Origin of the sequence: Caulobacter sp. FWC2 (assembly GCF_002742625.1) — a bacterium.
Taxonomy (GTDB): Bacteria; Pseudomonadota; Alphaproteobacteria; order Caulobacterales; family Caulobacteraceae; genus Caulobacter.
In genome coordinates, this window is the sequence record NZ_PEBF01000001.1 from 3,368,064 (window position 1) to 3,476,767 (window position 108,704).

Sequence of the window (108,704 nt, forward strand, 5' to 3'; positions counted from 1 at the left end):
CCAGCACGCCCTTGCCGACGAACGGGTCGACGTTCAGGTCCTGAGCGACAGCCGGCGAAAGGTTCACGACCGTCGCGCCCGTGAACGGGTTCGCGCCCGCCAGCGTGCGTTCGTCGCGGGCGGGCGTCTCCGGCGCGGCCTCGGCGCGGACGGTCAGGGTCTGCTCCTTGTCGTTGCGCTGGATCTGCATCGGCACGCGGTCGCCGACCTTGTGGGTGCCGATGGCGAAGGCGCCGCCGCCCTCGTCGTTCACGGCCCGTCCGTCGATCGACAGGATGACGTCGCCTTCCTTAAGGCCGGCGCGGTCGGCCGAGGAGCCTGGATAGACCTGGGCCACCAGCACGCCGCGCGGGGCGGCCATACCCAGGCTCTTGGCGATGTCGCCGGTGACCGGCTGGCCCTTCACGCCCAGCCAGGGCCGCACGACGCTGTGGCCGCCGCCCAACGCCGCGCCCACCACCTGGCGAACCACGGCGGCGGGGATGGCGAAGCCGACGCCCGAGGACGAGCCCGAGCGCGAGATGATGAAGGTGTTGATGCCGACCAGGTCGCCGTCCATGTCGACCAGCGGGCCGCCCGAATTGCCGGGATTGATGGCGGCGTCGGTCTGGATGTAGCTGCCGAAATTGGCCGCCCCGACGTCGGTCCGGGCCAGGGCCGAGACGATGCCGTTGGTCACGGTCTGGCCCACCCCGAACGGATTGCCCAGGGCCAGGACGAGGTCGCCGACCTCCATCTGGTCCTGATCGTCAATGGCCATGACGGGCAGTTTCTCGCCCTTGGTGTCGATCTTCAGCACCGCCAGGTCGGCGCGCGGGTCGTCCAGCAGCACCACGGCCGGGAACTCGCGGCGGTCGGCCAACTGGACGGTGATGTCGCTCATCCCGTCGATATTGTGGTGGTTGGTGATGATCACCCCGTCGGCGCGGACGACGGCGCCCGAGCCGAGCGACCCTTGCACCTGGCTGCCGCCCTGGCCGCCGCCGCCCATGAAGAAGTCCCAGAACGGATCGACGCGGCGCTGCACCACACGGCGGCTGGCGACGTTGACGACCGCCGGGGCGGCCTTCTTCACGACCGGCGCGAACGAAAGCTTCATCGAGGCCGCGTCGGCCGGGACGCGGCGGGTCGGCTGCGGCATCTCGGGGACGGGACCGCCCCCGACCGACTGGGCGTTGGACTGCCCGGTCGGGTTCGAACAGGCGGCCAGCAGGACGACAACGGGCAGCAGGGCGCGGATGGTCTTCAAGAAAGGCTCCTAACGTTACCCACGAACTCAGCCGAGCTTTCTGGCGAGTCTATGGCGTTTTGCGCGATGGTAAGGCTTCAGGCCGATTGCGGTTCCGGCGCCTGAACCGGCCGAGCCTTGGCGTAGGCCAGGATCGTCGAGGCCAGCATCAGCGCCGCGGCGATCAGCACCGGCAGGCCCGGCATGTGCAGGGTCGCGTCGTGGCGGACGGCGAAGGCGAATGGGAACAGGAACAGCGGCGGGCCGATGATCGAGGCGATGCCCATCATCGCCGAATTGGCGCCCTGCAGCTGGCCCTGCTCGTTTGGCCCCACGCGGCGGGTCATCAGGCCTTGCAGGCCCGGCTGGATCAGGCCCGACAGCGCGAACAGCGGCAGGCCGCACAGATACAGCATCCCCGTGGGCGCCAGGGCGTAGATCATAAAGCCAGCGAAGCCCGAAAACAGGCCGATCATCAAGGCGCCGCGCTCGCCCACCGCCTTGACCACCCGGCCGACGACCAGGGCCTGGACGATGATGCTGGCGATACCACTGGCCATTAGGGTCAGTCCGACGACCTTCGGGCTCCAGCCATAGCGGAAGCCCATATAGAGCACGAAAACGCTGGGCAGGACGTTATGGGCCAGCTGGAACAGGAAGCCGACGCCGGCCAGGCCCAGCAGGCCCGGATGGCGGTTCAGCAGCTGCAGCGAGCCGATCGGATTGGCCTTCTTCCAGTCGAAGCGCGGCTGCCGCCGTTCGGGCGGCAGGGATTCCGGCAGAACGAAGAAGCCGTACAGCCAGTTGCAAAGGGCAAGGGCCGCGCACACCAGGAACGGGGCGCGATGGTCATAGTCCCACAGCATGCCGCCCAGGGCCGGGCCGAAGGTGAAGCCGACGCCGAACGCCGCGCCCATCAGGCCAAAACCCTTGGCGCGGTTCTCCGGCGTGGTGACGTCAGCGACATAGGCGCTGGCGGTCGAGAAGCTGGCCGCCGTCATGCCGTTGAAGATCCGGCCGACGAACAGCCACCACAGGCTGGGCGCGAAAGCCATGAACAGGAAGTCGACGCCCAGGCCGAAGATCGAGGTCAGGATCACCGGCCGGCGGCCAAAGCGGTCGGACATCAGGCCCAGGATCGGCGAGCAGAAGAACTGCATCACACCCCAGACCGTGGCGAACAGGATGTTCCAGTCGGCCGCCACGGCCGTGTCGCCGCCGCCGAACTGCTTCACCAGATTGGGCAGGACCGGGATCATCACGCCGAGCGACAGCACGTCCATGATGGCGGTGACGAAGATGAAGCCCAGCGCGGCCTGGCGTCTGGCTCCCGTGATCGGTTGGTTCATGGCTCGCCCTCCCCGGCGGCTCCTAGTTGGACGCTGTTCGCCCGGCTCGCAAGACCCGCCAGCAGCGCCCGCCACCATTCCCCGTGGCGTTGCAGGAAGACGCCGTCCGGAAAGCCGTGCCGCGCCACGTGCGGCGCAGGCACGGTGTCCCAGCCACGATGCTTGACGGTGACGCGAGTTCCCGTCTCCACCGGCTCGAAACGAACCTCGACCTCGGTGTCCATGCCCGGCGCGAAGGTCGCCTGACGCCAGCCGAACGCCAGACGCCGCCCGCGCTCCCAGACCGTGACCTTGCCAACCTCGAACACCTTGCCGCTGGGCAGGCGTTCGATCAGGCGGCCGTCCTCGAAGGCCATGACGCCTGGCGAACGCGGGGTGAAGGAGAACAGGGTGTTGGGCCGCCACCACAGAGCGATATCGTCGGTGAAGGCGTCGAAAACCACCTCCGGCGGCGCGGCGATGCGCAGGGCGACCAGGATCTTCGAACTCACTTCGCTTTGCCCTCGACATGCGCCTTCAGGGCGGACAGCTGGTCGACCCAGTGATCCTCCGCGGCCTCCAGCCACGCCTTCAGTTGATCCATGGGCTCCGAACGCAGCCGATAGACCCGCACCCGGGCGTCAAACTCGGGATGGCTCTCCTCGACCAGACCAGATTGGCGCAAGGCGCGCAGATGACGGCTCATGGCAGGCGGCGTCAGGCCGAGGCTTTCGGCCAGCTCACCGGCCCGGCGCGGCCGTTCGCGCAGCAGATCGACGGCGCGCCGCCTATGCGGATCGGCCAAGGCCGCCAGGGTCCGGTCCAACGCCTCGCTCAAGGTTGGGCGCCCAGTAGCTTCTTGGGCGCAACATTGCGCCAGGCGTCGGCCAGCGCGCCGCGCGCCGTGACCTCGTCGCACCCCGCCAGACGCACACGGGTCGCCCCGCCCCGGCCCCAGCCGCCGGGCACGGGGACGAATACGTCGGGCTCAGCGGCCACACGCATCTCCTGCTGATCCGGCGTCAGCTTGACCATCGCCCAGCCATGGTCGGGATTGCCCAGGGTCGCGAAGATCTTCCCACACCGGAAATCCACCGTTCCCATGTGCGAGCTCTCGATCGCCTGGGGCATCGACAGGGCTAACCGGCGGAAGTCTTCTGGAGTGATCATCCCGCGCCCACGGCGATCTTCAGGCCGCTGCGCTTTTCCATCTCGTCGGTGGAAACCACCTCAACATCGGCAGACACGGTCCAGATGTGGCCCTCGGGATCGCGGCAGCGATAGGTGCGCGCGCCGTAGAACTGGGTCTCGGGCGGCGCGATGATCTCGGCCCCGGCGGCCCTGGCCCGCTCGCAGTGGGCGTCGACGTCGGCGGCGATGTAGATGTGGACCGACTGGGTGTTCTTTCCGCCCACCGACGCCGGGCTGGCGTGGCTCTCGCTCCATTCGTTGCCGACCATGATCCGCGTGTCGGCATACTCCATCTGCGAATGAGCCAGATTGCCCTCGGCGTCCTCGATCAGCAGGGTCAGGTCGAAGCCGAACGCCCTTTCCAGGAAAGCGATGCCGGCCTTGGGATCGCGATAGACGACGGCCGAAACCAGGCCGGGACGGGAGTCGGACATGACGGCGCTCCTTGCGATAGGAGATAATATTAAACGCCTATCGCAACTATATCGGCAAGCCTGTTCAGCCAGCGCTTTTCCGGTAACGCTACTGCAGCGCCTGCCCCACCGTCTTCAGCGAGCCGTCGCCCTTCTCGGGCTTGACGCCGGTCACCCGCGCCAGCAGCGGATAGACGTCGACATTGTCGAACGCCGGCAGCACGACACCCGGCTTGAACGACGGCCCGTGGGCCACGAACACGGCGCGCATGGCGGGGTCGTAGGGATCAAAACCATGCGCCCCGCCGTCCTTGCCGTCCCACTTGCCGGGCTTCTTTCGGGCTTCTAGCGTCGTCGTGTACCAGCCGGTGTCAGACAGGCAGACGATGGCCGGCACGCGCTTGTTGCGACCGTAGTGGAAGCGGGCCGGGATCTTCCCCTTCTTCCAGCAGGTCATGTGCGGCGGCGCGTCCTTCAGGAACGCCGCCTCGACCGCCTTCGCCTGGCCCGGCAGGGGCGAAAAGCTGGTCACCGCACCCTTGGTGACGAGATGGATTTTCGCGACGTCGATCAGATCGTCCAGCACCACGCGGTTAGCGGCGGGCAGCGGCGCCATGCCGTGGTCGGCGACGAGGACCAGGTCGGTGGTCTCGAACCGCCCCCGCGCCTTCAGCCCCTCGACCAGGCGTCCGATGCAGCCGTCCAGCCTGACCAGCGCCGCCGTCAGCTCCGGCGAGTTCGGGCCATAGTGGTGACCTTCGGTATCGGCGGCGTCGAAATAGAGGGTGGCGAAGGCCAGCGGCGGGCCATCGGCGCTATCCATCCAGGCCAGCAGTTGGTCGACCCGCGCGTCGTACGGCAGGTCATGCTGGTACTTCATCCAGTGGCTGGGGCGGACGCCGTCGATCGCCACCTCAGAGCCCGGCCAGAACATGGCGGCGCTCTTCTTGCCCTGCTGCTCGGCCGAGACCCAGAACGGCTTGGCCTGGCTCCACCAGCGCGGGTCGTTGGCGGTCGGGCCGTTCATGGAGAACTTGGGGCCGCCGATCACGGCGTCCTCCATCTCGTTGCCGACCACGCCGTTACGGTCAGGACGCTTGCCGGTCACCAGGGTGTAGTGGTTCGGATAGGTCAGGCTGGGAAACGAGGGGCGCATGGATCCGCGCGCGCCGTCGTCGGCCAGGGCCTTGAGGTTCGGCGTCACGCCCCGGTCCAGATAGTCGGCGCGGAAGCCGTCCATCGACACCAGAAGGGTCAGATGCGGAGCCTTCTCCCGCGCCTGCGCGCCACCGGCCAAGGCGAGGCTCACCGCCACGATCAGGGGCAGCAGGCGGAAGACGGACATCCGGTCGGCTCATACGCGGCGAAATTGAAAGCCCCTGATCTTCGGCCGAGGTTACAGGCGTGTGACAAGATCCGCATGACCGGCTCTTAACTTGGCGGCGGCGCCCCGGGTCGCCATAGTCCCCTCGCCTGCCGACTCGTTTCGGCGCTCGGAACCACCCGCATGTCGATCGCCCTCGAGGCCGACCGCCTCACCAAGACCTACGGGGCGGTGCGCGCCCTCGACGACTTCTCCATCGCCATTCCGGCCGGCGGCGTGTTCGGGGTGCTGGGTCCGAACGGCGCCGGCAAGAGCACCCTGTTCCGGATCGCGCTGGGCCTTGTGCGGCCCACCACCGGCTCGGCCCGCCTGTTCGGCGCAGCGCCGGGCGACATCACCGCCCTGCGCAAGGTCGGGGCGATGATCGAGACGCCGCGCTACCCGGCCTATCTGACCGGCCGCGACACCCTCAAGATGCTGGCCCTGGAGAGCGGGGCCAAGAACGCCGATGTCGACGGCTGGCTGGAGCGCGTCGGCATCGCCCATGCCGCCGACCGCTCGACCAGCGGCTATTCGGTCGGCATGAAGCAGCGCCTGGGCCTGGCCGCGGCCTTCTTCACCAAGCCCGAACTCGTGATCCTGGACGAGCCGACCAGCGGCATGGACCCGGCCGGCATCCAGGAGATCCGCGCCCTGATCGTCGACCTCGCCAAGCGCGAGGGCGTCACCGTCATCCTGGCCAGCCACCAGCTGGACGAGGTGCGGCGCGTCTGCGAGCGCGTGGCCATCCTGTCCAAGGGCAAGGTCGTGGCCGAGGGCGGCGTGGCCGAACTGACCGCCGGCGAGGCCCGCCTGCGCATCACCGCCGCCTCGCCCATCGCCCAGGTCCTGGCCGTGCTGGGCGCCAAGGGCGTCGCCGACGGCGCGGACTCGGCCCTGGCCGATATTCGTCGCGAGGACGCCCCCGCCCTGATCCGCGCCCTGGTCGAGGCCGGGGTCGAGATCACCGAGGCCCGCTGGCGCGACGCCGACCTGGAGGGCGTCTACCTCCGGACTCTTGAAACGGCCCAGCCTTCGAACGAAGGAGCGCTCTGATGCTCGCCGACGCCATCGCCGCCGAACGCTTCCGCCTGCTGCGCGACCGTTCGGCCCTGTTCTGGGGCTTCTGCTTCGCGCCGATCGTGGGCTTCCTGCTCAGCATCGGCGGCGATCTCTTCCTGCACTACGTGGTCAAGAAGCCGATGCCCGGCCTGGGGATCGGCCTGCTGGACCAGATGATCAAGGCGCTGGCGAGCGGGGCCTCGACCTTCGGGGCTGTGTTCCTGATGATCGGCGCGGCCGCCATCCTGGCCGGCGACTATCGCTGGGAGACCTGGCGGCTGCTCACCCCGCGCAACACCCGTCAGAACCTGCTGCTGGCCAAGCTGGTCGTGGTCGGCGAGGCGGTGTTCTGGAGCCTAGCCCTGACCGCCGTTCTGTCGGCCGCCGCGGCGGTGATCGGCGCGGGGATCAACGGCAAGGCCCTGGCGGTCACGATGTTCGACCGCAACCTGTTCGACGTACTCGGCGTCCTGGCCATCACCTGGCTGGAGGCCATGACCCTGGCGGCCCTGGCCGCCTGCATCGGGGTGCTGTCGCGCTCGAGCATGGGCGTGGTCATCGCCTGCCTGGGCGTGCGGTTCGTGCAGACGGTGCTGGCGAGCTCGCTGCGCATGATGGAACAGGGCCAGTCCAGCTGGAAGCTGCTGGCCATCCCCGTCTACGACGCCGACCTGCTGCGCGCGACGCTGCTGGAGCCGACCATGGTGGGGCAGACCACCAGCTCGGCCGGAGCGGCCCTGGCCATGCTGGCGGTGTGGGCAGCCGTATTGACGACGGGCGCGGTGCTGCTGTTCCGGCGCCAGGACCTGACCAAGGAGTAGGCGTGAAGACTCAGAAGCAACGCATGCTGGCCGGCGAGCTCTACACCGTCGACGCCGAGCTGCAGGCCGACCAGCGCGTCGCCCAGAGCTGGATGGACCGTTACAACAGCTCCGGCCTCGACGAGCGCCCGATGCTGCTGGCCCAGGGCCTGGGCGCGGTCGGCGAGAACGTGGCGATCCGCGCGCCGTTCTATGTCGACTACGGCTACAACATCCGCCTGGGCGACGGCGTGTTCATGAACTTCGGCTGCGTGATCCTGGACGTCGCCGAGGTCACCATCGGCGCGGCCACGGCCATCGGACCGGGCGTGCAGATCCTGACCGCCGACCATCCGCGCGATCCTGTTCAGCGCCGCACGGGCCAGGAGTCCGGCCAGCCGATCCACATCGGCGCCAATGTCTGGATCGGCGGCGGCGCGATCATCCTGCCCGGCGTGACGATCGGCGATGACGCCGTGATCGGGGCAGGCGCGGTGGTGACGCGTGACGTGGCGGCGGGGGTTACGGTGGTCGGGAACCCGGCGCGGCCGGTGAGGCCGAAGGGCTAGGCGCCTCGGCCCGCGACCGGATAGAGGATGATCTGAGTGCAGCGGAACGCGGCCATCAGCTTACCGGTGGCTTCGTTGGTCATTTCGGCGTCCCAGACCTGGGTTGTTCGTCCGCCATGCAGCAGCTTGGCCCGACAGAGGACAGCGCCTTCACGGGCCGTGCCGACAAAGTTGCACTTCACTTCCGCGGTTGTGAAGCCGCTCGCGCCTTCCGGCCAAACCGTCGAAACACCGTAGGCGCAGAGGATATCCGCGACCGACAGCAGCGCTCCGGCCAAAAGGTATCCCGTATGCGCGATCAGCTCGGTCCGCACGGGCAGCCGCCCTTCGACAAGGCCGTCCTGCACATTGGTGACCTCTAGGCCAAGCCATCCCGGCAGCTTGCCGTCATTGGCCGCGTTGAGCTTTTCGACGCTGGTGTGATTGCTGGTCGCGACCATGACGGCTCCCCGATGGCCACTGCCCTTCCGAGCGAACGCGACCTTAAGGCGAAGCTAGCAGCCACGATCCGAGCGCAGAAACGAAAAAGGCCCCGGATTTCTCCGGGGCCTCTGCGTTCAGCTTGGGCTGAAAGATCTTAGTCTTCGGCGTCGTTGACGTAGACCGGACCCGAGTCCTTGCCCTTTTCCGAGATGTCGCGGTCGACGAACTCGATGACGGCCATGGCGGCGTTGTCGCCGTAGCGGAAGCCGGCCTTCAGGACGCGGATGTAGCCGCCCTGACGGTCCTTGTAGCGCGGGCCGAGGACCGCGAAGAGCTTTCCGACTTGTTCGACGTCGCGAACCGAGCTGATGGCCTGACGACGAGCGTGCAGGTCGCCGCGCTTGGCCAGGGTGACCAGCTTTTCGACGATCGGGCGCAGTTCCTTGGCCTTGGGCAGGGTGGTGACGATCTGCTCGTGCTTGATCAAGCTGGCCGACATGTTGGCGAACATGGCGGTGCGGTGAGCCGAGGTGCGGCCGAGTTTGCGGTGGGCGTTACCGTGACGCATTTCTTAGTCTCCTGGGCGATCAGCCCGAGCGGCGCAAAACGTGTTGAACGCCTGATTGTCACCAATCCTGGTCCGTCCCGACCGGGTCAGAGCGAAGCGCCGGGGCCCTCCACCGCGGATGCGGCTTCAAAAGGCCCAGGCCGCCTTCCCTCTCCGGAGAGAAGAAAGGCGGCCCGGATTTAGCGCAGATGGCTTCGAGGTTCTTAGATTTGGTCTTCGAACTTCTTGGCCAGGTCTTCGATGTTCTCCGGCGGCCAGTTCGGCACGTCCATGCCGAGGTGCAGGCCCATGCCGGCGAGAACTTCCTTGATCTCATTCAGCGACTTGCGGCCGAAGTTCGGGGTGCGGAGCATCTCGGCTTCGGTCTTCTGGATCAGGTCGCCGATGTAGACGATGTTGTCGTTCTTCAGGCAGTTGGCCGAACGGACCGACAGTTCCAGCTCGTCGACCTTCTTCAGCAGGGCCGGGTTGAACGGCAGTTCCGGCTTGGACTCGTCGGCCGACTTGGCCTTCGGTTCCTCGAAGGTGATGAAGATCTGCAGTTGGTCTTGCAGGATCCGGGCGGCGTAGGCCACGGCGTCCACCGGAGTGACGGCGCCGTTGGTTTCCACTTCCAGGACCAGCTTGTCATAGTCCAGCGACTGGCCTTGACGCGTCGGCTCGACGCGGTAGGCGACGCGCTTGACCGGCGAATAGAGCGCGTCGACGGCGATGAGGCCGATGGGCGCGTCTTCCGGACGGTTGCGGTCGGCCGGCACGTAGCCCTTGCCGTTGTTGACCGTGAACTCCATGCGCACCGAAGCGCCGTCGTCCAGCGTGCAGAGCACGTGGTCGGGATTCAGGATTTCGATGTCGGCCGGGGTTTCGATCTGACCGGCGGTCACAGGGCCGGGGCCCGTGGCGCGCAGGGTCATGCGCTTCGGGCCTTCGGCATGCATCCGAACGGCCAGTTGCTTGATGTTCAGAACGATATCGACGACGTCCTCACGGACGCCTTCGAGCGAGGAGAATTCGTGCACCACGCCATCGATCTGGATGGCGGTGACGGCGGCGCCTTGCAGCGACGAGAGCAGAACGCGACGCAGGGCGTTGCCGAGCGTCACACCGAAACCGCGCTCGAGGGGCTCGGCGACGATACGGGCCTTGCGGGTCGCATCGGCTCCGGTTTCGATCTGCGGCTTCTCAGGACGGATCAGCTCGTTCCAGTTTCTTTCGATCACGTGGTCGGGTCCCTTGAACGCGGCTCGCCGGCCGCGTTTTGCGCAGCCGGCGAAGAAGATTGGTGTCTAAAAAGTACTAGACGCGACGACGCTTGGGCGGACGGCAGCCGTTGTGCGGGATCGGCGTGACGTCGCGGATGGTCGTGATGGTCATGCCCGCGGCTTGCAGCGCGCGCAGAGCCGATTCACGGCCCGAACCAGGACCCGACACGTTGACTTCCAGCGTCTTGACGCCGTGTTCAGCGGCCTTCTTGCCCGCGTCTTCCGCAGCCATCTGAGCGGCGTACGGGGTCGACTTGCGCGAGCCCTTGAAGCCCATCATGCCGGCCGAGGACCACGAGATCGTGTTGCCCTGGGCGTCGGTGATGGTGATCATGGTGTTGTTGAACGAGGCGTTCACGTGCGCCACGCCCGAGGTGATGTTCTTGCGTTCGCGCTTTTTAACGCGACCCGGTTCCTTGGCCATCGTCAGGCTACCTTATTTCTTCTTGCCGGCGATCGGCTTGGCCGGACCCTTGCGGGTGCGAGCGTTCGTGTGGGTGCGCTGACCGCGGACCGGCAGGCCCTTACGGTGACGCAGGCCGCGATAGCAGGCCAGGTCCATCAAGCGCTTGATGTTCATCGAGTTCTCGCGGCGCAGATCACCCTCGACGGTATAGTCGCGGTCGATCGTTTCGCGGATCTGCAGGACTTCAGCGTCGGTCAATTGATTGACGCGACGAGCTTCCTCGATGCCCACCTTCGTGATGATTTCACGCGCGGACCGTTGGCCGATGCCGTGAATGTACTGAAGCGCGATCAAAACGCGCTTGTTCGTCGGTATGTTGACGCCTGCAATACGGGCCACGTCTAATGTTCTCCTAGTCACGCACTAAAGACGCGAACGGCGCGCCCGGCTCAATCCAGAGGATCCAAACCGGCGCGCACGGATCGCGCCCTTTCGCGGAAGCGCCCCGTTATAGGGATCGTTTCGCTTCCGTCAACAACTGAATCCACCAGACATCCGGTGAATCAGGGCTTCTTTAAGCGACCACGCTCAGAGCATGGTCGATGGAACTGGCGACGGCTTCGACCGAACCCATTCCGTCCAGTTCCGTGAGCTTCCCCTGCCCTTCATAGTAAGGCAGCAGCGGCGCGGTCTGGGCATTGTACTGAGCCAAACGAGTCACGAAGACTTCGGGATTGTCGTCCGGCCGCCCCTGTTCTTCGAATCGCTTCTTGATCCGCTCGATCAGGGCTGGCTCGTCTACCTTGAGTCGGAGAACAGAGTCGATCTTCTGTCCCCGAGCCGCCAACATCTTGTCCAGAGCTTCGGCCTGAGCGACTGTGCGCGGGAAACCATCAAAGATCGCGCCGCCGGCCGCCTCGGCCTCGGGCAGACGGTCCTCGATCAACGCGATGACAATCTCGTCGGTGACCAACTCGCCGCGGTCCAGCACGCCCTTGACCTTCAGGCCGAGCTCCGAACCCGAGGCGATCGCGGCCCGCAGCATGTCGCCGGTCGAGAGCTGGACCATGCCACGCTCAGTGACCAGGCGCTTGGCCTGAGTGCCCTTCCCCGCCGCCGGCGGACCGAACAGGATCAAGTTCATTTAAGCCCCTTCGCGCGTCTGCCGAGTCTGCGCCCAGCTGATCTCCCGGTGCAGACCTAGAGCCCCGGGAAAGAAAACGGAAGCCGGTTTTGTGACAAACCGGCTTCCAACGCTTCCAATAAATGTGAAGCCCGGCTTAGCGGTTACGACCGCCGCGCAGCTTCGACTTCTTGATGAGGCCCTCGTACTGGTGAGCCAGCAGGTGCGACTGGATCTGCGCCACGGTGTCCATGGTCACCGTCACGACGATCAGGATCGAGGTGCCGCCCAGGGCGAACTGGTTCGACTTGACGGCCATCATGACCAGCTCCGGCGCCACGCAGACGGCGGTGATGTAGGCCGCGCCGATCACGGTCAGGCGGGTCAGCACGTAGTCTAGGTACTCAGCGGTGCGCTTGCCCGGACGGATGCCCGGCAGGAAGCCGCCGTACTTGCGCAGGTTCTCGGCCGTCTCCTCGGGATTGAACACGACCGAGGTGTAGAAGAACGAGAAGAAGATGATCAGCAGCGCGTAGAGCACCAGGAACGCCGGGTGGCCGTGCTGCAGCGCGCCGACCACGCCCGGCAGCCACTGGGCCCAGGACGGCAGGTTGGCCGCGTTGATGAATTGCAGGGCCGTCGTCGGCAGCAGCAACAGGCTGGAGGCGAAGATCGGCGGGATCACGCCCGCGGTGTTGATCTTAAGCGGCATGAACGAGCTCTCGCCGCCCACCATGCGGTTGCCCTGCTGGCGCTTGGGGTAGTGGACCAGCAGGCGGCGCTGCGAGCGCTCCATAAATACGATCGCCAGGATGGCGGCCACGGCGCCGATCAGGATCAGGAACAGCGGGGTGTAGTTGCCCGAGGTCTGCGACTGGACCAGCAACTGACCAAGGGTCATCGGCAGGTGGGCCACGATGCCGGCGAAGATGATCAGCGAGACACCGTTGCCGACGCCGCGGCTGGTGATCTGCTCGCCCAGCCACATCACAAACAGGGTGCCGCCGGTCAGGACCACGACAGTCGAAACGACGAAGAAGAGCGGCCCCACGCCCGCAGCGACCACGCCGGGCTGCGCTTGCAGGCCAATGGCGATCGAGGCCGACTGGAACACGGCCAGCACCACGGCCAGGTAACGGGTATATTGGTTGAGGGTCTTGCGGCCCGCCTCCCCGCCTTCCTTCTTCAGCTTCTCCCACGGCGGATACACCGTTCCCATCAGCTGCACGATGATCGAGGCGCTGATGTAGGGCATCACGTTCAGCGAGAAGATCGCCATCCGCGAGACGGCGCCGCCCGAGAACATGTTGAACATGCCGAGGATGCCCTCGGAGTTGTTGTTGAACAGGCGCGAGAACGCGTTCACGTCGATGCCCGGAATCGGGACGTAGGAACCCAGGCGGTAGACCACCAGGGCGATGATCGTGAACCAGATGCGCTTGTGAAGATCGGTCGCCTTTTGGAACGACGCGAAATTCATATTGGCTGCGAGTTGTTCGGCGGCCGAGGCCATTCAGATCCCCACGACTCTGGAGCGTGACGGCCGGACACTATCCGGCGACTCCAACGAAATTTGGCGCGGAGCCTGCTTATCCGTTTCAAACGATTTGAAAAGGGCAGGCCCGGGTAGAGGCCACAAATAGGTGAGGCTCGCCGCGATGTCACGGCGAGCCCCCTATTTCTGTCATCCCGGTCGAAACGAAGTCCCGGGAAAGCGCCAGGCGCTTATCGGGATGACATATGGTCTTAGGCTTCGGCTTCCGCCTTGGCCTTCTTGGTCACGGTGACCGAACCACCAGCGGCCTCGACGGCCTTGATGGCGGCTTCCGTGGCCGAGTAGACGGTCAGCTTCAGGGCGGTCTTGATCTCGCCCTTGCCCAGCAGCTTCACGCCGTCGAGTTCACGACGGATGACGCCGGCGGCGACGAGGTCAGCGGGAGCCAGTTCGGCGCCAGCCTTGAACTTGCCAGCGGCGACGGCTTGTTCCAGGCGCCACAGGTTCACTTCGGCGAACTCGAGGCGGAAGGGGTTGTTGAAGCCGCGCTTAGGCATACGCATGTGCAGCGGCATCTGGCCGCCTTCGAAGCCGGCGATGGCGACGCCCGAGCGCGCCTTCTGGCCCTTCACACCGCGACCGGCGGTCTTGCCCTTGCCCGAGCCCGGGCCACGGCCGACGCGCATGCGGTTCTTGGTCGAGCCTTCCTGCGGGGCCAGTTCATTCAGCTTGGTCATATGTGCCTCTCCTTGGAGATCTGCGCCCAGCCAGCGGCTGGACTCGGCTTGAAAAAATCAGAGCGCGCTTAAAACCCTAAAACGCCCCGAAACTCAATGGTGAAATGAGTTTGGGCCAAACAGGATTTCAAACGAAAACCACCCCGGCTCTCACCGGGGTGGCATATTTCGTCGTCGCGTAGCGGACTACTCGACGATTTCCAGCAGGTGCGCGACCTTGCGGATCATGCCGCGGACCGACGGGGTGTCTTCCAGCGTGGACGTACGGCCCAGCTTGTTGAGACCCAGACCAGCGAGCGTGGCGCGCTGGTCCTTTTCACGACGGATCGGGCTGCCCGTTTGGCGGACCGTGACTTGCTTAGCTTCAGCCATGACTTAGCCCTCGATGGCTTCCGGCGACGAAGCGCCGTCGGCGCGACGGCCGAGGATGTCGCCAACCTTCTTGCCGCGCTTGGCGGCGATCTGGCGGGGCGACGACTGGACCTTCAGGGCCTCGAACGTGGCGCGAACCATGTTGTACGGGTTCGAGGAACCCGTCGACTTGGCCACGACGTCCTGGACACCCAGGGTTTCGAGAACCGCGCGCATCGGACCGCCGGCGATGACGCCGGTGCCGGGAGGCGCCGCGCGCATCATCACCTTGCCAGCGCCCCAACGGCCAGCGCCGTCGTGGTGCAGGGTGCGGGATTCGCGCAGCGGGACGCGGATCATCGTCTTCTTGGCTTCTTCGGTCGCCTTGCGGATGGCTTCCGGCACTTCACGCGCCTTGCCATGACCGAAGCCGACGCGGCCCTTTTGGTCACCAACGACCATCAGAGCAGCGAAGCTGAAGCGACGGCCACCTTTTACGGTGGCGGCGACGCGGTTGATGTGGACGAGCTTTTCGACGATGTCGCTGTCGACCCGCTCTTCGGGGGCGTTGCGGTCGCGACGGTCACGGCGTTGACCGCCTTCACCGCGCTGTTGTTCACCACGAGCCATTCTGTTTCCCTTAGAAGTTCAGGCCGGCTTCGCGCGCGGCGTCGGCCAGGGCTTTCACCCGGCCGTGGAAGATGTAACCACCACGATCGAAGACGACGTCCTTGACGCCCTTTTCGATGGCCCGCTCGGCGACGAGCTTGCCGACAGCGGCAGCGGCATCCTTGTCCGCGCCCTTGCCTTCAGCTTCCAGGGTGGAAGCCGACGCCAGGGTCACGCCGCGTTCATCATCGATGACCTGGGCGTAGATGTTCTTCGACGAACGGAAGACCGACAGACGCGGACGACCGTTGGCGAGGCTCTTGAGGCGGGTGCGAACGCGCTGAGCGCGCTTGGCCGCCGATTCACGAGGAGAGAGCGCCATGGCTTACTTCTTCTTGCCTTCCTTGCGGCGAACCTTCTCGCCAGCATAACGAACGCCCTTGCCCTTGTACGGCTCAGGCGGACGAATGCGGCGGATCTTCGCGGCAATCTCGCCGACCGCCTGCTTATCGATGCCGGCGATCTTGATTTCGGTCTGCTTCGGCACAGCGAAGGTGACGCCGGCCGGAGCCTCAACGTCCACGTCGTGGCTGAAACCGAGCTGGAGGCTCAGGGCGGTGCCCTTCATGGCCGCGCGGTAACCAACGCCGACCAGTTCGAGGCTTTCCTCGAACCCGGCGGTGACACCCTGCACCATGTTGGCCACCAGCGTGCGGGACAGACCCCACATGCCCTTGGCGCGCTTCGTGTCGACGCGCGGAGTCAGAAGGAGCTCAGCGCCCTCTTGCTTGACTTCGACTTCGTCGGCGATCGTCCACGACAGCTGACCCTTGGGGCCCTTTACCGTGACCGTCTGACCGTCGAGCGTCAGTGTGACGCCCGAGGGGATTGCGACGGCTTTCTTACCGATACGTGACATGCTCTTTCCCTCCCGCGCCTAGTAGACGCGGCAGAGGACTTCGCCGCCGACGTTAGCGTCGCGTGCAGCGGTGTCCGACATGACGCCCTTCGGCGTCGAAAGGATCGAGATGCCCAGGCCGTTCTTGATCGGCTTCAGGTCCTTGATCGACGAGTAGACGCGGCGACCAGGCTTGGACACGCGGCTGATTTCGGCGATCACGGGCTCACCGTCAAAGTACTTGAGCTCGATCTCGAATTCGGGGAACGCGCCGGGCTTCTCTATCAGCGAGTAGCCACGGATGTAGCCTTCATCGGCCAGCACGTCGAGGACGCGAGCGCGCAGCTTGGAAGCCGGCGTCGAGACCTTGTTGCGCTTGCGCGTGGCGGCGTTCTTGATGCGAGCGATCAGGTCGCTCAGGGGATCGTTCATCGACATCTGATCGTCCTTACCAGCTCGACTTGACGAGGCCGGGGATCTGACCCTGCGAACCCAGTTCGCGGAGCGCGATACGGCTCATCTTCAGCTTGCGGTAGTAGGCGCGCGGACGGCCCGTGACTTCGCAGCGGTTGCGGATGCGGATCGCCGAGCTGCTGCGGGGCAGCTTGGCGAGCTTGAGGCGAGCCTCGAAGCGTTCCTCGAGCGGCAGGCTTTCGTCGTTGGCGGTCGCCTTGAGGGCGGCGCGCTTGTCGGCGAACTTCTTGACGAGGGCCTTGACCGCTTCATTGCGGTTGACGGCGCTTTTCTTTGCCATGGTGCTTTTCCCTGCCCGCTCTTAATTCGTGAACGGGAACTGGAATTCCTTCAGGAGAGCCTTGGCTTCCTGGTCGGTCTTCGCAGTGGTGCAGACGATGATGTCCATGCCCCAGATCTGTTCGATCTGGTCATAGTTGATTTCCGGGAACACCAGGTGCTCCTTCAGGCCCATGGCGTAGTTGCCACGGCCGTCGAAGCTCTTGCCGTTCAGACCACGGAAGTCCTTCACGCGCGGCAGCGCGATCGTGACCAGGCGGTCAAGGAACTCGTACATCCGGTCCTTGCGCAGGGTGACCTTACCACCGACCACCATGCCTTCGCGCAGCTTGAAGCCGGCGATGGACTTGCGGGCCTTGGTGGCGACGGGCTTTTGGCCGGCGATCGCCTGCAGGTCCTTCAGAGCGACCTGAGCCTTCTTGGAGTCGGCCACGGCCTCACCGATACCCATGTTCAGGACGATCTTGTCCAGCTTGGGGATCTGCATCTCGTTGGTGTAACCGAACTGCTCCTTCATCGCGGCGCGGATGCGCTCGCGATATTCGGACTTCAGCCGGGGCTCGTAAGCTTGATCAACCATTGATCACCTCGCCCGTCGTCTTGGCGACGCGCACCTTCTTGTCGCCTTCGATCTTGAAGCCGACGCGGGTGGGCTTGCCGTTGGAGTCCACGATGGCGACGTTCGAGACGTGCAGCGCGGCTTCCTTTTGCTTGATGCCGCCTTGCGGATCGGCTTGGGTCGCCTTGGTGTGACGCGAAACCATGTTCACGCCTTCCACGACAACGCGGTTGTCCTTCGGCAGGACTTGGGTCACAGCGCCTTGCTTGCCCTTGTCCTTGCCAGCCAGAACGACGACGCGGTCGCCCTTCTTGATCTTAGCGGCCATTACAGCACCTCCGGAGCGAGGGAGATGATCTTCATGTGGTTCTTGGCGCGCAGTTCACGAGGAACCGGGCCGAAGATCCGCGTGCCGACCGGCTCGCTCGACTTGTTCACGATGACCGCGGCGTTCTTATCGAAGCGGATGACAGAGCCATCCTTGCGCTTCAGATTTTGATTCACCCGAACGACGACGGCGCGAAGCACGTCACCCTTCTTCACGCGGCCACGCGGGATGGCTTCCTTCACGGAGACGACGATGACGTCGCCCACGCTGGCGTAGCGACGGCCTGCGCCGCCCAACACCTTGATGCACATGACCCGGCGAGCGCCAGAATTGTCAGCGACTTCCAGGTTAGTTTGCATCTGGATCATGGTCTAAACCTTCCAGATTAAGCCGAAGCCTTGGGAAGCACTTCCCAGGTCTTCAGCTTGGACTTCGGAGCGCACTCGACAATGCGAATAGCTTCGCCGGCCTTGTACGCGTTGGATTCGTCGTGCGCGTGGTACTTTTTGGACTGACGCACGATCTTCTTAAGAACCGGGTGAACGATGGTCCGTTCGACCTTCACCACCACGGTCTTGTCGCCCTTATCGGAGACGACCACCCCTTCGAGGATACGCTTGGGCATATCGTTCTCCTTAAGCCGCGGCCTTGGCGCGCAGCACGGTCTTGATCCGCGCGATATCCTTGCGGATCTCGTTGACGCGGTGGGTCTTCTCGACCTGGCCCGTCGCGGCCTGGAAGCGCAGGTTGAACTGCTCTTTCTTCAGGCTGATCAGGGTGTCGGCCAGCTGGTCGGGGGTCAGGCCCCGGATGTCAGCGATCTTCATGAGCATCAAGCCTCCTGGGCCACGCCCGCATCAATGCGGGTGACAACACGAGTGCGGATCGGCAGCTTGGCGGCGCCCAGGCGGAGAGCTTCACGCGCGATATCGTCCGGCACGCCGTCGATTTCGAACATGATGCGGCCCGGAGCCACGCGAGCGGCCCAGTAATCCACGGCGCCCTTACCCTTACCCATCCGGACTTCGGCCGGCTTGCCGGTGACCGGCACGTCGGGGAAGATACGGATCCAGACGCGGCCTTGACGCTTCATCTGGCGGGTGATGGCGCGACGGGCGGCTTCGATTTGACGGGCCGTGATGCGCTCCGGCTCGACGGCCTTCAGGCCGTACGAACCGAAGTTCAGCATGGTGCCGCCCTTCGAAGTGCCGTGGATGCGGCCCTTGAACTGCTTGCGGAATTTGGTCTTTTTCGGAGACAGCATAGCGATCTAATCCTTAACCGCGATCGCGACGGTTGCGGTCGCCCCGGTCGGGACGATCGCCGCGCTCACGCCCACCACCTTCGCCGGCCGGGCCGGACTCAGTGGCGAGACGCTTGTCGAGCGCCATCGGATCGTGCTCCAGCACCTCGCCCTTGAAGATCCAGGTCTTCACGCCGATGATGCCATAGGTCGTCTTGGCTTGGGCGAACCCGAAGTCGATGTCGGCGCGCAGCGTGTGAAGCGGCACGCGACCTTCGCGGTACCATTCCATACGAGCGATTTCCGCACCGCCGAGGCGACCCGAGACGTTGATCCGGATGCCCTTGGCGCCGAGACGCACGGCCGACTGGATCGAACGCTTCATGGCGCGACGGAAAGCGATACGACGCTCGAGTTGTTGAGCAATCGACTCGGCCACCAGTTGAGCGTCGGTTTCCGGCTTGCGGATCTCGACGATGTTCAGGTGGACTTCGCCCTCGGTCTGGATCGACAGGTCCTTGCGGAGCTTGTCGATGTCAGCGCCCTTCTTGCCGATGATGACGCCCGGACGAGCGGCATAGATCGTGATGCGGCACTTCTTGTGCGGGCGCTCGATGATGATGCGCGAGACACCAGCTTGGTACAGGCGCTTCTTCAGGTTGGCGCGGATCGCGAGATCCTGGTGAAGCATCTTGCCGTACTGGGCGCCGTCGGCGAACCAACGGCTGTCCCAGGTGCGGTTTACGCCGAGCCGCAGCCCGACCGGATTGACTTTCTGACCCATTAGGCGGCCTCACCCAGTTCGCGGACCACGATCGTGATCTCGGAGAACGGCTTCTCGACGCGCGTCGCGCGACCGCGGGCGCGGGGCGAGAAACGCTTCATGATCAGGTTCTTGCCCACATAGGCCTCGGCGACGACCAGGGAGTCGATGTCGAGGTTGTGGTTGTTCTCGGCGTTCGAAATTGCCGAGTACAGCGCCTTGCGGACGTCCTGGGCGATGCGCTTGTGGCTGAACTCGAGCTCGTTGAGAGCGCGCTGGACGTTCAGACCACGGATGGACTGAGCGACCAGGTTCAGCTTGCGAGCGCTGGTGCGCAAGGTGCGAACCTTACACATCGCTTCGTTGGCCGGCAGGCGGCGAGGTTGTTTAGCTTGGCTCATGGCCTACTTCCTCTTCGCCTTCTTGTCGGCGGCGTGGCCGGGGAAGTTACGGGTCGGAGCGAACTCGCCGAACTTCATACCGACCATGTCTTCCGACACGGAGACGGGGACGTGCTTCTGGCCGTTGTGCACGCCGAACACCAGGCCGACGAACTGCGGCATGATGGTCGAACGACGCGACCAGGTCTTGATGACGTCCTTGCGGCCCGACGACAGAGCGGCGTCGGCCTTCTTCAGGAGGTACCCGTCGACAAACGGGCCTTTCCAGACGGAGCGGGTCATGGCTTAGCGGCCCTTCTTCGCTTTGTGGCGCGAACGGATGATGAACTTGTCCGTGGCCTTGTTGACGCGGGTCTTGGCGCCCTTGGTCGGCTTACCAGCCGGGGTCACCGGGTGGCGGCCGCCCGAGGTGCGACCTTCACCACCACCGTGGGGGTGGTCGACCGGGTTCATGGCGACACCGCGGACGTGCGGGCGACGGCCCATGTGACGAGAACGACCGGCTTTGCCGAGGTTCTGGTTCATGTGGTCGGGGTTAGAAACGGCGCCGACGGTGGCCATGCACGTATCGAGCACCATGCGCAGTTCGCCCGAGTTCAGGCGGATCTGGGCGTAGCCGGCGTCACGGCCAACCAGCTGGGCGTAAGCGCCAGCCGAACGGGCGATCTGACCACCCTTGGCGGGCTTCAGCTCGATGTTGTGGATGATCGTACCGATCGGCAGCGTGCGCAGCGGCGAGGCGTTGCCCGGCTTCACGTCGACCTTCTCGCCGGTGACGACTTCGTCACCAACCTTCAGGCGTTGCGGGGCCAGGATGTACGACAGCTCGCCATCGGCTTGATACTTGATCAGGGCGATGAAGGCGGTGCGGTTCGGATCGTACTCAAGACGAACGACCGAGGCCGTGCCTTGCTTACGACGCTTGAAGTCGACCAGACGGTACAGGCGCTTGGCGCCGCCGCCGCGGAAACGGACCGCGATACGGCCGTTGCCGCCGCGACCGCCCGACTTGGTCAGGCCTTCAACGAGCTTCTTCTCGGGCTTGCCCTTGTGAAGTTCGCTGCGGTCGATCAGCACCAGGCCGCGCTGGCCGGGGCTGGTCGGGTTGAAATGCTTCAAGGCCATCTGATTAGAGCCCCGTCGTGATGTCGATCGACTGGCCGTCGGCCAGGGTCACGATCGCTTTTTTGACGTCGTTGCGACGCCCGACGATGCCACGGAAGCGCTTGGTCTTGCCCTTGGTCACGATGGTGTTGACCTTCGTGACCTTGACCTTGAACAGCTCTTCAACGGCGGCGGCGATTTCGTCCTTGGTCGCGTCGTTGGCCACCTTGAAGACAACCTTGTTCTGCTCCGAGAGCAGGGTCGTCTTTTCGGTGATAACCGGCGACAGGATCGTGTCGTAGTGGCGAGCGGTGGCGGCCATTAGGCGGCTTCCTTCTCAGCGAAACGAGCCGAGATCGCTTCGACCGCGTCCTTGGTCAGGACGAGGGTCTGGCGACGCAGCACGTCGTAGACGTTCAGGCCGGCGTTCGGCAGGACATCCACGTTCGGGATGTTGCGGGCGGCGAGCTTGAAGTTCGCATCCACTTCCGGACCGGCGATGACCAGGGCGTTCTTCAGGCCGATCTTGTCGAAGGTGGCGCGCAGGGCGGCCGTCTTCGCTTCGGTCAGAACAACGCTGTCCAGCACGACCAGCGCACCCGACTTGGCCTTCGACGACAGGGCGTGGCGCAGAGCCAGGGCCCGGATCTTCTTCGGCAGGTCGAAAGCGTGGCTGCGGACGACAGGGCCGTGGGCCTTGGCGCCGCCGACGAACTGAGCCGCACGGCGCGAGCCGTGACGAGCGCCGCCGGTGCCCTTTTGCTTGTACATCTTCTTGCTCGTACGAGAGACCTCGTTACGAACTTGAATCTTGTGGTTGCCCGAGCGGCGCTTGGCCAGCTGCCAGGTCACGACGCGCTGAAGGATGTCGCCGCGGATTTCGTCGATGCCGAAGATGGCGTCGTCGAGATCCACAGAACCGGCCTTCGCGCCGTCAAGCTTGATGACGTCGAGTTTCATTAGCCTTCGCCCTCTTCGGTCGTTGCCGCGGGGGCCTCTTCAGCGGGGGTTTCAGCGGCCACGGGAGCAGCTTCGCCAGCCTTGCGGAAGGCGCCCGGACGCGGAGCGTCGGCGGGGAGAGCCTTCTTCACGGCGTCGCGAACCTTCACGTAGCTGCCTTCGTGACCCGGGACGGCGCCCTTGATCAGGATCAGGCCGCGCTCAACGTCCACCTTCCAAACGGTGACGTTCAGCGTGGTGACGGTTTCTTGACCGAGGTGACCAGCCATCTTCTTGCCCGGGAACGTACGACCCGGGTCCTGGCGGTTACCGGTCGAACCGTGCGAGCGGTGCGAGACCGAAACACCGTGGGTGGCGCGGAGACCACCGAAGTTCCAGCGCTTCATGGCGCCGGCGAAGCCCTTACCGACGGTCACGCCCTGGATGTCGACCTTCTGGCCGGCGACGAAGTGGTCGGCCGTCAGTTCGGCGCCAACTTCGATCAGAGCGTTCTCTTCGACGCGGAACTCGGCGACGACGCGCTTCGGCTCAACGGCCGCCTTCGCGAAGTGGCCACGCATGGCGTTCGGGGTGTTCTTGGCCTTCTTGGCGCCAGCGCCGAGCTGGAGGGCGGTGTAGCCATCCTTCTCAACGGTGCGCTGAGCGGTGACCTGGCAACCGTCGAGCGACAGGACGGTGACCGGCACGTGCTGACCAGCTTCATCGAAGAAGCGGGTCATGCCGAGCTTCTTGGCGAGGATGCCGGTGCGTTGGGTGGGGAGAGTCATGGATCGGCCCTCCTTACAGCTTGATTTCGACGTCAACGCCGGCCGACAGGTCGAGCTTCATCAGCGCGTCCACGGTCTGCGGAGTCGGGTCAACGATGTCGAGAACGCGCTTGTGCGTACGGATCTCGAACTGCTCGCGCGACTTCTTGTCGACGTGCGGCGAACGGTTGACGGTGAATTTCTCGATAAGCGTGGGCAGGGGGATCGGTCCCCGTACCGTCGCACCCGTGCGCTTGGCCGTATTGACGATCTCGCGCGTGGAATGATCCAACACGCGGTGATCGAAGGCCTTGAGCCGGATGCGGATGTTCTGACGATCCATATCGCTCGGTTTCCTAGTGGGCTGCGCCCGCGTCTCGAACCATTTCAAAGACCAACTCGAACTCCCGAGAGAGCTCGTACGCAGCGTCCGCAAAACAAAATACCCCTGCGGTTGCCCGCCGGGGTGGTTGTCCAGATATTGCGCCCCTTCCGAAGAAGGTTTGTGGCGCTATGTCCGGGCGTCTCGCGAACCGCGTTTGAGCCCGAGAGCTCACAGCCGGTCCAACAGAGGCGCGCTTGTACGTTCCAGAATCGGTTTCGTCAAGCGCTGTGCCCAGCTTGTCGCGACTTTGTGGAACGCGACTCGTCGGGCCGGTTCTGAATAGGCGCCCTGCCCCCGCCGCGCAAGCCCCTCAAAAACATAACGCCGGTCGGCTTTTAACCTATTCCGCTCAATGACTAGCAAGAACGTGCGCCCGCTTGCGCGTAGTTGAAATTCTCGCCCGCGCAAGTGTCACAAATTTGTATAAATCGTCCCCGAAGCGTCGCCGGCGGTCTTGAGGCCCAGGTCGAACCTCCATAGATGCCGCCCCTCACCGACGGACTGGGCGGCCCCTCCCCCCAACAACGACCGTCCAGCCAGCCGGTGAGCCACTCTTGTGTAAGGGGATACCCCATTATGAATACGAAGCTCTTCGCCACCGCCGCCCTGATCGCCGCCGCCGTCTCGGCCCCGGCCTTTGCCCAAAGCACCAATGGCAACATCGGTTCGGTCGGCGCCGCCGTGAACTACGCCGACGTCAACACCCGCGCTGGCGGCGACCACGGCACCTCGGCCGTCATCGACGGCTCGGTCGCCATCCCGCTGCAAGGCGCCTGGACCGTGACCGCCAACGGCGACGTCTCGATCTCGGACAATGACCTGTCGGACGAAACCGTCGCCTCGGGCGCCGTCCACCTGACCACCAAGCTGGGCGACACCGTGCGCGTCGGCGGCTTCACCGTCCTGTCGCGTCCGTCGAACGACACCCTGTGGGCCGTCGGCGCCGAAGCCCAGAAGTACCTGGATAACGTCACCCTGACGGGCCTGGTCGCCTACGGCCAGTCGAACGACCTGGACGCCGACCTCTACACCGTGCGCGGCGAAGCCCGTTACTTCGTGTCGGACAACTTCCGCCTGAACGCCGGCGCCGGCTGGTCGCGCATCGACACCAACGTCAATGCCGACCTGTGGGACGTGAACGCCGGCGGCGAATACAAGTTCGCCAACACCGGCTGGTCGACCTTCGCCAAGTACACCCACGCCGAGTCGAAGGACCTGGCCAAGCTGAACTCGGACGCCGTGAAGGTCGGCTTCCGCTACACGTTCGGCGGCAGCCTGAAGGACCGCGATCGCGCCGGCGCCGATCTGGCCACCGCCAGCGACCTGTTCGGTTTCGGCGTCCGCTAAGCGGACCCGTCCGTCCGGACATGAAGAAGGCCCCGGGAGCAATCCCGGGGCCTTCGCTCTATATATAGATAGGCTGGCGCGCTTAGCGGCCGCCGATGATCACATCGCCCGAACCGGCGACGTGCTTCCGGACCGGGCCGTTGACCTTTGCGATACGGATGTCGCCCGAGCCGGCGACCGAAACGTCGACCTCATCGGCTTCGCCGTTGAAGGCCACGTCGCCCGAGCCCATCACATTGACTTCGACCATCCGGCTGCGGCCGCCCAGGACGGTGATGTTGCCCGAACCGGCGATATTGCCTTCCAGCTTGCCGGCGATGCTGGCCACCTTGATGTCACCCGAGCCGGCGATGTTGGCTTCCATGTCGCCGGAGACCGCCTGGGTCGTCACATCGCCCGAACCGGCGATGCTGATCTCGACCGACGCGGCGGAGCCGGCCTTGGTGTCGCCCGAGCCCGCCTGGCTGATCTCCAGTTCGCCCCGGGTGTTGGCCACGGTCCAGTCGCCGCAACCGGCATTGGCCAGGTTGACGCTGTCGGAGCGACCGATGTCACCGAACACCGCGCCGCCGGCCTGGACCTTGACGTTCATCGGCACGCGCACGGCGATCTGCGGGAAGTTGTCGTAGGACACCTCACCGACGCCGCGGACCTTCACCCAGGTCTTGCCGTTGCGGCTGTTGCAGCTGTTGATCCGGTTCATGCGCAGGTCGCCGTCGACGATCACCTCGTCGCCGTTCTGGCGTACGCTCAGCGGCAGGCTGGCGTTGGTGGTGATGAACTCGACCTTCACGTCCGAGCGGTTCTCGGGGATGACCACCACGCGAGCGACGGCGTCCTTGATCTTCACGGACGGGGCGGCCTGGACGGCGCCCGCGGCGGTGACGGCGGCGGCCAGAACGGCCAGGGTGGTCAGAGCGCGCATCGATGTTCTCCCCTCGATTGCGTGTAATTCGATGAGGGGAAGCTAGCGGTCGCCCGACAAGGTTTCGACTTAATTCGAGGTCATGACCGCGATGTCATGGAACGCGGGTCGCCTAGTCGACCCTCGATGCGTCCTCATCTGGCCCACGCCGCCTGGTGCTTGCGAAGCCGCACCGGCGCTGACTTGTAGGCCGGCGTGCCCGAGCGTTGGTCGTGATCGTCCAGCGACACCACGACATTGGTCTCGGGATAGTAGGCGGCCAGGCAGCCCGGCGGGATGTCGCGCGCCACCACGGTGAAGGCCCGGACGACCCGCTCGCCGGTCTCGTCGAACGCCGCGCCGAGGTCGACGAGATCGCCCTGCGCCAAGCCCAGCCGCGCCATGTCGTCGGGATTGGCGAAGATCACGTCGCGGCGGCCGAACACCCCGCGATAGCGGTCGTTCAGTCCATAGATCGTGGTGTTGTACTGGTCGTGGCTGCGCAGAGTGGTCAGGATCATCACGTCTGGATCGCCCTGGCGCGGATCGCCGCCCTTGGGATCGAACGGTAGGAAGTTGGCCTTGCCGCTGGCGGTCTTCCAGATCCGCTCCGTCGGCCCGACTGGCAGGCGGAAACCGCCCGGAACCCGGACCCTGTCATTATAGTCTTCGAAGCCTGGGAAGACCCGGGCGATCAGGTCGCGAACCGCATCGTAGTCGTCGGCCAGGGCCAGCCAGTCGACATGCGGATCCTCGCCGAAAGTCGCGTGGGCGATCCCCGACACAATGGCCGGCTCGGACATCAGGTGCTCGGACGCCGGCGGATTGAGCCCGCGCGAGGCGTGGACCATCGACATAGAGTCCTCGACCGTCACCGACTGGCGCACGCCGGCGCGGACGTCCATCTCGGTGCGGCCCAGGCACGGCAGCAGGATCGCGTCCTTGCCGATCAGCAGGTGCGTGCGGTTGGGCTTGGTGGCGATATGGACGGCCATGTCCAGCTTGCGCATGGCCGCGAAGGTCCGCACCGGGTCGGGCGCGGCCACGGCGAAATTGCCGCCCAGGCCCAGAAATACCTTGGACCGGCCGGCTTCCATCGCCTCGATTGTCTCGACCACCGTGTGGCCGTGCTCGCGCGGCGGCTCGAAGCCGAAGACTGTCTGGATCGCGTCGGACAGCGCCTTGGACGGCTTCTCCCAGATGCCGACCGTGCGGTTGCCCTGGACGTTGGAGTGGCCGCGCAGCGGGCAGATCCCCGCCCCTGCCCGACCGATATTGCCCTTCAGCAGCAGCAGGTTGACCAGTTGCTGCACCGTGCCGGAGCTGTCGCGGTGCTGGGTCAGGCCCATGCCGTAGCAGAGGATGGTCGCCTTGGCCTTGGCGTAGACAACCGCCGCCTCCTCGATCCGTTCGCGCGACATGCCGCTGCCGGCCTCGATATCGGCCCAGTCGATGGCCTCGAGCTGGGCGGCCAGGATCTCGAAGCCGGCGGTGTGCTCCTCGATGAAGGCGCGATCCAGGACGCCGCCGTCGCGGGCCTCCAGGGCCAGAACAGCCTTCATCATGCCCTGCACGAAGGCCGCGTCGCCGCCGATCTTCAGCTGGAAATAGGCCGAGGCGATCGGGGTCGAGCTCAGGGTCGCCATCTCGACCGGATCCTGCGGCGCGGCGAACTTCTCCAGCGCCCGCTCTTTCAGCGGATTGAAGGCCAGGATCGTGGCGCCGCGCCGGCTGGCGTCGCGCAGCGAGGTCATCATCCGAGGATGGTTGGTGCCGGGATTGTGCCCGAAGCACAGGATCAGGTCGGCGTGGTCGAAGTCCTCCAGGGTCACCGAACCCTTGCCCAGGCCGATCGAGTCCGGCAGGCCGACGCTGGTCGGCTCGTGGCACATGTTCGAGCAGTCCGGGAAATTGTTGGTCCCGAACCGGCGGCCCAGCAGCTGGTACAGGAACGCCGCCTCGTTACTGGCCCGTCCCGAGGCGTAGAACTCCGCCTCGTCCGGATGGGCCAGGGCCTTAAGCGCGGCGCCGGCGCGGGCGAAGGCCTCGTCCCACGGGATCACTTTATAATGGTCGTCAGCCGGGTCGTAGGCCATGGGCTGGGTCAGCCGGCCCAGGTCCTCGATGGCGTGGTCGCTCCAGGTCAGCAGCTCGCTGACCGTGTGCTGGGCGAAGACTTCGGGCGTCGCGCGCTTGGTCGTCGCCTCCCAGGCCACGGCCTTGGCGCCGTTCTCGCAGAACTCGAACGAGCTGGTGTGCTTCGGGTCGGGCCAGGCGCAGCCAGGGCAGTCGAAGCCCTCCGGCTGGTTGGCCCGCATCAGGGTCTTGCCGCCCTCGACCACCGTCTCTTGGTCGACCAGCGCGCCGGCCACGGCCTTCAGCGCGTCCCAGCCGCCGGCGGGATGGGTGTAGGGGCGAACGCCCTCGACCTTGCCTGAAGCAACCTTGTCGTCCGCCATCAGACCGGCTCCAACTCTGACTCTATAAGACGCTCGCCGCCGGCGAACACCGCGTGGCCGTCGGCGCGGGCCAGGGCGACCAGCGTCAGGTTGGCCTCCTGCGCCTTGACCACCGCCAGCTCGGTCGGGGCCGAGACCGCGACCAGGATCGGACAGCCCATGCGGGCGGTCTTCTCGACCATCTCGAACGAGGCGCGGCTGGTGGCGACGACGAAGCCGTCCGCCGCGTCGATCGCCTCGCGGGCCATCAGGCCGGCCAGCTTGTCGAGGGCGTTGTGCCGGCCGACATCCTCGCGGACCGCGACCAGGCCGCCGTCTTTATTGAAGAACGCCGCCGCGTGGGTGGCGCGGGTCAGCCGACCCAGGGCCTGTTCCGCCTCCAGCGCCGCCAGGGCGCGGGGGATGGCGGCGTGTTCGATCCGCCCGCCCTCGCCCAGAACCGGCAGCGGCCGCACCGCGTCCGCCAGGCGCTGCACGCCGCAAAGCCCGCAACTGGAGCGGCCTTCCAGGTTGCGCGGCCGGGCCTTTCTGGCCAGGGCGCCGGGCGCCAGGCGGATATCAACCAGGATACCCAGCGCCTCATCTTTGCGGACGATGTCCAGCACGTCGGCGGCGCTGGCGATGCCTTCGGTGATCACAAAGCCCAGGGCCAGGTCCTCGACGTCCTGCGGCGTGGCCATCAGCACCGTGTGCGGGCGGCCGGCGAACGAGAGGCCCACGGCGGTCTCGCGCGGCAACGGCCGCTCAAGGGCCTGGACGGGAGTCCCGGCGCGCCATTGCAAAGCGGGACGTGGGGTGGCGGACGAACGCGACATGTCTCGACCCTAGGCCCGACGCCGGGGGAAGAAAACCATCCGATAGGATGAGGTGACGGCACGAATGTTCAAATTCGTCATCGTTCGGCGGATGACCGCAGGCCGTTCCTGACGCAATCTCCCCCCATGGCTGGCACGACCCTCGAGACGCGACGCGCGCAGATGTTCCCTCGGCTGGAGGCGGCCGAGATCGAGCGGCTGCGCCGCTTTGGCCAGGTGATCCACGCCGAGGCCGGGTCGGCCCTGGCCACGGCCGGCGTCGCCTCGCCCGGCCTGTTCGTGATCCTGGCCGGCCGGGTGGCGATCAGCCGCCGCGACGCCCACGACGAGCACCAGACGATCGTCGAGCACGACGCCGGGCAGTTCGTCGGCGAGATCGCCCAGCTGTCGGGCCGTCCGTCTCTGGTCGACGTCAAGGCGCTCACCCAGGTCGAGGCCCTGCTGATCGCCCCCGAACGCCTGCGCGCCGTGCTGGTCGCCGAGGCTGAGTTAGGCGAACAGATCATGCGGGCCCTGATCCTGCGCCGGGTCAGCCTGATCGAGACCGGGGCCGGCGGCCCGATCATCATCGGCCGCGAAGCCGACGCCGAGGTCATCCGCCTGTCGGGCTTCCTGGCCCGCAACGGCCACCCCTATCAGCACCTCGACCCCGACCAGATGGACTGCGCCAGGGTGCTGATCGAGCGCTTCCACGTCGACGACAGCGAGCTGCCGATCGTGCTGTGTCCGAACGGCGAAATCCTGCGAAAGCCCACCAATCACCAGTTGGGTCGCTGCATCGGCCTCGTCGGGCCGATCGACGCCAACCGCCTCTATGATGTCGCCATCGTCGGGGCCGGCCCGGCCGGCCTGGCCACCGCCGTCTACGCCGCCTCGGAAGGGCTGTCGGTGCTGGTGCTCGACACCCGCGCCTTCGGCGGCCAGGCCGGGGCCTCAGCGCGGATCGAGAACTATCTGGGCTTCCCCACCGGCATCACCGGCATGGCCCTTATGGGCCGCGCCTATGGCCAGGCCCAGAAGTTCGGGGCCGAGCTGGCCATTCCCGACGAGGTCGCCTCCCTGGTCTGTGAGGACGACGGCCAGCACCGCTATCGCCTGGCCCTCGCCAGCGGCGAGACCGCGCAAGCCAAGACCGTCGTCATCGCCAGCGGGGCCCGCTATCGCCGGCTGGAGGTCGAGAACCTCGACCGCTTCGAAGGCGCCTGCGTCCATTACTGGGCCTCGCCGCTGGAGGCCAAGCTGTGCGCCGGCCAGGAGGTCGCCCTGGTCGGGGCCGGCAACTCCGCGGGTCAGGCGGCCGTCTATCTCGCCAGCCAGGTCAAGAAGGTCTGGATGATCGTCCGCGGCGAGAGCCTGGCGGCGACCATGTCGCGCTACCTGATCGACCGGATCGAGAGCACGCCCAATATCGAGGTCATCGTCAAAAGCGCGATCGTCGATCTGGAGGCCGAGGACGGCAAGCCCAACCAGCTGTCGGCCGTGCGCTGGCGGGGTAGCGACGGCGTCGAGACCGTCCAGGCGGTCAGCCACCTCTTCCTGTTCATCGGCGCCGCGCCCAACACCGCCTGGCTCACCCACTGCCATGTCGAGCTGGACAATCACGGCTTCGTCCGCACCGGGACCGATCTCGCGCCCGGCCATCCGCTGCTGCAGACCAGCCGCAAGGGCGTGTTCGCGATCGGCGACGTCCGGGCCGGCTCGGTCAAGCGGGTCGGCGCCGCCATCGGCGAAGGCGCCCAGGCCGTCGCCGCCATCCACGCCTATCTCGCCGAAGCCTGAGAGGACCTCCGCCCATGACCTGCAAGCACGGCGACACCATCCATCACGTCACGCCCAGCGCCAAGGGCTGCGAGGAGTGCCTCAAGACCGGCGGCTGGTGGGTCCACCTGCGCCTGTGCCGGACCTGCGGCCATGTCGGCTGCTGCGACGACAGCCCCAGCAGGCACGCCACCGCCCACTTCCGCGCCACCAAACACCCGATCATCGAGGGCTACGCCCCACCGGAAGGCTGGGGTTGGTGCTTCGTTGACGAGGAATTCGTGGAGCTGCCCGACCAGACCCCGCAGGTCGGACCGATCCCCAGGTTCGTCGAGGGCTGAGCCGCCAAGGTTACGCATCCTTAAATTGCGGCCGGGATCGCCACGGGTGATCGTCGCCCCTCAATCGAGGGGACGTTTCCATGAAGCTCAAGATCCTGGCGCTCGGCGCGGCCAGCCTGCTGCTCACCAGCCCAGCCCTGGCCGCTGGTCAAAGCTGCCCGGCCGACTACGCCAAGCAGGCCCGCGCCCTGGTGGACGAGCAGGTCAAGGCCGGCCGCTTCTCGGGTTCGGTGCTGGTGGCCAAGGACGGCGCGCCGCTGCTGCGCGAAGGCTTCGGCGCGGCCGACCGCGAATGGGAGATCCCCAATGCGCCCGACACCAAGTTCCGCCTCGGTTCCCTGACCAAGCAGTTCACCGCCACCGCTATCCTGCAACTGGCCGAGGCCGGCAAGCTGTCGATCGACGACCCGGTCTCCAAGTTCTACGCCGACGCCCCGGCGGCCTGGTCGAAGATCACGATCAAGCATCTGCTGAACCACACCTCGGGCATCCCCAGCTACACGGGCATTCCGGGCTTCTTCGAGAACGGCTCGTCCAAGAAGCCGCTGAAGCCGGCGGAGATCGTCAAGCTCACCCAGGACAAGCCGCTTGAGTTCGAGCCAGGCAGCAAGTTCGCCTATGACAACACCGGCTACATCCTGCTGGGCGTGGTCATCGAGAAGGTCTCGGGCCAGACCTATGCCGACTATCTGAGCCAGCACATCTTCCAGCCGCTGGGCATGAAGAACACCGGCTATGACGTCAGCGCCGAGATCCTGGCCAAGCGCGCCTCGGGTTACCAGCCCGACAAGGCCGCCTGGCGCAACGCCGACTATCTGGACATGACCCTGCCCTATGCGGCCGGCTCGCTCTATTCGACCGTCGACGATCTGCTGATCTGGAACACCGCCCTGACGGACGGCAAGATCCTGAGCGACGCCTCGCGCAAGGCCGCCTGGACCGAGAACCTCGAGCACTACGGCTTTGGCTGGGGCATCGCCATGCAGGACGGCCACGAGCGGGTGTCGCACAACGGCGGCATCAACGGCTTCAGCACCGCGATGAACCGCTATCCGAAGGACGGCCTGGTCACGATCGTGCTGTCGAACTTCCAGGCCGCGCCGTCCACGCCGATGGCCAACAACCTGGCGGGCCTGTGCTTCGGGACCTACGCGGCGCCCAAAGCCGTCGCCCTGTCGACCGCGACCCTGGACAAATATGTCGGGTCCTACGCCCTGAGCCCGACCTTCATCCTCAAGGTGTTCCGCGACGGCGACAAGCTGGTGACCCAGGCCACCGGCCAGGGCCCGGTCGCCCTCGTCGCCACCGCGCCGGGCGAGTTCACGGCGGTTGGCCCCGACGCCAAGCTGAGCTTCAAGCAGACCGGCGATGCGCCGGCGACGGCGCTGGTGCTGCACCAGGGCGGCCGCGACATGGAAGCGCCGCGTGTCGCGGACAAGCCGTAGGGCGGCGGGCTTGGGGAGGCGGCGGAGCGTCCGGGCAGGGCCCGGAGGATGGGGTAGAGAAATATCGTTTCGGCCGAGGCCGGAGCGCTCCGCGTGACCGTTGGTCGTGAGCCTTCGGCGCGCGGGGTCTTAACCCGCTTCCGACAGTGGCCCCCGGCGGGCGGAGAGAGATGCGTTCCCTCCGGACCGCGCGGGCGATTTCAGCCCGCGCCTGCCGCGCCGGTCGACCCTCGCCGCAGGATCTTCGTCCCGATGTTTCAGGGAGCCCGTCCAGATCCGTCAAGAGGGCGGCCCGAAGGCCACGACCAGCGCTTCCCGCTCGATCACCCCCGCCGCGCATTCTGTCGCCGGCTGAAACGCCCTCCCCCGCGACGGGGCGAGGAGAAGTATCGGCCAGGTTTTCAGGGTGATGCGTCGATTTTGGATGGGCTCGTGGGTGGCGGGGGTAAGGTGTTGATTTTGCTTCGGTCGGTAGCGCCTATTCCCGAGTGGCGGCGGGAAATGCTCCGCGTTCATCCTGTTGCGCGCACCTGACTAGCTCAGTCATAGTCAAGCATGGCAGCCACGCCCGATCCCAAACCACTGATCAGTCCTAGCGATATGAAGGTCGTCGAGCACGTCCTGAATATGGGCGGGGGCTACGTTCTGAATTTCAGTGACCGCACTTTCGAAGAGTTCGTTGCGCACGAGATAGGCATCGACGCCACTGCACCACGATATTCAATAGATGGAGGGTCGAAGGCAAAAAGGTTGCGGCGAATTCTGCATTCGCTCACGAGCGGGAAACAGGCTCAACTACTGCAGGCCTTATTGAGGCACAGAGATAGCCCAGCATATCGCAGTGCGGGTGATATCTTGGATGACGAGTGGCGAAGCGCCTACAACGAGATCGTACGGGGTCTGGAACAGAAAGTTACAGATGCTGACAATACCTATGCGGCCAGTTCCTGGACTGGACGGCGGACGCTTCGGGAGCAAGTCGCGATAGTTCGCGGCGTCGCACCACTCGCCTCACGCGAACTCGACGAGCTAGCGTCAATTATCGAAAAGAAGCGTTTCAACGACCCAATCACTGCGGATGCTGTCCAATGTCTTCGCGACTTGCACTCGCAGTTGGGGGAACTGATTGCGGCGGTCGACCGCGGTAACCTGACCCGGCAGGCCGTCGAAGCGATCGAAGGCAATCGCCAGAGACTAGCGCATTATATTGGGGAAGGCGCGAAATTGGCTGTCGTTGCCCCTGCCATGACATTTGGCATCATGCATATTCTGGCGTGGATTACGGGAGTACCAACCGATAGCACGTTGGTCTCTACCGTCTTCGGCACAATTGTTGGGGCCGATGCACTCAAATCATTCAGCAAGAAATCTAGTATCGCGCCGTAGGTTTTCAAACCTCGGCGGCTAGCGAAAATAAGCTTGCACTTACAAAGAAAAAGGCCCCGGAGATTGCTCTCCGGGGCCTTCGCATTTCTCAGCCGAAGCTCAGAAGGTCGAGATTACTCGACGATCTTCGCAACCACGCCGGCACCGACCGTGCGGCCGCCTTCGCGGATGGCGAAGCGCAGGCCTTGGTCCATGGCGATCGGGGTGATCAGCTCGACGTCCAGCTCGGCGTTGTCGCCCGGCATGATCATTTCCACGCCTTCCTTCAGCTTGATGATGCCGGTGACATCGGTCGTGCGGAAGTAGAACTGCGGACGGTAGTTGGTGAAGAACGGGGTGTGACGGCCGCCTTCTTCCTTGTTCAGGATGTAGGCCTCGGCCACGAACTTCGTGTGCGGGGTGATCGAACCCGGCTTGCACAGCACTTGGCCGCGCTCGACGTCTTCACGCTTGGTGCCGCGCAGCAGCACGCCCACGTTGTCGCCGGCTTGACCCTGGTCCAGCAGCTTGCGGAACATTTCGACGCCCGTGCAGGTCGTCTTCTGAACCGGACGGATGCCGACGATTTCGACTTCTTCGCCGACCTTCACGATGCCCTTTTCGATACGGCCCGTGACCACGGTGCCGCGGCCCGAGATCGAGAACACGTCTTCGACCGGCATCAGGAACGGCAGGTCAACGGGGCGTTCCGGCTGCGGGATGTAGGCGTCGACCGAAGCCATCAGCGCCAGGATCGCCTCTTCGCCGATCTTGGCGTCGCGGTTTTCCACGGCGGCCAGGGCCGAACCCTTGGTGATCGGAATGTCGTCGCCCGGGAACTGGTACGAGCTCAGCAGCTCGCGCACTTCCATTTCGACGAGCTCCAGCAGCTCTTCGTCGTCGACCATGTCGACCTTGTTCATGAACACGACCAGGGCCGGCACGCCGACCTGGCGGGCCAGCAGGATGTGCTCGCGGGTCTGCGGCATCGGGCCGTCGGCGGCCGACACGACCAGGATCGCGCCGTCCATCTGGGCGGCGCCCGTGATCATGTTCTTCACGTAGTCGGCGTGGCCGGGGCAGTCGACGTGAGCATAGTGACGGTTGGCCGTCTCATACTCGACGTGAGCCGTGTTGATCGTGATGCCGCGGGCCTTTTCTTCCGGCGCGGCGTCGATGTCGGCGTAGTTCTTGGCGGTCGCGCCGCCCGACTTCGCCAGCGTGATCGTGATCGCCGCCGTCAGCGTCGTCTTGCCATGGTCAACGTGACCGATGGTGCCGATGTTGCAGTGCGGCTTAGTGCGTTCGAACTTTTCCTTGGCCATCGTCTCTACCTTCGCGCCGGCGGGTGTTGTTGGGGTAACTCATATGGGGAGCTGGAGCGGGTAGCGGGAATCGAACCCGCATCCTCAGCTTGGAAGGCTGCTGCACTACCATTGTGCTATACCCGCCTTATCACCCTATTGTGGGCTAGCGGGGTCGCGATCGGCTCCCGGTCTCTGGCTCTGGGACCCATCTTGCCTTCAGGACGCGCCCGTCTCGGAACTCGTCGCGTGCATGGTGGGGGAAGCAGGACTCGAACCTGCGAAGGCGTACGCCAGGGGATTTACAGTCCCCCCCCTTTGCCACTCGGGACATTCCCCCAAGCACGCGACGGAGTTCCGAAGCCGGCGGCCTTTAGCCGGTTCGATGCGCAACAGCAAGCCGTTGAACTTCGAACTGGAACAAAAGCTTCTTTCGACGGTGACGGACGATGCTAAGAGCAGCGCCGGCCGGCTAAGAAACCCTTGGGGCCCCAAATCGGAGCGCGTCTTATAGTGTCCTCTCATTCCGAACGCAACGACCGGAAACGTCCTTCTGCACCCGGACGCGATTTTCGTTCCAAGCCCCGGAATAAAAACGAGTTTTCTCGCGGCCAGGGCGACGCCAAGGACTGGATTTGGGGGACTCATGCCGTCGAGGCGGCGCTTTCGAACCCCCTGCGTCCGGCGCCGAAGCGCCTTCTGGCGACCCCGGACCGCGCCAAGCGACTCGGCCCCGATCTGCAGAAGCTGACCTGCCTGCAGGTTATGGAGGGCCAGGAGATCGCCAAGCACCTGCCGCAGGGCGCCGTGCACCAAGGTCTGGCCCTGAAGATCGACGAGGCCGAATCGCTGTCGATCGCCGAGATGGGCTCGCCGGCCAAGGGGCTGCTGGTCATGCTGGACCAGATCACCGACCCGCAGAACATCGGCGCCATCTTCCGGTCGGCCGCCGCCTTCGGGGCCAAGGGCGTTATCCTGCAGGACCGCCACGCCCCGGTGCTGTCCGGCGTGCTGGCCAAGACCGCCGTCGGGGCGGTGGACAAGGTCGCGCACGCGCGCGTGGTCAATCTTTCCCGCGCCCTCGAGGAACTGGCCGACATGGGCTGGCGCGCCGTAGCCCTGGCCGGCGAGGCCGAGGAAAGCCTGGAGGCCGTCCTCGACCATCAGCCCACCGTGCTCGTTCTGGGTTCGGAGGGCGAAGGCGTTCGCCGTCTTGTCGCGGAACACTGCGACGCCTTGGGAAAGATCCCCATGCCGGGCGGCTTCGAGAGCCTGAACGTGTCCGCCGCAGCGGCGATCGCGCTCTACGAAGCCTCGAAAGTTCGCGCGCCGGACGAAACTGTTTCGTGAATCCTTCTTAACCGTTTTGATTTCGTCGCAAGCACGTGCTCTTCTCGCGAACAATGGTCCGCGAGCGCTTGCTCGCGGAGGAGTTAGACATGGGATCGGGGGACCCGATGTTTGGACGTAAGGTACGCTTGGCCGCCTTGGCCACAACGGCGGTTGGCGTTCTCGCGCTTGCCGGCTGCAGCGCGGGGGATCCGGTAAACACGCCGCCGCCGGCCAGCGACCGCCAGGATGCGTCCATGACGCCGGAGCTGATGGGGGCTCCGCCGCCGCCCAGCGCCGAACAGGCCCAGGACGGTCTGCTGGGAGGTCCGAGCCAGACGCAGGCCCAGGCCCGCGCCGACGCCGGCGTTAGCTCCAGCCCGCTGCCGCCGCCGCCGCGCAACTCGCATCTGAAGACCTGGCGCCGTCCGGACGGCACGCTGGTCACGGCCATGCGCCCGATCGCCAATCCGAAGGGCGCCAGCCGCTACGAGCAGAAGCCGCATCGCGTCCATGCGACGATCCCGGCCGCTCACGCCGCGCCGAAGCCGGTCGTCCAGTCCGCGCCGAAGCCAACGCCCAAGCCCGTGGTCGTCGCCAAGCCGGTGACGCCCAAGACCGTGGCGCCCGCTCCCGCGCCCGTTCAGGCCGTCAAACCGGTCGTGCCCGCCACGCCGCTGGCCAAGCCGCCCGTCGTGGTCGCCAAGCCGCCGGTCGTTCCGTCCGCTCCCGCGAAGCCCGCGACCAAGCTTGAGCAACTGCAGGCCGTCGTCGCGCCCGCCGCCACCACTGGCGCGGTCCTGGCCGCCGGCGAAAGCCTGGGCAAGAATCAGCCCGGCCAGGTGACGCTGTCGCTGCCGGCCACGCTGGGCGACCTGATCAAGCAGGAAGCCGCCAAGCTGGGCCTGACCAAGGCCGCCAAGAAGACCAGCGCCTATGCCGAACTATCGGGCGACGGCTATGAAGTCACGCCGAACGGCCGCCAGACCGCGGTCGTCAAGCCGGGCGAACCGACCACCTTCGCGTGGCAGGTCAAACCGGGTCCGGAGGCCAAGGGCCAGCTGAAGTCTCAGTTCGGCCTCGAGCTGAACGGCGCCAAGACCCCGCAAGGCTTCTCGCTGGGCGAAATCAGCAAGCGCGTCGCCGCCCTGCCTGAACAGGCCAAGAAGGGCGTGGGCAAGCTCGACCTGGGCGGCCTGAATGGCAACGTCACGCTTCCAGGCCTCGGCGCGGTGCCGATCAAGACCGCGCTGGGCGTGGCCCTGGTGCTGCTGGCGCTGATCATCCTGGTCGGCGTCTCGCGCAGCGCCTCGGCGGCGCGTCGCCGCGCCGAACGCCACCGCAAGTACCGCACCCTGACCGACTACGGCCGCAATGAGATGGAGTACGAGCAGGAGCAGCACGCCCCGGCCTCGACCCACGTCTCGCACGTCAACCCGTTCCTGGCCGCGGCCGGTGGCGCGGTGGCGGGCGCGGCGGTCGCTTCGGCGGTCTCGCATCATGACGACCACGGTCATGGCCACGACGGTCACAGCCAGGGGCATGACAGCCATGGCCACGACGCTCATGCTGACGCTCATGCGCATGACGACCATGGCCATGCGGCGCACGATGGCCACGGCCACGACCTGCACGCCGAGGCTCATCCTGAGCCGCACGCGCCGGCCGAGCATGTCAGTTACGTGAACCCCATGGTCGCGGCCGCCTCGGCCCACCCAGTCAGCCATGACGATCACGGCCACGACACGCAGGCCGCGACCCATGACGACCACCACGGCGAACACGCCGCGCCTCATGACGACCACGGGCACGCCGCGCCCGGTCATGACGCTCACGGCGCCGGGCATCACGACGCCCATCAGGCGGCTCCTCATCGGGAACCCGAGCACGCTCACTAGGGCCGGAGCCGGACGAAAAAGCGACGCCCCGGATCGGTGGTCCGGGGCGTCGTCGTATTTGCGGTGGACCGGCTCTTTTTGCGCCTTGCATCCCCGCGCGCCTCACCGCATTGAGGATACATGTTCGAAACGCTGACGGCCCACCTGGGCGGCCTGCAAGGCCCTCTGACCGCACTGCTGCAAGTGCTGATGATCGACCTGGTGCTGGCCGGCGACAACGCCGTGGCCGTGGGCCTGGCGGCTGGCGGCCTGCCGCCCAAGGATCGCAAGAAAGTCATCCTCTACGGCCTGGGCGCGGCGGTCGTGCTGCGCATCAGCTTCGCCCTGATCACCACTTGGCTGCTGGGCGTCATCGGCCTGCTGCTGGCCGGCGGCTTCCTGCTGCTGTGGGTGTGCTGGAAAATGTGGCGCGAGCTGCGCGAGCAGGCGGCCAATGCCGACGCCATGGCCTCGATCGACGGCGATGACAGCACCGAGCCAAGGGCCCGCCCTGCCAAGTCGTTCAAGGCGGCCTTCATCCAGGTGCTGATCGCCGACGTCTCGATGTCGTTGGACAATGTGCTGGCAGTGGCCGGCGCGGCGCGCGAACACCCGGGCATCCTGATCTTCGGCCTGCTGCTGTCGATCGCCCTGATGGGTCTGGCCGCCAGCGCCATCGCCAACCTGCTGCACAAGCACCGCTGGATCGGCTTCATCGGCCTGGCGATCGTGCTCTACGTCGCTGTCCACATGATCTGGCAAGGCCACCGCAGCGTGGTCATGGACCTGAACCAGACGGCCGCCTACAACGCCGCCGCCCCGGCTCCGCTCGACATCAAGCCGGAAGAGCTGGCTCAGCACCAAAAGCACAAATAGCGGCGAGGATCGCCTTCAGCGCGCCGGCAGCGGCGGCAGATCCAGCCGCCGCAGGTCGGCCATCTTCACATAGAGCCGCAGGATCGCGTGGTGGCGCGCGGTGTCGTTCCGCGCCTCGACTGCCTCATGCAGGCCGATCAGCGCCGTCCGCACCGCCGCGTTGACGCGGTCGAGCGACGAGATGGTGACCTCGTCCGTGGACGGAAGGCCCGCGACCTCCAGCCCGTAGTCGGCCGCCGCCTCGGCCAGGGCGGCACGGATCAGGGTGTTTTCGTCCACCCGCGCCGCGGCGCCGCGCTCGGCCTCCTGGGCGGCCAGCAGCGACAGCAGGGCCACCAGCCCGACCTTGCCGGCCAGGAACTCGCCCTGCTGTTCGGGCGGTCCGGGGTCGGCCATGCACATGAAGTTGCCGACCAGGATATCGGGCAAGCTCGGGGTCATGACAGGTCCTCCAGACGCAGCATCGCGGCGGCCAGGATCTGGTCGTGCCGTCGGGCGGTGTACCAGCCCGACACCGCCAGGATCGGCTCCTTGAAGCCGCCGTCGCGATATTCCTTGGCCGCCGAGGTCCAGATCGCCTGGCCCTTCACGGCGGCGAAAAGCGACCACCAGGCCAGGGCCTCCTCATCGACCGTGAGACCGCTGGCCTTCGACCAGATGGCCAGGGCTTCGTCGCGCGGGATCATGGCGGCGACGGTCGTCGTATCGAAGGGGTTCCACAGCGGGTCTATGGCCCAGGCCAGGTCCTCCAGCGGATCGCCCAGATGAACCATCTCCCAGTCCAGCACCGCCAGGATGCGGCCGTCCGGCGCATGCAGGAAGTTGCCGCCGCGATAGTCGCCATGCACCACCCGCACGGCGCTGGGCGGCGGCGGCGGCCGGCGGCGCAACAGCCGGATGGCGGCGCGGACGATCGGTTGCGGATGCTGCTCGTCGGCCTCGATCACGGCGGCCCAATGGTCGACGGCGATCCGCCAGCAGTCTTCAGGCGCGGGCGTCTCGGCGACCTTGGCCAACGGCAGGCCGGCGGGATCGGCGCCCGCTATGCGGCCCAGGATGTCGAAGAACGCCTCGCCGACCGTCCGCGCGTGGGCGCCATAGGGCATCGCCATGAACGGCGAGACCACCGTCCCGCCCTCGACCCGCTCCATGATGAAGAACGGCCGCTCCAGTTCCGCGCCCTCGGCGTCCATGGCGATGGGCCGTGGCGCGGGCACGCGGTCGTGGAAACTCTCCAAGGCCAGGTATTCGAGGCTGCGGTCGGTCTCGATCAGGCTGCCGGGCGGGTCGCGGCGCAGGATCAGGGCCTTGGCCTCGCCCCCCGCCTTCGCGACGAACCGATAGGTCTCGCGGCTGGCCCCGCCCGGGATGCGCGAGAGGTCGGCGACCGTGACCGGCTGGCCCCAGGTCCGGGTGAGATACGCCTCCAGGCGTTCAGCCAAGCTCATCGAGAGGGGGCCGCTCAAGGGGCCATGTCCAGGATGGAGGCGAAGCCCGAGGTCGCGTGCGGACCGATGGCCAACTGCTCGAAGACGCCCCTGCCCTTTCGCGAACGGCCCGCGCCGTCGACATAGGTCACATCGCTCAGCGCCTGGACGTGCAGCAGATGCGGCATCTTCCGGTCCATGTCGGCGGTGACAAAGTCCTCCCGCTCGACCTTCAGTTCGCCGTGGTTGAGGCCGTGTCCCCAGACCGGGTGGTTATAGCCCAGGCCCAGCATGAAGAACTCGGTCTTGGGTTCGATCGTCATGGTTCCGTCGGCGCCCAGGTCGAGCGTCGCGGCGGCGGCGTGGCGCGTGCCGCTCTTCCAGTCGATGGCGCAGGACGACTGGGCGAAGCCGCCAAAATCGTTCTCGCGACCGCCGTCTTCCAGCCAGAGCGCGCGACGGTTCCAGGCCCGGCCCAGTTCGTCATCATTGGTGTGGAAGAACAGGCTGCCTTCGTCGAAATTGCACGGCGCCCAGAGCCAGAAGAACTGCGGCAAGGCTGGCGGCGCCAGTTCCTGCGGATCCCGCGCGCCGACGGGCCGGACGCCCCAAGAACGGTCGCGCGTACCGACGAAGCCGTCGACGCTGGTCCGCGCGCCGTCGACCTCGACCCAGCCGGAATAGCGGCCGTTCTGGGTCAGACGGGTATAGTCCAAAAGCGTGCGCGGGCCGTTGCGGCGCACAAAGCGCGGCTCCTCGATCGGGAAGGATCGGCCCTCGAAGACGATCTCGGCGGCGATCCCCTGCTCCGGCGCAGTGACGGTCAGCTTCAGGCGCCGCAGCGGTTCGAGCACGTCTATGGTGATCGGTCCGACCGTCAGGTCCATCCGCTCCATCTTCAGCCAGCGGCTGGCGTGCAGATTGACCTGCTTGCCGTCCTTCATCACGCAAAAGGCCGCGTCGGCGATGTTGAGATGCGGATAGACGCCGAACGCGGCGGCGAAGAACAGGTCGTTCCCGTCGCCCTGCGCGGCATAGCCGTTGAAGAAATAGCGGTCGTAGAAGTTCCGATCCGTCCCGGCATAGGCCACGGGCTCGGGCGTCTGATGGATCGGGTAGTCGTCGCCCCAGGTGAGCGCCATGCCGTCCTCCCTTCTGGACGCGCGAACACTCTGGCTGCTTACGGAGCCGGCTTCGCTTTACGTCCAGATGAACGACGTTAAGGTCGCGCTCGACGATTGCAACGGTGACGGAGCGTAAGCCGATGGAGGGATGGACTCCCCGGACCTGGACCGGCCTGGCGGCGCTGAGCGCCCTGCTGTCCGTGGCCTTCGGCGCCTTCGCCGCCCACGGCATCGAGAGCTGGAAGGCCGTTGAGTGGCTGAAGACCGGCGCCCAGTACCAGATGGTCCACGCCCTGGCGGTGTTCGGAGCCTTCGCCCTGCATCGCGCTGGGGCCAAGGGCATGGGCCTGGTCACGGCCCTGTTCTTCGTCGGGACGTTGGTTTTTTCGGGCTCGCTCTACGCCATGGCCCTGGGCGCGCCGAGGATCCTGGGCGCGATCACGCCGATCGGCGGACTGTCGTTCATGGGCGGGTGGGCGCTGATGGCGTGGCGCGGCTTCTCCATGCCGTCCCAGGCCTAGGCCTGACGCCGCTCCCCGCCCGGCAGAGCCAGGAAGAAGATCGACAGGGCCGAGCCAACCAGGCAGGCGAACATTACGGCGGCCACCGGCTTGGCAGTGCCGTCATGCAGAAGGCCGCCAGCCCACGACGCCAGCGCGCCGGCGCCGAACGAGGTCGAGCCCATCAGCGCCGAGATCGAGCCGGCCCGGCGGGGGTCGACGCTAAGCGCTCCGGCCATGGTGTTGCCGCCCATCAGGCCATAGATCGACAGCGCCGCGAACAGCAGCGGCAGCACGGTCCACTGGCCGCCCCAGCCGGTCCAGGCCGCCAGGGTCAACAGGAGCGCAGCGACCATCGAGGCGATGCTCGCCTTGCCCAGCACCTCGTCCGGCAGGTTGCGGCGCAGCAGCAGGCGGTTGACCTGGCTGGCCCCGATGATGCCGACGGCGTTGAAGGCGAAGACCAGGTTGAAGACCAGCGGCGTGTGGCCATAGGTCCCCATCACCAGGTCCGGAGCGCCCGAGATATAGGTGAACAACACCGCACCGTTCAGCGCCCCGGCGATCGCGTAGCCCATCAGCCGGCGCATGCCCAGGAGGGCGACATAGGCCTTCAGCGGGTTCTCAGACCGCGCCTGGGCCAGGGTCTCCGCCGAGCGGGACTCCTTCAGGCTCGCCAGCACCCAGGCTCCGACGGCCAGGCCGAAGCCGACCTGGACCCAGAACACCACTCGCCAGCCGGCGAACGCCTGGATCACGCCGCCCAGTTGCGGCGCCAGGACCGGCGCCAGTCCCATGATCAGCATCATCAGCGACAGCACCCGGGCCGTGTCGGTGTGACTGAAGCGATCGCGCACGACCGCGCGCGCCACCACCGCTCCGGCGCATCCCCCCAGGGCCTGGACGAAGCGCGCCCCGATCAGGGTGTGGATGCTGGGCGCCAGGGCGCAGGCCAGTGACGCGACGACGTAGACGCCGATCCCTGTCAGTAGCGGACCGCGCCGCCCCAGACGGTCCGACAGGGGGCCATAGACGAACTGACCAATGGCCATGCCCGCGAAGAAGGCCGCCAGCGTGGCCTGGGTCTGGTCCGGCCGCGCCGACAGGGTGCGACCGATGTCGGGCAAGCTGGACAGGTACATGTCGATCGACATCGGCGCGAAGGCCGTCAGCGCGCCGAGAAGCAGGACAAGACGCCACGGAACGGCGGCGGGCGGCGGAGCAGTCTCGGTCATGGCGGGCCTTCTACGCCCTTTGGCCCGCCCGGAACAACAAACGGGAAGCTGAAATGGAGCTTGCCCGGATCCGCGAGGGGCTTCAGGGTGATCAGCAATCACCTAGAAACGCGGGAGGACGCGCGGTCATGACGGTCAAGAATCCGGGCCTGCCGGAGCCCCAGTACGCTGACGTCAACGGCATCCGCATGGCCTATTACGAGGCCGGTCCGCGCCAGGGCGTCCCCATCGTCTTCTGCCACGGCTTTCCAGAGCTGGCCTTCTCGTGGCGCCACCAGATCGCCGCCCTGGCCGCCGCCGGCCGCTGGGTGATCGCCCCCGACCAGCGCGGCTATGGCCTGACCCCGGGTCCTGAGGCGGTCGAAGCCTATGACATGGACCACCTGACCGGCGACCTCGTCGGGCTGCTGGATCATCTGGGCGTGGAGAAGGCGATCTTCGCCGGCCATGACTGGGGCGGCATCATCGTCTGGCAGATGCCATTGCTGCATCCCGAGCGCGTGGCCGGGATAATCGGCCTCAACACCCCCTTCACCCCGCGCCTGCCGCTGGATCCGATCGAGATGTTCCGCAACGCCTATGGCGAGGACATGTACATCGTCCACTTCCAGAAGCCGGGCGAGGCCGACGCGCGGCTGGGCGCGGATCCGGAGCGGACGATCCGCTTCTTCATGCGCAAGCCCAAGAGTTCGCAGGACGAGTTCCTGGGCCGCCCGGCCGAACGACGGAGCCTGGCCCTGCAGGACGCCCTGCTCCACTACGACCCGGCGACAGACGACAACCAGTTCCTTGAGCCCGACGAACTGGCCTTCTTCGTCGACGCCTTCAAGCGCACCGGCTTTACCGGCGGCATCAACTGGTACCGCAACTTCACCCGCAACTGGGAGAAGGCCGAGACCCTGCCGCGCCGGATCGACGGCATCCCTTGCCTGATGATCATGGCCGAGCTGGACGTGGTGCTGCCGCCAGCCATGGCCGACCGCATGGGCGACCAGATCTCGGACCTGGAGAAGGTGCTGATCGAAGGCAGCGGCCACTGGACCCAGCAGGAGAAGCCGGCCGAGGTCAACGCCGCGATCCTCGACTGGGTGGATAGGCGTTTCCCGCTGTAACGCCGTGCGTGATCCTCGTCCTTCGACAAGCTCAGGATGAGGACCAAGGCAGGCTCAGTAGAAAGCCTCATCCTGAGCCTGTCGAAGGACGAGGTTTTCGGGCCCGCTAGTTCCGCGCCGCGATCATCTGCTCGGCCCGTCGCCGCATGGCCGCCGCCAGCTGCAGCATGGCCAGGGCCGAGACCTCGTCGCGCTCGCCCGCGCGCAGGCTGTAGACGCTGGCCATGGCGAACAGCGCCTCGGCGCGATCAACGCCCTCGGCCCCGAACATCTCGCCGATCTGCCGATCCAGTTCGGCCTGTTGCGCGGGCTTCAGCATCGCGAGCAGTTCGTCGTCGGAATAGTCTTCAGGCGCGGGCTGAGTCATGGCGGGCAGCATACAGAACCGGATGAAAGGCGAAAACCTCAAGAGCCTGCCGAAGCAGACCCGTGTGTTTCTTCGACGAAAGCCCTGCTTTTTCGACGCGAGGAAAATCCCCGCGATCGGGCAGGCCTTTTGCTTTCCTCCGTTCACAGCCGGCGGAAAAACACGTTAGGGTTCGTCTCATGGATCGTAACGCTTCCGCCGCCGCCATGAGTTCCGTTGGCCGTCGGGGCCTCTTCCGCGAGGTCGAGCCCTTCTCGTTCGGCTGGATGCCGACCGGCGGTCCGCACGAAATCTACTACGAGGAATGCGGCAATCCGCGCGGCAAGCCCTGCGTGATCCTGCACGGCGGTCCGGGCGGCGCGGTCAATCCCACCATGCGGCGGTTCTTCGACCCGGCCAAGTGGCGCATGACCCTGTTCGACCAGCGCGGCTGCGGCCGCTCGCGTCCGAACGCCAGCCTCGAGGACAACACCACCTGGAGCCTGATCGAGGACATCGAGCGCCTGCGCGAGCATCTGGGCGTCGAGAAATGGACCGTGTTCGGCGGCTCCTGGGGTTCGACCCTCGCCCTGGCCTACGCCATCAAGCACCCCGACCGCGTCGACGGCCTGGTCCTGCGCGGCATCTTCCTGCTGACCGAGCGTGAACTCGGCTGGTTCTACCAGGACGGCGCCTCGATGCTGTTCCCGGACGCCTGGGAGCGATTCCTGGCCCCGATCCCCGAGGAAGAGCGCGGCGATCTGATGACCGCGTACCACCGCCGCCTCACCGCCCCGGACCGCCGCGTGCAGCTGGAAGCCGCCGCCGCCTGGAGCCAGTGGGAGGGCGACACCATCTCGCTGCGCGGCCCCGACGCCCGTCCCCCGAAGTTCAATGAAGAGGACTTCGCGATCGCCTTCGCGCGGATCGAGTGCCACTTCTTCACCCACAAGGGCTTCTTCGAGCACGACGGCTGGATCCTGAAGAACATAGACAAGATCCGCCACATCCCAGGTTGGATCGTCCAGGGCCGCTTCGACGTCGTCACGCCGCTGGACAGCGCCTGGAAGCTGCACAGGGCCTGGCCCGAGGCGCGCTTCGACATCGTCTGGGACGCCGGCCACGCCTCGACCGAGCCGGGCGTCATCGACGGGCTGATCCGGGCAACCGAGGCGGCGCTGGTCTCTTAGAGACCAGCCAGCCCTACATCAACGAGCCCTTGCCGCTGGTCACTTCGGTATAGCGGTGCACCCGCACGGCCTGGACCAGGCCGAAGCCGACCATGACCGTCAGCATGACGGTGCCGCCGTAGGATAGCATCGGCATCGGCACGCCGACGACGGGGGCCAGACCCATGACCATGGCCCCGTTGATCAGCACGTACAGCGAGAAGGTCGCCGTCACCCCGGCCGCGGCCAGGCGTCCGAAGTGGCTGTGGCTGATCGAGGCGATCCGCAGGGCCATGAAGATCACCGCGCCGTACAGGAACAGCACGCCAAAGCAGCCGACGAAGCCGAACTCCTCGGCCAGGGTGGCGAAGATGAAGTCGGTCTGCTTCTCGGGCAGGAAGTTCAACTGGCTCTGCGAGCCGAGGCCAAAGCCCTTGCCCAGCAGGCCGCCGGAGCCCAGGGCGATCTTGGACTGCAGGATGTGGTAGCCGTCGCCGGACGGGTCCTGCTCGGGGTTCAGGAAGGTCAGGATCCGGTTGCGCTGGTAGTCATGCAATCCGAACATGATGAACGGTGGAATGGCCACGGCCGCCATCGCGCCCAGGGCCGCGATCACTCGCCAGGACAGGCCGGCCAGCATCATGATCGCCCCGCCCGTGGCCGCGATCAGGATGGCGGTGCCCAGGTCGGGCTGCTTGGCGACCAGCAGGAACGGCACGCCGATCATCGCCGCCGGGATCAGCAGGCGCCAGGACAGCCGGGCGCTGTCCGACGACAGGCCGTGATAGTAGCGGGCCAGGGCCAGCACGAGGCCGATCTTCATCACCTCGGACGGCTGGAAGCGGAGCGGACCCAATTGCAGCCAGCGCTGGGCGCCCAGCGAGATGTCGCCGACCAGATCGACGGCCACCAGCAGTATCAAGCCGACGATGTAGATCGGATAGGCGGCCGCGAACCACCAGCGCAGGTCGCACATGGCCAGGGCGATCATGATGATGAAATAGACGCCGAAGCGCAGCAGGTGCTTGTCGGCCCAGGGCTCCCAAGAGGCCCCGGCGATCGAGAACAGCATCAGGCCGCCGACGCCGGCGATCATCGCCAGCACCAGGCAAAAGGTCCAGTCGACCTCCATGAACTTGATGATCGGCCGGTCGCGTTCGCCGGGCCGGGTCAGGCCGCCGCTCAAGGTCATCTTTGCCCTCCCTGGGGCGTGGTCGGCGGAACGGTCGGCGGCGCGCCGACATCGGGCGCGGGCGGCGCGGCGCCTTCGACGGGATCGTCCGGCGCGACGCCTTCCATGACGTCTTCCGGGGCGACCTCGGGCAGCGGCGCGGGGCTCTCGATACGGGCGCGGATCTCGGGATCCTTCAGCAGGGCCACGCGCATGACCTCGCGGGCGCGGGGCGCGCCGGCGGTGGCGCCGCCCAGACCGCCGTGCTCGATGATGACCGCCACGGCGTAGCGCGGGTCGTCATAGGGGGCGAAGGCGACGAACAGATTGTGGTCCTTCAGCCGCCAGGTCGTGGCGTAGCCCTTGCGGTTCTTGACCCCGTCATAGCTGCGAACCTGGGCGGTGCCGGTCTTGCCGGCCATCTGCACGTCGCCCAGGCCCAGCTGGCTCTGCTTGTAGGCCGTGCCGCGCACGTCGTTGGCCACGGCCGCCATGCCGCCGCGGACATAGTTGAGGTGCTCGGTGGAGAATGGCAGGTCGGGCACGGCGGCGCCGCTGGGCTGTTCCACCCCGCCGACCGACTTGATCAGACGCGGGACCAGCGCCTTCTTGCCGTTGGCCAGGCGCGAGGTCATCACCGCCAGCTGCAGGGCGTTGACCGTCAGGGCCCCCTGCCCGATCCCGTAGCTGGGAGTCTCGCCCGGAAACCAGGTCTGGTTGGCTGGATTCTTCTTGAACGCCCGCTTCTTCCAGGCCGGGTCGGGGACATTGCCCCTTTTCTGGCCGGGAATGCCGATGTCGTAGATCTGCCCGAAGCCCATGGCCCGCGCGGCATTGGCGATGGCGTCGGGACCGATCTTCAGCGACGTCTGGTAGAAATAGATGTCGCAGGAGTTCTTGATCGCCTCGTGCAGGTTCTGCGAGCCGTGGCCGCGCGGCTCCCAGCACCGCCAGGTGCGGCCGCCGTAGTACCAGCTGCCGCCGCAACTGACGCGGACCTCGGGATTGATGCCGGCGGTCAGCGCCGCCAGCCCCACGGTCGGCTTGAAGGTCGAGCCCGGCGGGAACACGCCGGTCAGCGACTTGTCGAGCATCGGCTTGCGCTCGTACTCGGCCAGCGCCTTGTACTCGGCGCCCGACAGGCCCTTGACGAAACGGTTGGCGTCGAAGCTGGGGGCCGAGACCATGGCCAGCAGGTCGCCGTTGCGCACGTCCATCACGACGATGGCGCCGCTTTCCTCGCCCATCACCTCGAGGGCGCGGTTCTGGATGTCGGCGTCCAGGGTCAGCAGGATTTCCTTGCCCGGGGTCGGCGGCACGTCGCCGGCCGGGTCCAGGCGCACGACGCGACCTTGGGCGTCGACCTCGGTCTTGGTGGCGCCGGCGCGGCCGCGCAGGGCTTTGTCGAACGCCTTCTCGACGCCCTGCTTGCCGATCCGGAAGCCCGGATGGTGCAGCAACTCCTGGTCCTGGGTCGTGTCGCCCTTGGCCGCCTCCAGGTCGCGGTCGGAGACCTTGGCGACATAGCCGATCACGTGGGCGAAGGCGCCGCCGAACGGATAGACCCGCACCTCGCCCATGTCGGCGGTAACGCTGGGCAGTTCCGGAGCGCGGATGTTGACGCGTGAGAACTCCTCCCAGGAGAGGTCCTCCATGACCACGACCGGGGCCTTGCGCGGGGCGCGATCCAGCTCCTTGAGAACACGGGCGCGACGCGAACCGTCGATCGGGACCAGCTTGGAGAGGTCGTCCATGACGGCCTCGGCGTCGAGGCCCTTGTCCTTGTTGATGATCAGCCGGAAGTTCGGTCGATTGGACGCCAGCGACACACCGTTGCGGTCGCGGATCAGGCCGCGCGGCGGCGGCACCAGACGGTAATTGAACTGGTTGCCGGCCGAGAGCTTCTGGTAGCGCTGGGCCTCGACCAGTTGCAGCTGCGCCAGCCGTCCGCCCAGGGCCAGCAGGCCGCCGCCGGTCAGGCCGCCCAACAGGAACGCGCGCCGGTGGAAGACCCCCTGACGCTCATTGACCTCGAAGAAGAAGATGGACGGTTCGCTCATGGTCTCACCGGAACCGCACGTCGGCGTCCTCGAAGCGATCGACCAGGCGGTGGGCGAAAGGGAACAGCAGCGCCGTGACCAGGAACTGCCAGAAAACGGCCAGCAGGCTGGGCATGGCCAGGCTGTCGAGCATGGTGAACAGGAAGCCGGCGATCATGGCGACGCCCGTGACTCCGGCGAACCAGGCCCACATCATCGGCCGGCTCTGGCCGGTCATGGCGTTGCGCAGGATCAGAACCATGGCGTAGGCGACCAGCAGCGACAGACCCCACAGGCCCGTGGGACCGCCCCAGAAGATGTCCAGGAAAAGGCCCAGGATCAACAGCGCGAACGGGGCCAGGATCGAGGGACGGATCATCGCCCAGGCGAAGGCCGGGACCATGGCGAACACCGGCTCGGGCAGTTGCAGGCCCCAGATGCGGATCGGCGCGGCGAACAGGATCGTCGCGAAAATGCACAGCAGCATCGGCACGCCCAGCCAACGGGCGGGATTGAGCGCTCGACCGCCGCTCATGCTCATCGGGGCGTTCCCGTCGGCGCGGGCGTCGCGGTCGTGGCGGGCTTGGGCGCGGCAGGCTTGGTCGTCGCGGGCTTCTGGGCCGCCGGCTTGGGCTGAGCCGCGGCGGACGGCGCCGGCGTCGTGTCCGGCTGGCTCGCGGTGGTCGTCGCGGGTTTCGGCGCGGATAGGATCGAGGTCTGCGGATCCTCGGTCGTCACCGGCGGCAGGGACTTGGCTTCCAGCTGCTTCTCGTCGGCCAGCTGGGCGAAGTCCTTGAACAGCAGGATGCGGATGTAGTCGATCGACGACTGGTCGGCGAACAGCACCACGCGCCAGCGACCGTCTAGGCCCTTCACGGCCGCGCCCACCGGCAGGCCGCGCGGCACCACGCCGCCGTCACCCGAGGTGACAACACGATCGCCCTGCTGGATCGGATCCACGCCGCGCAGATATTCCAGCTTGGGGTTGGGGCCGCCGTCGCCGGTCAGGATGGCGCGGGCGTTCGTGCGGTCGATCATCACCGGCGTGCGCGAAGCGATGTCAGTCAGCAGTAGCACCCGGCTGGCGCCGCGCGAGACGCCGACCACGCGACCGACCAGACCGCGCTCGTTGAGCACGGGATTGCCGACCTCGACGCCCCGTTCCGAGCCGGTGTCGGCCAGGCGCGTATTGGCGAAGGGGCCGCGGCTGTCGGCCACCACCCGGGCCGAGGCCATCGGGATCGGCGGATCGGTGCGCAGGCCCAGCAGGCTCTTGAAGCGCTCGTTCTGGTCGTGAAGGTCCAGGGCGCGGTCGCGCCATTGGCGCATCTCGGCCAGCTCGGTCTTCAGGCGACGGTTCTCCGAGGCGATGAAGAAGTAGCTGCGGACATAGTCCAGGCCCAGGCCCGTCCAGCGCCCCGGCGCGGCGATGGCGCCGCTGACCGGCCGGGCGACGACGTCCACCGTCTGGCGGGTGACGCCATAGGCCTGCTCCTGGAGAGTCTCGCGACGATCGGCCAGCAGGAAGGCGACAGCGATGACGGCCGCGACGATCAGGGCCACCGCCGCCGTCCAGGTAAGCGGCACTTTCAGGTCGCCGAGGGGACCTTCGCGAAAGGGCACGTATTTTCTCCCGACGCCCCCCAGGCGCCTCTAGAGCAATACCGGCTTTAGGCCAGCGTGGATTCCAGGACGCCCTTCATCCACTTCGGATGCTCGAGAACCTTGCCGCAGCCCAGGGCCACGCACGATAGCGGATCATCGGCCACGGTGACCGGCAGACCGGTGTGGTCGCGGATTTCGGCGTCCAGGCCGCGCAGCAGCGCGCCGCCGCCGGTCAGCATGATGCCCTTGTCGGCGATGTCGCTGGCCAGTTCCGGCGGGGTGGCTTCCAGGGCCACCTTCACGGCTTCGACGATCTGCCCGACCGGTTCGGCCAGGGCGTCGGCGGCCTGCTTCTCGCTGATGCGGACTTCGCGCGGCACGCCCTGCATCAGGTCGCGGCCCTTGACGTCGATCGACAGCCCCTCGCCGTCGGCCGGCGCGCGAGCGGTGCCGATTTCCTTCTTGATGCGCTCGGCGGTCGTTTCGCCGATCAGCAGGTTATGGTGGCGGCGCATGTAGCTGATGATCGCCTCGTCCATCTTGTCGCCGCCGACGCGGACCGAGCGCGAATAGACGATGCCCGACAGCGACAGCACGGCCACCTCGGTGGTGCCGCCGCCGATGTCGACGACCATCGAGCCGGTCGGCTCGTGGATCGGCAGGCCGGCGCCGATCGCGGCGGCCATCGGCTCGTCGATCAGGCCCACGCGGCGGGCCGAAGCGTTAAGGCAGCTGTCGTTGATGGCGCGACGTTCGACGGCGGTGGCGCCCGACGGCACGCACACGATCACCTTGGGGTTCACGAAGCCCTTGCGGTTGTGAACCTTGCGGATGAAGTACTTGATCATCTCTTCGGCGACTTCGAAGTCGGCGATCACGCCGTCGCGCATCGGGCGGATGGCTTCCATGTGGCCCGGGGTGCGACCCAGCATCTGCTTGGCCTCGATGCCCACGGCGTGGACGATCTTGCGACCGCCGACATTGCGCAGGGCGACCACCGACGGTTCATTCAGAACGATCCCCTTGCCCTTCATGTAAATGAGGGTGTTGGCCGTACCGAGGTCGATGGCGATGTCGTTCGAGATCACGCCGAAGAGGGAAGAAAACATTGAAAGCCCTGACTGAGGGGTAGGAGGGGCGTTACAGGCGGTAGAAATAAGACGTCAGATCGGAAGAAGAAGGCCTTTTCCGTCCCTGAGACGGGGTCGACGGAGAAGAAAAGGCTCCTACTTCAATTCAATGCGAGGACAACATGATTCCCGCATTTGGCGGATTTCGATCCGGTTGGCAGGCCTGACCGCTCGACGGGAGCGCAGCCCCCTGGCCGCGCCGTCGTCCGAACGGCCAAAAGCACGCCGACGCCCGCCCGTGTGCCCTGCGAAAGCGTTGAATTCAAGGTCTATTAGCGGGGTTTTCGAAGGCTTTTGCGGCCAAGTTGGCCAAGCACCCGAACATGGCGAAATCTAGCCGAGCGCGGCCATGACGACCCCGAGCGCCGTTATGCCGCAGGCGCCGATCTGGAACAGAGTCAGACGCTCCTTGAACAGACGACGTCCGGCGATGGCGGCGACCGGTATTTCGACCACACCGACCGCCCTCACCGGCCCGACGGGCGACAAGGCCATGGCCGTGAACCACAGGCCGGAGGCCGCCGCGCCGCAGAACCCCGCGCCCAGCGACTGCCGCCAGGCGGCGACCACCGCCCTCAGCGAGTCCGGATTGCGCCAAGCGAGATAGCTGGTCAGGGCGACCGTCTGGATGGCCTGAACCACCAGCACGGTCGTGAAGGCGGCGGCCGGCGGATGGACGGGATCCAGGGCCAGGGCCGCCTGCCGGAAGCAGTTTGCGCATAGGGCGAAGAAGGCCCCGGAGGTCAGTCCGGCCAGCACCGCGCCCTGGCGGATCACCACCTCGCCCCGCGGCCACGACAACGCGGCCAGCCCGCCGGTCGCGATCAGTCCGCCGGTCCAGGCGACCGGGCCGACGTGGTCCTTGAACACCAGCGCCCCGAAGATCAGCGCGAACGGCAGGCCGCTCTGCTGCAGGGCCGTGCCCAGGGCGAACGAAGAGCGCTGCATCGCCGTCAGCATCGCCGCCGTCGCGCCGATCTGGAACGCCGCCCCGGCGACGCAGGCGACCCAGAACCTGGCGTGCGGGTGAAAATCGAGCCCCGGCGTCGCCAGCACGGCGATCAGGGCGAAAACGGCGGCGAACGGCAGGCCGAACAGGAAACGGACCAGGGTCGCCCCCCACGGCCCCGCTCCGCCCATGACCGAGCGCTGGGCGGCGTTGCGCGCCACCTGGAAGACCGTGGCGACGACGGTGATGGGGATCCAGATCATCGGTGATCCTTACGTCGCCCTTAGGCGGACGTTCTGGTTTCGCATGGAGCCCTTATGCGCTCCGGGCGCAAGACAGGCGGCGTTCGTCGCCCGATGGCGACTTCAAGAAGGCTTACCGACCATGTCGCCCCACCCACTCCGTCAGGCCGCTCAGTTCCTGCTGGGCGTTCCGACCGAAGGGATCAATCCCGCCCTGGACCGCATGCTGGACCTGGCCGAGGCCACGCCGCTGTGCTTCGTGGCCGTCGCCGGCCCCGGCGCGGGCGAAGCCATGTGCCAGCTATGGCGTCGCGGCTATCAGCGCGTCGAAGCAGCTCGCCGGGCCACCTGCGGGGCGGCTGACGAACGCAGCGACGTGTTGCTGGTCCTGGAGTGCCCGACCCTGCACGACGCGCGCGCCGTCATCGCCGCGACCTACACCATGCTGCGGCCCGGCGGGACGCTGGTCGTTGACGCCAGCGCTCTGCTGGACGAGCAGCCCCGCCGCGCCTTGGCCGACAGCCTTCGCGAACTGGGCCTGGAGGTTCAGCCCCAGGCGCACCTCGGCGCCGAGATCCTGGCAACGCGGCCGTTCAGCAATCGTAGAGCGGCATAGTCAGAGGAGCCGCCCTCGCCCTTCGACAGGCTCAGGGTGAGGACTATTGCGGCTCAGTCGAAAACCTCACCCTGAGCTCGTCGAAGGGCGAGGTTTTCGGTCCCTAGAAGCCGCTGGCGATCGCCGCTTCCGGCCGGCTCTTCTCCTTGCGGGCGAAGAGGTTGTTCAGCGCGTTGACGTACGCCTTGGCCGAGGCCGTGAGCGTGTCGGTGTCGGCGGCCGCGCCGGTGGCGATGCGGCCATCCTCTTCCAGACGCACCGAGACCTGGGCCTGGGCGTCGGTGCCCTCGGTCACCGCGTGCACCTGGAACAGGCGCAGGGCGGCCTCGTGGGGCACGATCTTGTGGATGGCGTTGAAGACGGCGTCCACCGGGCCGTCGCCCGTGGCCTCGGCCGTCTTGGATTGGCCGTCGACGTCCAGGGTCAGTTCCGCCGACTGGCCGTCGGTGCCGGCCACCACGCGCAGGTGCGAAACGCGGATCTTCTCCGAGCCGCGCGCCAGGGCGTCGTCGACCAGGGCGATGATGTCGTCGTCGTAGACGTGCTTCTTGCGGTCGGCCAGGTCCTTGAAGCGGCCGAAGGCTTCCTTCAGCGCGTTCTCGCCCAGCTCGTAGCCCAGATCCTTCAGCTTGGCGCGGAAGGCGTGGCTGCCCGAGTGCTTGCCCATGACCAGGCTCGACGGGGCTTGACCCACCGACTCCGGCGTCATGATCTCGTAGGTCTCGCGGTTCTTGAGCATGCCGTCCTGGTGGATGCCGCTCTCGTGCGCGAAGGCGTTCTTGCCGACGATGGCCTTATTGTACTGCACCGGGAAGCCGGTGATGGCCGAGACGTAACGGCTGGCCCGGGTGATGTGCGTGGTGTCGATGCCGGTCTGGTAGGGCAGACGGTCGCCGCGCACCTTCAGAGCCATGACGATCTCTTCCAGCGCGGCGTTGCCGGCGCGCTCGCCCAGGCCGTTTACCGCGCACTCGACCTGGCGGGCCCCGCCCTGCACGCCGGCCAGGCTGTTGGCCACGGCCAAGCCCAGGTCGTTGTGGCAGTGGGTCGAGAAGATCACCTTGTCGGCGCCCTCGACGTTGTTGACCATCCAGTTGAACAGATCGGCATATTCCGACGGATAGGTGTAGCCGACCGTGTCGGGCAGGTTGATCGTCGTGGCGCCAGCCTTGATGGCGGTCTCGGTGGCGCGGCGCAGGAACTCGCGGTCGCTGCGGGTGGCGTCCTCGGCCGACCACTCGACGTCGTCGCGCAGGTTGCGGGCGTGGGTCACCGAGCGGGCGATGATGTCGATGACGGCGTCCGGCTCCATCTGCAGCTTGTGCTTCATGTGCAGGTCGGACGTGGCGATGACCACGTGGATCCGGCCGCGCTGGGTGGGCTTGAGGGCCTCAGCGCAGCGGTCGATGTCGACCTGGTGGGCGCGGCACAGGCCGGCGATGGTCGAGTTCTTGACGATCTTGGCCACCTCACGGACGGCCTCGAAGTCGCCGTTCGAGGCGATCGGGAAGCCGGCCTCGATGATGTCGACCCCCATCTCCTCGAGGATCTTGGCCAGTTCCAGCTTCTCTTCCAGCGACATCGAGGCGCCGGGCGATTGCTCGCCGTCGCGCATGGTGGTGTCGAAAATGACGACGTTGTCGCGCTTGTCGAAAGCTGCGGTCGGTACGGAAGTCATGGGAATACTCGTCGAATGGGGTGTCTGCGTGCGGGGCTGCGGGAACTATCCCCTGTGCGCCCGGCCGCGACGAAGCGCGGCCCCTAGAGCGCCCAGGGGCTGATAAGCCGAAGCGAAAGCAGTGCGCGCGCGACGTTCATGGCGGACTTTCTACACATTGCCCCGGAATCGAGCAAGCAATTTGCGCCAGCCGCGCGATCCGTCGCAGCTGGCGCAAGTTTGTTCCAGCTCGAGTTTAGTTTGGGCGTGTAACGATCGGGAAGTCCGTCGGGAAGGCGTCAAACCATCCCGTCATCCGCCCCAGCGCCGCGCGATCCCCCTCGAGCTTGACCTCGCCGGTCAGGATCTTCGGAACCAGCGACTTGCCCGTGAACAGAGATTCCAGGAACACCGGCCGCGCGACAGTCAGGGTGGCGTCGGCTTTTTCGCCCTCACCATTTTCGCTTTTGGGGACCGCCTGGGCGACCAACACGCCGTTGCGCACCTCGACCAGGAACCGTTCGTTCCGATCCGGGAAGACGAAGACGATCCGCAGGTGCGCGTCCTTGGCCTTGTCAGGGTTCAGGCGCACCGACAGCACGTCGAAGATCATCGCGCTGTCCAGCGCCGCCAACATATCCAGCGGGGTCATCGAGGCCGGCAGCTTGCGCACCCCGCCCCGCAGTTCGTCGGCGCCGGTCAGGTAGATGTTCCGCCACAGGCTGTTCTCGGTCTGGTAGCCCATCTGCGTGTAGGCGGCGGCCAGCAGAGCCTTGGCCTCCTTGTCGCCGTCGTCGGTCATGACCGCGTGGTTCAGCAAGGTGGCGGCCCAGGCATAGTCGCCTTTCTCCACCGCCTCCTTGGCCAACGCCTTGACCTTGGCCGCGCCGCCCATGGCCGCGACATAGCGCTTGCCCGCGTCGGCCGGCGGCGACGGGACCAGATGCGCCGGGTTGGCGTCGTAGAAGCCCATGTAGCGCTGATAGACCGCCCGGCTGTTGAAGCTCATGGAGCCGTAGTAGCCGCGATTGAACCAGTCCTTGGAAAGCGTCGGCGGCAGCTCGATCCGCGCGGCGATCTCGTCGCCGGTCATGCCGAGGTTCATCATCCGCACCGTCTGGTCGTGAAGGTATTTATAGGCGTCGCGGTGATCGGCCAGGAAGTCGCGGACCACCGCCCCGCCGAAGCGCGGCCAGCCGTGGCTGGTGATCATGGTGTCGGAGACGTCGCCGAACAGGCGGATCGACTCGGTCAGGTCGTCGGCCCAGGCCTTGCTGTCGCGGACCAGCGCGCCGCGCGGCGTCAGGATGTTGTGCATCGAGACATTGGCGTTCTCGGCCATGTCCAGGATGCGCAGGTCCGGGAAATAGAGGTTCATCTCGGCCGGGGCCTCGGTCGAGGGCGTGTACTGGAAGCGGATCTTCACGCCGTCCAGGGTCAGTTCCTGGCCCGTATGGTCGATGCTGACCGTCGGCGGGATCAGGGTGATCGAGCCGCGCGCGATGTTCTGGCCGATGCCGGAGGTGATCTGTCCCTCGACGCCCGGCGGCAGCATGACGCCGAACTGGTACTGGGCCCGACGGCTCATGGCGTTGCCGGCCAGGATGTTCTCGGCGGCGACCTCCTTCATGAAGCCCTCGGGGGCGACGATGGCGACCTTGCCGGCCTTGACGTCGGCCTCGTCGACCACGCCACGCACGCCGCCGAAATGGTCGCTGTGGCTGTGGGTGTAGATCACCGCCTTGACCGGCAGGACGCCCAGCTTCTCGTTGACGAGGTCCAGCGCCGCCTTGGCCGTTTCCTTCATGGTCAGCGGGTCGATGACGATCCAGCCGCTGTCCCCGCGCACGAAGGTGATGTTGGAGATGTCGAAGCCGCGCACCTGGTAGACGCGATCACTGACCTTGAAGAGCCCGTGCTTGGACAGCAGCTGCGCCTGTCGCCACAGGCTAGGGTTCACGGTCGCGGGCGGCTCGCCCTTCAGGAAATCGTAGGCCGCAAGGTTCCACGCCGCCTGGCCGTCGGCGCGCTTGATCAGCGGATCGGCGCGGGTGCCCAGGAAGCCCTGGTCGGCGAAGGCGAAGTCCTGGCGGTCGGCCATCGGCAGCGTCGCGGCGAAGGCCTTCTGCCTGTCGGCCGTGATCGTGGTGGCCGGATCCCCTGCTCTCGCCGCGCCCGCGACCATCGCCAGAACCGCGACACCGGCCGCCAGAATTTCCTTGCGCATCCCGCCCTCCACGTTTTGAAACTTTATAGTTTCATTCTACATAGCATCCATGAGCGGAGTCGCGAAAGTCCCCCCGACCAAGGCCCCTGTCGCCAGAGGCCGCCCAGGCCAGCCCAAGCCCCGGGTCGACAAGGCCGCGCGCGGTCTCGCGGTGCTGGACGCCGCCGTCGAGGTGTTTTCCGAGAAGGGCCTGCAGGTCGCCACCATGCAGGACGTCGCCGACCGCATGGGCGTGGCCAAGATCCTGATCTACCGGCTGTATCCCTCACGCCAGAGCCTGATCGACGCCCTGTTTGGCGAGATGCTGACCCGCATCGAGGCCGACGCCGGCCGCCCCTGGGGCGGCTACGGCTCCAGCATCGCGCGCCTGGTCGAGATGTCCCGCGCCAATCCGAAGCTGGCCTTGCTGCTGCTGCGCGACGCGCGAGGCGCGCCCGAGGCCGCCGTCTGGCGCGCGGCCCTGGAAGCCCTGCTGACGAAGCTGATCGAACCGTTCGTCGCGCCGACACCGAAGGCTTCGGACGCGGCCCGCGCCACGTGTCGCCACGCCGCGCGCACCTTTATGCCGTTCGTGATCGAGGCCTGGGCGGCCGGGGTCGAGGAAACCGATGGCATGGACGACGCTACGCGCACCCGCTGGTTCGGCGAGATCGTCCGAGCGTGGCGCGAAGCGACCTATGCAGCGGCGGGGCTTACGACTCCGCCTCTTCCGCCGCCTCACGCTTCTTGAGCCAGGCGCGGCTGAACAGGCCCATGGCCAGCCAGATGACGATGGCCAGGGCGATCATGACGAGGTGCTGCTTGCCGCCGCCCTTCATGGCCTGGACGATCGAATTGCCGGCGAAGGCGGTCAGGGCGATCTTCGGTACGATGCCGATGGCGGTGCCGGCGGCGAAGTCGCGCAGCTTCATCGGCGTGACGCCGGCGGCCATGTTGACGACGATAAACGGCGCCGAGGGCACCAGCCGGACGATCAGGCTGGCCATGAAGCCGTTCTTGCCGATCATCCGCATGAACTTGTTGACGCCCTCGCCCGCGAAGTCGCGCAGGATCCGCGCGCCATACGCCCGTCCCAGCCAGAAGCCGACCAGGGACGAGACCAGGGTGCCTATCCAACTATAGGCGAAACCCGTCCACGGCCCGAAGGCCACCACCGCCGCGGCGATCAGCACGAACTGCGGCACGCCCAGGAAGGCCATGACCGCGAAGGCCGCCACGGCCATCGGCAGGGCCCAAGGCCCGCTGGCCGCGCCCAGCCAATGCTCGACGGCTGTCTCGCCGTTGACCCCCAGCAACTGCGCGCCGAACAGGAAAACGACGCCGACTCCGCCAAACAGCACGAACGAGACCGCCACCGTGCGCCAGGCGCGGGCGTCCATATTGGTCACGAAGTCGATGATGCGGCGGATCACGGCCCCTCCTCGCGCAGGCGCCGCCCAGGGTCAAGCGCCGCCGCCGAAACAGGGGCGGGACAGATGCAAAGGAAACGGGCGAATTTCCGGCCAGGCTTGCCGAACCGCGATCCGGGGACATTAAGACTCGCCCGTCACGACAAATCGGTTGCGGTTCCTTCACATGACAGCGTTACTTATCCACAGGTCGCAAGGGCCGAAAACCTTGGCCTGATAGGGAGTTTTAAAGTGAAGACCTTGGCTGTGATCTCGCGCAAGGGCGGCTCCGGCAAGACGACCTTGTCGGTCAATCTCGCCATCACCGCGCACTTGGCGGGGTTGAAGGTCATGCTCGCCGATATCGACCCGCAGCGTTCGGCGTCGGATTCCGTGCGCGCACGCACCGGCGACGGCCCGTTCCTGGCCGAAATCAACGCTGGCAAGCTGTTCTCGACCAAGGCCCAGGCCCAGCAGGCCGACTTCGACGCCGTGATCATCGACACCCCCGCCGCGCCCGAGGCCGAAGTCCTGCAGGCGATCAACAGCGCCGACCTCTGCGTTCTCGTCTGTCGCCCGACCTTCCTGGACATCGCCTCGGTGGCGCGCTCGGCCGAGTCGGTCCGTCGCCTGGGCAAGAAGGGCATCATCGTTCTCAGCCAGGCCCCCTCGCGCCGCAACGGCGTGGAGCCGCCGGCCGTGCTGAAGGCCGCCGAAGCCCTGCGCTTCACCGGCATGCCGCTAGCCCCGATCGGCCTGCGCGCCCGCACCGTCTTCCAGCAGTCGGTGGCCCACGGCCGCTCGGTCTGCGAATGGGAGCCGGGCTCGGCCGCCGCCGAGGAGATCAACCGGCTGTGGGACCTGATCGCCCCTATGCTGCTGGGCGACCACGTCAAGACCCTCGCCGCCAACCAGGCCTGACGCGCGCTTTACCGGCCTTCATGAGAATGTCGCCTAACCGCGTTGCGCCGCGGCGAACGGGCGCGTAAAGACCCCCGCAATCCTGAAACGGTCCCGTTTGGCGGACCAGTAAGCACAGGGGAGTCCTGCATCATGTCGCTCGAGTCCGCCGCCCTGCGGCGCATCGCACCGTCGGCCACCATCGCCATCAGCGCCAAGGCGCGCGCGCTGAAAGCCGCCGGCCGCGACATCATCGCCCTTTCCGCGGGCGAGCCGGACTTCGACACGCCGGACAATATCAAGAACGCCGCCATCGACGCGATCAAAGCCGGCAAGACCAAGTACACCGACCCGGACGGCATGCCCGAGCTGAAGGCCGCCATCTGCGCCAAGTTCAAGCGCGAGAACGGCCTGGACTACAAGCCGAGCCAGGTCCACGTCGCCCCGGGCGGCAAGCCGGTGATCTACAACGCCCTGGTCGCCACTCTGAACCCGGGCGACGAGGTCATCATCCCCGCGCCCTACTGGGTCTCTTACCCCGACATGGTTCTGCTGGCCGGCGGCGCGCCCATCTCGGTCGAGACCACCGCCGAGAGCGGCTTCAAGATCACGCCGCAAGCTCTGGAAGCGGCGATCACGCCGAAGACCAAGTGGCTGATCATCAACAGCCCGTCGAACCCCTCGGGCGGCGCGTACAAGCGCGAAGAACTGCAGGCGATCGCCGAGGTGCTGCTGCGTCACCCGCAGGTCTGGGTGCTGACCGACGACATGTACGAGCACCTGGTGTTCGACGACTTCGAGTTCACCACCATCGCCCAGGTCGAGCCCAAGCTCTATGACCGCACCCTGACGATGAACGGCGTCTCGAAGGGCTATTCGATGACCGGCTGGCGCATCGGCTACGCCGCCGGCCCCGAAGCGCTGATCAAGGCCATGGGCAAGATGATCAGCCAGACGACGTCCAACCCCTGCTCGATCTCGCAGTGGGCGGCGCTGGAAGCGCTGAACGGCACGCAGGACTTCATCAAGCCGAACGCCAAGCTGTTCCAGGAACGCCGCGACCTGGTGGTGTCGATGCTTAACCAGGCCACCGGCCTGCACTGCCCGACCCCGGAAGGCGCCTTCTACGTCTACCCGTCGTGCGCCGGCCTGATCGGCAAGACCGCGCCCTCGGGCAAGGTCATCGCGACGGACGAGGACTTCGCCGGCGAGCTGCTGGAAGCCGAGGGCGTGGCGGTCGTGCACGGCGCGGCGTTCGGCCTGTCGCCGTTCTTCCGCATCAGCTACGCGACCAGCAACGAAGTCCTGGAAGACGCCTGCGCGCGCATCCAGCGCTTCTGCGCCAGCGTGAAATAGTCGACAGATCCTCCCCCGCGATGCGGGGGAGGTGGCCCAGCGGGCCGGAGGGGGCTAGCTCGGCCTTCACAGCATTCGCCCCCTCAGTCGCTCCGCGACAGCTCCCCCGCACACGGGGGAGCATCTTTATCCCTACCCGTCGATCCAGTCGGTCAGGCCTTCGCGGGCGTGAACTTCGCGCAGCGCCGGCCGCTGGCGGATCGTGTCGAGATAGCGCTTCAGGTTTGGCCATTCAGTCGCTGGCTTGGGCATGTTGCGCGTCCAGCGGCACAGGATGGTCGCCAGCAGGTCCACGGTCGTGAAGTGGTCGCCGACCAGATAGTCGCGGTCGACCAGGCGGGCGTCCAGCCGCGCAAGACCCGCCTCGATGCGCTCGCGGGCGGCGGCCTGCACGGCTCGCTGGGCTTCTCCGCCGGCGGGCTCGTGCGGATAGAACCAGGCCCGGAAATGGGGCTGAAAGCTGTTGGCCAGCCACAGCGTCCAGCTGAGATATTCGGCGCGCGCGGGCGATCCAAGCGGCGGCGCGAAGCCGGCTTCCGGATGACGCTCAGCCAGCAGGGTCGCGATGCCCGCCATCTGGGTGACCGGCGCGCCGTCGACGATCAGGGTCGGCACGACGCCGTCGGGATTGAGCGCCAGATAGTTGGGCGTCTTGTGCTCGCCCTTGTCGAAATCAAGCAGCTTGGCCTCGAACGGCACGCCCAATTCGAGCAACAGCCAATGGATGGCCGTGCCGGCCGTGCTGGGCGAACCATAGAGCGTGTACATCGAACCCCTCCGTGCTGACGCGGCGGATAGGCGGATGCTTCTGGGGTCCGGTCAAGCAAAAGGCCTCCGCCCTTTCAGGCGAAGGCCGTCGAAATCCCCGAGCGTCTAGTCCTTGGGCTTTTCGCGCCACTTGGACTTGGCGTCGTCCTTGGTCACGCTCAGGTGGAGCTTGTCGTCATTGATATATTCCACCCAGTCCAGCGGGATCAGGTGGTGCTTGAAGCCCGCGCCCAGATCCAGCTTGGCCAGCTCGATCTCACCGCCGATGATGTGGTCCACGCGACCGACATGGCCGCCGTCCGAGCCGACGACTTCCTGGTGTTCCTTGATTTGCGAGAGGTCGATCATGTGTCGTCTCCAAGATTAAGCGAGACCGTGACGGGTCCCTCGCGACATCAAACGGCCATGCCCCTCGTTAAGTTTCAGCTTGCCATGCACGCATGGATTGTTCTTGATACGTTCTGAGTGGATTTGGGGACGACGCATGAGCCTTCGCGCCTTTCTCGCCAGCGCCCTGCTTCTGGTCGCCGGCCCCGCATTCGCCGATCCGGCCATCGGCAAGCGGGTCGACGCCATCTTCGCCGACGACGCGGTGACCCTGACCGAGGCAGGCAAGACCGTGTTGGTCTACCGCACCAAGCCGCTCGATCCCGCCGCCGAGCCCGGCCGCTCGAACTATGTCGGCGTGCTGTACGCGCCGGACGGAACGGCCTTGACCGAGGACAGGCCCGGCGACCATCCACACCAGCGCGGTATCTGGTGGGCCTGGATGAAGGTCCAGACCGGCGGCAAGACCGTCGCCGATGGCTGGTACATGAAGGGCCTCAGCTACTTCGTCCGCTCGAAGACCTTCCTGGGCGACGCCGAGGGCGGCGGGACCCTGACGGTCGAGGTCGACTGGATGGTCAATTCCGGACCGGAGCTGGCCTATGTCGCCCGTGAGACCACCAAGGTCACGGTGCGCCCTCTGAAGAGCGGCGCGCGGCGGGTGGAGTTCGACACCACGATCACCTCCCGCGTCGACGCCCTGGGCCTAGGCGGCAGCGAGGACGATCGCGGCTTCGGCGGCTTCTCGATCCGTCTCGTCGATCCCGAGCACCTGACCTTCGCCTCGGCGGGGAAGACGATCACGCCGAATGGCGCGGCGATCACCGCCGGCGGCAATATGGGCTTCGCCTGGACCGGCGACGGCGCCCCCGCCTGGGCGGTGGGACTGGCCTGCAAGGCCAATGGTCAGGCGGTGACGCGCTGGATGCTGTACAACGACCGTTCGATGCAGAACTGCGTCTTCCCCGGCCGCGCGCCGCTTGTCCTGAAGAAGGACGAGGCGTTGCATCTGCAGGAAACCTTGGTCATTCGTTCCATTCCCAAGAAGAAGTCCCCGTAAGCGCCCAAGGAAGCCTGGAGAAATGGCCGACATCGTCAATCTGAACCAGGCCCGCAAGGCTAAGGCCAAGGCCGATGACAAGGTCCGGACGTCCGAGAACCGCGCCAAGTTCGGCCGCACCAAGGCCGAGAAGACCCTGGACGCGGCGCGGGCCGACAAGCTGAAACGCGACCTCGACGGCGCCAAGCGCGAGGACTGAGTTTTGGCTGGCTTGAAGAAGCGATCCGTGAACCTGGCCGGCCACGCGACCTCGCTCGCCTTGGAGCCGGAGTTCTGGGCGGTGCTGGACAAGGCGGCGGCCGATGAGGCGATGAGCCTGGCCGGCCTGATCCAGAGGATCGATCTTGAACGCGGGGAGCGTCCGCTGGCCTCGGCCTGCCGAGTGTTCGCCCTGATGCGGGGTGGCGGCTAAGTCAGCGAAAAGAGGAAGGCCTCGCCTAGTCCCGCAGCTCCGGCGTCACAGCGGGGCGCCGCTGCGTCGGGATCGGTGGCGGCTGCGGGTTTGGGGCCGAGCGTAGCGTTCTCGACAGCTCCGGCAGGCTCTGACGCCAGTCGGCCTGGCCGCCGGCCATGACTCCCAGCTTCCAGGCCCCCAGGATCGTCGTCGCCAGGATGGCGATGACCAGTAGGGCCGCGAAGAGGCCGCCGGCGCTATCGCGGTGCGCGTGTCCGTCGTGCGCGAGCGTCTTGGCCATGATCAGCCCGGCGTCTTGGGCGCGTCAGGAAGCTTCGGCGCATCCGGCAACTTCGGCGCCGAGGCCGAGATGTTCACATCGACCTTCTTGTTCTGCGTGAAGCCGCCGGACATCACGAAGAATGCGAGAACCGCGACGATCACAACCAGTCCGCCCACGATGAACGCCAGGCCGGTGTTACCGCCACCGCTGCTGCTGGTTCCTTCGGCCATGAGAGTCTCCGTGCCTATTCGGCTTTGTTCGTGATGGCGGATCAACGGTACGTGAGCTCCGAAGTTCCTTTCCCGACACTTCGCCGCCGCTCGGCGGCGCCGGTTGGGGCTTAAGCTCCGCGCGGTTTGTGCTACATATGTTCCATGTATCCCGATGATGACTCGCTCGAAGCCGCCGGCGGTTTCCCGGGCGACCTGCCCTCTCCGCGCATCTCCGACCTGGCCCGGCCGCGCCCGCCGGCCCATGGCCATGCCACGCCCGACTATCTGGACGGCCTGAACCCCGAGCAGCGCGAGGCGGTCGAGACGACCGAAGGCCCGCTGCTGGTCCTGGCGGGGGCCGGCACCGGCAAGACCCGCGTGCTGACCACACGTCTGGCCCACATCCTGGCGACGGGCCGCGCCCGCCCGTGGGAAATGCTGGCCGTCACCTTCACCAACAAGGCCGCCCGCGAGATGCGCGAGCGGATCACCCACATCATCGGCCCGGAGGCTGAAGGCCTGCGCTGGCTGGGCACCTTCCACTCGGTGGCCGCCCAGATCCTGCGCCGCCACGCCGAGCTGGTGGGGTTGAAGTCGAACTACACGATCATCGACACCGACGATAACGAGCGGCTGCTCAAGCAGCTGATCGAGGCCGAGAACATCGACGCCAAGCGGTGGACGCCGCGGATCCTGTCGCAGATCATCGACGGCTGGAAGAACCGCGGCTGGACGCCCGACCGCGTCCCGACCAGCGAGGCGGGCGAGTTCGCCAACGGAAAGGGCATCAGCCTCTATCGTCAGTACCAGGAGCGCCTGCGCATCCTGAACGCCTGTGATTTCGGCGACCTTTTGCTGCACAATATCAGCCTGTTCACCGGCCATCCCGACGTGCTGGACGAGTTCCAGCGCCGCTTCAAATACGTGATGGTCGACGAATATCAGGACACCAACGTCGCCCAGTACCTGTGGCTGCGGCTGTTGGCTCAAGGTCGCCAGAACGTCTGCTGCGTCGGCGACGACGACCAGTCGATCTATGGCTGGCGCGGGGCCGAGGTCGACAACATCCTGCGGTTCGAACGCGACTTCGCCGGCGCCAAGGTCGTGCGCCTGGAGCGCAATTACCGCTCGACCGAGCACATCCTGGCGGCCGCCTCCGGCCTGATCACCGCCAACAAGGGCCGCCTGGGCAAGACCCTGTGGACCGAGGCGACCGGCGGCGAGAAGGTCAAGGTCAGCGGCGTCTGGGACGGCGAGGCCGAGAGCCGGATGATCGCCGACGAGATCGAGCGGGCCAAGAAGGCCGGCCGCAAGTACAACCAGATGGCTATCCTCGTGCGCGCCTCGTTCCAGATGCGCGCCTTCGAAGAGCGCTTCGTGATGCTGCAGATCCCCTACAAGGTGGTCGGCGGTCCGCGCTTCTTCGAACGGGCGGAAATCCGCGACGCTCACGCCTATCTGCGCCTGATCCAGTCGCCCGACGACGATCTGGCCTTCGAGCGGATCGTCAACACGCCCAAGCGCGGCATCGGCGACACCTCGGTGCAGAAGCTGCTGCAGATCGCCCGGCTGGGCGGCGTCTCGACCGTCGAAGCGGCGCGCCAGATCATCGCCAGCGATGAGCTGCCGGCCCGCACGCGGACGGCGCTCAGCAACTTCATCCGCGACCTGGACCGCTGGCGCTCGCTGATCGGCTCGGTCCACCACCAGCGCCTGCTGGAGACCGTGCTGGAGGAGAGCGGCTATACCGACGCCCTGCGCCTCGACAAGGGTCCGACCAGCCAGACGCGGCTGGAGAACCTGAAGGAACTGGTCCAGTCGATGGCCGCCTTCGATACGCTTGAAGCCTATCTGGAGCACGTGTCCCTGGTCATGGACCTGGACCGCGAAGCCACCGGCGACGCCGTCTGGATCATGACCCTGCACTCGGCCAAGGGCCTGGAATTCCCGCTGGTGTTCCTGCCCGGCTGGGAGGAAGGCGTGTTCCCCAGCCAGCGCAGCATGGACGACAAGGGCGAGAAGGGCCTCGAGGAAGAGCGCCGCCTGGCCTATGTCGGCATCACCCGGGCGCGCGAGCAGGCCCTGATCAGCTTCGTGGCCAACCGTCAGGTCTATGGCCGCTGGACGTCGCAACTGCCCAGCCGCTTCGTCGACGAACTGCCGATCGCCCACGTCGATGCGGGCTCCGAGACCGGTTACTATGGCGGCGGCCCCGGCATGCAGACGACGGCCGCCTCGCGCTGGGACGATCCCGGCACGTCCGCCTTCCAGGCTGGCAGCAGCTATGACAGCCCCGGCTGGAAGCGCGCCCAGGAACGCACCGCCGGCTTTGGCGAGCGCAACCCCGCCTGGCGTGGTTCCCAAGGTGTCCGCGCCGGCTCGTCCGCCCGCTCGGCCCCGATCGAGGGCGAAGGTCGCCTGGTCGCCGTCTCGGCCCCCAGCAAGAGCGCCTATGCGCGCGGCGACCGGGTGTTCCACGTCAAGTTCGGCTACGGCCAGGTCACCAGCATCGAAGGCAACAAGCTGACCGTGGTCTTCGACAAGGCGGGCGAGAAGAAGGTCATCGACAGCTTCGTCGAGAAGGCCTGATCTCCTCGCCCCGGTCGGGGCTAGAGGTCCCGCCTACTTCGCCGGCAAGCTCGCCAGCAGTTTGCGAGCCGCTTCGGCGTTGCTGTCGCCGTGCGGATTGCTGGCCACCGGCGTCAGCAGGGTCCGCGCGTCGTCGAACCGCTTCTTCTCGATCAGGGCCTGGGCCGCGTCCAGGCGCAGGTGGCTGATCTGGGGGGCGATCTCGACGGCCCGGATGCGCACATTGACCAGATTATCGGTCAGCGGCTCCAGGCTGCGAGAGTCGGCATAGCCGTGCAGGGTCGTAGGATTGTTGGGGTCCAACTTGAAGGCGCGGGCGAACAGCTTGCTGGCCTCGCCGAACGCGGCCTTGCGTTGGCTCTCGTCGGCATAGCCCGTGGCCATGTAGCTTTCGCCCAGGAGGACCAGGGCCTCCTCGTCATTCGGATTGGCGGCCAGCAGGGTGTTCAGGATCGCCTGACCCTTCGCGCGATCGCCCAAGGTGACCTCGGCGCGGGCCAGGACCATCTGGGCGAAGTGGTCGTTCGAGCGGCCAGCTTCGGATCGGATCGACGCCAGAACCTTGGCCTGGTCGGCCTTGGGCACCCCCAGCTTCAGCCGCTGGTTATCCAACAACAGGTCATCGGGGCCGGACGGCATGGCGGTGACCGTCACCTTGGCCTTGAACCGTTCCTTGCGCGGCAACACCCGGACCTGCAGCGACCGCCGCAGATACTGGCGCAGTTCGCCGTTCAGCTTGGCCGGATCGGTCCCGAACACCGCCTTCCAGGCCGTCGTCGGCGCCTGACCGCCGCGCACGGCGTCCAGATAGCGCGGCAGCAGCGCCGCCCGCTTGGGATCCGTCAGGATGTAGTGGGTCAGCAGCCAGGACTGGGCATAGTACATCTGGCCGTCCCACTTGCCGAGTTCGCTCAATCGCTTGCTCAGCAGATCCTCGGCGGGCAGCCAGACCAGGCTGGGCGTCACCAGGGCGTCGCCGCGCCAGCGGTTGTAGTCGCCGATCACCCGGCGATCGTTCTCCAGACTGGCCGTCATGTAGTACTCGGCATAGCCCTCGACCAACCAGGCCGGATAGGCATTGGCGTAGTACTGCATCATGAAGTGGTGGACGTATTCGTGCAGGGCGATGTCGTCGCCCTTGTTCCAGTCGTTCTCGTTGTCCTCGCTGCGCACGGCGACGGCGAAGACCTCGGTCAGGGTCGGGAAATAGAGCCCCGCCGTATAGGGCGGCGCTTCAGGGTACACGCGGCGCAGCTCGTCCTGGTTCCTGACCAGATAGACGGGCAGCTTGCGGGGCGAGCCATCACTGGCGCTGCGGCCATGCACGGCCCACAGCATGTCGTCGAAGTCCTCGAGCATGGTGGCGTAGTCGCGGACCGTCTTGTCCGTATGCCCGTAGACAATGAAGTGGTCGCTCTCGGCCCGCTTCCATTCGGCGTGGGCGGCCAGAGGCCCCGCAAGCAGCGCCAGACCCAGCACGCCGGGCAGCGCCCGTCGCAAATTCAACCGTAACATCGTCATTCGCCCCCAAGCGCAATCTTCGATTGAGATAAACGGTTTGACCGAAGACGCGCAAGCCTTGGGCTGTCATTCTGCCGCGGGGGTTGAACGCGACAGGCGGATAACCATATGCTAGTCAGGAAGCAGCCAACGCTACAGCCCAAGGCGGCTGAGCATCCAGGCGCTCCATCGCCCACCCGCCGTCACCAACGGCTCCGGGCGGATATCTCCACCCCTTATAATCTATCGGGTCCGGCGACACGCTCGACCCCTGTCTGGAACTTTATGAACACCAACTTTACCCGCAAGGCCGCCACCAAGAGCGCGCCCCACATGCCTTCGACCTTCCGCACCGCGACGCCCGTCCGTTCCGCCCAGCCCGACTGGGTCTGGCCCGGCCTCACCCGCGCCCAACTGCGCGACATCGTCATCGACCAGATCGGCTAACGCGGCCGTCTCTCCGCCAGCCACGTCTCCCACGCCCCGACCACGACCAGAACCAGGGTCGAAAGGATCGAGAGGACCAGCGGGCTGACGTGGCTCGCGATCGGGATCAGCGCCGCCAACAGCGCCAGGCCGACGATCCGCGTCCTCGACCACTGCCGAAACACAGACAGCTTGAAGACCAGGGCGCCGAACAGGAACAGCGCCGGTCCGCCGATCACGGCGGCGGCGGTCTTGAAGTCGGTGTGGCCTAGCGGATGGTGCAGCACCCACTCGTCGCCGACCGCCGCCACGATGACCCCGGCAACCGGCAGAAGGTGGCTGTAGGTATAGGCCACGCGCGCGATCCGGCCCGGATTGTCGGAATGGGCGATCGCCTCGCTGGCCGCCTCGGCGGTGAACGAGAAATAGATCCACCACATGGCGATGCTGCAGACCAGGGCGCTGGCGAAGGCCGCGATCACCTCGAACGTCCACGGCAGGCCGCCCACGGTCGCCCCGGTGACGATGACCGACTCGCCCAAGGCGATAATCGTGAACAGGGCGCAGCGCTCGGCCAGGTGACCGCCCTCGACGACCCAGTCGGTCGAGGACGAGCGCCCCAGGCCCGGCGTCCAGAAGCCCATGGCCGGCGAGGCGTATTCGATCGCCATGGCTACGCCCCAGATCAGCAGCCGCGCCTCGCCCTGCTGGAAGGCGCCGGCGATCCAGAAGATCGCCGACAAGGACAGCCATGCCAGGATCCGCGCGAAGTTCAACCGGTGGGCCGGCTCTCGCCAGACGCCGACCAGGAAGAACAGGGTCCGCCCCACCTGGATGAAGACATAGGCGCAGGCGAAGACGAGACCTCGCTTGCCGAAGGCGTCCGGGATGGCGGCCGAAAGGACCAGGCCCGCCGCCATCATCACGAACAGCATCACCCGCACAGGCGTCCGCTCGGGATCCATCCAGTTGGTCACCCAGGCCGTGAACACCCACGCCCACCACACGGCCAGCAGCAACAGCCCCGCGTGCAGCAGGCCAAGGCCGGTCGGGTGGCCGATCACGGCGTGCGAAAGCTGGGTGACCGCGAACACGAAGACGAGGTCGAAGAACAGCTCCACATAGGTGACCCGGGCGTGTTCGTGCTCGCGGCGTTCGCGCAACAGCGGCTTCTTGCTCATGACGTCCCTCTTCGCGGCCACCCTAGAATCCGCTTCATGAGTCTCGCGAGCGGGATTTCGAACCAAAGTCCTCGTCGCGCGCTATGCCGACATGGACCAGCGGCTCGAAAAGATCATCGGCCATCTGAAGGCCTTCACCCTCACCCGCCCTGTCGCCTTTGGCGCCCCGGCCTGCGCCGTGCTCGGCGCCCTGGCGGGACTGGCCATGCAGACCGGCGCGCAGGACGGCGCCTACACCTCTGAGATGGAAGCCGCCCCATACGCTCAGCAGGCGCAGGCCGAGCCGCTGTCATGGCCAGCAGGCAAGGTCCCGGACTATGTCGTCGGAACCGACTTCCTGCAGGCGACGCAGTCTCCACAGCCGATCCAGTACGCCGACTATGAACCGCCCCCGGCGCCGGAGCTTCCCGACTATGTTCCGGCCCAGCATGGTCCGGCGACGCCGCCCCTGCCGGCCGACGCGCCCAACTGGGCGTCGGAGCGCGGCGATATCCTCGACGTCTCGCTGCCCGAGGATCGCAGGCCGCAATCCGCACAGGCGCCCACCCCGCTCGTGATGGCGGACGCGGCCGCTACCGGCATGACGACGCGCTAAGGCTCGCTTTTCGCGCCCTTTAGAGCTAACAGGCGCGAATGACCGACTATACGCCCCAGCAGATCGTCGCCCGCGGCGCGCGCGCCGAAGCCGAGACCGCCGCCGACGCCATCGACAACCATCCCGGCCTCGAAGGCGCGACCTACTCGATCCTGGAAGAGGACGAGGACAAGGGCATCTGGCGCATCGACGCCTTCCCGACGACCGACGAGGAAGACGCCAGCCTGATGGCGCTGCTGGGCGAATACGACCTGAAGGTCGTCCGCGACACCCTGGCCGACGCCGACTGGCTGGCCATGGCGCTGTCGGGCCTGCCGCCCGTGCGCGCCGGCCGCTTCTTCGTCTATGGCATGCACGACCGCGGCCGCCTGCCGGCCAGCACCGTCAACCTGCGCATCGAGGCCGGCGCGGCCTTCGGCACGGGTCACCACGGCACCACCGTCGGCTGCCTGCAGGCCTATGACCGCCTGATCAAGGCCAAGCGCTTCAACAAGGTTCTGGACGTCGGGGCCGGCACCGGCCTGCTGGCCATCGCCGCCGCCCGCACCGGCAGCAAGCTGGCCGTCGGCACCGACATCGACAAGCCGTCCGTGCGGATCTCCAAGGAGAACGCCAAGGTCAACAAGGCCAACGCCAAGTTCGTCCACGCCTCGGGCCTGTCGAACCCGCTGGTGGCCAACAATGCCCCCTACGACCTGGTGTTCGCCAACATCCTGGCCCGCCCGCTGATCAGCCTGGCCCAGGACATCAAGCGCGCCCTGGTTCCCGGCGGCACGGTCATCCTGTCGGGCCTGCTGCGCACCCAGGAGCGGATGGTCAAGGCCGCCTATCTGTCGCGCGGCTTCAAGGTCGTGACCCGCATCCACCGCGACGCCTGGGCGACGCTGGTCCTGCAACGGCCGTAAAGAATGATCCTCCCCCGCGATGCGGGGGAGGTGGCCCAGAGGGCCGGAGGGGGCTAGCTCGGCCTACGCCGCGACGGCCCCCTCAGTCGGCTTCGCCGACAGCTCCCCCGCAGCGCGGGGGAGCATCTGGTCAGCAGCGCCTGAGAGGCTTAAATCCTCCCCATGCGCCAGACCTTCGACGAATCCACCGACCCGTCCTTCGGGCCCAAGCACGTCCCGCTGATCCGCGCCGCCATGGCCGCGCAGGGGCTGGACGGCTTCCTCGTGCCGCACGAGGACGAGCACCAGAACGAATATCTGCCCGCCGCCAATGACCGCCTGGCCTGGGCCAGCGGCTTCACCGGCTCGGCCGGCGCCGGCGTGATCCTCAAGGACCGCGCCGCCGTGTTCGTCGACGGCCGCTACACCTTGCAGGTCCGAGAACAGGTCGACCAGGGCGTGTTCGAGATCCGCGACCTCGTCGAGGGCGGCGTCCCGGCCTATCTGGAGACCACTGACAAGGGCGCGGTGATCGGCTACGACGCCCGCCTGCACAGCCCCTCGGCCTTGGAAGGCCTGAAGGCCGCCGCCCACCGCGCCGGCGCGATCCTCAAGCCCGTCGCGGCCAACCCGATCGACCAGGCCTGGGGCGACGCCCGCCCCGCCCAGCCGATGGCGCCGGTCGTGCCGCAGTACGTCGAATATGCCGGCGAAGAGTCGAGCTCCAAGCGAGCCCGGGTCGGCGCTTCGATCGCCGCCTTCGGCGCCGATGCGGTGGTGATCACCGCCCCGGCCTCGATCGCCTGGCTGTTCAATGTCCGCGGCGGCGACGTCATCCGCTCACCCCTGCCGCTGGCTCAAGCCATCCTCAAGGCCGACGGCACGGCCCGCCTGTTCCTCGATCCGGCCAAGGTGACCACCGACCTGCCGGCGTGGCTGGGCAATCAGGTCTCGCTGGAGACGCCGGACAAGCTGGAAGAGGCGCTGGGCGACCTGTCGGACAAGACCGTGGTCGTCGATCCTGGACAGTCCTCGGCCTGGTACTTCGACACCCTGGCCGCCGCCGGCTCGAAGATCGTGCGGGCCATGGACCCCTGCACCCTGCCCCGCGCCTGCAAGAACGGCGTCGAGCTGGACGGCACGCGCGAGGCTCACAAGCGCGACGGCGCGGCCCTGACCCGCTTCCTGCACTGGCTGGCCACCGAGGGCCAGATCAACCCGCCCGACGAAAAGGAGGCCGTCGCCAAGCTGGAAGGCTTCCGCGAGGCCACCGGCAGGCTGAAGGACCTGTCCTTCGACACCATCGGCGCGGCCAACGGCCACGGCGCCCTGCCCCACTATCGCCCGACCGAGCGGTCCAACGAACGCGCCGCGAGGGGCTCGCTGCTGCTGGTCGACAGCGGCGGCCAGTATCTGGACGGCACCACCGACGTCACCCGCACCGTGGCGATCGGCGAGCCGTCGGCCGAGATGGTCAACCGCAATACGCTGGTTCTGAAGGGCCACCTGGCCATCGCCCGCCTGCGCTTCCCGGCCGGCACCACCGGCTCGGCCATCGACGCCTTCGCCCGCGCCGCGCTGTGGGCGCATGGCCTGGACTACGACCACGGCACCGGCCACGGCGTCGGCGTCTATCTGGGCGTTCACGAGGGGCCGCAACGGATCGCCAAGGCCCCCAACCTCATCGCCCTGCAGCCCGGCATGATCGTCTCGAACGAGCCCGGCTACTACAAGGACGGCGAATACGGCATCCGGATCGAGAACCTGGAAGTCGTCATGCCGGCCGAGGACGTCCCTGGCGGCGATCGCCCAATGCACCGCTTCGAGGCCCTGACCCTGGCGCCGATCGACCGTCGCCTGATCGACAAGACCCTGCTGACGGCCGAGGAAGTAGCGCAGTTCGACGCCTACCACGCGCGGGTGCTGGCCGAGATCGGGCCTCGGGTCGAACCCGAGATCCGCGCCTGGATGGAAGAGGCCTGCGCGCCGCTCTAGGGCGGCGCTGCCCCCTCCGGCCCTGCGGGCCACCTCCCCCATAAAGGGGGAGGACGCCTCGGATTCTGCTCCCCCTTTATGGGGGAGCTGTCGCGAAGCGACTGAGGGGGCTTCTCGGCCCTACTTCAACCGCGTCCACTTCTGCGTCTTGCACAGCGGCGCGACGATGCAGCCCTTCAGCTTCAGTTCGTTGTCGCTGAGCAGTTCGACCGTGCCTGAATAGGTGCCGCCGTCGTCGGGGTTGTAGACCTTGCCGCCGGTCCACTTGGTCGGACCGCCGGAGAAGTCGTACAGCATCTGCAGGTTCTTCAAGGGACGGCCGCGCTGGGCCTCGTCCTTGTTTTTGACGTCCTTCTGGGCCGGGCTGGCCTTGATGTGGTCGGACGTGATCAGCTTGCCGCACAGGCTGTTGCCGCAGCGCGTGATCTCGACCTGGCCGCCATTGGTCGGCGTCTGCCAGACCCCGGTGACGTCGGCCGCGAAGGCCGAGCCGGCCGTGACGGTCAGGGCGGCGGCGAGCAGGATGGTGCGCAGCATTCGGTACTCCCAATAGGTCCGCGCCTTCAAATGCGCGTTTGAACCCATTCGTTGCGTGATCCGCCCAGTCAGGACAAGGCCGAAGGCGAAAACGAGGCGGGAATTGCGGTTGCGGCGATGCGTCTCAGCCGTGGACGCGGGATCGGCGAGCGCTGACTGCCCCCTTGGGTGGCGTATAGCCGTCGTGGTCCAACCGGCCCAAGGTCATGCCAAGACGCGCCGGCAGGTCCCGCACATGCAACACGCCGTTCAAGCTGGCCGCAGCCAGCGCCACGTGCCCGCAGGCATAGGCGTCGCCCGCCGCGTCGTGGTGCTTGAAGTCGACGCCCAGGTGGCCGCAGACCACGTTCAGCTTGTGCGACGACAGCTCCGGCCAGACGCCGCGCGCCACCTGCACAGTGCAAAGATAGTCGAAGCTCGGCGCGCGGACGCCATAGTGCTCGCAGGTCCGGCGGATCACGCTGACGTCGAACGAGGCGTTGTGGGCCAGCACCAGCGCGCCGTCCAGTTCGGGCCGCAGCCGCTCCAGCACGTCCGGCCACTCGTCGGCGTCCTCGACATGCTGAGGGCCGATGCCGTGGAAGGCGATGTTGAACCGCGCGAAGCGATTGCCGGGCGGACGGATGTAGTGGTGCTCGATCCTCGCCACCTGGCCATCCTCGATCCAGGCCAGGCCGATCGAGCAAGGGCTGGCGCGTTGTTCGTTGGCGGTCTCGAAGTCAAGAGCGATGACCTTCATGCGCCGACCATCTCCAGCCACTCGTCCTCGGTCATGACCTGGATGCCGAGGTCGGTGGCCGTCTTCAGCTTCGAGCCCGCGCCTGGACCTGCAACGACCAGATCAGTCTTCTTCGACACCGACGAGGCCACCTTGGCGCCCAGGCTTTCGGCCTGAGCCTTGGCCTCGTCGCGGGTCATCTTCTCCAGCGAACCGGTGAAGACAATGGTCTTGCCGGCCACGGCCGTGTCGGTCTTGGGCTTGGCGACCGGCTGGATGTCCAGTTCGGCGACGAGATTGGCGACCTTGGCGCGGTTATGCTCCTCGGCGAAGAACCGGGCCAGCGACTGGGCGGCGACTGGACCGACGCCGTCGACCGCCGCCAGGTGCAGGTAGTCGTCGCCCGGCGCGCCCGAGGCGGCGGCGGAGAGACCCTCGGCGAACGCGTCCCAGGTCCCAAAGCGCTGGGCCAGGGCCGCGCGGGCGGGCTTGGTCAGCTTCGGAACCGCGTGGCCGATCTTGATTTCCAGGTCGTCGGTCTGCGGCCAGGGGTCAGAGACCAAACCGCCCTTCCCGGCTTCGACCAGCAGGTCCAGCGCCTTGGGCCCGACGCCTTGCGCGGTGGAAAGCTCCAGGTAGGTCTCGCCCGGCAGGCCCTTGGCGGCGGCCTCGGCGGCGGCTTGCAGGTCCTCGAAGCGGTCGAAGTTGCGGGCCAGCACCGTCGAGGTCGTCTCGCCGATGTCGCGCGCGCCCAGGCCGTAGATCATCCGGTCCATGCCGATGGTGCGGCGAGCGTCGATGCCCTTCACAAGGTTGGCGACCGAGGTCTCGCCATAGCCGTCGCGCTCGCGCAGGGCCGAGAGCTTTTCCTCGTCCTTGGCCAGCTTGAAGACGTCGGCCGGCTCGGTGATCCAGCCCTCGTCGAAAAAGGCCTGCAGCTGCTTCTCGCCCAGACCCTCGATGTCGAAGGCGCGGCGCGACACGAAGTGGCGCAGGTGCTCGACCCGCTGGAACGGACAGGCGAACTCGCCGGTGCAGCGGCGCACCACCGACTCCTGGCCCGAAGCCGTGACCTCGCGGGCCAATTCCGTCTTCAGCGGGCATTCGCAGAGGTGGGGGAATTCGTAGACGGGAGGTTCAGGGTCTGGGCGAGCCGCGAGGTCGACTTCGACGATCTGCGGAATGACGTCGCCGGCGCGCTGCAAGACGACCGTGTCACCGATGCGGACATCCAAGCGAGCGATCTCGTCGCCATTGTGCAGCGTCGCGTTGGTCACCGAGACGCCGCCGACGGTGACGGGCTTCAGGCGCGCGACCGGAGTATGGGCGCCCGTCCGGCCAACCTGAATCTCGATGGCCTCCAGGATCGTGCGGGCTCGCTGGGCCGGGAACTTGCGGGCGATGGCCCAGCGCGGCGAGCGCGAGACGAAGCCCAGGCGGCGTTGCTGCTCCAGGTCGTCGACCTTGTAGACGACGCCGTCGATGTCGAAGCCGAGCGTGGGCCGCAGGGTCTCGAACTGGGCATAGATGTCCAGCAGGCCCTGGACGTTCTCGACCCGCTTGGCCGGCGGAGCCGTCGTCACGAAACCCCACTCGGTCAGCTTCTCGAGCGCGCCCCACTGGCTGTCGGCGAAAGGCTCGGACACCAGCCCCCACGCATAGCCGAAGAACCGCAACGGTCGCTGGGCGCTGATCTTCGGATCGATCTGGCGCAGCGAGCCGGCGGCGAAGTTGCGCGGATTGGCGTAGGTGCGCTGGCCGGCCTCCTCGGCGGCGTGGTTGAAGGCGGCGAAGGCGGCGAGTTCGACATAGACCTCGCCCCGCACCTCGATCACGTCGGGCCAGTCCGAACCCTTGAGGCGGTGGGGGATGTCGGCGATGGTGCGCAGGTTGGCGGTGACGTCCTCGCCCACCCGGCCGTCGCCCCGCGTGGCGCCCTGGACCAGCACGCCCTTCTCGTAGCGCAGCGAAGCCGACAGGCCGTCGATCTTCGGCTCGGCCGTGTAGGCGACGGTGTCGGAGGGCGACAAGCGCAGGAACCGCCGGATCCGGGCGTCGAACTCGGTCGCTTCGTCGTTGGAGAAGGCGTTGTCGAGGCTGAGCATGGGCACGCCGTGCTCGACGGGCGAGAACTGCTCGGCCCGCGCCGCGCCGACCCGCATGGACGGGGAATTGTCGCGCACCAGGTGCGGGAAGCGGGTCTCGATGTCCAGGTTGCGGCGCTTGAGGGCGTCGTACTCGCCGTCGCTGATCTTGGGCGCGTCCTGCTGGTGATAGGCCAGGTCGTGGGCGGTCAGGTCATCAGCCAGGCGCTCCAGTTCCTCGACGGCCTGGGCTTCGGTGATGTCGGCGACGGGGATCTGAGGCACAGGCGCGAATCCGAAAGGCGGGAAGTCCCAGCAGGTTAGCAACGCCGTCCTGACGGGGGGAGTCAGCGATGTGGTAGCCTGTCAGGCGAAAACTGGCCCGGCCCTTGCGCTGCAAGGCTTCAAGGAGCCTTCGATGTTCAAAGCCGGCACAAATAACGCCCTGCCCGTCCTGTCGCGGGACGGTCCGCTGGACGCCCTGCGCTTCCTGGCGGCGTTGTTCATCGTGCTCTACCACGTGGCCGAGCGGGCGCCGGTGTCACTGTTCAGCCTGTCGCCGGCCTTCGGGCGCGGCTATCTGGCGACCGATTTCTTCCTGATGTTGTCGGGCTATGTGCTGGCCCGCACCTACGGTCCGCGCGTTCAAAGCTTGGACGTCGACACCCTGACCTTCCTGAAGCGCCGCGTGCAGCGCATCTGGCCGCCGCACCTGGTCATGCTGGCGCTGTTCGTCGCCTTCTTCGTCGGCACGTCCGCGATCGGCATGGCCCCGCAGAACCCGCAGTGGTTCCAGTGGGACCAGTTGCTGCCACAGGTCTTCCTGGTCCAGGCCTGGTTCGCGCCCGGGACCTCGGGCTGGAACACCCCGACCTGGACCCTGTCGGCCCTGATCGTGGCCTACGCCCTGTTCCCGGCCGTTTGGCGGCGCGTGGCCACGACGAAGCGTCCGCTAGCGCTGTTGGCCATGGGCGTCTGCGCCTATGTGGCCATCGACCAGGCCGCGCTGATGATCGTCGGAATTCCCGGCTATCAACTGCCGCTGCGCTTTGGCCTGATCCGAGGCGTGCCGCTGTTCATGATCGGCCTGCTGGTCGCCCGCCTGCCGGTGACGACCCTGGCGCGCCGCCAGGCCCTGCCGCTGGCCGTCACGGCCCTATCGGCCGTGGTCGGCATCCAGGCCCTGGGCCGGTTCGACTATTTCAGCCTCGCGCTGCTGGGCTTCCTGATCTACGCGGCCGGCGCCTCCAAACCCCGCGCCTGGCGCTGGGCCGGCGCGGCGGGCAAGCTGTCGTTCTCGCTGTTCCTGACCAACACCCTGACGGCCGTGGTGTGGTTCGGCGTGGTGCGGATGGTCGAGAGCAAGCTTGGCCTGACCTCGGCGGCGTCCTGGACGCTGTGGGCGCTGGCCATCCCGGCGACCATCGTCGTGGCGTGGGTGTTCGAGCGGCTCGTCGACGCGCCGTTGCAGGGTTGGATGAAGGGACAGTCGAACGCCCAGCGCGTTCCGACCGGCGCGCCAGCAGCCGCTTAAGCCATCAAGGCCCGCGCGGCGGCCCGCGCCGCTTCCGTCACCTCGGCCCCCGACAGCATCCGCGCGATCTCTTCCTCGCGTTCGGACGGGCCGAGCGGCTCGACCTTGGTGCGCGTCGAGGTGTCGTCGCCGGACTTCGAGATCCGCCAGTGGGCGTCGCCCCGCGCGGCGACCTGGGCCGAGTGGGTGACGACCAGGACCTGGGCGTTCGACGCCAGCCGCTTCAGGCGCAGGCCGACCGCGTCCGCAACGGCGCCGCCGACACCCTGATCAACCTCGTCGAATATCATCAACGGCTGCGGGCCGCCGCCGCGCCCCGCCAGCGCCGCCTTCAGGGCCAGGGCGAAGCGGGCCAGTTCGCCGCCCGAGGCGATGGCCTCCATCGGGCCGAAAGGCGCGCCAGGATTGGTCGAAATCTCGAAGGCGATGCGGTCCAGGCCGGTCGGACCGGCCCGGTCCTCGGCCAGCGGATCGACGGCGACGCGGAACTTCGCCTTTTCCAGCTTCAGCGGGGCCAACTCGGCCTCGACGGCCTTGGCCAGCGCGTCGCCGGCGGCGCGGCGCTCGGCCGACAGGGCGTCGGCCGCGTAGATATAGGCCTCGCGGGCCTCGGCGGCCTCCTTCTCGGCGGCCTTCAGGGCGTCCTCTGACGTCTCGATAGCTTGCAGGCGGGCGGCGAACTCGGCGCGTGTGGCGGGCAGATCCTCGACCAGGACGTTGAGCTTGCGGGCCATGGCGCGCAGGGCGAACAGCCGCTCCTCGGCCTTTTCCAGACGATCGGGCTCGAACTCGAAGCTCTCGGCCACCGAGTCGATGGCGGCGCTGGCCTCCTGAGCCTCGACCAGGGCGCGGTCGACGGCCTCGCAGGCGACGGAGAGCCGGGTCATGGCCGCGCCGTCGGCCGGCGCGCCGGCCTGCAGGGCGCGCTCACGGGCCCGCTCCAAGGCGCGATAGGCCTGGGCCAGCTTGCCGGACAGGGCGTCGCCGCCTAGGGCGTCCTGGGCCGAGGCGATGTCGATCATGGCCTTTTCGGCCGAACTCAGCAGGGCCCGCTCCTCAGCCAGGGCCGCTTCCTCGCCTTCGCGGGGATCGAGGCGGTCCAGTTCGGAGAGGCGGAGGGTCAGCTCCTCGGTCTCGGCGGCGGCGCGGCCGGCCAGGTCGCGCAGTTGCGCGGCGGCCTCGCGGGCGGCGCGCCAGGCGCTCCAGGCCGAGCCGACGGCGCCGACGCTGACGCTGCCGAACGCGTCCAGCAGGCTGCGATGGGTCTTGGGGTCCAGCAGGCCAACGGTCTCGTGCTGGCCGTGGACCTCGAGCAGCAGCGCGCCGAGGTCCTTCAGCACCCCGACGCTGGTGGCCTGGTCGTTGACGAAGGCCCGGGAGCGGCCGTCGGGCGACAGCTGCCGGCGCAGGACCAGGTCCTCGTCGCGGGCATAGGCCAGACCCTTGTCGTCCAGATAGGCGAAGGCGGGATGGTCGGCCGGCAGGGCGAACATGGCCGTGGCCGAGGCGTGGCCAGCGGCCCCGCGCCGGACCAGGCCGGCGTCGGCGCGCGCGCCGGTGGCCAGGCCCAGCGCGTCGAGAATGATCGACTTCCCGGCCCCGGTTTCGCCGGTCAGCGCGGTCAGGCCCTCACCGATGGCAAGGTCCAGGCTCTCGATGAGCACGACGTCACGGATGGAGAGGCCGATCAGCATGGTTCGCAAGATCGCCGGGAATCAGGATTTTTCAAAGCGCAAAGGTAGAACGAAACGGGACCAGACATCTGATCCCGCTGTTTCTACATGCCCAGGGCGCCCATCAGGCCCTTGCGGGACTTCTTTTCGCCGGGCGGCGCCAGGGTGGTGTCCTTGTCCTTCGACAGGACACGTTCCAGGGCGTTGCGCTTGGCGCCAGCCTTCAAAGGCTCGACGGCGGGGCGCAGGCCGTTGTCGTTGAGCAGCTTGTAGGCGTCGGCGTACCAACGGTCGCCCGGGAAGTTGTAGCCCAGGACCGCACCGTTGCGCTTGGCTTCGTCGGTCAGGCCGATGGTCAGATAGGCCTCGACCAGGCGGAACAGGGCTTCGGGCGTGTGCGAGGTGGTCTGGTGCTTCTCGATCACGGTCTTGAAGCGGCCGATCGCGGCCAGGGTCTGACCCTGCTTCAGGTAGTAGCGGCCAATGGCCATTTCCTTGCCGGCCAGCTGGTCGTTGACCATGTCGATCTTCAGGCGGGCGTCCTGGGCGTACTCCGTGGTCGGATAGCGCTGGACGACGTCGCGCAGCGCGGCCAGGGCCTGCTCGGTGGCGGCCTGGTCGCGGTTCACGTCGACGATCTGCTCGAAATAGCAGATGGCCTTCAGATAGTAGGCGTACTGGGCCGACGGGTTGCCGGGATAAAGCGAGATGAATCGGTCCGCATCGCCAATGGCGTCAGCGTACTGGTTGCCCTGGTAGTGGGCGTAGCCGGTCATCAGAATCGAACGACGCGACCATTCCGAATACGGGTGCTGGCGCTCGACCTCGCGGAAATAGTCGACGGCCTCGTTCCAGTTGCCACGGTCCAGGCGGTTGGCGCCCGTCGAATACAGCAGCTCGACCGGACGCTCTTCGTAGGCGAGGGTCGGCTTCTTGGCCTTGCCCGCGCAGCCCGCCACCGACACAGCGACAAGCATTGCGGCGATCGTGACGGCCGAACGTCCCTTGAAATTACGAAGCACGGAGTCTCTCACCCTCGAAGCAAACGTGCGCCCCAGCGCCGTGCAAGGCTTCTACACCACGCCGTCGAAGGCGCAAATGCGAACGCCGAGCCCGACTCCCGGAGACGCTATCTAGACCGCTTGAGCCAGTTCCGACGCGAGGGCGCGTAGGCGCCAGGCGCGCGGCTGGGCCATCAATGCCCGAACCACGGCGTTATTGAGGCCGTGACCGGCCAGGACGCCTTCGAAGCGGCCCAGGAGCGGCTTGCCCAGCACATAAAGGTCGCCGATGGCGTCCAGCGCCTTGTGGCGCACGAATTCGTCCGAGCGGCGCAGGCCTTCCGGGTTCAGCACGCGGTCGCCGTCGATGACCACGGCGTTCTCCATCGAGCCGCCGCGGGCCAAGCCGATGGCGCGCAGGGCCTCGACGTCGCGAACGAAGCCGAAGGTGCGGCAGTCGGACAGTTCGGCGCGGAACGATTCTTCGTCGACGACCAGATCCACGGCCTGACGGCCGATGGCCCGCGAGCCGAAGGCGATCTCAAAAGCCACTTCAAAACGATCAGACGGCAGCAGGCTGGCGCGCTTGTCGCCCTCCTGCACCGTGATCGGCGCCAGGATCTCGATATATTGGCGGACGGCTTCCTGCTTGCGGCGGCCGGCGCGGTCCAGGATCTGGACGAAGGGCTCGGACGAGCCGTCCATGATCGGCACTTCCGGACCGTCCAGCTCGACGACGCAGTTGTCGATCGACAGGGCCGCCAGGGCCGCCATCAGATGCTCGATCGTCGAGACGCGGACGTCGTCGCCATTGCAGATCACCGTGCCAAGTTGCGTCTGGCAAACCGCCTGGGCGGTCACGGGGACGCGGTTGTCGCGGTCATGCACATCGGTCCGCACGAAGACGATCCCCGCGTCGGGGGCCGACGGACGCACCGAGACGCGCACGTGCGCGCCCGTGTGCAGGCCGATCCCCGCGAAGATCACCGGTCCTGCGACCGTGTGCTGAAAATAACCCGAAGCCGACACTAGAGACACCTTATCGTTCGACGGACGACTCTGCGGTCGTCCTTTCGCCCCGACTACCATCTAGGAAGGATGCTGCGTCGCGGCAAAGCAAAGTCTGTTTCGGATTGTTACGCGCTAAGCGGCTGACTTAATTACAGTTTTGTCACACGAACGCGTACAGGGAAACAGACCGTCGATCGACGATCCGTGGTTGGGAATCTCGTGCCGGGGTCCCCTATCCCCTCGACGAAAGCAGGACTACGCTCCGCCGCCAAAGCGATAACCGTTTCCGGGAATTTCGGTTTCATGATCAAGAGTTTGCGTTTCGTCGCCGCCTCCGCCCTCGTCCTGGCCGCCGCCCTATCGGGAGCCGCCTACGCGCAGGCGCCCGCCAAGCCGCACGTCTTCACGGCCAAGGACATGGCCAGCCTGGATCGCCTGTCGGATCCGCGCGTGTCGCCCGACGGCCGCTACGTGCTCTATTCCGTGCGGACCATGAACTATCCGGCCAATAAGGCCGCGATGTCGCTGTGGGTCGCCGACCTGAAGGCCAAGATGGCCCCTCGCCGGCTAGCGATCTCGGACGGCGGCGCATCGAGCGGCCGCTGGAGCGCCGACGGCAAGGCCATCTACTTCTCGTCCAGCCGCGCCGGCGGAACCGAGCAGGTGTTCAAGACCGACGTCATGGGCGAGACCGCGACGCAGGTGACCTCGGCGCCCTTCGACGTCCAGGCCTTCAAGGTCGCCCCGGACGGCAAGACCATCGTCGTGGGCCTGGCCGTGTTCCCCGACTGCGCCGACTTCGCCTGCACCGAGGCCAAGCTGGCCGCGAAGACCGCCACCAAGGCCACGGGCGTGGTCTATGACCGCCTGTTCGTCCGTCACTGGGATGCGTGGAACGATGGGACAAAGAACCACCTCTTCGCCTGGACGCTGGACGCCAACGGCGTAGCGGCTGGCCAGCCGGTCGACCTGATGAAGGGCTTCGACGGCGACACCCCGACCAAGCCCTATGGCGACGACGCCGACTTCACGATCACGCCGGACAGCAAGGCCCTGGTGTTCTCGGCCAAGATCGCCGGCAAGGATGAGGCGTGGACCACCAACTATGACGTCTGGAGCGCGCCGCTGGACGGTTCTGCCAAGGTCCAGAACCTGACGGCGGGCAACAAGGCCTGGGACGCCGCCCCGGTGTTCTCGCCCGACGGAAAGTGGGCGGCCTATCGGGCCATGAAGCGTCCAGGCTTCGAAGCCGACCGCTTCGGCGTCATTGTACGTGATGTCGCCACCGGGCAAGAGCGCGAGCTGGCCCCGACCTGGGACCGCTCGGCCGACGCCATCGCCTGGAGCCGCGACGGCAAGACGATCTACGCCACCGCCCTCGACGTCGGTCAGGGCAAGCTGTTCGCCATCGACGTCAAGACCGGCAAGGTCACCGCCCTCACCGGCGACGGCCACGTCACCGCCTTCGACGTCGGCCCGGGCGGCCTGGTCTATGCTTCCGACTCGCTCAAGAGCCCGTCAGAGCTGTTCATGACCCTGCCCAAGGGGCCGCCGGTGCGCGTGGCCAGCGCCTCTGGCGAAGCGCTCAAGGACGTGGCCTGGGGAGAGCCCGAACAGTTCAGCTTCAAGGGCTGGAACGACGAGACCGTCCACGGCTTCGTCGTGAAGCCGGCCAATTTCGACCCCGCCAAGAAATATCCAGTGGCCTTCCTGATCCACGGCGGCCCGCAGGGCTCGTTCAGCAACAGCTGGTCCTACCGCTGGAACCCGCAGGTCTACGCCAATGCCGGCTACGCCGTGGTGATGGTCGATTTCCACGGTTCGACCGGCTACGGCCAGGCCTTCACCGACGCGATCAGCCAGCATTGGGGCGACCGCCCGCTGGAGGACCTGCAGAAGGGCTGGAGCGCGGCGCTGGGCAAGTACGCCTTCCTGGATGGCGACCGCGCCTGCGCCTTGGGGGCCTCGTACGGCGGCTACATGGTCAACTGGATCGCCGGCAACTGGTCCCAGCCGTGGAAGTGCCTGGTCACCCACGACGGCGTCTTCGACACGCGGTCCATGGGCTACGCCACCGAGGAGCTTTGGTTCACCGAGTGGGAAAACGGCGGCACGCCGTGGCAAGCCAACACGACCTACGACAAGTTCAACCCGGTCGATCACGTGGCCCAGTGGACCAAGCCGCAGCTGATCGTGCAGGGCCAGCTCGACTATCGCATCCCCGTCGAACAGGGCCTGGGCGCCTTCACCGCCCTGCAGCGCAAGGGCGTGCCCAGCAAGCTGCTGTACTTCCCGAACGAGAACCACTGGGTGCTGAAAGCCCAGAACTCGGTGCAATGGCACAAGGAAGTGCTGGACTGGCTGGACCAATGGACGGGGAACACGCGGCCGGGCAAATGATCTAGCCGCCTGAGCGCCCCCTCCGTCACGCTGCGCATTCGCAGCGCGCCACCTCCCCCGTTTCACGGGTGAGGAGGAAGCCGCAACACCTCCCCCGCCCGCGGGGGAGGTGGATCGGCGCGGATACGCGACGAGACGGAGGGGGCGCTCAGAGCGTCCCCGTCGCCACCGCGAAGGTCAGCCTTGCCTTCTTTTCCAGGTCGCTCATCTCGCGGCCCTTCAGGTAGGGCCGCACCAGCGCCGCCGGGGCCACGGCCGGGAAGGCCGCCACAGGCAGGCCCCTCACCTCGCCCCGCGCCGCCTTCAACTGCGCCTCGACGCGCTCGGCCACGTCGGCCTGCGTCCAGGCCTCCGGCAGCCGCGAGCGCCCTGCCTGCTTCAGCCGCCATAGCCCGGTCAGGCCGAACGCCCGGGCCCCGCCCTTGACGGCGTGGGGGTCGGCGCTGGGATCCAGCCGCCGCGCGGCCAGCACCGCCATGGCTCCGGCCGTGGCGTCGACATAGGCCAGCACCGCCGCCTCGTCCTTCAGAGGACCTTCGTCCAGGTCGGTGAAGCGCGCCTCGGCGAGAGCGGCCAGGGCGTTCGGGTCGAACTTCGAGGCGGCCAGGGCCTCGACATTGGGATGCTTGCGGGGCGGCTTGCCGGCGGCGATCTCTTCCATCGCCTCGCGCCACCAGGTGATGCGGATCTCGCCCATCAGGGCGTTGGTCACCCCGCCGGCCACCCGGGCCAGCTCGTAGTTCATGCCGTACAGCGCGATGACGTCGGCGCGCGCGGCCAGGTCGCCGATGAACCGGCTGGCCAGCCAGCGGTCGGGATCGACGCGGCGGACGAGGTCGTCGAGGGTTTCGGTATCGGCCATGAGCTCGGAAAAAAGAAAAGGGCCCGCCGAGATGACGGGCCCTCCCCTTACAGCGTGTCGTGTCCGGCGTCAGCCGAACAGAGTCTGGTTCATCGCCATGGTTGCCAGCATGGGCAGGCTGAGCAGCGTGTTGGTGCGCGAGAACAGCATCGCCGTCTTGGCGGCCTTGGCCTTGGCGTCGGCGTCGGCTTCGACCATGCCCAGGGCGATCTTCTGGTTCGGCCAGATGAAGACCCAGACGTTGAAGAACATCACCGTGGCCAGCCACATGCCGGTGCCGATGAAGGTGAAGCCCATGTCGACGCCGGGCGTGTAGCCGCCGGCCAGGCCCAGGGTCGCGGCTTCCAGCAGATAGCCACGGCTGAAGGCCAGGATCACGCCCATCACCCAGGTGAACAGCGCCGCCCAGCGGAACCAGAACAAGGCCTCTGGCGCGATATACTTGCTGATCGCCGGCTTCAGCTCGGCCGGGATCTGCGGCATCACCCGGATCTGCACAAAGTTGAAGTAGTAGAGCAGCCCGATCCACAGGATGCCGAACATCACGTGCAGCCAGCGGAAGATGGCCTGGAAGTAGCTGGCGTCATGGCCGTGCGGGCTGTGCCCGTAGCCAAGGATAATCACCAGGGCCAGCACGAAGCTGACGATGATGGTGTTGCGGAAGTTGGAGAGCAGTCCAGACATCGGTTTCCCCCTCGGATCCCTATTGCTTGGACGGGACCATAGGGGTGTTTCGGGAGTCGGGTAAAGTTTGGCGGGTCAGACCGCGATCAGCGCCGCTGCCAGTCGGCGACCTTCGCTGGCCAGGACGTTGTACGTCCGAGCCGCCGCCTCGGTGCTCATGAACTCCAGACCTACGCCGGCGGCCTTGAGCGCGTCGCGAACAGCGCGCGGCGGCAGGCCATTGTTGAGGCCCGTGCCCAGCAGCACGAACTCCACCGCCCCGCCGGCGGCGAACACCTCGGCGAAGGCCTCGGGGGTCAGGTCGGCCAGGGACGTGGCGGCCCAGTCGCGGGGCTGATCGTCGAGGATCAGCAGCGAGCCGGGCCGCCAGTCGCCGGAGACCCGGAAGCCGCCGCCGCCCCAGGCGTCGATGGACGGCGGCTGGCGCATCAGGGACGCGAGGCCGCGCCGAGCTTGATCGGCGTGGCTTCCTCGTCGTTCCGCTTTACGCCCCAGATCAGGATCATCGGCAGGGCGATATAGATCGACGAATAGGTGCCGATGATGATCCCGAAGATCATCGTGAAGACCAGCGGGAACAGCACCGGCCCGCCGAACGCCATCGTGCCGCCCAGGGCCAGCAGAGCCGTGGTGCCGGTGATGATCGTCCGCGACAGACGCTCGTTTTCCGACAGGTCGATGATGTCGCGCAGCGGCGTGGTGCGGTACTTGCGCAGGTTTTCCTTCAGACGGTCGAAGGTGATGACCTTTTCGTTCATCGAATAGCCGATGACCGTCAGCAGGGCCGCGATCTCGGTCATCGAGAACTCGATCCCGCAGACCGACAGCAGGCCCAGGGTCAGGACGATGTCGTGGATCACGGCCACGACCGCGCCCGTGCCGTACGACAGGCCGAAGCGGAACCAGATGTAGCCCAGGGTCAGCAGCAGGGCGACGCCCAGGGCCTTGAAGCCGGACATCAGCAGTTCGCCCGAAACCTTGGCGCCGACTTCAGAGCGGCTGGTAACCTTAAGGTCGGGGAAGCGCTTGATCAGCTCCGCCTCGACCCGCTTGGAGGCGACGCTCGGCGCCTCGTCCTTGCTGGGCAGGAACTTGACCAGGGCCGCATTCGGCGAGCCGAAGCCCTGCACCTGGCCGTCATGAGCGCCGATCTGGTCGAGGACCGCGCCCATCTCGGTCTGGGGAACGGGGCGCGACATGGTGATTTCCAGGGCGATACCGCCCTTGAAGTCGATGCCCAGGTTCAGGCCCTGGAAGACCAGCAGGCCGATCGAGGCGACGATGAGAATCGCCGAGATCACGGCCGCGACCGGCGCCCAGCGCACGAAGCGGAAATGGGTGGAACGCGGGATGTAGCGAATGAGGGGCCAACGCATGGTCGGATCTCCTATGCGATCGGCAGCTTCTTCGGCTTGGTGGTCTTGAACCACCAGCCGATGAGCACTTGCGTGATGAAGATGGCGGTGAACAGCGACGTGAACACGCCGATCACCAGGGTCCAGGCGAAGCCCTTCACCGGGCCCGAGCCGAAGCTGAACATGATCAGGCCCGAGATCAGGCTGGTGATGTTGGCGTCCAGGATCGAGGTCAGGGCCAGCTTGTAGCCGTGGTCGGCCGCCGCCATGGGCGTGCGCCCGGCGTTGGCCTCGTCGCGCATGCGCTCGTAGATCAGCACGTTGGCGTCGACGGCCACGGCCAGGGTCAGGATTAGGCCGGCGATACCCGGGAAGGTCAGGGTCGCCTGGGTCATCGACATGATGCCGATGATCATCAGGACGTTGACCACCAGGGCGACGGCCGCGAAGCCACCGAACAGGCCATAGGCCAGGATCACGAACACGAACATCGACGCCGCGCCGATGGCCAGCGAGATCGAACCGGCCTTGACCGCCTCTGCGCCGAGCTCGGCGGTGACGGTGCGTTGGTCTTCGATGTTCAGCGGGGCCGGCAGGGCGCCCGAGCGCAGCAGCAGCGAGAGCTCGTTGGCGCTCTCGGCGGTGAAGCTGCCGGTGATGATGCCGCTGCCGCTGGTGATCGGATCGTTGATCACAGGGGCCGAGATCACCTTTTTATCGAGGACGATCGCGAAGCGCTTGCCGTGGTTGCGCAGGGTGATGTCGCCAAACTTCTTGGCGCCGGAACCGTTGAAGGCGAAGCCGACGGCCGGTCGGCCATTCTGGTCGAAGGTCTGCGACGCATTGGTCAGCTCGTCACCCGAGACGATGGCGCGCTTCTTGACCACATAATAAGGGGCGTAGCGGTCTTCGCTCTGCAGCACTTCCGAGCCCGGGGGCAGACGTCCGGCCTGGACGTCCTCGGGCGAGACCGACTCGTCGACCATCTGGAAGGTCAGCTTGGCGGTCTTGCCGATGACGGCGCGCAGCCGCTCGGGATCGCTCTCGCCGGCCGCCTGGATCATGATCCGATTGGTGCCCTGGCGGTTGATCGAGGGCTCCTTGGTGCCCAGGCTGTCGATCCGGCGACGGATGGTCTCGATCGACTGGTCGACGGCCTTGGCGGCGTCGGCGCGCTGGGCTTCCGGCACGAAGGTGACTTCAATGCGGTTGTCGCCCTTGCCGGAGACGGTGACGTCCTTGCCGCCGATCACGCCGGCCAGCGGCGCGCCGAGATTCTTGCGCAGCAGGTTCAGGGCCGCCTCGTAGCGCGAGGCGTCGCCGATGCGGACGCTGATCACCTCGCCCTGCTGAGCCAGTTCGCCGAACGGGATCTGCTCGCTCCGCAGCTGGGTGCGGGTGTCTTCCATCAGGTCGGACAGACGCTCGCGGTGCAGCGCGTCGGTGTCGACCTCATACAGCAGATACGAGCCGCCTTGCAGGTCGAGGCCGAGGTTCAGCTTCTGGTGCGGCAGCCAGCCGGGCATGGCGTCCAACGTCTTCTGCGGGAGGACGTTGGGCAGGGAGAACAGGATGCCGAAGATCACCGACAGGGTGACGGCGATGATCTTCCAGCGGGAGAGGTTCAGCATGGATCAGGGACTTTCAGGCGACGTCGCTAGAACGCCTCGCGATATTCTGAGAGCGTCTTAGTTCTTCGCGTCGTTGGCGGGCGCCGGATCGCCCTTGGCGCGGACCTCGGTGATCATGCCCTTCAGGACCTTCACGGTCACGCCAGTGGCGATCTCGACGCCGACTTCCTTGTCCTCGACGCGCATGATCTTGCCGATCACGCCGCTGGACAGGACGACCGTGTCGTTGCGCTTCAGGTTGGTGAGCATCGCCTGATGCTCCTTGGCGCGCTTCTGCTGCGGACGGATCAGCATGAAGTAGAACAGCACGACCATCAGCAGGATGGGGGCGAGCTGCAGGAATTGAGCGTTCAGACCGGACATGACGTCTCCAACAAAACCGATGCGGCGCGCCAGCCAAAAAGAGACAAGCTCATAGGGTCGCGCCAAGTCGGCGGAAGCTATGCGTTCGCCTCCCCTTTTGCAATCCAAGCGCACCCGGTATGCAGCGTGCCCATGATAGACGCGCCAAATACCGGGCTTGCCCCCCTGCTCGCCCGCATCGCCGAAGCCCTGGAACGCCTGGCGCCGCCGCCCCGGCCCGCGCCGGACTTCTCGGCTGCGCGCCTGTTCCGGCACGAGTCCAAGGACGGCGCCTTCGTCCCGGCGGCCGACTATCCGCTGTCGCTGGACCTGCTGGTGGGAATCGACCGCCAGAAAAGCCGTTTCGTCGAGAACTTGCGCCGCTTCGCCCTGGGCGCACCCTGCAACCACGTGCTGCTGTGGGGCGTGCGCGGCACGGGAAAGAGCTCGGTGACCAAGGCCGCCTTCGTCAGCCTGGCCGACGAATACCCCGCCCTGAAGCTGATCGAGGTGGATCGCGACGAGGTTACGGCCCTGCCGCCACTGTTCGATCAACTCCGCACGCGTACGGAGCGGTTCGTGGTGCTGTGCGACGACCTCTCGTTCGAGGACGGCGCGGCCGCGGCCAAGGCGCTGAAGTCGGCCTTGGAGGGCGGCGTCTCGGGTCCGCCCGAGAACGTGCTGTTCGTGGCCACCTCGAACCGCCGCCACCTGATGCCGCGCGACCACGTCGAAAGCCAGGGCGCGATCGCCGCCGCCGAGAACGCCGAAGAAGAGATGAGCGTCTCCGACCGCTTCGGCCTGTGGATCGGCTTCCCGCCGATGGACCAGGACACCTACCTGGCCGCCATCCGCGGCTATGCCGAGCAGTTCGGCCTGGCCGCCCCCGATCTCGACCGCCGGGCTCTGCAGTGGTCGCAGCTGCGCGGGGCCCGCTCGGGCCGGGTGGCCTGGCAGTTCGTGCGGGACCTGGCGGGCGAGCAGGGCGTAAAGTTGCCCGGCTGAGCCGGGATGGCGCATGGCCGGTGATTTTTGGCGTTTTATCGCAAGCGCGCCAAACCGATCCGCGCTTAAGCTGACCTCTCCGATCCCAGGATCCAGGAGAGAGCGCCGTGCCAGCGACCTTCAGACACTTCGCCATCAACGCCGACGACACCGGCCGCGCCAAGACCTTCTACGAGGGCGTCTTCGGCTGGCGGTTCGACCCGTGGGGTCCGCCGGACTTCTATCAGGTCAGGAACGCCGGCAAGGGACTGCTTGGCGCCTTGCAGGGCCGCCGCGAGCTGATTCCGGGCGTGCGCATGGCCGGATTCGAAAACAGCTTCGGGGTCGCGGATCTAAAGGCGACCATCGCCGCCATCGAGGCCGGCGGCGGCAAGATCGTCATGCCGCCCTACCGCATCGAGGGCGTCGGCGAGCTGATCTATTTCGAGGACACCGAAGGCAACCTGGTCGGCGCCATGCAGTACGATCCGGGCGTCTTTCCCGAGACGCCGGAGTGAGCGACGGTTTCGACGTCCGCACCTACGCGGCGGGCCTTCACGCCGGGACGGTGTTGCCGGCCCACCGCCACGGTTGGGGTCAGCTGGTCTTCGCCGCCTCCGGCGTGATGCGGGTGGTCACCGACGACGCTACGTGGACGATCCCGCCGACGCGGGCGATCTGGGTTCCGGCTGGCGTGCGCCACGCCATCGCCGCCCGGGGCGAAGTGGCCATGCGCACGCTGTATATCGACCGCCCGCGCGCCGATCCGCTGCCGGTCGAGCCCTGTGTCATCGCCGTGGCCCCGTTGCTGCGTGAGCTGATCCTGCATGCGCTGACGGTCGGCATGCTGACCCCGGACCAGCCCCACCACGACCGTCTGGCCGGTCTGCTGATCGACCTCATCCTCCAGGCCCGCCCGGAAGACCTGGCTCTGCCCCTGCCCCGCGATCCGCGCGCCCTGCGGCTGGCTGAGGCGTGGCGCGACCATCCTGGCGACACGCGCGAACTGTCCCAGATCGCGCGGCAGTCCGGCGCCAGCCTGCGCACATTGCAGCGCCTCTTCCCGCGCGAGACGGGCCTGACCCTGGAGGCCTGGCGGCAGAAGGCGCGGCTGGTCCACGCCGTCGAACGCCTCTGCGCCGGCGCCGGCGTGACCGAGACCGCTCTGGACTGCGGCTATCGGAGCCCGGCCGCGTTCAGCGAGGCCTTTTCTCGCCAGTTCGGCGTCTCGCCCAGCCGCTTCGCGCCGCGCCGTCCGGCTTGAGGCGAATAGCCAAACGGCCCGCCTCCTTCAAAGCGGGCCGTCCAAGGTCTTAGTTATGGAGTTGCCTTAGCGCGGCAGCACCAGAGCCGGGTCGACCGGCTTGGCCTTGTCCTTGACCGTCGGCGCGTAGCGCATCTCGAAGTGCAGCTTGGACTCGTTGGTCCCGCCCGTGGCGCCGACCGCGCCCAGCTGCTCCCCCTGGCGCACGGCCTGGCGCATCTTGACGTTGATGCTGGAGAGGTGGGCGTAGGCCGTGACCCAGCCGTCGGCGTGCTTGACCAGCACCAGATTGCCGAAGGTCGGGACCTGGTTGCCGGCATAGGCCACTTCGCCATCGGCGGCGGAAAGCACCGGCGTGCCTTGCGCGGCGCGGATGTCCAGGCCGTCGTTGCGCTGGCCCGTGCCCTTGACGCCGAAGGTCGAGATGATCTCGCCGCGCACCGGCCAGGCGAACTTGCCCTTGCCCGAGGCGATGATCTCGGCCTCGGTCGGAGCGGCGCTGCTCTCGATGATCGGACGCGAGGACGGCGGCGGGCTGACCGGCTGGGCGGCGATCGGCGCGCTGGGGCGCGAATAGCTGTTGCCGCTGGGCTGGTAGGGCTGCGGGTTGGACGGCGTCGACGGCGCGGGCGCAGTGGCCGAGGGCGCCGAGCTGTCGACGCGGGCATAGGTGTTCGACGGCGTCGAAGGCGTAGGCGTCGGCTCGGGACGCTTCGCCACCGTGGTGGTCGTGGTCCGGATCGGGCCCTTGTCCTTGTAGCCGTCGGGCAGCAAGACCTTCTGGCCCTTCTTCACCGAGGCCGTGGCCCGCAGGTTGTTCTCCGACGCCAGTTCCTTGACGCTGACGCTGAAGCGCTTGGAGATGCCGGCCAGGGTGTCGCCGCTGACGGCCACATAGGCCTTCTGCGTCGTCGCCGGGCCCTTGATCTTGGCGCCCAGCTTCAGCGGCTTGTCGGCCTTCAGCTTGTTGTCGTCGGCCAGGTCGCTGACGCTGACGTCGAACTTGCGGGCGATGGCGGTCAGGGTGTCGCCCGACTTCACCGTGTGGATCTGGCGGGGGCCGGCGACGGTCGTGACCGAACCGGTAACGCTCAGCGTCGTGGTGCTGACGGGGCCCAGGTCGCCCGGCTCGGTCGGCGTCAACTGATTGGCGGGATGGAACAGTCCCGCGGCCGGACGCGACGGCGTCGCGGTCGTCGGACGGCTGGGGGTCGGCGGCTGCTGAGCCTCGGCGACGTTAGGCTGCGAGGCGGGCTGGCCGGCCAGAACCGTGGTCGTCTTGATCGGCCCTTTGTCCTTGTAGCCGTCCGGCAGGACCAGCTTCTGGCCCTTCTTGATCGCCGAATTGGCCTTCAGGTCGTTCTCGTCGGCCAGGGCCGCAGCGGTCACGTTGAAGCGCTTGGCGATGGCGAAGATGGTGTCGCCGGTCTGGACCACATAGGCCTTCTGGTCGTCCTTGGCCGGGCCCTTGATCTTCTGGCCGAGCTTCAGATTGTACGGCTTCTTGAGGTCGTTCAGCTCGACCAGCTCGGCGCGGGTCGCGCCGAAGCCGCGGGCGATGGCGTCCAGGGCGTCACCAGACTCGACGACGCGCACCTGCGGCTTGCCCGGAACATTGACCACCGGACCGATGACGGTGGTGGTGACGACGGTCTTCGGCGGGGCGGCGCGCAACACCGGCTGCGGCGCGGGCGTCGAGATCGTGGCTTGGGCGGGCGGCGGCAGTTCGGACTGGGTGACCGACGGCGCGGCCGAGGTCGAGATCGGCGTCGGGCGCGGCAGGGTCTCGCTCTGGCTCGGCGCGGTCGAGAACGTCTCCGACGCGGGCGTCGCCGTCGACGGGGCCGGCTGCGTGGCGGGCGGCTGGGTGATCGGGAAGTTCGGCGTGAAGCGTTGGCCCGCGGCCCGAGCGTCCTGCGCATGGGCGCCGAGCGTTCCAGCCGTCAGGGCGATCACCGCCGCGCGCGTCCACAACTGCCTCATAGCCTCTCCTTTCCCGCCGGAGCCACCAAAGGCCGCCGCCAGGGTAAACCAACCTTTAACACCAGAGGCCGCGAAACGCCGCGTCCTCCAACCTTCACTGATCCTTCGCGACGCCGGCCAGCAGGGGCACGAAACGCACGTCGCAGAGAATCTCGACCCGGAAGCCCCCTTTGCCGTCGCCGGCATAGCGGCGAAGGCTTTGAACTGGCCCCTTCCCCACCGGCGCGACCAGCACGCCGTTGGGCTTCAGCTGCGAAAGCAGCCGTTTCGGATCATCTTCGGCCGCCGCCGTGACCATAATACGGTCGAACGGCGCTTGTTCGGCCCAGCCCTCGCCGCCATCGCCGAACTTGGTGATGACATTGGTCAGGCCCAGCGTGTGGAAGCGGCTTTCCGCCTCCTTCATCAGGGTCCGGTAGCGCTCGATCGTGTAGACGAGGCGCGAGACCTTGCTGAGGATCGTGGTCTGGTAGCCCGAACCGGTGCCGATCTCCAACACCCGGCAACGCGGCTCGATCGTCAGGGCCTGGGTCATCAGGCCGACGATATAGGGCTGGCTGATGGTCTGGCCGCAGGCGATCGGCAGGGCCGAATCCTCCCACGAGCGGTCCTTGAACAGGTCCGGCGTGAACAGGTCGCGCGGCGTGGTCTCGATGGCCTTCAGCACCTGCTGATCGGTCACGCCCTGGTCGCGCAGGGCCTGCATCAGGCGCGGCAGGTCAGCCTTGGCGTTGTCGGCGGCCTTGGTCGTCCCGCTCATTCGCCCTCCCGGGAGGGGCTGGAGGCGTCCTTGAGCTTCGGCGGAGCGCCGCCCAGCACGCCCTTCAGCTTGTGGACGGTCTCGTTGTGCGTCAGGTCGATATGCAGCGGCGTGACCGAGATGCGGCCCGCATAGACCGCCTTCAGGTCAGTGCCGTCGGCAGGCTCGGAGGCCTTGGCCGAGAAGCCCATCCAGTAATAGTCGCGGCCGCGCAGGTCGGTGCGCTTGTCCATGTTGCGCAGCAGACCGTCGCGGAAGCCCTGGCGGGTGACCTCGACCTCGGTCACTTCGTCCGGCGTCACGGCCGGGAAGTTGACGTTCATGATCACGTCGGCCGGCCAGCCCACTTCCAGCAGGCGCTGGACGATGCCCGGACCGAAATGCTCGGCCGTCTCCCAATGGGCGACGACCTCGTGATGGAAGAAGTTCATCGTCTGCGACAGGGCGATCGAGCGGATGCCGTGGGCCATGCCCTCGATCGCGCCGGCGACCGTGCCCGACAGGGTGACGTCCTCGGCCAGGTTCTGGCCGCGGTTGACGCCCGACAGCACGAGATCCGGCGCGGGGCCGTCGATCAGCTGCTGCACGGCCATCATCACGCAGTCGGTCGGCGTTCCCTCGACGGCGAAGCGACGGTCATCCAGCTTCCGCACGCGGATCGGGTCCGAGAGCGTCAGGGCCCGGCTGGCGCCCGACTGCTCGTATTCCGGCGCGCAGATCCACACATCGTCGGTCAGGGCGCGGGCGATCTTCTCCAGGCTCACGAGGCCCGGCGCGTTGATGCCGTCGTCGTTGGTGAGGAGGATGCGCATGATCTAGCCCTCCCCCTCGATGGGGGAGGGTTGGGTGGGGGTGATGCGGCCGTGGTCGATCAACGACGACAACCGGCCAACCCCGACGAGGCTGAGAGGCCGAGACACCCCCATCCCTACCCTTCCCCCATCAAGGGGGAAGGACGTGTTTGAAGCGCTCCTCACGCAGCGCCTCCGATGTGGGTCAGCCCGCCCATATAGGGCTGCAGCGCCGCCGGGATGTGGATGCGGCCGGCCTCGTCCTGGTAGTTCTCCAGCACGGCCACCAGGGTGCGGCCGACGGCCAGGCCCGAGCCGTTCAGGGTGTGGACGAAGTGGCCGCCCTTCTCGCCGGTCTTGCGGAAGCGGGCGTCCATGCGGCGAGCCTGGAAGTCGCCGCAGTTCGAGCACGAGCTGATCTCGCGATACATGTTCTGCGACGGCAGCCAGACTTCCAGGTCGTAGGTCTTCTTCGCGCCAAAGCCCATGTCGCCGGTGCACAGCAGCATGGTGCGGAACGGCAGCTCCAGCTTCTTCAGCACCGCTTCGGCGCACTCGACCATGCGCTGGTGTTCGGCTTCCGATTGGTCGGGCGTGGTGATCGAGACCAGCTCGACCTTGTAGAACTGGTGCTGGCGGATCATGCCGCGGGTGTCGCGACCGGCCGACCCGGCCTCGGCGCGGAAGCTGGGCGTCAGCGCCGTCAGGCGCATCGGCAGCTCTTCCTCGGCCAGGATCTGCTCGCGGACGATGTTGGTTAGGGAGACTTCGGCGGTGGGGATTAGCCAGCGGTCGTCGCTGGTGTGGAACAGGTCGTCGGCGAACTTCGGCAGTTGCCCCGTGCCGAACAGCGCCTCGTCGCGCACCAGCAGGGGCGGACTGATCTCCGTGTAGCCATGCTCGACCGTCTGCAGGTCCAGCATGAACTGGCCGATGGCGCGCTCCAGGCGGGCGATCTCTTTCTTCAGGACCACGAAGCGCGCGCCGCTCATGCGGGCGGCGGCCTCGAAGTCCATGCCGCCCAGGGCCGCGCCCAGGTCGACGTGGTCCTTGGGCGCGTTCAGGCGACCGGCCGGCAGCTTGGCGGCGTCGCCCCAGCGGCGTTCCTCGACATTGCCGTGCTCGTCCTCGCCGGCGGGCACTTCCGGAGCCGGGATATTGGGCAGGCTGGCCAGCAGGTCCTTCAGCTTGCCGCCGACCAGGGCCTCTTCTTCCGACGCGGTCGCCATGACGCCCTTGAGCGCCTCGACCTCGGCCATCAGGCGCGCGGCTTCGGCCTCGTCCTTCTTGGCCTTGGCCATGCCGATCAGCTTGGAGCTTTCGTTGCGCTTGGCCTGGGCCTCCTGCAGCGCGGTCTGGGCCGCGCGCAGTTGGGCGTCCAGCTTGACCGCCTGCGCGGCGTCGCCCGACCGCCCCTTGGCCGACCAAGCGGCTTCGAAGACTTCGGGGTTTTCGCGGATGGCCTTGATGTCGTGCATCGAACGCAAGCTCGGGAGATGGGCGATGGAGAAACGCCCTCTCTAAGGCGCGTCGGCGGGGGCGCCAAGCTTTCCGGACGGGCGGGCGACCTGCCCACGGCTTCGTGATCCCGAGCCAGGGCGGCCAGGACAACCCCGCATTGCGCGAAATCGTCGAAATTCGAAAGATGCGACCGGATGACGCAGGGCTGAAAAGCGTCTTTCACCCCGTTTTTACGCAAAACGGCACGAACGACCCAACTGTTAACGGAAATTAGCCAGGCTTTGTCACCCGGACTTAATTCCGATCGCCGACAAGCCGCGTCAATTCAGTACGCGTCTTTTTCCGCGCCGCACCGGCCGCCCGATCATTCCAAGGAATTTGAAATCATGAAGACCTTCGCCGCTTTCGCCGCCCTCGCCATCGCCGCCGTCGTCGCCGCTCCGGCCGGCGCCAAGACCGCCACCGAAGTCCGCGTGTCGCTGATCGGCAAGAACTCGGTCCAGATCGAAAACGAAATCAAGACCGCCGCGACCACCGTCTGCGGCGCCGCCGACGCGGCCTGCGTCGAAAACGCCATGATGGTCGCCCACCGCCAGCTGGCCTCGATCATGCGCGCCCGCGTCGCCGGCAAGCCGGCCGCCGTCGAGACCGTCTCGGTCGTCCGCATCTCGCTGAAGGGCAAGACCCAGGAGCAGATCCACGCCGAAATCCGCAGCGCCGCCCAGACGGTCTGCAAGGCCCAGGGCCCGAACTTCAGCGTCGTGAACTACTCGGCTTGCGTGGCCGACACCGTTCGTGCCGCCAAGGCCCAGCTGCAAGCCCGCGTCGGCGCCGCCGCCTAAGGCTTAGGTTCTAAGCGAAAAAAGAAGGGCCCCGCGGTTCAGCCGCGGGGCCCTTTTTTATGTCTCGACCTCTAACGCCCCTCCCCTTGATGGGGAGGGGTAGGGGTGGGGTGACCGGGCGGTCGATGCCGAGCGCCGTAGCCAACTCAGCGGGTCACCCCCATCCCTGCCCTTCCCCCATCAAGGGGGAAGGAGAATACCTTAAACCGCCACCACGTCCGTGCCGGCTTCCTCGTCGTCTTCCCGCTTGCGGCGGCGTTCGATCAGCCACACGCACCAGATCGAGATCTCGTAGAGCAGGCACAGCGGCACCGCGAGGGTGATCTGGCTGATCGGATCCGGCGGGGTGACAATGGCGGCCACCACGAACACGCCGACGATGGCGTAGCGGCGGCCCGTCCGCAGCATCTGCGAGGTGACCAGACCCGCCAGGCCGCCCAGCGACAGCACCACCGGCAGCTGGAAGCTGAGGCCGAAGGCCAAGAGCAGGGTCGTGACCAGGGTCAGGTACTCCGAGACCCGCGTCTGCAAGACCACCTTCACGCCATCGCCGACGATCTGCTGGCTCAGGGAGAACCACAGAACGAACGGCAACATCACATAATAGACCAGCGACGCACCCAGCAGGAACAGCACGGGCGAGGCGATCAGGAACGGCAGGAACGCGTTGCGCTCCTTCTTGTAGAGGCCCGGCGCGACGAAGCGGTACAGCTGCCAGGCGATGATCGGGAAAGCCACGACGACGGCCGCGAACGCCGACAGCTTGATGTTGGTGAAGAACTGCTCCAGCGGCGCGGTGGCCTGCAGGGTGATGTCCTTCAGGGCGGCGGGCGGCACGTGCTTGATGCCGATCAGGGCCAGGATCAGGTCGAACGAGCCGTGGTGGCCGCTCGCGTCCTGCACGGCCTTGAGGCCCTCGGCGACGGTGAACGGCCGGACCAGGAACAGGAAGATCGGCTTCACGAACGCGAAACAGACGCCGAAGGCGATGGCGATCGCGCCAACGCAGATGATCAGGCGGGTGCGCAGCTCGATCAGGTGATCCAGAAGCGGCGCGCGCGAGGACTCGATCTCGTCCTCGTTGTCATATCCGATGGCCTTGTCGTTCACGAGACGATGTCCGAAGCGGTGGAGCCGCCGGCCTTGGCCGCGCGCTTACGCGGCGCGCGGACGGCCTTGGGGGCCTCGACCGTGATGTCTTTCTTGGAGGCCGCACGCTTGCGCGGAGCCTTGACCGTTTCGACCGGCGTGGGCTCGGCGACCGCGACGGCAGTCTTTTTGCGCGGCGCGCGCTTGGGCTTCTCGACGATCTCGACGCCCGGCACGGGAACCGCGTTGTCGGCGTTCAGGGCCGGATTGTGGATCTCGCCGCCCGCATAGGGGTGCATCTGGGTCGCGCCGCTGGACAGCGAGGCGTCGATGTCGGCGAAGACCTGATCGACGTGCGGGTCGGCGGCCGGCGTCGGCGTGGCGAACTGGCCCGAGCGCATGGCCTGCACTTCACGGCGCAGCTCGTCCAGTTCGGACTGGCGCGCCATCTCGTCGAAGCTGGCGCGGAATTCCGACGCCATGCCCCGCATCCGGCCCACGAACTGGCCCAGTTTGCGCAGCAGCGCGGGCAAATCCTTGGGACCGACCACGATCAAAGCGACGGCGGCGATGACCAGGAGTTCTGTGCCGCCGATATCAGGAAGCATTGACGCGCCTCGGAACGGCGGAGCCCGGAAGCTCCCCGCGTGATTGGACAGACGCGCGCGAAGAACCCCTCCCCGCGCGCTTCAGGGTCTTAAGACTTGCGAAGCTCTTCGGCTTCCTGCTCGGTGCGCGGCAGGGCGCCCTTGGACTTGTTGTCGGCGACTTCGCTGCTGGTGTCGTCCTTCAGGCCGTCCTTGAACGCGCGAATGCCCTTGGCCGCGTCGCCCATGATGCCCGACAGCTTGCCGCGGCCGCCGAACAGCAACAGCACCACGACGGCGACGATGATCCAGTGGATCGGACCGAGACTTCCCATAATCGAGACTCCTTGCGACAGCGCCAGATAGCCGCTGCGACGCGTCGTTACAACATGCCTGGGAATATAGGCGCTCACGGGGCCGGCGACCATGGTTCGCTACAGGCGGGCGAGGTCGCGGCGTCCAGGCAGCCTCGTGGGCAGGTTCTGCTCGGCGAAGTTGACCGAGCGGTCACGCTCTGCCCGCGCCCTTACCCGCTAAGGATTTGTAAAGCCTGGCTTCCCGCGCGTGGCCTACGCCTTGCACACAGTGTCGCACCCTCCAGTTCGAGCGCGCGTCATGTCCATTTCGTCCATCGGTTCGTCCAGCTACGCCGGCGCCTACAGCGGCATCAGCGCCAGCACGTCATCGCCCGTCGGCGAGACGTCGGCCAAGGACGACTTCCTGAAATACCAGGCGATGACCCCGGCCCAGAAGATGCGGGCCATGATGCTGTCCAAGCTGGGCGTCACCGAGGAGCAGGTGAAGGCCATGAGCCCCGAGGATCGGGCCAAGATCGAGCAAAAGCTCAAGGACATGATCAAGCAGCAGGTCCAGAACGATCCGGACAAGAAGGGTCAGAAGGGTCTCGTCGCCGACATCATGGCGTAGGGCCCGCCCTCGCCCTTCGACAGGCTCAGGGTGAGGACTACTTTTGACGGCGGTTTGGCAGAAACCTCACCCTGAGCCTGTCGAAGGGCGAGGTTTCGGTCCCTCTAGCTTTCCGCCTTCTCCGGCTCGCCCAGGAAGTCCTGGGCGAATTCCGGCGTTTCGCCGTCGTCCAGGTCCAGTGGATCCTCGTCGTCGGTGCGCAAGCCCAGCGGATCGGGCACGGTGAAGCCCGGCGGCAGGTTCATTTCCAGCAGACCGGCGGCCTTCATCTCGGCGATGCCGGGCAGGTCCGACAGCGCGGCCAGGCCGTAGTGCTCCAGGAACGCGTCTGTCGTCCCGAACGTCACCGGACGGCCCGGCGTGCGCCGACGGCCGCGCATGCGGATCAGGCCCAGCTCCAGCAGCACGTCCAGCGTGCCCCGGCTGGCCTGCACCCCGCGCACGGCCTCGATCTCGGCCCGGGTGACGGGCTGGTGATAGGCGACGATGGCCAGGGTCTCCTGGGCGGCCTTGGACAGGCGCCGCGGCTCCTCGCGCTCCTCGGTCATCAGGAACGACAGGTCGCTCGCCGTCTGGAACCGCCAGCGATCGGCCACGCAGACCAGCTCGATCCCCCGCCCCTCATAGCGCGCCCGCAGGGCTTCGAGCCCAGCGGCGATGTCGGCCCCCGCCGGCAGCCGCTTGGCCAGGTCGACGTCGCTGAGCGGCTCGGCCGCCGCGAACAGCAGGGCCTCGATGCAGCGCTCGACGAAAAGGGGTTCGAGTTCGACGGTCACTCGCTAACCTCCAACGGCTCCGCCCTGGTCCGCAAGTAGATGTCCTCGAACGCCCCCATCTGCCGCGCCTCCAGAATCCCCTCCTTCACCAGCTCCAGCGAAGCCGACAGGGTCGAGGCCAGGTACGAGGCGGGCGTGGGGCCATCGTCGTCCTCCAGCGCCCGCTCGATCGGGGCGACGGTGGAGAGGACGGTCCAGTCCTCCATCTTCGGCAGCAGGCTACGCAGGCGGTCGCGGGCGTCTTCCAGCGGGTAGGCGGTCGGCGGGCGCGGGGCGTAGTGGCGGCTGTGCTCGCGCTTGCGCTGGGTGATGTAGGCGCTCATCAGGCTGTAGAGGTCGCCCTCCAGCCGGGTCGAGGAGACGATCTTCACCGCCTCGGGATCGCCGCGCATGAACACGTCGCGGCCCAGGATAGGGCGTTCCTTCAGCGCCTCGACGGCCTTGCGCATGACGTCCAGCTTGGCGAGGCGGAAGGCCAGCTGGGCGGCCATTTCCTCGGCTGGCGGCTCCTCGGCCTTGGCGCGCTCGGGCTTGGGCAGCAGCAGGCGGGATTTCAGATAGGCCAGCCAGGCGGCCATGACCAGATAGTCGGCGGCCAGCGAGAACCGCACGCGGCGCGCCTGCTGCACGAAGGCCAGGTACTGCTCGGCCAGCTTGGTGATCGACAGCTGCAGCAGGTCGACCTTCTGGCTGCGCGCCAGGGCCAGCAGAACGTGCAGCGGACCTTCATAGCCGTCGATGTCGATGACCAGCGCCGCGCCGTCTTCGGCCGCCTCGTTGGCGGCCTCGAAGTCGAAGGTGGGCTGGAAGCCCGTGCTCAAGCGTATTTGCCGTCGAAGGCGGCGTCGAAGCGGGCGCGGGCCTCGGCCACGTCGAAGGGCTCGGGAACCTTGACCAGGCGGCCCATGACGGCCTGAGCCCGGCGGCGGGCCTCCTTGCCCAGGCGGCCGACGCCGGACATCACGGCCTTCATCTCGGCCATGTCGCCATTGCAGTGCAGGACGACGTCGCAGCCGGCCGACAGGCTGTCCTTGGCCCGTTGCTTGAAGTCGCCGCTCAGCGCCTTCATCGACAGGTCGTCGCTCATCAGAAGTCCGTCGAAGCCGATGGATTCGCGAATGATCTTCTTGATGACCTTCTTCGACGTGGTGGCCGGACGGTTGCGGTCGATGGCCGTGTAGACGACGTGGGCGGTCATCGCCATCGGCATGTCGGACAGCACCCGGAACGGCGCGAAGTCGCGGATTTCCAGCTCCAGCAGCTTGGCCTTCACGACCGGCAGCTCCAGGTGGCTGTCGCTCAGGGCGCGGCCGTGGCCGGGGATGTGCTTGATGATCGGCAGGACGCCGCCGGCCAGCAGGCCTTCGGCGGCCGCGCGGCCCAGGGTCGCCACCTGCTCGGGTGTATCGCCATAGGCGCGGTCGCCGATGATCTCGTGGCCATTGGGGTCCGGCACGTCCAGCACCGGCACGCAGTCGACATTGATCCCGATCGACCGCAGGTCATGAGCGATCAGGCGCGAGCCCAGGCGGGTGATCTCGCGCGCCGTCAGCGGATCATTGGCCACCAGCTCGCCATAGGCGCGACCGGGGGGATAGACGCGCCAGTGCGGCGGCTGCAGGCGGGCGACGCGGCCGCCCTCCTGATCGATCAGGATCGGAGCGTCGTCACGGCCGACCGTAGCGCGCAAGGCGGCGGTCAGCGCCCTCACCTGCTCCGGATCGGCGATGTTGCGCTTGAACAGGATGAAGCCCCACGGCTTCACGTCCCGGAAGAAGGCGACCTCTTCGGCCGTCAGCGTGGTCCCGGCGCAGCCCAGGATAGCGGCGGAAGAGGTGCTCAAGCGCCCAGATTCCTTACTCTAATAAGCCCTTACTTCACGAAGCAGGACTTGCCCGAGGCCGAGATCGCCTCGCAGAAGGCCTTGGCGGCCTCGCGGGTGGCGAAGCCGGTCACCGAGGTGCGGTAGAGCGTCGTGCCGTTCTTGTCGATCGCCTCGACCTTCTTGCCCTTGCCGGCGGCCAGGCCCGGGGCCAGGCGGGTGGCGTCGGTCCAGGCCTTGTCGGCCAGGGCCGGCGACGACAGGGCGCCGATCTGCACGACGGCCGGACCGCCCGATGCGGCGGCCGAGGTCACGGCGACCGGCTTGGCGGGCGTGGCGGCGGCCAGTTGCACAGGCTTGGGCGCCGGCTTCTGGGCGGCGGCGGTCGCCAGGGATTCGATGGTGGGGGCCGGCTGCGTCGCGGTCGGCGCGGGCTTGGCGGCCGGCAGGGCGGCGGTCTGCACCGGGGTGCTGGCGACCGGCGCGGCCGGACGCGCCTGCGGCGCCTCGGGCGGCGCGGCGAATGTCGCCGAGGGCTGCGGGTCCTCGTTGTGATAGATTTGCAGGCCCGCGGCGGGATCCTGCGGCTGGCTGCCGGCCGGCGGCGGGGTCTTCATCTGGGCCACTTCGGTCCCGACAGCCTGCGGCGGCTCGTTCGGATTCCGCACGCCGCCGCGATAGACCAGGATCACCCCGACGACGAGCGTCACCAGCACCACCGCGCTGATGATCAGGGTCATGGGCAGCGGGCGCGCGCCTCGCACGGGCTGACGCGCGTCGAAGGACAACGGCGCGTCGGTGGGCGGCGTATAGGCCCCGCGGTGCGGATCGGACATCTCGGCTAGGCTCCAGATACTCTTGGGCGTCCAAACAGGGTCGCACAGGTCGAACGCATCGAATCAGACGCGCGCGACCCCAGGTTACCCTTCGCCGGCCCGTCCCAGAAGCGTCCGCCCCGCTCAGGTGGCAGACGATAGGCCGCTCGCGTCCCCGGTCTGAGTCTCTGAACCTTACGGTCTAGTTCCAGACGTCGAGGTGGAACAGCTTTCGGTGTTCTTCTATCGCGAAGCGGTCGGTCATGCCCGCGATGTAGTCGCAGACGACGCGGGCGCGGCCGGCTTCGTCGCGGTTCTGCGACTTGGCGAACCAGACGGTCGGCAGGACCTCCGGCTCCTTGAGGAATAGCGTGAACATTTCGCCCAGAATACGGCGAGCCTGGCTGCGCGTGCGGTTGACGCGCCAGTGGCGGTACATGCGCTCGTGCAGGAAGGCGCGCAGGCGGGCCAGATCCTCGGCCATGTCCGGCGAGAAGGCGACCAGGGCGTGGTCCAGGGCGCGGACGTCGTCGGCCGACGCCACGCCGGTGGCCGCCGCGCGCTGCAGGGTTTCGCCCATCACGTCGTCGATCATCGCGCCGATCATCCGGCGGATGGCTTCCAGGTGGGTCAGGCGCGGATCGAGGTCGGGGCGCTCGCTCTTCACGGCCGCCAGGATCGGGCCGATCAGCGGCACGTCCATCAGTTCGTCCAGGGTGAACAGGCCCGCGGTGACGCCGTCGTCGACGTCGTGATTGTTGTAGGCGATGTCGTCGGCCAGGGCCGCGACCTGCGCCTCGGCCGACGCCCAGGTGTTCAGGCCGAGGTCGTACTCGGCGTCGTACTTCTGGATCGCCTTCCAAGAGGGCTTGCCCAGCTTGTTGGTGACCGGGCCGTTGTGCTTGATGATCCCTTCCAGAGTCTCCCAGGTCAGGTTCAGGCCCAGGAAATCCGGATAGCGGTGCTCCAGCTCGGTCACGACCCGGAAGGTCTGGACGTTGTGGTCGAAGCCGCCGAAGGCCTTCATCTGCAGTTCGAGTTCGTCCTCGCCGGCGTGGCCGAACGGCGGGTGGCCGATGTCATGGCCCAGGGCGATGGTCTCGGCCAGATCGCTGTCCAGACCCAAAGCCGTGGCCAGCGAGCGCGCCACCTGCGCCACTTCCAGCGAGTGCGTCAGGCGCGTGCGGAAGTTGTCGCCCTCGTGCGCCACGAAGACCTGGGTCTTTTCCTTCAACCGGCGGAAGGCCGAGGTGTGAATGATGCGGTCGCGGTCGCGCGCGAAGGGCGTGCGCGTGCGGCTCTCGTCTTCCTTGAACCGGCGGCCCCGAGACTTGAACGGATCTTCGGCGTAGGGCGCGCGCGGGACGAAGTACGGGGTCGAGGTCATGAACCGCCTTTATCGCGTTGGACGATTTGGCCCCTTCCGTAGAGGCCGCGTCACCCTCATATAGGCCTGAGGTGAGTTTTCCACAGACATGACCCAAGTAGACTTAACGCTTTCCGAAAACGCCGCGCGTCGGATCAAGGCCATCGCCGCCAGCGAGGGCCGTCCCCTGATGCTGCGCGTCGCCGTCGATGGCGGCGGCTGCTCCGGCTTCCAGTACCGTTTCGACCTGGTCGACGCCGTCGAGGACGATGACCTGAAGGTCGAGCGCGACGACGCCGTGGCGCTGGTCGACGTCGTCTCCATGGCCTTGCTGAAGGGTTCGGAGATCGACTTCGTTGACGAACTGGCCGGGGCGGAGTTCCGCGTTCGCAACCCGAACGCCAAGTCCAGCTGCGGCTGCGGCGTCAGCTTCTCGATTTAGCAAGCGCCTTCAGGCGAAGCGGACTCCGGTTCGCCGCCCGGAAGGCGCGCCAAGACCTAAGCCGGCACGAACTGCAGCAGGGTCAGCGTCAGCGCGCCCCAGGCCAGCGGCGCGGCCATGGCGGCCCAGGCGAAGGGCATTTGCCCCTTGCGCCACAGGATCCAGCCGGCCAGCGGCGACAGCAGGCACACCGCCCAGAACAGCGCGCCGAACACAAAACCCAGCCACGCGATCGGGTTCAGCATATTGCCCGCCCGGTCGAAGACCAGCGGCGTGAAGATGGCCAGGATCGCGCCGATCGCGGCGAAGGCCAGGCATGCGCCGGTGGCCAGCACCATGAGCGCGAGCTGTCTTCGATCGATTGGCTTGCCAGCTGACTTGAGCGCGACCTTCATGGGCTCTAGCCTCCCGCCGCAGTCTGGAGCCGTCAATGCGTATCGCCACTTGGAACGTCAATTCGATCAACGCTCGCCTGGAAGGCGTGCTGGCGTGGTTCGAATCGGAAGCGCCGGACGTGGCCGTGCTGCAGGAGATCAAGTGCGTCGACGAGAAGTTCCCGACCGAAGCCTTCGAGCGGCTGGGCTACAACGTCGTCGTCCACGGCCAGAAGACCTATAACGGCGTCGCCCTGCTCTCGAAGTTCCCGCTGGAGGACGTCCGCAAGGGCCTGCCGTTCCTGTCCGAAGACGAGGTCGACGAGCAGTCGCGCTATGTCGAGGCGGTGATCGCCGCGCCGGTCCCGTTCCGGGTGGTCGGAATCTATCTGCCCAACGGCAATCCGATCGGGACAGAGAAATTCGACTACAAACTGGCCTGGATGCGGCGGCTGCACGCCCACGCGGCGAGCCTGCTGGCCTTCGAGGAGCCGCTGGTGATCCTGGGCGACTACAACGTCATTCCCGAAGCCGAGGACGTGGCCAATCCGGAAGCCTGGCTGGGCGACGCCCTGTTCCAGCCCGAGAGCCGCGGCGCATTCCGGGCGCTGAAGAACCTGGGCTTCACCGACGCCTACATGCAGGTCGACGGCGCGCCGGGCGGCTACACCTTCTGGGACTATCAGGCCGGCGCCTGGCCCCGGAACCTGGGGATTCGCATCGACCACCTGCTGTGCTCGCCCCAGGCGGTCGACCGCCTGACGCAGGTCGTGATCCACCGTGACGAGCGCGACAAGGAAAAGCCGTCCGACCACGTGCCGGTCGTCGGCCACTTCCGCGACTAAGAGCCCCTCTGTCCGGGAATCAGGACTCTCGCTAGCCTGGCTTCACTATGAGCGAACTCGCGCGTCTTCTGCTGTTCGTGGCCATCGCCGGCTCGGCGGTGACGTTCCTGGGCAGCCTGGCCATCTGGTACGGCGATGAGGACCGGCGTCTGCGCCGGGCCCTGCGCCATGTGCTGAAAAGCGATCCCGAAGGCTTCGTCGTGGCGCGCGGCCGGGGTCGCGGCGCGGGCTTCTCGTTCTCGACCAACCTCCTGGCTGTGGCCTGGGACCGCGGAGCCTGGTGCCTGATCTATCGCCTGGAAGAGCTGATGGGCGCCGAGCTGCTGGTCGACGGCCAGGTGATGGGCCGCGTCTTCCGGGGCGAAGGCCGCCGGGCGATCGACCATGTCGCGCCCCAGGCCCAGTCGGTCACCCTGCGCCTGATCTTCGACGATCCGCGCCATCCCGACTTCGCCCTCGAACTCTGGGCGCCCGGCGACGAACAGCGCCGCGAAAGCCGCTCGCCCGGCGAACTGATGCAGGAGGCCAACCGCTGGCTGGCCCGCTGCGAGGCCATTGTCCGCCGCCCGCTGCCGCCACGCCCGACCCAGCCAACGGCCGCGCCCGTCGTGGCCGCCCGTCCCGCGCCGATCCCCGAGCCCGTCGACTATGAGGACGAGGACGAAGACGACGATTTCCGCCCGCCCCCGCCCCTGCCCGACACCCCGCCGCCCTTGGCGCGCCGCTCGTCGTTCGACGGCGCTTCGCGCGCCGCGCCGGCGCGCCCCGTCTCCCGCCCGATGGCTGCTCCGCCCCCGTCCTCCGCGCCTAAACCCGCCGCCGAGCCCGACATGTTCGAGGATCCGCCTTGGGATGACGATCAGGACGGCGAGCCCTACGCCCCCCCGCCGACGCCGACGCCGACCTACAAGCCCGTCTCCAAGGCGCGACGCGAGACGCCGACCGACCAGGACGAGCTGCCGTTCGATCTGGACGACTGATCACGCTTGCGGGAATGGTGACACCGATCCGTCGCTTTTCGATTGCTGCGACGCGGGGACGGGCGTAAAGCGCCGCCGCCGGACGTGAGCCGGCGCATCGGAGCCTCGAGCTTACATGGCGGGCAAAGCACCCCTCGCCGACACAGCCTCCTCGACCCCCACAACTCAAGCTTCCAACCACGGCCACGCGACGTCGCGTTTCTGGCCGTTGGCGCTGGGCAGCGTGGGCGTCGTTTTCGGCGACATCGGCACCAGCCCACTCTACGCCTTCCGCGATGCGCTGGAGGAAGCCGCGCGCGACGGCCTGGTGCGCCCCGAGATCATGGGCGTGCTGTCGCTGGCCCTGTGGGCGCTGATCCTGGTCGTGACGGTCAAGTACGTCCTGTTCCTGATGCGCGCCTCGAACAAGGGCGAAGGCGGGGTGCTGTCGCTGATGGCTCTTGCCCAGCAAGGCGCCAAGGGCCGCACCGGCGTGATCTTCGCCCTCGGGGCCATCGGCGCGGCGCTGTTCTACGGCGACGGCGTGATCACCCCGGCTATCTCGGTGCTGTCGGCGGTCGAGGGCCTGAAGTCAGTGCGCGGCTTCGCCGGCTGGTTCGACACCCAGGAGGTGATCGTCACCAGTCTGGTGATCCTGACCGCCCTCTTCGCCTTCCAGGCCAAGGGCACGGCCAAGGTGGCCGGCATCTTCGGCCCAATCATGGTCTGCTGGTTCCTGTGCCTGGGCGCCCTGGGCGTCTGGCACATCAAGGATGATCCCAGCGTGCTGGGGGCGATCTCGCCGACCTACGCCATCTATTTCCTGGCCCATCACGGGATGACCGGCTTCCTGGTTATGGGCGCGGTATTCCTGACCGTCACCGGGGCCGAGGCCCTGACCGCCGACATGGGTCACTTCGGCCGCGGCCCGATCCAGATGTCGTGGTTCACCCTGGCCCTGCCTATGCTGGCCCTGAACTATTTCGGCCAGGCCGCGCTGGCCTCCCAGGCCCTGACCGCCGCCGAGGCTGCGGGAACGCCCCTGCCGAACGCCGACTGGTTCTTCCAGTTGGCGCCGCACCAGTGGCGGCTGGCCCTGGTGCTGTTCTCGGGCGTCGCCACGGTCATCGCCAGCCAGGCGGTGATCACGGGCGCCTTCTCGCTGACCCAGCAGGCCATCCAGCTGGGCCTGCTGCCGCGCATGGACATCAAGATCACCTCGACCACCGAGGCCGGCCAGATCTATGTCGCGCCGATCAACTGGCTGCTGTTCGTCGGCGTCGTGCTGGTGGTGCTGTCGTTCCGCTCGTCCAGCGCGCTGTCGCACGCCTACGGCATCTCGGTGACCGGTACGATGGTGGTCACCACCCTGCTGGCCTACATCGTCGTGCGCCACGTCTGGAACTGGAGCCTGTGGGCGTCCCTGGCGCTGATCGTGCCGCTGTTCGCCCTGGACCTGACCTTCTTCGTCGCCAATCTGCTGAAGGTGC

Annotated in this window: 123 protein-coding genes and 2 tRNA genes (2 of these 125 cut by a window edge); 37 read left to right on the forward strand and 88 right to left on the reverse strand. The window is 67.0% G+C overall.

Going from position 1 to position 108,704, the window contains the following annotated elements; translation table 11 throughout:
- The 7 genes from CSW62_RS16065 to CSW62_RS16095 all read right to left on the reverse strand — a co-directional run.
- Positions 1-1,249, reverse strand: the 5' portion of a protein-coding gene (locus CSW62_RS16065) for a DegQ family serine endoprotease (RefSeq protein WP_099579489.1). 188 nt of this gene lie to the left of the window's left edge; only the first 1,249 of its 1,437 coding nucleotides appear in the window; it begins with the start codon at positions 1,247-1,249; its stop codon lies beyond the left edge, outside the window.
- 77 nt (positions 1,250-1,326) lie between these two features.
- Positions 1,327-2,577: a TCR/Tet family MFS transporter gene (locus CSW62_RS16070; RefSeq protein ID WP_099579491.1), complete on the reverse strand. Its 1,251-nt coding sequence runs from the start codon at positions 2,575-2,577 to the stop codon at positions 1,327-1,329.
- Positions 2,574-3,068 (reverse strand): SRPBCC domain-containing protein, encoded by a 495-nt coding sequence (locus CSW62_RS16075; protein WP_099579493.1) that lies wholly within the window; start codon positions 3,066-3,068, stop codon positions 2,574-2,576. The genes CSW62_RS16070 and CSW62_RS16075 overlap by 4 nt, the downstream gene beginning before the upstream one ends.
- Complete coding sequence (locus CSW62_RS16080) at positions 3,065-3,394, reverse strand: helix-turn-helix transcriptional regulator (RefSeq protein ID WP_099579495.1); 330 nt, start codon at positions 3,392-3,394, stop codon at positions 3,065-3,067. Before CSW62_RS16080 ends, CSW62_RS16075 begins: the two co-directional genes overlap by 4 nt.
- Positions 3,391-3,726, reverse strand: coding sequence for an MmcQ/YjbR family DNA-binding protein (locus tag CSW62_RS16085; RefSeq protein ID WP_099579497.1), 336 nt, complete (start codon positions 3,724-3,726; stop codon positions 3,391-3,393). Before CSW62_RS16085 ends, CSW62_RS16080 begins: the two co-directional genes overlap by 4 nt.
- Positions 3,723-4,181 carry a VOC family protein gene (locus CSW62_RS16090; RefSeq protein ID WP_099579499.1) on the reverse strand — a complete coding sequence of 153 codons (459 nt, stop codon included), beginning with the start codon at positions 4,179-4,181 and terminating at the stop codon, positions 3,723-3,725. Before CSW62_RS16090 ends, CSW62_RS16085 begins: the two co-directional genes overlap by 4 nt.
- Before the next feature lie 88 nt (positions 4,182-4,269).
- Positions 4,270-5,505 (reverse strand): ectonucleotide pyrophosphatase/phosphodiesterase, encoded by a 1,236-nt coding sequence (locus CSW62_RS16095; protein ID WP_099579501.1) that lies wholly within the window; start codon positions 5,503-5,505, stop codon positions 4,270-4,272.
- A 162-nt stretch (positions 5,506-5,667) separates the two neighbouring features.
- Between CSW62_RS16095 and CSW62_RS16100 the strand changes: the two genes are divergently transcribed.
- Genes CSW62_RS16100 through CSW62_RS16110 form a run of 3 tightly spaced genes read left to right on the forward strand, consistent with a single transcriptional unit; the run spans position 5,668 to position 7,954 of the window.
- Complete coding sequence (locus CSW62_RS16100) at positions 5,668-6,579, forward strand: ABC transporter ATP-binding protein (protein WP_099579503.1); 912 nt, start codon at positions 5,668-5,670, stop codon at positions 6,577-6,579.
- The gene (locus CSW62_RS16105) at positions 6,579-7,406 is read left to right on the forward strand and encodes an ABC transporter permease (RefSeq protein ID WP_099579505.1); all 828 of its coding nucleotides are present in this window, start codon (positions 6,579-6,581) and stop codon (positions 7,404-7,406) included. Before CSW62_RS16100 ends, CSW62_RS16105 begins: the two co-directional genes overlap by 1 nt.
- 2 nt (positions 7,407-7,408) lie before the next feature.
- Positions 7,409-7,954: a sugar O-acetyltransferase gene (locus CSW62_RS16110; RefSeq protein ID WP_099579507.1), complete on the forward strand. Its 546-nt coding sequence runs from the start codon at positions 7,409-7,411 to the stop codon at positions 7,952-7,954.
- Here the strand turns inward: CSW62_RS16110 and CSW62_RS16115 are convergent.
- The 29 genes from CSW62_RS16115 to CSW62_RS16255 all read right to left on the reverse strand — a co-directional run bounded on the left by CSW62_RS16115 (position 7,951) and on the right by CSW62_RS16255 (position 23,240).
- Positions 7,951-8,394, reverse strand: coding sequence for a PaaI family thioesterase (locus CSW62_RS16115; protein ID WP_099579509.1), 444 nt, complete (start codon positions 8,392-8,394; stop codon positions 7,951-7,953). The two genes, CSW62_RS16110 and CSW62_RS16115, sit on opposite strands and share 4 nt — an antisense overlap.
- 137 nt (positions 8,395-8,531) lie before the next feature.
- Positions 8,532-8,945: a 50S ribosomal protein L17 gene (gene rplQ / locus CSW62_RS16120; protein ID WP_099579511.1), complete on the reverse strand. Its 414-nt coding sequence runs from the start codon at positions 8,943-8,945 to the stop codon at positions 8,532-8,534.
- A gap of 203 nt (positions 8,946-9,148) precedes the next feature.
- Positions 9,149-10,165, reverse strand: a complete 1,017-nt coding sequence (locus CSW62_RS16125) for a DNA-directed RNA polymerase subunit alpha (RefSeq protein ID WP_047413138.1) — start codon at positions 10,163-10,165, stop codon at positions 9,149-9,151.
- Between the two features lie 76 nt (positions 10,166-10,241).
- Positions 10,242-10,631, reverse strand: coding sequence for a 30S ribosomal protein S11 (gene rpsK, locus CSW62_RS16130; protein WP_004616890.1), 390 nt, complete (start codon positions 10,629-10,631; stop codon positions 10,242-10,244).
- Between the two features lie 12 nt (positions 10,632-10,643).
- On the reverse strand, positions 10,644-11,012 hold the full coding sequence (rpsM, locus tag CSW62_RS16135; RefSeq protein WP_099579513.1) for a 30S ribosomal protein S13: 369 nt from the start codon (positions 11,010-11,012) through the stop codon (positions 10,644-10,646).
- A 175-nt stretch (positions 11,013-11,187) separates the two neighbouring features.
- Entirely contained in the window at positions 11,188-11,757 is a 570-nt protein-coding gene (locus tag CSW62_RS16140) for an adenylate kinase (RefSeq protein ID WP_099579515.1), read from the reverse strand.
- A gap of 136 nt (positions 11,758-11,893) precedes the next feature.
- The gene (secY, locus tag CSW62_RS16145; RefSeq protein ID WP_099579517.1) at positions 11,894-13,249 is read right to left on the reverse strand and encodes a preprotein translocase subunit SecY; all 1,356 of its coding nucleotides are present in this window, start codon (positions 13,247-13,249) and stop codon (positions 11,894-11,896) included.
- A gap of 233 nt (positions 13,250-13,482) precedes the next feature.
- A complete protein-coding gene (rplO, locus tag CSW62_RS16150) occupies positions 13,483-13,968 on the reverse strand; it encodes a 50S ribosomal protein L15 (RefSeq protein WP_099579519.1) in 486 nt (161 codons plus the stop codon).
- Between the two features lie 186 nt (positions 13,969-14,154).
- Entirely contained in the window at positions 14,155-14,340 is a 186-nt protein-coding gene (gene rpmD, locus CSW62_RS16155) for a 50S ribosomal protein L30 (protein WP_099579521.1), read from the reverse strand.
- A 3-nt stretch (positions 14,341-14,343) separates the two neighbouring features.
- Positions 14,344-14,949, reverse strand: coding sequence for a 30S ribosomal protein S5 (rpsE, locus tag CSW62_RS16160; protein WP_096051657.1), 606 nt, complete (start codon positions 14,947-14,949; stop codon positions 14,344-14,346).
- A gap of 10 nt (positions 14,950-14,959) precedes the next feature.
- On the reverse strand, positions 14,960-15,310 hold the full coding sequence (gene rplR, locus CSW62_RS16165; RefSeq protein ID WP_013078658.1) for a 50S ribosomal protein L18: 351 nt from the start codon (positions 15,308-15,310) through the stop codon (positions 14,960-14,962).
- Positions 15,311-15,313: 3 nt separating this feature from the next.
- Positions 15,314-15,847 (reverse strand): 50S ribosomal protein L6, encoded by a 534-nt coding sequence (rplF, locus tag CSW62_RS16170; RefSeq protein ID WP_099579523.1) that lies wholly within the window; start codon positions 15,845-15,847, stop codon positions 15,314-15,316.
- 18 nt (positions 15,848-15,865) lie between these two features.
- Positions 15,866-16,264 (reverse strand): 30S ribosomal protein S8, encoded by a 399-nt coding sequence (rpsH, locus tag CSW62_RS16175; protein ID WP_099579526.1) that lies wholly within the window; start codon positions 16,262-16,264, stop codon positions 15,866-15,868.
- 10 nt (positions 16,265-16,274) lie between these two features.
- Positions 16,275-16,580, reverse strand: coding sequence for a 30S ribosomal protein S14 (gene rpsN, locus CSW62_RS16180; RefSeq protein WP_099579528.1), 306 nt, complete (start codon positions 16,578-16,580; stop codon positions 16,275-16,277).
- 21 nt (positions 16,581-16,601) lie between these two features.
- On the reverse strand, positions 16,602-17,159 hold the full coding sequence (gene rplE / locus CSW62_RS16185; protein ID WP_099579531.1) for a 50S ribosomal protein L5: 558 nt from the start codon (positions 17,157-17,159) through the stop codon (positions 16,602-16,604).
- Positions 17,152-17,466: a 50S ribosomal protein L24 gene (rplX, locus tag CSW62_RS16190; RefSeq protein ID WP_099579533.1), complete on the reverse strand. Its 315-nt coding sequence runs from the start codon at positions 17,464-17,466 to the stop codon at positions 17,152-17,154. The genes rplE and rplX overlap by 8 nt, the downstream gene beginning before the upstream one ends.
- Positions 17,466-17,834 carry a 50S ribosomal protein L14 gene (gene rplN / locus CSW62_RS16195; RefSeq protein WP_099579535.1) on the reverse strand — a complete coding sequence of 123 codons (369 nt, stop codon included), beginning with the start codon at positions 17,832-17,834 and terminating at the stop codon, positions 17,466-17,468. Before rplN ends, rplX begins: the two co-directional genes overlap by 1 nt.
- A gap of 17 nt (positions 17,835-17,851) precedes the next feature.
- Positions 17,852-18,091 (reverse strand): 30S ribosomal protein S17, encoded by a 240-nt coding sequence (gene rpsQ, locus CSW62_RS16200; RefSeq protein WP_099579538.1) that lies wholly within the window; start codon positions 18,089-18,091, stop codon positions 17,852-17,854.
- Between the two features lie 10 nt (positions 18,092-18,101).
- Entirely contained in the window at positions 18,102-18,293 is a 192-nt protein-coding gene (gene rpmC / locus CSW62_RS16205; RefSeq protein ID WP_047413099.1) for a 50S ribosomal protein L29, read from the reverse strand.
- Positions 18,294-18,298: 5 nt separating this feature from the next.
- A complete protein-coding gene (rplP, locus tag CSW62_RS16210) occupies positions 18,299-18,730 on the reverse strand; it encodes a 50S ribosomal protein L16 (RefSeq protein WP_099579540.1) in 432 nt (143 codons plus the stop codon).
- Positions 18,731-18,743: 13 nt separating this feature from the next.
- Positions 18,744-19,493 (reverse strand): 30S ribosomal protein S3, encoded by a 750-nt coding sequence (gene rpsC / locus CSW62_RS16215; protein WP_099579542.1) that lies wholly within the window; start codon positions 19,491-19,493, stop codon positions 18,744-18,746.
- Positions 19,493-19,873, reverse strand: a complete 381-nt coding sequence (rplV, locus tag CSW62_RS16220) for a 50S ribosomal protein L22 (protein ID WP_047413092.1) — start codon at positions 19,871-19,873, stop codon at positions 19,493-19,495. The genes rpsC and rplV overlap by 1 nt, the downstream gene beginning before the upstream one ends.
- Positions 19,874-19,876: 3 nt before the next feature.
- Positions 19,877-20,155, reverse strand: coding sequence for a 30S ribosomal protein S19 (gene rpsS, locus CSW62_RS16225; RefSeq protein ID WP_035049354.1), 279 nt, complete (start codon positions 20,153-20,155; stop codon positions 19,877-19,879).
- A 3-nt stretch (positions 20,156-20,158) separates the two neighbouring features.
- Complete coding sequence (gene rplB / locus CSW62_RS16230; protein ID WP_099579544.1) at positions 20,159-20,998, reverse strand: 50S ribosomal protein L2; 840 nt, start codon at positions 20,996-20,998, stop codon at positions 20,159-20,161.
- A gap of 4 nt (positions 20,999-21,002) precedes the next feature.
- Positions 21,003-21,299: a 50S ribosomal protein L23 gene (locus tag CSW62_RS16235; RefSeq protein WP_004616934.1), complete on the reverse strand. Its 297-nt coding sequence runs from the start codon at positions 21,297-21,299 to the stop codon at positions 21,003-21,005.
- Positions 21,299-21,937 carry a 50S ribosomal protein L4 gene (gene rplD / locus CSW62_RS16240; protein ID WP_099579546.1) on the reverse strand — a complete coding sequence of 213 codons (639 nt, stop codon included), beginning with the start codon at positions 21,935-21,937 and terminating at the stop codon, positions 21,299-21,301. Before rplD ends, CSW62_RS16235 begins: the two co-directional genes overlap by 1 nt.
- Positions 21,937-22,704 carry a 50S ribosomal protein L3 gene (gene rplC / locus CSW62_RS16245; protein WP_099579549.1) on the reverse strand — a complete coding sequence of 256 codons (768 nt, stop codon included), beginning with the start codon at positions 22,702-22,704 and terminating at the stop codon, positions 21,937-21,939. Before rplC ends, rplD begins: the two co-directional genes overlap by 1 nt.
- A gap of 13 nt (positions 22,705-22,717) precedes the next feature.
- Positions 22,718-23,026: a 30S ribosomal protein S10 gene (gene rpsJ, locus CSW62_RS16250; protein ID WP_004616952.1), complete on the reverse strand. Its 309-nt coding sequence runs from the start codon at positions 23,024-23,026 to the stop codon at positions 22,718-22,720.
- Positions 23,027-23,039: 13 nt separating this feature from the next.
- The gene (locus tag CSW62_RS16255; protein ID WP_099579551.1) at positions 23,040-23,240 is read right to left on the reverse strand and encodes a hypothetical protein; all 201 of its coding nucleotides are present in this window, start codon (positions 23,238-23,240) and stop codon (positions 23,040-23,042) included.
- A 404-nt stretch (positions 23,241-23,644) separates the two neighbouring features.
- Between CSW62_RS16255 and CSW62_RS16260 the strand changes: the two genes are divergently transcribed.
- Positions 23,645-24,415, forward strand: coding sequence for an outer membrane protein (locus CSW62_RS16260; protein WP_099579553.1), 771 nt, complete (start codon positions 23,645-23,647; stop codon positions 24,413-24,415).
- Between the two features lie 82 nt (positions 24,416-24,497).
- Here CSW62_RS16260 and CSW62_RS16265 read toward each other — a convergent pair whose 3' ends face one another.
- From CSW62_RS16265 to fdhD, 3 genes are all read right to left on the reverse strand, one after another.
- On the reverse strand, positions 24,498-25,340 hold the full coding sequence (locus CSW62_RS16265; RefSeq protein ID WP_099579555.1) for a GIN domain-containing protein: 843 nt from the start codon (positions 25,338-25,340) through the stop codon (positions 24,498-24,500).
- A gap of 134 nt (positions 25,341-25,474) precedes the next feature.
- The gene (locus CSW62_RS16270; RefSeq protein ID WP_099579557.1) at positions 25,475-27,778 is read right to left on the reverse strand and encodes an FdhF/YdeP family oxidoreductase; all 2,304 of its coding nucleotides are present in this window, start codon (positions 27,776-27,778) and stop codon (positions 25,475-25,477) included.
- A complete protein-coding gene (fdhD, locus tag CSW62_RS16275; RefSeq protein WP_099579559.1) occupies positions 27,778-28,593 on the reverse strand; it encodes a formate dehydrogenase accessory sulfurtransferase FdhD in 816 nt (271 codons plus the stop codon). Before fdhD ends, CSW62_RS16270 begins: the two co-directional genes overlap by 1 nt.
- Before the next feature lie 126 nt (positions 28,594-28,719).
- Between fdhD and CSW62_RS16280 the strand changes: the two genes are divergently transcribed.
- From CSW62_RS16280 to CSW62_RS16295, 4 genes are all read left to right on the forward strand, one after another.
- On the forward strand, positions 28,720-30,372 hold the full coding sequence (locus tag CSW62_RS16280) for an FAD-dependent oxidoreductase (protein ID WP_099579561.1): 1,653 nt from the start codon (positions 28,720-28,722) through the stop codon (positions 30,370-30,372).
- 14 nt (positions 30,373-30,386) lie between these two features.
- A complete protein-coding gene (locus CSW62_RS16285; protein ID WP_099579563.1) occupies positions 30,387-30,692 on the forward strand; it encodes a UBP-type zinc finger domain-containing protein in 306 nt (101 codons plus the stop codon).
- Between the two features lie 80 nt (positions 30,693-30,772).
- Positions 30,773-32,137 (forward strand): serine hydrolase, encoded by a 1,365-nt coding sequence (locus CSW62_RS16290; protein ID WP_099579565.1) that lies wholly within the window; start codon positions 30,773-30,775, stop codon positions 32,135-32,137.
- A 555-nt stretch (positions 32,138-32,692) separates the two neighbouring features.
- The gene (locus tag CSW62_RS16295; RefSeq protein WP_143324419.1) at positions 32,693-33,523 is read left to right on the forward strand and encodes a hypothetical protein; all 831 of its coding nucleotides are present in this window, start codon (positions 32,693-32,695) and stop codon (positions 33,521-33,523) included.
- Positions 33,524-33,636: 113 nt separating this feature from the next.
- On the opposite strand, the gene tuf is transcribed toward CSW62_RS16295, so the two are convergent.
- The 3 genes from tuf to CSW62_RS16310 form a co-directional block, all read right to left on the reverse strand.
- Positions 33,637-34,827: an elongation factor Tu gene (gene tuf / locus CSW62_RS16300; protein WP_099579569.1), complete on the reverse strand. Its 1,191-nt coding sequence runs from the start codon at positions 34,825-34,827 to the stop codon at positions 33,637-33,639.
- 52 nt (positions 34,828-34,879) lie between these two features.
- Positions 34,880-34,953, reverse strand: a tRNA-Gly gene (locus CSW62_RS16305).
- Between the two features lie 107 nt (positions 34,954-35,060).
- A tRNA-Tyr gene (locus CSW62_RS16310) sits at positions 35,061-35,146 on the reverse strand.
- Positions 35,147-35,319: 173 nt separating this feature from the next.
- On the opposite strand from CSW62_RS16310, the gene rlmB reads away from it, so the two are divergent.
- From rlmB to CSW62_RS16325, 3 genes are all read left to right on the forward strand, one after another.
- Positions 35,320-36,156, forward strand: a complete 837-nt coding sequence (rlmB, locus tag CSW62_RS16315; protein ID WP_099579571.1) for a 23S rRNA (guanosine(2251)-2'-O)-methyltransferase RlmB — start codon at positions 35,320-35,322, stop codon at positions 36,154-36,156.
- A 107-nt stretch (positions 36,157-36,263) separates the two neighbouring features.
- On the forward strand, positions 36,264-38,033 hold the full coding sequence (locus tag CSW62_RS16320) for a stalk-specific protein X (RefSeq protein ID WP_099579573.1): 1,770 nt from the start codon (positions 36,264-36,266) through the stop codon (positions 38,031-38,033).
- A gap of 120 nt (positions 38,034-38,153) precedes the next feature.
- On the forward strand, positions 38,154-38,888 hold the full coding sequence (locus tag CSW62_RS16325) for a TerC family protein (protein WP_099579574.1): 735 nt from the start codon (positions 38,154-38,156) through the stop codon (positions 38,886-38,888).
- A 15-nt stretch (positions 38,889-38,903) separates the two neighbouring features.
- On the opposite strand, the gene CSW62_RS16330 is transcribed toward CSW62_RS16325, so the two are convergent.
- Genes CSW62_RS16330 through CSW62_RS16340 form a run of 3 tightly spaced genes read right to left on the reverse strand, consistent with a single transcriptional unit; the run spans position 38,904 to position 41,457 of the window.
- Complete coding sequence (locus CSW62_RS16330) at positions 38,904-39,329, reverse strand: hypothetical protein (RefSeq protein WP_099579576.1); 426 nt, start codon at positions 39,327-39,329, stop codon at positions 38,904-38,906.
- Positions 39,326-40,336 carry a phosphotransferase family protein gene (locus tag CSW62_RS16335; protein WP_099579578.1) on the reverse strand — a complete coding sequence of 337 codons (1,011 nt, stop codon included), beginning with the start codon at positions 40,334-40,336 and terminating at the stop codon, positions 39,326-39,328. Before CSW62_RS16335 ends, CSW62_RS16330 begins: the two co-directional genes overlap by 4 nt.
- A gap of 14 nt (positions 40,337-40,350) precedes the next feature.
- Positions 40,351-41,457, reverse strand: coding sequence for a hypothetical protein (locus CSW62_RS16340; RefSeq protein ID WP_099579580.1), 1,107 nt, complete (start codon positions 41,455-41,457; stop codon positions 40,351-40,353).
- Positions 41,458-41,579: 122 nt separating this feature from the next.
- Here CSW62_RS16340 and CSW62_RS16345 point away from each other — a divergent pair, with 122 nt between their 5' ends.
- Complete coding sequence (locus CSW62_RS16345) at positions 41,580-41,960, forward strand: DUF423 domain-containing protein (protein WP_099579582.1); 381 nt, start codon at positions 41,580-41,582, stop codon at positions 41,958-41,960.
- Here CSW62_RS16345 and CSW62_RS16350 read toward each other — a convergent pair.
- The gene (locus CSW62_RS16350) at positions 41,957-43,174 is read right to left on the reverse strand and encodes a multidrug effflux MFS transporter (protein ID WP_099579584.1); all 1,218 of its coding nucleotides are present in this window, start codon (positions 43,172-43,174) and stop codon (positions 41,957-41,959) included. The genes CSW62_RS16345 and CSW62_RS16350 overlap by 4 nt on opposite strands.
- 128 nt (positions 43,175-43,302) lie before the next feature.
- Here CSW62_RS16350 and CSW62_RS16355 point away from each other — a divergent pair, with 128 nt between their 5' ends.
- Positions 43,303-44,286, forward strand: a complete 984-nt coding sequence (locus CSW62_RS16355) for an alpha/beta fold hydrolase (RefSeq protein ID WP_099579586.1) — start codon at positions 43,303-43,305, stop codon at positions 44,284-44,286.
- A 106-nt stretch (positions 44,287-44,392) separates the two neighbouring features.
- Here CSW62_RS16355 and CSW62_RS16365 read toward each other — a convergent pair whose 3' ends face one another.
- A complete protein-coding gene (locus CSW62_RS16365; RefSeq protein ID WP_099582331.1) occupies positions 44,393-44,653 on the reverse strand; it encodes a low temperature requirement protein A in 261 nt (86 codons plus the stop codon).
- Between the two features lie 179 nt (positions 44,654-44,832).
- Between CSW62_RS16365 and pip the strand changes: the two genes are divergently transcribed.
- A complete protein-coding gene (pip, locus tag CSW62_RS16370) occupies positions 44,833-45,822 on the forward strand; it encodes a prolyl aminopeptidase (RefSeq protein WP_099579588.1) in 990 nt (329 codons plus the stop codon).
- Between the two features lie 13 nt (positions 45,823-45,835).
- On the opposite strand, the gene rodA is transcribed toward pip, so the two are convergent.
- The 6 genes from rodA to CSW62_RS16400 all read right to left on the reverse strand — a co-directional run bounded on the left by rodA (position 45,836) and on the right by CSW62_RS16400 (position 52,958).
- Positions 45,836-46,993, reverse strand: a complete 1,158-nt coding sequence (gene rodA / locus CSW62_RS16375) for a rod shape-determining protein RodA (protein WP_099579590.1) — start codon at positions 46,991-46,993, stop codon at positions 45,836-45,838.
- Positions 46,990-49,032: a penicillin-binding protein 2 gene (gene mrdA / locus CSW62_RS16380; RefSeq protein WP_099579592.1), complete on the reverse strand. Its 2,043-nt coding sequence runs from the start codon at positions 49,030-49,032 to the stop codon at positions 46,990-46,992. The genes rodA and mrdA overlap by 4 nt, the downstream gene beginning before the upstream one ends.
- Positions 49,033-49,036: 4 nt before the next feature.
- Positions 49,037-49,552 (reverse strand): hypothetical protein, encoded by a 516-nt coding sequence (locus CSW62_RS16385; protein WP_099579594.1) that lies wholly within the window; start codon positions 49,550-49,552, stop codon positions 49,037-49,039.
- Positions 49,549-50,634 (reverse strand): rod shape-determining protein MreC, encoded by a 1,086-nt coding sequence (mreC, locus tag CSW62_RS16390; protein WP_099579596.1) that lies wholly within the window; start codon positions 50,632-50,634, stop codon positions 49,549-49,551. Before mreC ends, CSW62_RS16385 begins: the two co-directional genes overlap by 4 nt.
- A 47-nt stretch (positions 50,635-50,681) precedes the next feature.
- Positions 50,682-51,725, reverse strand: a complete 1,044-nt coding sequence (locus CSW62_RS16395) for a rod shape-determining protein (RefSeq protein ID WP_004623009.1) — start codon at positions 51,723-51,725, stop codon at positions 50,682-50,684.
- Positions 51,726-52,079: 354 nt separating this feature from the next.
- Positions 52,080-52,958, reverse strand: a complete 879-nt coding sequence (locus tag CSW62_RS16400) for a DMT family transporter (RefSeq protein WP_099579598.1) — start codon at positions 52,956-52,958, stop codon at positions 52,080-52,082.
- Between the two features lie 121 nt (positions 52,959-53,079).
- On the opposite strand from CSW62_RS16400, the gene CSW62_RS16405 reads away from it, so the two are divergent.
- Entirely contained in the window at positions 53,080-53,553 is a 474-nt protein-coding gene (locus CSW62_RS16405; RefSeq protein ID WP_099579600.1) for a hypothetical protein, read from the forward strand.
- A 103-nt stretch (positions 53,554-53,656) separates the two neighbouring features.
- Here CSW62_RS16405 and CSW62_RS16410 read toward each other — a convergent pair whose 3' ends face one another.
- The 3 genes from CSW62_RS16410 to CSW62_RS16415 all read right to left on the reverse strand — a co-directional run bounded on the left by CSW62_RS16410 (position 53,657) and on the right by CSW62_RS16415 (position 57,437).
- Positions 53,657-55,231, reverse strand: a complete 1,575-nt coding sequence (locus tag CSW62_RS16410) for a 2-isopropylmalate synthase (RefSeq protein ID WP_099579602.1) — start codon at positions 55,229-55,231, stop codon at positions 53,657-53,659.
- Positions 55,232-55,314: 83 nt separating this feature from the next.
- On the reverse strand, positions 55,315-55,371 hold the full coding sequence (locus CSW62_RS26615) for a hypothetical protein (protein WP_199170726.1): 57 nt from the start codon (positions 55,369-55,371) through the stop codon (positions 55,315-55,317).
- A gap of 95 nt (positions 55,372-55,466) precedes the next feature.
- Entirely contained in the window at positions 55,467-57,437 is a 1,971-nt protein-coding gene (locus tag CSW62_RS16415; protein ID WP_099579604.1) for an alkyl/aryl-sulfatase, read from the reverse strand.
- 49 nt (positions 57,438-57,486) lie between these two features.
- Between CSW62_RS16415 and CSW62_RS16420 the strand changes: the two genes are divergently transcribed.
- Positions 57,487-58,167: a TetR/AcrR family transcriptional regulator gene (locus tag CSW62_RS16420; RefSeq protein WP_099579606.1), complete on the forward strand. Its 681-nt coding sequence runs from the start codon at positions 57,487-57,489 to the stop codon at positions 58,165-58,167.
- On the opposite strand, the gene CSW62_RS16425 is transcribed toward CSW62_RS16420, so the two are convergent.
- Positions 58,130-58,849, reverse strand: a complete 720-nt coding sequence (locus CSW62_RS16425; RefSeq protein WP_099579608.1) for a TVP38/TMEM64 family protein — start codon at positions 58,847-58,849, stop codon at positions 58,130-58,132. The genes CSW62_RS16420 and CSW62_RS16425 overlap by 38 nt on opposite strands.
- Before the next feature lie 228 nt (positions 58,850-59,077).
- Between CSW62_RS16425 and CSW62_RS16430 the strand changes: the two genes are divergently transcribed.
- Complete coding sequence (locus tag CSW62_RS16430; RefSeq protein WP_099579610.1) at positions 59,078-59,746, forward strand: ParA family protein; 669 nt, start codon at positions 59,078-59,080, stop codon at positions 59,744-59,746.
- Between the two features lie 132 nt (positions 59,747-59,878).
- Complete coding sequence (locus CSW62_RS16435) at positions 59,879-61,081, forward strand: pyridoxal phosphate-dependent aminotransferase (RefSeq protein ID WP_099579612.1); 1,203 nt, start codon at positions 59,879-59,881, stop codon at positions 61,079-61,081.
- A 132-nt stretch (positions 61,082-61,213) separates the two neighbouring features.
- Here CSW62_RS16435 and CSW62_RS16445 read toward each other — a convergent pair whose 3' ends face one another.
- Positions 61,214-61,849: a glutathione S-transferase family protein gene (locus CSW62_RS16445; protein WP_099579614.1), complete on the reverse strand. Its 636-nt coding sequence runs from the start codon at positions 61,847-61,849 to the stop codon at positions 61,214-61,216.
- A gap of 105 nt (positions 61,850-61,954) precedes the next feature.
- A complete protein-coding gene (locus CSW62_RS16450) occupies positions 61,955-62,197 on the reverse strand; it encodes a DUF2171 domain-containing protein (protein WP_099579616.1) in 243 nt (80 codons plus the stop codon).
- A 136-nt stretch (positions 62,198-62,333) separates the two neighbouring features.
- On the opposite strand from CSW62_RS16450, the gene CSW62_RS16455 reads away from it, so the two are divergent.
- Genes CSW62_RS16455 through CSW62_RS16465 form a run of 3 tightly spaced genes read left to right on the forward strand, consistent with a single transcriptional unit; the run spans position 62,334 to position 63,648 of the window.
- Positions 62,334-63,236, forward strand: a complete 903-nt coding sequence (locus CSW62_RS16455; RefSeq protein WP_099579618.1) for a DUF6807 family protein — start codon at positions 62,334-62,336, stop codon at positions 63,234-63,236.
- Between the two features lie 22 nt (positions 63,237-63,258).
- On the forward strand, positions 63,259-63,435 hold the full coding sequence (locus CSW62_RS16460) for a DUF4169 family protein (RefSeq protein ID WP_099579620.1): 177 nt from the start codon (positions 63,259-63,261) through the stop codon (positions 63,433-63,435).
- Positions 63,436-63,438: 3 nt separating this feature from the next.
- Positions 63,439-63,648 (forward strand): ribbon-helix-helix domain-containing protein, encoded by a 210-nt coding sequence (locus CSW62_RS16465; RefSeq protein WP_099579622.1) that lies wholly within the window; start codon positions 63,439-63,441, stop codon positions 63,646-63,648.
- A 25-nt stretch (positions 63,649-63,673) separates the two neighbouring features.
- Here CSW62_RS16465 and CSW62_RS16470 read toward each other — a convergent pair whose 3' ends face one another.
- Positions 63,674-63,931 (reverse strand): hypothetical protein, encoded by a 258-nt coding sequence (locus CSW62_RS16470; protein ID WP_099579624.1) that lies wholly within the window; start codon positions 63,929-63,931, stop codon positions 63,674-63,676.
- A 2-nt stretch (positions 63,932-63,933) separates the two neighbouring features.
- A complete protein-coding gene (locus CSW62_RS16475) occupies positions 63,934-64,143 on the reverse strand; it encodes a hypothetical protein (RefSeq protein ID WP_099579626.1) in 210 nt (69 codons plus the stop codon).
- Between the two features lie 144 nt (positions 64,144-64,287).
- Here CSW62_RS16475 and CSW62_RS16480 point away from each other — a divergent pair, with 144 nt between their 5' ends.
- A complete protein-coding gene (locus CSW62_RS16480) occupies positions 64,288-66,714 on the forward strand; it encodes a UvrD-helicase domain-containing protein (protein ID WP_099579628.1) in 2,427 nt (808 codons plus the stop codon).
- Between the two features lie 33 nt (positions 66,715-66,747).
- Here the strand turns inward: CSW62_RS16480 and CSW62_RS16485 are convergent, their stop codons facing one another.
- Positions 66,748-68,220 (reverse strand): hypothetical protein, encoded by a 1,473-nt coding sequence (locus CSW62_RS16485; RefSeq protein WP_099579630.1) that lies wholly within the window; start codon positions 68,218-68,220, stop codon positions 66,748-66,750.
- Positions 68,221-68,499: 279 nt separating this feature from the next.
- Here CSW62_RS16485 and CSW62_RS26435 point away from each other — a divergent pair, with 279 nt between their 5' ends.
- Positions 68,500-68,661, forward strand: a complete 162-nt coding sequence (locus CSW62_RS26435; RefSeq protein ID WP_099579632.1) for a hypothetical protein — start codon at positions 68,500-68,502, stop codon at positions 68,659-68,661.
- On the opposite strand, the gene CSW62_RS16495 is transcribed toward CSW62_RS26435, so the two are convergent.
- Complete coding sequence (locus tag CSW62_RS16495) at positions 68,658-69,821, reverse strand: low temperature requirement protein A (RefSeq protein WP_099579634.1); 1,164 nt, start codon at positions 69,819-69,821, stop codon at positions 68,658-68,660. The two genes, CSW62_RS26435 and CSW62_RS16495, sit on opposite strands and share 4 nt — an antisense overlap.
- Before the next feature lie 91 nt (positions 69,822-69,912).
- Here CSW62_RS16495 and CSW62_RS16500 point away from each other — a divergent pair, with 91 nt between their 5' ends.
- The 3 genes from CSW62_RS16500 (at position 69,913) to CSW62_RS16510 (ending at position 73,295) form a co-directional block, all read left to right on the forward strand.
- Positions 69,913-70,416, forward strand: a complete 504-nt coding sequence (locus CSW62_RS16500) for a hypothetical protein (RefSeq protein ID WP_099579636.1) — start codon at positions 69,913-69,915, stop codon at positions 70,414-70,416.
- 38 nt (positions 70,417-70,454) lie between these two features.
- Positions 70,455-71,321 (forward strand): 50S ribosomal protein L11 methyltransferase, encoded by an 867-nt coding sequence (locus tag CSW62_RS16505; RefSeq protein WP_099579638.1) that lies wholly within the window; start codon positions 70,455-70,457, stop codon positions 71,319-71,321.
- 162 nt (positions 71,322-71,483) lie between these two features.
- Positions 71,484-73,295, forward strand: coding sequence for an aminopeptidase P family protein (locus tag CSW62_RS16510; RefSeq protein WP_099579640.1), 1,812 nt, complete (start codon positions 71,484-71,486; stop codon positions 73,293-73,295).
- Positions 73,296-73,415: 120 nt separating this feature from the next.
- Here CSW62_RS16510 and CSW62_RS16515 read toward each other — a convergent pair whose 3' ends face one another.
- The 3 genes from CSW62_RS16515 to ligA form a co-directional block, all read right to left on the reverse strand.
- Entirely contained in the window at positions 73,416-73,832 is a 417-nt protein-coding gene (locus CSW62_RS16515; RefSeq protein WP_099579642.1) for a DUF2147 domain-containing protein, read from the reverse strand.
- 124 nt (positions 73,833-73,956) lie between these two features.
- Complete coding sequence (locus tag CSW62_RS16520; protein ID WP_199170623.1) at positions 73,957-74,592, reverse strand: 3'-5' exonuclease; 636 nt, start codon at positions 74,590-74,592, stop codon at positions 73,957-73,959.
- A complete protein-coding gene (ligA, locus tag CSW62_RS16525; protein WP_099579646.1) occupies positions 74,568-76,919 on the reverse strand; it encodes an NAD-dependent DNA ligase LigA in 2,352 nt (783 codons plus the stop codon). The genes CSW62_RS16520 and ligA overlap by 25 nt, the downstream gene beginning before the upstream one ends.
- 133 nt (positions 76,920-77,052) lie before the next feature.
- On the opposite strand from ligA, the gene CSW62_RS16530 reads away from it, so the two are divergent.
- On the forward strand, positions 77,053-78,168 hold the full coding sequence (locus tag CSW62_RS16530; protein ID WP_099579648.1) for an acyltransferase: 1,116 nt from the start codon (positions 77,053-77,055) through the stop codon (positions 78,166-78,168).
- Here CSW62_RS16530 and recN read toward each other — a convergent pair.
- From recN to lpxC, 3 genes are all read right to left on the reverse strand, one after another.
- Positions 78,165-79,862 (reverse strand): DNA repair protein RecN, encoded by a 1,698-nt coding sequence (gene recN / locus CSW62_RS16535; protein WP_099579650.1) that lies wholly within the window; start codon positions 79,860-79,862, stop codon positions 78,165-78,167. The genes CSW62_RS16530 and recN overlap by 4 nt on opposite strands.
- An 83-nt stretch (positions 79,863-79,945) precedes the next feature.
- Positions 79,946-80,875: an outer membrane protein assembly factor BamD gene (locus CSW62_RS16540; protein ID WP_199170624.1), complete on the reverse strand. Its 930-nt coding sequence runs from the start codon at positions 80,873-80,875 to the stop codon at positions 79,946-79,948.
- A gap of 99 nt (positions 80,876-80,974) precedes the next feature.
- Positions 80,975-81,871, reverse strand: coding sequence for a UDP-3-O-acyl-N-acetylglucosamine deacetylase (lpxC, locus tag CSW62_RS16545; protein ID WP_099579654.1), 897 nt, complete (start codon positions 81,869-81,871; stop codon positions 80,975-80,977).
- Positions 81,872-82,156: 285 nt separating this feature from the next.
- Between lpxC and CSW62_RS16550 the strand changes: the two genes are divergently transcribed.
- Entirely contained in the window at positions 82,157-84,253 is a 2,097-nt protein-coding gene (locus CSW62_RS16550) for a S9 family peptidase (protein WP_099579656.1), read from the forward strand.
- A gap of 148 nt (positions 84,254-84,401) precedes the next feature.
- On the opposite strand, the gene CSW62_RS16555 is transcribed toward CSW62_RS16550, so the two are convergent.
- The 6 genes from CSW62_RS16555 to yajC all read right to left on the reverse strand — a co-directional run bounded on the left by CSW62_RS16555 (position 84,402) and on the right by yajC (position 89,148).
- Entirely contained in the window at positions 84,402-85,115 is a 714-nt protein-coding gene (locus CSW62_RS16555) for a squalene/phytoene synthase family protein (protein ID WP_099579658.1), read from the reverse strand.
- 69 nt (positions 85,116-85,184) lie between these two features.
- Positions 85,185-85,799, reverse strand: coding sequence for a urate hydroxylase PuuD (locus CSW62_RS16560; protein WP_099579660.1), 615 nt, complete (start codon positions 85,797-85,799; stop codon positions 85,185-85,187).
- Positions 85,800-85,874: 75 nt separating this feature from the next.
- Positions 85,875-86,228, reverse strand: coding sequence for an Mth938-like domain-containing protein (locus tag CSW62_RS16565; RefSeq protein ID WP_099579662.1), 354 nt, complete (start codon positions 86,226-86,228; stop codon positions 85,875-85,877).
- Positions 86,228-87,175: a protein translocase subunit SecF gene (gene secF, locus CSW62_RS16570; protein WP_099579664.1), complete on the reverse strand. Its 948-nt coding sequence runs from the start codon at positions 87,173-87,175 to the stop codon at positions 86,228-86,230. The genes CSW62_RS16565 and secF overlap by 1 nt, the downstream gene beginning before the upstream one ends.
- A gap of 11 nt (positions 87,176-87,186) precedes the next feature.
- Entirely contained in the window at positions 87,187-88,785 is a 1,599-nt protein-coding gene (secD, locus tag CSW62_RS16575; protein ID WP_099579666.1) for a protein translocase subunit SecD, read from the reverse strand.
- 57 nt (positions 88,786-88,842) lie between these two features.
- Positions 88,843-89,148 (reverse strand): preprotein translocase subunit YajC, encoded by a 306-nt coding sequence (yajC, locus tag CSW62_RS16580; RefSeq protein ID WP_099579668.1) that lies wholly within the window; start codon positions 89,146-89,148, stop codon positions 88,843-88,845.
- Between the two features lie 132 nt (positions 89,149-89,280).
- Between yajC and CSW62_RS16585 the strand changes: the two genes are divergently transcribed.
- The 3 genes from CSW62_RS16585 to CSW62_RS16595 all read left to right on the forward strand — a co-directional run bounded on the left by CSW62_RS16585 (position 89,281) and on the right by CSW62_RS16595 (position 91,375).
- Positions 89,281-90,132, forward strand: coding sequence for an ATP-binding protein (locus CSW62_RS16585; protein WP_099579670.1), 852 nt, complete (start codon positions 89,281-89,283; stop codon positions 90,130-90,132).
- 107 nt (positions 90,133-90,239) lie between these two features.
- Complete coding sequence (locus CSW62_RS16590; RefSeq protein ID WP_099579672.1) at positions 90,240-90,629, forward strand: VOC family protein; 390 nt, start codon at positions 90,240-90,242, stop codon at positions 90,627-90,629.
- On the forward strand, positions 90,626-91,375 hold the full coding sequence (locus CSW62_RS16595) for a helix-turn-helix transcriptional regulator (protein ID WP_099579674.1): 750 nt from the start codon (positions 90,626-90,628) through the stop codon (positions 91,373-91,375). The genes CSW62_RS16590 and CSW62_RS16595 overlap by 4 nt, the downstream gene beginning before the upstream one ends.
- 66 nt (positions 91,376-91,441) lie before the next feature.
- On the opposite strand, the gene CSW62_RS16600 is transcribed toward CSW62_RS16595, so the two are convergent.
- From CSW62_RS16600 to serS, 4 genes are all read right to left on the reverse strand, one after another.
- Positions 91,442-93,358 (reverse strand): LysM peptidoglycan-binding domain-containing protein, encoded by a 1,917-nt coding sequence (locus CSW62_RS16600; protein WP_099579676.1) that lies wholly within the window; start codon positions 93,356-93,358, stop codon positions 91,442-91,444.
- A 94-nt stretch (positions 93,359-93,452) separates the two neighbouring features.
- The gene (locus tag CSW62_RS16605; protein WP_099579678.1) at positions 93,453-94,118 is read right to left on the reverse strand and encodes a protein-L-isoaspartate(D-aspartate) O-methyltransferase; all 666 of its coding nucleotides are present in this window, start codon (positions 94,116-94,118) and stop codon (positions 93,453-93,455) included.
- Positions 94,115-94,930 (reverse strand): 5'/3'-nucleotidase SurE, encoded by an 816-nt coding sequence (gene surE, locus CSW62_RS16610; RefSeq protein WP_099579680.1) that lies wholly within the window; start codon positions 94,928-94,930, stop codon positions 94,115-94,117. The genes CSW62_RS16605 and surE overlap by 4 nt, the downstream gene beginning before the upstream one ends.
- A 161-nt stretch (positions 94,931-95,091) precedes the next feature.
- Positions 95,092-96,387, reverse strand: a complete 1,296-nt coding sequence (gene serS, locus CSW62_RS16615; RefSeq protein ID WP_099579682.1) for a serine--tRNA ligase — start codon at positions 96,385-96,387, stop codon at positions 95,092-95,094.
- 369 nt (positions 96,388-96,756) lie between these two features.
- Between serS and CSW62_RS16620 the strand changes: the two genes are divergently transcribed.
- The gene (locus CSW62_RS16620) at positions 96,757-97,212 is read left to right on the forward strand and encodes a UrcA family protein (RefSeq protein ID WP_099579683.1); all 456 of its coding nucleotides are present in this window, start codon (positions 96,757-96,759) and stop codon (positions 97,210-97,212) included.
- Positions 97,213-97,413: 201 nt separating this feature from the next.
- Here the strand turns inward: CSW62_RS16620 and tatC are convergent, their stop codons facing one another.
- The 3 genes from tatC to tatA all read right to left on the reverse strand — a co-directional run bounded on the left by tatC (position 97,414) and on the right by tatA (position 99,223).
- Positions 97,414-98,322 carry a twin-arginine translocase subunit TatC gene (tatC, locus tag CSW62_RS16625; protein ID WP_099579686.1) on the reverse strand — a complete coding sequence of 303 codons (909 nt, stop codon included), beginning with the start codon at positions 98,320-98,322 and terminating at the stop codon, positions 97,414-97,416.
- On the reverse strand, positions 98,319-98,909 hold the full coding sequence (gene tatB, locus CSW62_RS16630; protein WP_099579688.1) for a Sec-independent protein translocase protein TatB: 591 nt from the start codon (positions 98,907-98,909) through the stop codon (positions 98,319-98,321). The genes tatC and tatB overlap by 4 nt, the downstream gene beginning before the upstream one ends.
- An 89-nt stretch (positions 98,910-98,998) precedes the next feature.
- The gene (gene tatA, locus CSW62_RS16635) at positions 98,999-99,223 is read right to left on the reverse strand and encodes a twin-arginine translocase TatA/TatE family subunit (protein ID WP_099579690.1); all 225 of its coding nucleotides are present in this window, start codon (positions 99,221-99,223) and stop codon (positions 98,999-99,001) included.
- A gap of 280 nt (positions 99,224-99,503) precedes the next feature.
- Here tatA and CSW62_RS16640 point away from each other — a divergent pair, with 280 nt between their 5' ends.
- Positions 99,504-99,815 carry a hypothetical protein gene (locus CSW62_RS16640; RefSeq protein WP_099579692.1) on the forward strand — a complete coding sequence of 104 codons (312 nt, stop codon included), beginning with the start codon at positions 99,504-99,506 and terminating at the stop codon, positions 99,813-99,815.
- Between the two features lie 104 nt (positions 99,816-99,919).
- Here CSW62_RS16640 and scpB read toward each other — a convergent pair whose 3' ends face one another.
- The 5 genes from scpB to CSW62_RS16665 form a co-directional block, all read right to left on the reverse strand.
- A complete protein-coding gene (gene scpB, locus CSW62_RS16645) occupies positions 99,920-100,591 on the reverse strand; it encodes an SMC-Scp complex subunit ScpB (RefSeq protein ID WP_099579694.1) in 672 nt (223 codons plus the stop codon).
- Positions 100,588-101,412 carry a ScpA family protein gene (locus CSW62_RS16650; protein WP_099579696.1) on the reverse strand — a complete coding sequence of 275 codons (825 nt, stop codon included), beginning with the start codon at positions 101,410-101,412 and terminating at the stop codon, positions 100,588-100,590. The genes scpB and CSW62_RS16650 overlap by 4 nt, the downstream gene beginning before the upstream one ends.
- On the reverse strand, positions 101,409-102,434 hold the full coding sequence (nagZ, locus tag CSW62_RS16655) for a beta-N-acetylhexosaminidase (protein WP_099579698.1): 1,026 nt from the start codon (positions 102,432-102,434) through the stop codon (positions 101,409-101,411). The genes CSW62_RS16650 and nagZ overlap by 4 nt, the downstream gene beginning before the upstream one ends.
- 29 nt (positions 102,435-102,463) lie before the next feature.
- Positions 102,464-103,249 (reverse strand): SPOR domain-containing protein, encoded by a 786-nt coding sequence (locus CSW62_RS16660; RefSeq protein ID WP_099579700.1) that lies wholly within the window; start codon positions 103,247-103,249, stop codon positions 102,464-102,466.
- 181 nt (positions 103,250-103,430) lie between these two features.
- A complete protein-coding gene (locus CSW62_RS16665; RefSeq protein ID WP_099579702.1) occupies positions 103,431-104,615 on the reverse strand; it encodes a deoxyguanosinetriphosphate triphosphohydrolase in 1,185 nt (394 codons plus the stop codon).
- 88 nt (positions 104,616-104,703) lie between these two features.
- Here CSW62_RS16665 and erpA point away from each other — a divergent pair, with 88 nt between their 5' ends.
- Positions 104,704-105,036, forward strand: a complete 333-nt coding sequence (gene erpA / locus CSW62_RS16670; protein ID WP_099579704.1) for an iron-sulfur cluster insertion protein ErpA — start codon at positions 104,704-104,706, stop codon at positions 105,034-105,036.
- A 56-nt stretch (positions 105,037-105,092) separates the two neighbouring features.
- Here the strand turns inward: erpA and CSW62_RS16675 are convergent, their stop codons facing one another.
- Complete coding sequence (locus CSW62_RS16675; RefSeq protein ID WP_099579706.1) at positions 105,093-105,467, reverse strand: hypothetical protein; 375 nt, start codon at positions 105,465-105,467, stop codon at positions 105,093-105,095.
- Between CSW62_RS16675 and xth the strand changes: the two genes are divergently transcribed.
- The 3 genes from xth to CSW62_RS16690 form a co-directional block, all read left to right on the forward strand.
- Positions 105,467-106,255 carry an exodeoxyribonuclease III gene (xth, locus tag CSW62_RS16680; protein ID WP_099579708.1) on the forward strand — a complete coding sequence of 263 codons (789 nt, stop codon included), beginning with the start codon at positions 105,467-105,469 and terminating at the stop codon, positions 106,253-106,255. The genes CSW62_RS16675 and xth overlap by 1 nt on opposite strands.
- Before the next feature lie 47 nt (positions 106,256-106,302).
- On the forward strand, positions 106,303-107,235 hold the full coding sequence (locus tag CSW62_RS16685) for a hypothetical protein (RefSeq protein WP_099579710.1): 933 nt from the start codon (positions 106,303-106,305) through the stop codon (positions 107,233-107,235).
- 115 nt (positions 107,236-107,350) lie between these two features.
- Positions 107,351-108,704, forward strand: partial view of a potassium transporter Kup gene (locus tag CSW62_RS16690; protein ID WP_099579712.1) — the 5' portion only. The gene runs 614 nt beyond the window's last position; the window shows 1,354 of its 1,968 coding nt (coding positions 1-1,354); its start codon is at positions 107,351-107,353; its stop codon lies off the right edge, out of view.

Excerpts from the sequence above, each read along its gene's own strand:
- CSW62_RS16280 (WP_099579561.1), top strand. The coding sequence starts at position 28,720 with ATGGCTGGCACGACCCTCGAGACGCGACGCGCGCAGATGTTCCCTCGG.
- CSW62_RS16325 (WP_099579574.1), top strand. The coding sequence starts at position 38,154 with ATGTTCGAAACGCTGACGGCCCACCTGGGCGGCCTGCAAGGCCCTCTG.
- CSW62_RS16355 (WP_099579586.1), top strand. The coding sequence starts at position 43,303 with ATGACGGTCAAGAATCCGGGCCTGCCGGAGCCCCAGTACGCTGACGTC.
- tatB (WP_099579688.1), bottom strand. The coding sequence starts at position 98,909 with ATGCTTCCTGATATCGGCGGCACAGAACTCCTGGTCATCGCCGCCGTC.
- tatA (WP_099579690.1), bottom strand. The coding sequence starts at position 99,223 with ATGGGAAGTCTCGGTCCGATCCACTGGATCATCGTCGCCGTCGTGGTG.
- CSW62_RS16500 (WP_099579636.1), top strand. The coding sequence starts at position 69,913 with ATGGACCAGCGGCTCGAAAAGATCATCGGCCATCTGAAGGCCTTCACC.
- CSW62_RS16270 (WP_099579557.1), bottom strand. The coding sequence starts at position 27,778 with ATGGCGGACGACAAGGTTGCTTCAGGCAAGGTCGAGGGCGTTCGCCCC.
- rpsE (WP_096051657.1), bottom strand. The coding sequence starts at position 14,949 with ATGGCTCGTGGTGAACAACAGCGCGGTGAAGGCGGTCAACGCCGTGAC.
- CSW62_RS16560 (WP_099579660.1), bottom strand. The coding sequence starts at position 85,799 with ATGTCTGGACTGCTCTCCAACTTCCGCAACACCATCATCGTCAGCTTC.
- CSW62_RS16235 (WP_004616934.1), bottom strand. The coding sequence starts at position 21,299 with ATGGCCGCCACCGCTCGCCACTACGACACGATCCTGTCGCCGGTTATC.
- CSW62_RS16565 (WP_099579662.1), bottom strand. The coding sequence starts at position 86,228 with ATGCGCCAGCCGCCGTCCATCGACGCCTGGGGCGGCGGCGGCTTCCGG.
- CSW62_RS16365 (WP_099582331.1), bottom strand. The coding sequence starts at position 44,653 with ATGACTCAGCCCGCGCCTGAAGACTATTCCGACGACGAACTGCTCGCG.
- secY (WP_099579517.1), bottom strand. The coding sequence starts at position 13,249 with ATGGCCTCGGCCGCCGAACAACTCGCAGCCAATATGAATTTCGCGTCG.
- CSW62_RS16290 (WP_099579565.1), top strand. The coding sequence starts at position 30,773 with ATGAAGCTCAAGATCCTGGCGCTCGGCGCGGCCAGCCTGCTGCTCACC.
- CSW62_RS26435 (WP_099579632.1), top strand. The coding sequence starts at position 68,500 with ATGAACACCAACTTTACCCGCAAGGCCGCCACCAAGAGCGCGCCCCAC.
- rplD (WP_099579546.1), bottom strand. The coding sequence starts at position 21,937 with ATGAAACTCGACGTCATCAAGCTTGACGGCGCGAAGGCCGGTTCTGTG.
- CSW62_RS16330 (WP_099579576.1), bottom strand. The coding sequence starts at position 39,329 with ATGACCCCGAGCTTGCCCGATATCCTGGTCGGCAACTTCATGTGCATG.
- CSW62_RS16585 (WP_099579670.1), top strand. The coding sequence starts at position 89,281 with ATGATAGACGCGCCAAATACCGGGCTTGCCCCCCTGCTCGCCCGCATC.
- CSW62_RS16420 (WP_099579606.1), top strand. The coding sequence starts at position 57,487 with ATGAGCGGAGTCGCGAAAGTCCCCCCGACCAAGGCCCCTGTCGCCAGA.
- CSW62_RS16470 (WP_099579624.1), bottom strand. The coding sequence starts at position 63,931 with ATGGCCAAGACGCTCGCGCACGACGGACACGCGCACCGCGATAGCGCC.
- CSW62_RS16505 (WP_099579638.1), top strand. The coding sequence starts at position 70,455 with ATGACCGACTATACGCCCCAGCAGATCGTCGCCCGCGGCGCGCGCGCC.
- CSW62_RS16115 (WP_099579509.1), bottom strand. The coding sequence starts at position 8,394 with ATGGTCGCGACCAGCAATCACACCAGCGTCGAAAAGCTCAACGCGGCC.
- serS (WP_099579682.1), bottom strand. The coding sequence starts at position 96,387 with ATGCACGACATCAAGGCCATCCGCGAAAACCCCGAAGTCTTCGAAGCC.
- CSW62_RS16105 (WP_099579505.1), top strand. The coding sequence starts at position 6,579 with ATGCTCGCCGACGCCATCGCCGCCGAACGCTTCCGCCTGCTGCGCGAC.
- CSW62_RS16320 (WP_099579573.1), top strand. The coding sequence starts at position 36,264 with ATGTTTGGACGTAAGGTACGCTTGGCCGCCTTGGCCACAACGGCGGTT.
- rpsK (WP_004616890.1), bottom strand. The coding sequence starts at position 10,631 with ATGGCCAAGGAACCGGGTCGCGTTAAAAAGCGCGAACGCAAGAACATC.
- CSW62_RS16340 (WP_099579580.1), bottom strand. The coding sequence starts at position 41,457 with ATGGCGCTCACCTGGGGCGACGACTACCCGATCCATCAGACGCCCGAG.
- CSW62_RS16660 (WP_099579700.1), bottom strand. The coding sequence starts at position 103,249 with ATGTCCGATCCGCACCGCGGGGCCTATACGCCGCCCACCGACGCGCCG.
- CSW62_RS16400 (WP_099579598.1), bottom strand. The coding sequence starts at position 52,958 with ATGATCTGGATCCCCATCACCGTCGTCGCCACGGTCTTCCAGGTGGCG.
- CSW62_RS16550 (WP_099579656.1), top strand. The coding sequence starts at position 82,157 with ATGATCAAGAGTTTGCGTTTCGTCGCCGCCTCCGCCCTCGTCCTGGCC.
- surE (WP_099579680.1), bottom strand. The coding sequence starts at position 94,930 with ATGCGCATCCTCCTCACCAACGACGACGGCATCAACGCGCCGGGCCTC.
- CSW62_RS16260 (WP_099579553.1), top strand. The coding sequence starts at position 23,645 with ATGAATACGAAGCTCTTCGCCACCGCCGCCCTGATCGCCGCCGCCGTC.
- CSW62_RS16385 (WP_099579594.1), bottom strand. The coding sequence starts at position 49,552 with ATGAGCATGAGCGGCGGTCGAGCGCTCAATCCCGCCCGTTGGCTGGGC.
- erpA (WP_099579704.1), top strand. The coding sequence starts at position 104,704 with ATGACCCAAGTAGACTTAACGCTTTCCGAAAACGCCGCGCGTCGGATC.
- CSW62_RS16450 (WP_099579616.1), bottom strand. The coding sequence starts at position 62,197 with ATGATCGACCTCTCGCAAATCAAGGAACACCAGGAAGTCGTCGGCTCG.
- CSW62_RS16555 (WP_099579658.1), bottom strand. The coding sequence starts at position 85,115 with ATGGCCGATACCGAAACCCTCGACGACCTCGTCCGCCGCGTCGATCCC.
- rplV (WP_047413092.1), bottom strand. The coding sequence starts at position 19,873 with ATGAGCCAAGCTAAACAACCTCGCCGCCTGCCGGCCAACGAAGCGATG.
- tuf (WP_099579569.1), bottom strand. The coding sequence starts at position 34,827 with ATGGCCAAGGAAAAGTTCGAACGCACTAAGCCGCACTGCAACATCGGC.
- CSW62_RS16600 (WP_099579676.1), bottom strand. The coding sequence starts at position 93,358 with ATGAGGCAGTTGTGGACGCGCGCGGCGGTGATCGCCCTGACGGCTGGA.
- rplN (WP_099579535.1), bottom strand. The coding sequence starts at position 17,834 with ATGATCCAGATGCAAACTAACCTGGAAGTCGCTGACAATTCTGGCGCT.
- CSW62_RS16515 (WP_099579642.1), bottom strand. The coding sequence starts at position 73,832 with ATGCTGCGCACCATCCTGCTCGCCGCCGCCCTGACCGTCACGGCCGGC.
- CSW62_RS16140 (WP_099579515.1), bottom strand. The coding sequence starts at position 11,757 with ATGAACTTGATCCTGTTCGGTCCGCCGGCGGCGGGGAAGGGCACTCAG.
- CSW62_RS16435 (WP_099579612.1), top strand. The coding sequence starts at position 59,879 with ATGTCGCTCGAGTCCGCCGCCCTGCGGCGCATCGCACCGTCGGCCACC.
- rplO (WP_099579519.1), bottom strand. The coding sequence starts at position 13,968 with ATGACCAAGCTGAATGAACTGGCCCCGCAGGAAGGCTCGACCAAGAAC.
- CSW62_RS16455 (WP_099579618.1), top strand. The coding sequence starts at position 62,334 with ATGAGCCTTCGCGCCTTTCTCGCCAGCGCCCTGCTTCTGGTCGCCGGC.
- CSW62_RS16395 (WP_004623009.1), bottom strand. The coding sequence starts at position 51,725 with ATGTTTTCTTCCCTCTTCGGCGTGATCTCGAACGACATCGCCATCGAC.
- CSW62_RS16475 (WP_099579626.1), bottom strand. The coding sequence starts at position 64,143 with ATGGCCGAAGGAACCAGCAGCAGCGGTGGCGGTAACACCGGCCTGGCG.
- rpsC (WP_099579542.1), bottom strand. The coding sequence starts at position 19,493 with ATGGGTCAGAAAGTCAATCCGGTCGGGCTGCGGCTCGGCGTAAACCGC.
- CSW62_RS16685 (WP_099579710.1), top strand. The coding sequence starts at position 106,303 with ATGAGCGAACTCGCGCGTCTTCTGCTGTTCGTGGCCATCGCCGGCTCG.
- CSW62_RS16640 (WP_099579692.1), top strand. The coding sequence starts at position 99,504 with ATGTCCATTTCGTCCATCGGTTCGTCCAGCTACGCCGGCGCCTACAGC.
- CSW62_RS16090 (WP_099579499.1), bottom strand. The coding sequence starts at position 4,181 with ATGTCCGACTCCCGTCCCGGCCTGGTTTCGGCCGTCGTCTATCGCGAT.
- rpmC (WP_047413099.1), bottom strand. The coding sequence starts at position 18,293 with ATGAAGATCGCTGACATCCGGGGCCTGACCCCCGACCAGCTGGCCGAC.
- secD (WP_099579666.1), bottom strand. The coding sequence starts at position 88,785 with ATGCTGAACCTCTCCCGCTGGAAGATCATCGCCGTCACCCTGTCGGTG.
- CSW62_RS16350 (WP_099579584.1), bottom strand. The coding sequence starts at position 43,174 with ATGACCGAGACTGCTCCGCCGCCCGCCGCCGTTCCGTGGCGTCTTGTC.
- rplR (WP_013078658.1), bottom strand. The coding sequence starts at position 15,310 with ATGGCGCTCTCTCCTCGTGAATCGGCGGCCAAGCGCGCTCAGCGCGTT.
- CSW62_RS16620 (WP_099579683.1), top strand. The coding sequence starts at position 96,757 with ATGAAGACCTTCGCCGCTTTCGCCGCCCTCGCCATCGCCGCCGTCGTC.
- CSW62_RS16530 (WP_099579648.1), top strand. The coding sequence starts at position 77,053 with ATGTTCAAAGCCGGCACAAATAACGCCCTGCCCGTCCTGTCGCGGGAC.
- CSW62_RS16295 (WP_143324419.1), top strand. The coding sequence starts at position 32,693 with ATGGCAGCCACGCCCGATCCCAAACCACTGATCAGTCCTAGCGATATG.
- rpsH (WP_099579526.1), bottom strand. The coding sequence starts at position 16,264 with ATGTCGATGAACGATCCCCTGAGCGACCTGATCGCTCGCATCAAGAAC.
- yajC (WP_099579668.1), bottom strand. The coding sequence starts at position 89,148 with ATGTCCGGTCTGAACGCTCAATTCCTGCAGCTCGCCCCCATCCTGCTG.
- recN (WP_099579650.1), bottom strand. The coding sequence starts at position 79,862 with ATGCTGATCGGCCTCTCCATCCGTGACGTCGTGCTCATCGAGAGCCTG.
- rplQ (WP_099579511.1), bottom strand. The coding sequence starts at position 8,945 with ATGCGTCACGGTAACGCCCACCGCAAACTCGGCCGCACCTCGGCTCAC.
- rplB (WP_099579544.1), bottom strand. The coding sequence starts at position 20,998 with ATGGCCTTGAAGCATTTCAACCCGACCAGCCCCGGCCAGCGCGGCCTG.
- CSW62_RS16415 (WP_099579604.1), bottom strand. The coding sequence starts at position 57,437 with ATGCGCAAGGAAATTCTGGCGGCCGGTGTCGCGGTTCTGGCGATGGTC.
- CSW62_RS16265 (WP_099579555.1), bottom strand. The coding sequence starts at position 25,340 with ATGCGCGCTCTGACCACCCTGGCCGTTCTGGCCGCCGCCGTCACCGCC.
- rplX (WP_099579533.1), bottom strand. The coding sequence starts at position 17,466 with ATGGCCGCTAAGATCAAGAAGGGCGACCGCGTCGTCGTTCTGGCTGGC.
- CSW62_RS16070 (WP_099579491.1), bottom strand. The coding sequence starts at position 2,577 with ATGAACCAACCGATCACGGGAGCCAGACGCCAGGCCGCGCTGGGCTTC.
- secF (WP_099579664.1), bottom strand. The coding sequence starts at position 87,175 with ATGCGTTGGCCCCTCATTCGCTACATCCCGCGTTCCACCCATTTCCGC.
- rpsN (WP_099579528.1), bottom strand. The coding sequence starts at position 16,580 with ATGGCAAAGAAAAGCGCCGTCAACCGCAATGAAGCGGTCAAGGCCCTC.
- CSW62_RS16335 (WP_099579578.1), bottom strand. The coding sequence starts at position 40,336 with ATGAGCTTGGCTGAACGCCTGGAGGCGTATCTCACCCGGACCTGGGGC.
- CSW62_RS16085 (WP_099579497.1), bottom strand. The coding sequence starts at position 3,726 with ATGATCACTCCAGAAGACTTCCGCCGGTTAGCCCTGTCGATGCCCCAG.
- CSW62_RS16100 (WP_099579503.1), top strand. The coding sequence starts at position 5,668 with ATGTCGATCGCCCTCGAGGCCGACCGCCTCACCAAGACCTACGGGGCG.
- CSW62_RS16480 (WP_099579628.1), top strand. The coding sequence starts at position 64,288 with ATGTATCCCGATGATGACTCGCTCGAAGCCGCCGGCGGTTTCCCGGGC.
- CSW62_RS16410 (WP_099579602.1), bottom strand. The coding sequence starts at position 55,231 with ATGACTTCCGTACCGACCGCAGCTTTCGACAAGCGCGACAACGTCGTC.
- xth (WP_099579708.1), top strand. The coding sequence starts at position 105,467 with ATGCGTATCGCCACTTGGAACGTCAATTCGATCAACGCTCGCCTGGAA.
- CSW62_RS16445 (WP_099579614.1), bottom strand. The coding sequence starts at position 61,849 with ATGTACACGCTCTATGGTTCGCCCAGCACGGCCGGCACGGCCATCCAT.
- rplP (WP_099579540.1), bottom strand. The coding sequence starts at position 18,730 with ATGCTGTCTCCGAAAAAGACCAAATTCCGCAAGCAGTTCAAGGGCCGC.
- pip (WP_099579588.1), top strand. The coding sequence starts at position 44,833 with ATGGATCGTAACGCTTCCGCCGCCGCCATGAGTTCCGTTGGCCGTCGG.
- CSW62_RS16510 (WP_099579640.1), top strand. The coding sequence starts at position 71,484 with ATGCGCCAGACCTTCGACGAATCCACCGACCCGTCCTTCGGGCCCAAG.
- rplF (WP_099579523.1), bottom strand. The coding sequence starts at position 15,847 with ATGTCACGTATCGGTAAGAAAGCCGTCGCAATCCCCTCGGGCGTCACA.
- CSW62_RS16605 (WP_099579678.1), bottom strand. The coding sequence starts at position 94,118 with ATGAGCGGGACGACCAAGGCCGCCGACAACGCCAAGGCTGACCTGCCG.
- rplC (WP_099579549.1), bottom strand. The coding sequence starts at position 22,704 with ATGACTCTCCCCACCCAACGCACCGGCATCCTCGCCAAGAAGCTCGGC.
- CSW62_RS16345 (WP_099579582.1), top strand. The coding sequence starts at position 41,580 with ATGGAGGGATGGACTCCCCGGACCTGGACCGGCCTGGCGGCGCTGAGC.
- fdhD (WP_099579559.1), bottom strand. The coding sequence starts at position 28,593 with ATGTCGCGTTCGTCCGCCACCCCACGTCCCGCTTTGCAATGGCGCGCC.
- rpsQ (WP_099579538.1), bottom strand. The coding sequence starts at position 18,091 with ATGCCCAAGCGTATCCTCGAAGGGGTGGTCGTCTCCGATAAGGGCGAC.
- rpsS (WP_035049354.1), bottom strand. The coding sequence starts at position 20,155 with ATGACCCGCTCCGTCTGGAAAGGCCCGTTTGTCGACGGGTACCTCCTG.
- rplE (WP_099579531.1), bottom strand. The coding sequence starts at position 17,159 with ATGGTTGATCAAGCTTACGAGCCCCGGCTGAAGTCCGAATATCGCGAG.
- rodA (WP_099579590.1), bottom strand. The coding sequence starts at position 46,993 with ATGACCTTGAGCGGCGGCCTGACCCGGCCCGGCGAACGCGACCGGCCG.
- CSW62_RS16095 (WP_099579501.1), bottom strand. The coding sequence starts at position 5,505 with ATGTCCGTCTTCCGCCTGCTGCCCCTGATCGTGGCGGTGAGCCTCGCC.
- mrdA (WP_099579592.1), bottom strand. The coding sequence starts at position 49,032 with ATGAGCGAACCGTCCATCTTCTTCTTCGAGGTCAATGAGCGTCAGGGG.
- CSW62_RS16405 (WP_099579600.1), top strand. The coding sequence starts at position 53,080 with ATGTCGCCCCACCCACTCCGTCAGGCCGCTCAGTTCCTGCTGGGCGTT.
- CSW62_RS16460 (WP_099579620.1), top strand. The coding sequence starts at position 63,259 with ATGGCCGACATCGTCAATCTGAACCAGGCCCGCAAGGCTAAGGCCAAG.
- rpmD (WP_099579521.1), bottom strand. The coding sequence starts at position 14,340 with ATGGCTGAAGCTAAGCAAGTCACGGTCCGCCAAACGGGCAGCCCGATC.
- CSW62_RS16495 (WP_099579634.1), bottom strand. The coding sequence starts at position 69,821 with ATGAGCAAGAAGCCGCTGTTGCGCGAACGCCGCGAGCACGAACACGCC.
- CSW62_RS16665 (WP_099579702.1), bottom strand. The coding sequence starts at position 104,615 with ATGACCTCGACCCCGTACTTCGTCCCGCGCGCGCCCTACGCCGAAGAT.
- rpsJ (WP_004616952.1), bottom strand. The coding sequence starts at position 23,026 with ATGGATCGTCAGAACATCCGCATCCGGCTCAAGGCCTTCGATCACCGC.
- CSW62_RS16285 (WP_099579563.1), top strand. The coding sequence starts at position 30,387 with ATGACCTGCAAGCACGGCGACACCATCCATCACGTCACGCCCAGCGCC.